The sequence below is a fragment of the uncultured Pontibacter sp. genome, assembly GCF_947499215.1.
Lineage (GTDB): Bacteria > Bacteroidota > Bacteroidia > Cytophagales > Hymenobacteraceae > Pontibacter.
Map to the genome: position 1 here is coordinate 918,623 of NZ_CANMNI010000002.1, position 115,343 is coordinate 1,033,965.

The 115,343-nt window shown below is 49.3% G+C and carries 104 protein-coding genes and 1 tRNA gene (2 of these 105 running past the window's edge); 31 read left to right on the forward strand and 74 right to left on the reverse strand.

Features of this window, described 5'->3' with window-relative positions; all coding sequences use genetic code 11:
• Together nusB and Q1A04_RS12155 are read right to left on the reverse strand one after the other, a co-directional pair.
• Nucleotides 1–507: the 5' end (the start) of a transcription antitermination factor NusB gene (gene nusB / locus Q1A04_RS12150; RefSeq protein ID WP_299706030.1), read on the reverse strand. The gene continues 633 nt to the left of window position 1, outside the view; only the first 507 of its 1,140 coding nucleotides appear in the window; its start codon is at nt 505–507; its stop codon lies beyond the left edge, outside the window.
• Between the two features lie 231 nt (nt 508–738).
• Entirely contained in the window at nt 739–1,839 is a 1,101-nt protein-coding gene (locus Q1A04_RS12155; RefSeq protein ID WP_299706033.1) for a Glu/Leu/Phe/Val dehydrogenase, read from the reverse strand.
• A gap of 149 nt (nt 1,840–1,988) precedes the next feature.
• Between Q1A04_RS12155 and Q1A04_RS12160 the strand changes: the two genes are divergently transcribed.
• Both Q1A04_RS12160 and Q1A04_RS12165 read left to right on the forward strand, forming a co-directional pair.
• Nucleotides 1,989–3,773 carry an ABC transporter ATP-binding protein gene (locus Q1A04_RS12160; protein WP_299706036.1) on the forward strand — a complete coding sequence of 595 codons (1,785 nt, stop codon included), beginning with the start codon at nt 1,989–1,991 and terminating at the stop codon, nt 3,771–3,773.
• A gap of 136 nt (nt 3,774–3,909) precedes the next feature.
• A complete protein-coding gene (locus tag Q1A04_RS12165; protein WP_299706039.1) occupies nt 3,910–4,329 on the forward strand; it encodes a hypothetical protein in 420 nt (139 codons plus the stop codon).
• A 132-nt stretch (nt 4,330–4,461) separates the two neighbouring features.
• Here the strand turns inward: Q1A04_RS12165 and Q1A04_RS12170 are convergent, their stop codons facing one another.
• The 7 genes from Q1A04_RS12170 to Q1A04_RS12200 all read right to left on the reverse strand — a co-directional run bounded on the left by Q1A04_RS12170 (nt 4,462) and on the right by Q1A04_RS12200 (nt 12,057).
• Nucleotides 4,462–5,073, reverse strand: a complete 612-nt coding sequence (locus Q1A04_RS12170) for a TetR/AcrR family transcriptional regulator (RefSeq protein ID WP_299706042.1) — start codon at nt 5,071–5,073, stop codon at nt 4,462–4,464.
• 74 nt (nt 5,074–5,147) lie between these two features.
• A complete protein-coding gene (locus Q1A04_RS12175; RefSeq protein WP_299706045.1) occupies nt 5,148–5,669 on the reverse strand; it encodes a GyrI-like domain-containing protein in 522 nt (173 codons plus the stop codon).
• Complete coding sequence (locus tag Q1A04_RS12180) at nt 5,666–7,435, reverse strand: ABC transporter ATP-binding protein (RefSeq protein WP_299706048.1); 1,770 nt, start codon at nt 7,433–7,435, stop codon at nt 5,666–5,668. The genes Q1A04_RS12175 and Q1A04_RS12180 overlap by 4 nt, the downstream gene beginning before the upstream one ends.
• 713 nt (nt 7,436–8,148) lie before the next feature.
• On the reverse strand, nt 8,149–9,456 hold the full coding sequence (locus Q1A04_RS12185) for a cystathionine gamma-synthase family protein (protein WP_299706051.1): 1,308 nt from the start codon (nt 9,454–9,456) through the stop codon (nt 8,149–8,151).
• A gap of 1 nt (nt 9,457) precedes the next feature.
• Entirely contained in the window at nt 9,458–10,225 is a 768-nt protein-coding gene (truA, locus tag Q1A04_RS12190) for a tRNA pseudouridine(38-40) synthase TruA (RefSeq protein WP_299706054.1), read from the reverse strand.
• Between the two features lie 86 nt (nt 10,226–10,311).
• On the reverse strand, nt 10,312–10,707 hold the full coding sequence (locus tag Q1A04_RS12195) for a hypothetical protein (protein WP_299706057.1): 396 nt from the start codon (nt 10,705–10,707) through the stop codon (nt 10,312–10,314).
• A gap of 150 nt (nt 10,708–10,857) precedes the next feature.
• Nucleotides 10,858–12,057: an acetyl-CoA C-acyltransferase gene (locus Q1A04_RS12200; RefSeq protein ID WP_299706060.1), complete on the reverse strand. Its 1,200-nt coding sequence runs from the start codon at nt 12,055–12,057 to the stop codon at nt 10,858–10,860.
• A gap of 64 nt (nt 12,058–12,121) precedes the next feature.
• On the opposite strand from Q1A04_RS12200, the gene Q1A04_RS12205 reads away from it, so the two are divergent.
• Nucleotides 12,122–12,619, forward strand: coding sequence for a DUF4293 domain-containing protein (locus Q1A04_RS12205; RefSeq protein WP_299706063.1), 498 nt, complete (start codon nt 12,122–12,124; stop codon nt 12,617–12,619).
• 199 nt (nt 12,620–12,818) lie between these two features.
• Here Q1A04_RS12205 and Q1A04_RS12210 read toward each other — a convergent pair whose 3' ends face one another.
• The 6 genes from Q1A04_RS12210 to Q1A04_RS12235 all read right to left on the reverse strand — a co-directional run bounded on the left by Q1A04_RS12210 (nt 12,819) and on the right by Q1A04_RS12235 (nt 20,055).
• A complete protein-coding gene (locus Q1A04_RS12210) occupies nt 12,819–13,559 on the reverse strand; it encodes a DUF4476 domain-containing protein (RefSeq protein WP_299706066.1) in 741 nt (246 codons plus the stop codon).
• A gap of 165 nt (nt 13,560–13,724) precedes the next feature.
• On the reverse strand, nt 13,725–14,894 hold the full coding sequence (locus tag Q1A04_RS12215) for an AIR synthase related protein (protein WP_299706069.1): 1,170 nt from the start codon (nt 14,892–14,894) through the stop codon (nt 13,725–13,727).
• 227 nt (nt 14,895–15,121) lie between these two features.
• A complete protein-coding gene (locus Q1A04_RS12220; protein WP_299706072.1) occupies nt 15,122–17,068 on the reverse strand; it encodes an OmpA family protein in 1,947 nt (648 codons plus the stop codon).
• A gap of 25 nt (nt 17,069–17,093) precedes the next feature.
• Nucleotides 17,094–17,576 (reverse strand): hypothetical protein, encoded by a 483-nt coding sequence (locus tag Q1A04_RS12225; protein WP_299706075.1) that lies wholly within the window; start codon nt 17,574–17,576, stop codon nt 17,094–17,096.
• 167 nt (nt 17,577–17,743) lie between these two features.
• Nucleotides 17,744–18,526 carry a (Fe-S)-binding protein gene (locus tag Q1A04_RS12230; RefSeq protein ID WP_299707007.1) on the reverse strand — a complete coding sequence of 261 codons (783 nt, stop codon included), beginning with the start codon at nt 18,524–18,526 and terminating at the stop codon, nt 17,744–17,746.
• A gap of 155 nt (nt 18,527–18,681) precedes the next feature.
• Nucleotides 18,682–20,055, reverse strand: coding sequence for a (Fe-S)-binding protein (locus Q1A04_RS12235; protein WP_299706078.1), 1,374 nt, complete (start codon nt 20,053–20,055; stop codon nt 18,682–18,684).
• 168 nt (nt 20,056–20,223) lie between these two features.
• Between Q1A04_RS12235 and Q1A04_RS12240 the strand changes: the two genes are divergently transcribed.
• Together Q1A04_RS12240 and Q1A04_RS12245 are read left to right on the forward strand one after the other, a co-directional pair.
• Nucleotides 20,224–20,299: transfer RNA gene (locus tag Q1A04_RS12240), tRNA-Phe, on the forward strand.
• Nucleotides 20,300–20,579: 280 nt separating this feature from the next.
• The gene (locus Q1A04_RS12245; RefSeq protein WP_299706081.1) at nt 20,580–21,086 is read left to right on the forward strand and encodes a TlpA disulfide reductase family protein; all 507 of its coding nucleotides are present in this window, start codon (nt 20,580–20,582) and stop codon (nt 21,084–21,086) included.
• On the opposite strand, the gene Q1A04_RS12250 is transcribed toward Q1A04_RS12245, so the two are convergent.
• On the reverse strand, nt 21,083–22,180 hold the full coding sequence (locus Q1A04_RS12250; protein ID WP_299706083.1) for a DnaJ domain-containing protein: 1,098 nt from the start codon (nt 22,178–22,180) through the stop codon (nt 21,083–21,085). The two genes, Q1A04_RS12245 and Q1A04_RS12250, sit on opposite strands and share 4 nt — an antisense overlap.
• A 150-nt stretch (nt 22,181–22,330) precedes the next feature.
• On the opposite strand from Q1A04_RS12250, the gene Q1A04_RS12255 reads away from it, so the two are divergent.
• The 3 genes from Q1A04_RS12255 to Q1A04_RS12265 are packed head-to-tail and all read left to right on the forward strand — an operon-like array spanning nt 22,331 to nt 24,088.
• Entirely contained in the window at nt 22,331–22,705 is a 375-nt protein-coding gene (locus Q1A04_RS12255) for a phage holin family protein (RefSeq protein WP_299706086.1), read from the forward strand.
• Nucleotides 22,702–23,346 carry a hypothetical protein gene (locus Q1A04_RS12260; RefSeq protein WP_299706089.1) on the forward strand — a complete coding sequence of 215 codons (645 nt, stop codon included), beginning with the start codon at nt 22,702–22,704 and terminating at the stop codon, nt 23,344–23,346. Before Q1A04_RS12255 ends, Q1A04_RS12260 begins: the two co-directional genes overlap by 4 nt.
• Entirely contained in the window at nt 23,324–24,088 is a 765-nt protein-coding gene (locus Q1A04_RS12265) for a geranylgeranylglyceryl/heptaprenylglyceryl phosphate synthase (protein ID WP_299706092.1), read from the forward strand. Before Q1A04_RS12260 ends, Q1A04_RS12265 begins: the two co-directional genes overlap by 23 nt.
• Here Q1A04_RS12265 and Q1A04_RS12270 read toward each other — a convergent pair.
• From Q1A04_RS12270 to panC, 7 genes are all read right to left on the reverse strand, one after another.
• The gene (locus tag Q1A04_RS12270) at nt 24,071–24,994 is read right to left on the reverse strand and encodes a helix-turn-helix domain-containing protein (RefSeq protein WP_299706095.1); all 924 of its coding nucleotides are present in this window, start codon (nt 24,992–24,994) and stop codon (nt 24,071–24,073) included. The two genes, Q1A04_RS12265 and Q1A04_RS12270, sit on opposite strands and share 18 nt — an antisense overlap.
• Nucleotides 24,995–25,152: 158 nt before the next feature.
• Nucleotides 25,153–26,292, reverse strand: a complete 1,140-nt coding sequence (locus tag Q1A04_RS12275) for an acyl-CoA dehydrogenase (protein WP_299706098.1) — start codon at nt 26,290–26,292, stop codon at nt 25,153–25,155.
• A gap of 199 nt (nt 26,293–26,491) precedes the next feature.
• Nucleotides 26,492–27,169, reverse strand: a complete 678-nt coding sequence (locus Q1A04_RS12280; protein WP_299706101.1) for a zinc metallopeptidase — start codon at nt 27,167–27,169, stop codon at nt 26,492–26,494.
• 14 nt (nt 27,170–27,183) lie between these two features.
• Nucleotides 27,184–27,672, reverse strand: a complete 489-nt coding sequence (gene rfaE2, locus Q1A04_RS12285) for a D-glycero-beta-D-manno-heptose 1-phosphate adenylyltransferase (protein WP_299706104.1) — start codon at nt 27,670–27,672, stop codon at nt 27,184–27,186.
• Entirely contained in the window at nt 27,656–28,699 is a 1,044-nt protein-coding gene (locus tag Q1A04_RS12290; protein ID WP_299706107.1) for a lysylphosphatidylglycerol synthase transmembrane domain-containing protein, read from the reverse strand. The genes rfaE2 and Q1A04_RS12290 overlap by 17 nt, the downstream gene beginning before the upstream one ends.
• 9 nt (nt 28,700–28,708) lie before the next feature.
• The gene (gene panD, locus Q1A04_RS12295) at nt 28,709–29,056 is read right to left on the reverse strand and encodes an aspartate 1-decarboxylase (RefSeq protein ID WP_007655433.1); all 348 of its coding nucleotides are present in this window, start codon (nt 29,054–29,056) and stop codon (nt 28,709–28,711) included.
• Between the two features lie 96 nt (nt 29,057–29,152).
• Nucleotides 29,153–30,007, reverse strand: a complete 855-nt coding sequence (gene panC, locus Q1A04_RS12300; protein ID WP_299706112.1) for a pantoate--beta-alanine ligase — start codon at nt 30,005–30,007, stop codon at nt 29,153–29,155.
• A gap of 136 nt (nt 30,008–30,143) precedes the next feature.
• Between panC and Q1A04_RS12305 the strand changes: the two genes are divergently transcribed.
• The 3 genes from Q1A04_RS12305 (at nt 30,144) to glmS (ending at nt 34,257) form a co-directional block, all read left to right on the forward strand.
• Entirely contained in the window at nt 30,144–30,968 is an 825-nt protein-coding gene (locus Q1A04_RS12305; protein WP_299706115.1) for a glycogen/starch synthase, read from the forward strand.
• Nucleotides 30,943–32,328, forward strand: a complete 1,386-nt coding sequence (locus tag Q1A04_RS12310) for a DUF4270 domain-containing protein (RefSeq protein WP_299706118.1) — start codon at nt 30,943–30,945, stop codon at nt 32,326–32,328. Before Q1A04_RS12305 ends, Q1A04_RS12310 begins: the two co-directional genes overlap by 26 nt.
• Nucleotides 32,329–32,421: 93 nt before the next feature.
• Nucleotides 32,422–34,257, forward strand: coding sequence for a glutamine--fructose-6-phosphate transaminase (isomerizing) (glmS, locus tag Q1A04_RS12315; RefSeq protein WP_299706121.1), 1,836 nt, complete (start codon nt 32,422–32,424; stop codon nt 34,255–34,257).
• A gap of 95 nt (nt 34,258–34,352) precedes the next feature.
• Here the strand turns inward: glmS and Q1A04_RS12320 are convergent, their stop codons facing one another.
• A complete protein-coding gene (locus Q1A04_RS12320) occupies nt 34,353–35,036 on the reverse strand; it encodes a 3-hydroxyacyl-CoA dehydrogenase family protein (RefSeq protein ID WP_299706123.1) in 684 nt (227 codons plus the stop codon).
• 49 nt (nt 35,037–35,085) lie between these two features.
• On the opposite strand from Q1A04_RS12320, the gene Q1A04_RS12325 reads away from it, so the two are divergent.
• A complete protein-coding gene (locus tag Q1A04_RS12325; protein WP_299706125.1) occupies nt 35,086–35,466 on the forward strand; it encodes a RidA family protein in 381 nt (126 codons plus the stop codon).
• A gap of 239 nt (nt 35,467–35,705) precedes the next feature.
• Complete coding sequence (locus tag Q1A04_RS12330) at nt 35,706–36,212, forward strand: hypothetical protein (RefSeq protein WP_299706127.1); 507 nt, start codon at nt 35,706–35,708, stop codon at nt 36,210–36,212.
• 84 nt (nt 36,213–36,296) lie between these two features.
• On the opposite strand, the gene Q1A04_RS12335 is transcribed toward Q1A04_RS12330, so the two are convergent.
• A complete protein-coding gene (locus Q1A04_RS12335; RefSeq protein ID WP_299706129.1) occupies nt 36,297–37,316 on the reverse strand; it encodes a YihY/virulence factor BrkB family protein in 1,020 nt (339 codons plus the stop codon).
• Nucleotides 37,317–37,480: 164 nt separating this feature from the next.
• On the opposite strand from Q1A04_RS12335, the gene gltX reads away from it, so the two are divergent.
• From gltX to Q1A04_RS12350, 3 genes are all read left to right on the forward strand, one after another.
• On the forward strand, nt 37,481–39,022 hold the full coding sequence (gene gltX, locus Q1A04_RS12340) for a glutamate--tRNA ligase (protein WP_299706132.1): 1,542 nt from the start codon (nt 37,481–37,483) through the stop codon (nt 39,020–39,022).
• Between the two features lie 133 nt (nt 39,023–39,155).
• Complete coding sequence (locus tag Q1A04_RS12345; RefSeq protein ID WP_299706135.1) at nt 39,156–39,521, forward strand: hypothetical protein; 366 nt, start codon at nt 39,156–39,158, stop codon at nt 39,519–39,521.
• A gap of 44 nt (nt 39,522–39,565) precedes the next feature.
• Entirely contained in the window at nt 39,566–40,333 is a 768-nt protein-coding gene (locus Q1A04_RS12350) for a TIGR00266 family protein (RefSeq protein WP_299706138.1), read from the forward strand.
• A gap of 204 nt (nt 40,334–40,537) precedes the next feature.
• Here the strand turns inward: Q1A04_RS12350 and Q1A04_RS12355 are convergent, their stop codons facing one another.
• The 3 genes from Q1A04_RS12355 to lptB form a co-directional block, all read right to left on the reverse strand.
• Complete coding sequence (locus Q1A04_RS12355; protein WP_299707010.1) at nt 40,538–42,022, reverse strand: GH3 auxin-responsive promoter family protein; 1,485 nt, start codon at nt 42,020–42,022, stop codon at nt 40,538–40,540.
• 88 nt (nt 42,023–42,110) lie between these two features.
• Entirely contained in the window at nt 42,111–42,470 is a 360-nt protein-coding gene (locus tag Q1A04_RS12360; protein WP_299706141.1) for a four helix bundle protein, read from the reverse strand.
• Between the two features lie 78 nt (nt 42,471–42,548).
• Nucleotides 42,549–43,280 (reverse strand): LPS export ABC transporter ATP-binding protein, encoded by a 732-nt coding sequence (gene lptB, locus Q1A04_RS12365; protein ID WP_299706144.1) that lies wholly within the window; start codon nt 43,278–43,280, stop codon nt 42,549–42,551.
• Nucleotides 43,281–43,479: 199 nt separating this feature from the next.
• Between lptB and Q1A04_RS12370 the strand changes: the two genes are divergently transcribed.
• Nucleotides 43,480–44,337: a GH25 family lysozyme gene (locus tag Q1A04_RS12370; protein WP_299706146.1), complete on the forward strand. Its 858-nt coding sequence runs from the start codon at nt 43,480–43,482 to the stop codon at nt 44,335–44,337.
• A 112-nt stretch (nt 44,338–44,449) separates the two neighbouring features.
• Here Q1A04_RS12370 and recJ read toward each other — a convergent pair whose 3' ends face one another.
• The 11 genes from recJ to Q1A04_RS12425 form a co-directional block, all read right to left on the reverse strand.
• A complete protein-coding gene (gene recJ / locus Q1A04_RS12375; protein WP_299706149.1) occupies nt 44,450–46,165 on the reverse strand; it encodes a single-stranded-DNA-specific exonuclease RecJ in 1,716 nt (571 codons plus the stop codon).
• Between the two features lie 247 nt (nt 46,166–46,412).
• Nucleotides 46,413–48,239 (reverse strand): tetratricopeptide repeat protein, encoded by a 1,827-nt coding sequence (locus Q1A04_RS12380; protein WP_299706152.1) that lies wholly within the window; start codon nt 48,237–48,239, stop codon nt 46,413–46,415.
• A 142-nt stretch (nt 48,240–48,381) separates the two neighbouring features.
• A complete protein-coding gene (locus Q1A04_RS12385) occupies nt 48,382–50,487 on the reverse strand; it encodes a peptidylprolyl isomerase (RefSeq protein ID WP_299706154.1) in 2,106 nt (701 codons plus the stop codon).
• Between the two features lie 74 nt (nt 50,488–50,561).
• Nucleotides 50,562–51,860 (reverse strand): hemolysin family protein, encoded by a 1,299-nt coding sequence (locus Q1A04_RS12390; RefSeq protein ID WP_299706156.1) that lies wholly within the window; start codon nt 51,858–51,860, stop codon nt 50,562–50,564.
• 13 nt (nt 51,861–51,873) lie between these two features.
• Nucleotides 51,874–52,047, reverse strand: a complete 174-nt coding sequence (locus Q1A04_RS12395; RefSeq protein ID WP_155800937.1) for a hypothetical protein — start codon at nt 52,045–52,047, stop codon at nt 51,874–51,876.
• Nucleotides 52,047–52,583: an LPS export ABC transporter periplasmic protein LptC gene (lptC, locus tag Q1A04_RS12400; RefSeq protein ID WP_299706162.1), complete on the reverse strand. Its 537-nt coding sequence runs from the start codon at nt 52,581–52,583 to the stop codon at nt 52,047–52,049. The genes Q1A04_RS12395 and lptC overlap by 1 nt, the downstream gene beginning before the upstream one ends.
• Nucleotides 52,584–52,676: 93 nt before the next feature.
• A complete protein-coding gene (locus Q1A04_RS12405) occupies nt 52,677–53,972 on the reverse strand; it encodes a hypothetical protein (RefSeq protein ID WP_299706165.1) in 1,296 nt (431 codons plus the stop codon).
• Complete coding sequence (locus Q1A04_RS12410; protein ID WP_299706168.1) at nt 53,965–54,687, reverse strand: type III pantothenate kinase; 723 nt, start codon at nt 54,685–54,687, stop codon at nt 53,965–53,967. The genes Q1A04_RS12405 and Q1A04_RS12410 overlap by 8 nt, the downstream gene beginning before the upstream one ends.
• Before the next feature lie 4 nt (nt 54,688–54,691).
• Nucleotides 54,692–56,470: a pseudouridine synthase gene (locus Q1A04_RS12415; protein ID WP_299706171.1), complete on the reverse strand. Its 1,779-nt coding sequence runs from the start codon at nt 56,468–56,470 to the stop codon at nt 54,692–54,694.
• 89 nt (nt 56,471–56,559) lie between these two features.
• Entirely contained in the window at nt 56,560–57,120 is a 561-nt protein-coding gene (gene scpB, locus Q1A04_RS12420) for an SMC-Scp complex subunit ScpB (RefSeq protein ID WP_299706174.1), read from the reverse strand.
• Between the two features lie 12 nt (nt 57,121–57,132).
• The gene (locus Q1A04_RS12425) at nt 57,133–57,522 is read right to left on the reverse strand and encodes a TraR/DksA C4-type zinc finger protein (RefSeq protein WP_299706177.1); all 390 of its coding nucleotides are present in this window, start codon (nt 57,520–57,522) and stop codon (nt 57,133–57,135) included.
• A gap of 350 nt (nt 57,523–57,872) precedes the next feature.
• Here Q1A04_RS12425 and Q1A04_RS12430 point away from each other — a divergent pair, with 350 nt between their 5' ends.
• On the forward strand, nt 57,873–58,475 hold the full coding sequence (locus tag Q1A04_RS12430) for a DUF3575 domain-containing protein (RefSeq protein ID WP_299706180.1): 603 nt from the start codon (nt 57,873–57,875) through the stop codon (nt 58,473–58,475).
• Between the two features lie 275 nt (nt 58,476–58,750).
• Nucleotides 58,751–59,326, forward strand: a complete 576-nt coding sequence (locus Q1A04_RS12435; protein ID WP_299706183.1) for a DUF3575 domain-containing protein — start codon at nt 58,751–58,753, stop codon at nt 59,324–59,326.
• A gap of 102 nt (nt 59,327–59,428) precedes the next feature.
• Here the strand turns inward: Q1A04_RS12435 and ribH are convergent, their stop codons facing one another.
• From ribH to pdhA, 3 genes are all read right to left on the reverse strand, one after another.
• The gene (gene ribH / locus Q1A04_RS12440; RefSeq protein ID WP_299706186.1) at nt 59,429–59,905 is read right to left on the reverse strand and encodes a 6,7-dimethyl-8-ribityllumazine synthase; all 477 of its coding nucleotides are present in this window, start codon (nt 59,903–59,905) and stop codon (nt 59,429–59,431) included.
• Between the two features lie 144 nt (nt 59,906–60,049).
• Entirely contained in the window at nt 60,050–60,766 is a 717-nt protein-coding gene (locus Q1A04_RS12445) for a tetratricopeptide repeat protein (protein WP_299706189.1), read from the reverse strand.
• 118 nt (nt 60,767–60,884) lie between these two features.
• A complete protein-coding gene (pdhA, locus tag Q1A04_RS12450) occupies nt 60,885–61,931 on the reverse strand; it encodes a pyruvate dehydrogenase (acetyl-transferring) E1 component subunit alpha (RefSeq protein ID WP_299706192.1) in 1,047 nt (348 codons plus the stop codon).
• A gap of 132 nt (nt 61,932–62,063) precedes the next feature.
• Between pdhA and Q1A04_RS12455 the strand changes: the two genes are divergently transcribed.
• From Q1A04_RS12455 to Q1A04_RS12475, 5 genes are all read left to right on the forward strand, one after another.
• Nucleotides 62,064–63,170, forward strand: coding sequence for a DNA replication/repair protein RecF (locus Q1A04_RS12455; protein ID WP_299706195.1), 1,107 nt, complete (start codon nt 62,064–62,066; stop codon nt 63,168–63,170).
• Nucleotides 63,171–63,210: 40 nt separating this feature from the next.
• Nucleotides 63,211–63,936, forward strand: a complete 726-nt coding sequence (locus Q1A04_RS12460; RefSeq protein WP_299706198.1) for a hypothetical protein — start codon at nt 63,211–63,213, stop codon at nt 63,934–63,936.
• Between the two features lie 87 nt (nt 63,937–64,023).
• Nucleotides 64,024–64,347 (forward strand): DUF721 domain-containing protein, encoded by a 324-nt coding sequence (locus Q1A04_RS12465; protein ID WP_191183615.1) that lies wholly within the window; start codon nt 64,024–64,026, stop codon nt 64,345–64,347.
• A gap of 95 nt (nt 64,348–64,442) precedes the next feature.
• Nucleotides 64,443–65,000 carry an acyl-CoA thioesterase gene (locus Q1A04_RS12470; protein WP_299706206.1) on the forward strand — a complete coding sequence of 186 codons (558 nt, stop codon included), beginning with the start codon at nt 64,443–64,445 and terminating at the stop codon, nt 64,998–65,000.
• 87 nt (nt 65,001–65,087) lie between these two features.
• Nucleotides 65,088–66,464, forward strand: coding sequence for a M28 family metallopeptidase (locus Q1A04_RS12475; protein WP_299706209.1), 1,377 nt, complete (start codon nt 65,088–65,090; stop codon nt 66,462–66,464).
• A 79-nt stretch (nt 66,465–66,543) separates the two neighbouring features.
• On the opposite strand, the gene Q1A04_RS12480 is transcribed toward Q1A04_RS12475, so the two are convergent.
• Together Q1A04_RS12480 and Q1A04_RS12485 are read right to left on the reverse strand one after the other, a co-directional pair.
• Nucleotides 66,544–67,272, reverse strand: a complete 729-nt coding sequence (locus Q1A04_RS12480) for a head GIN domain-containing protein (RefSeq protein WP_299706212.1) — start codon at nt 67,270–67,272, stop codon at nt 66,544–66,546.
• A 111-nt stretch (nt 67,273–67,383) separates the two neighbouring features.
• A complete protein-coding gene (locus Q1A04_RS12485; RefSeq protein WP_299706216.1) occupies nt 67,384–67,761 on the reverse strand; it encodes a magnesium citrate secondary transporter in 378 nt (125 codons plus the stop codon).
• Between the two features lie 51 nt (nt 67,762–67,812).
• On the opposite strand from Q1A04_RS12485, the gene Q1A04_RS12490 reads away from it, so the two are divergent.
• Nucleotides 67,813–67,974: a hypothetical protein gene (locus Q1A04_RS12490; RefSeq protein WP_299706219.1), complete on the forward strand. Its 162-nt coding sequence runs from the start codon at nt 67,813–67,815 to the stop codon at nt 67,972–67,974.
• 72 nt (nt 67,975–68,046) lie between these two features.
• Here Q1A04_RS12490 and Q1A04_RS12495 read toward each other — a convergent pair whose 3' ends face one another.
• Both Q1A04_RS12495 and Q1A04_RS12500 read right to left on the reverse strand, forming a co-directional pair.
• Complete coding sequence (locus Q1A04_RS12495) at nt 68,047–69,411, reverse strand: rhomboid family intramembrane serine protease (RefSeq protein WP_299706222.1); 1,365 nt, start codon at nt 69,409–69,411, stop codon at nt 68,047–68,049.
• A gap of 69 nt (nt 69,412–69,480) precedes the next feature.
• On the reverse strand, nt 69,481–69,663 hold the full coding sequence (locus tag Q1A04_RS12500; RefSeq protein ID WP_299706225.1) for a hypothetical protein: 183 nt from the start codon (nt 69,661–69,663) through the stop codon (nt 69,481–69,483).
• Nucleotides 69,664–69,840: 177 nt separating this feature from the next.
• Between Q1A04_RS12500 and Q1A04_RS12505 the strand changes: the two genes are divergently transcribed.
• The 3 genes from Q1A04_RS12505 to Q1A04_RS12515 are packed head-to-tail and all read left to right on the forward strand — an operon-like array spanning nt 69,841 to nt 73,584.
• Entirely contained in the window at nt 69,841–70,656 is an 816-nt protein-coding gene (locus tag Q1A04_RS12505) for an N-formylglutamate amidohydrolase (RefSeq protein WP_299706228.1), read from the forward strand.
• Nucleotides 70,635–72,509 carry a tyrosine/phenylalanine carboxypeptidase domain-containing protein gene (locus Q1A04_RS12510; protein WP_299706231.1) on the forward strand — a complete coding sequence of 625 codons (1,875 nt, stop codon included), beginning with the start codon at nt 70,635–70,637 and terminating at the stop codon, nt 72,507–72,509. The genes Q1A04_RS12505 and Q1A04_RS12510 overlap by 22 nt, the downstream gene beginning before the upstream one ends.
• Before the next feature lie 25 nt (nt 72,510–72,534).
• Nucleotides 72,535–73,584 (forward strand): glutathione synthetase, encoded by a 1,050-nt coding sequence (locus Q1A04_RS12515; protein WP_299706234.1) that lies wholly within the window; start codon nt 72,535–72,537, stop codon nt 73,582–73,584.
• Nucleotides 73,585–74,201: 617 nt separating this feature from the next.
• Here the strand turns inward: Q1A04_RS12515 and Q1A04_RS12520 are convergent.
• The 3 genes from Q1A04_RS12520 to Q1A04_RS12530 form a co-directional block, all read right to left on the reverse strand.
• Nucleotides 74,202–74,654, reverse strand: coding sequence for a hypothetical protein (locus tag Q1A04_RS12520; protein WP_299706237.1), 453 nt, complete (start codon nt 74,652–74,654; stop codon nt 74,202–74,204).
• Between the two features lie 27 nt (nt 74,655–74,681).
• Nucleotides 74,682–75,608, reverse strand: coding sequence for a hypothetical protein (locus Q1A04_RS12525; protein ID WP_299706240.1), 927 nt, complete (start codon nt 75,606–75,608; stop codon nt 74,682–74,684).
• A 141-nt stretch (nt 75,609–75,749) separates the two neighbouring features.
• The gene (locus tag Q1A04_RS12530) at nt 75,750–76,583 is read right to left on the reverse strand and encodes an energy transducer TonB (RefSeq protein WP_299706243.1); all 834 of its coding nucleotides are present in this window, start codon (nt 76,581–76,583) and stop codon (nt 75,750–75,752) included.
• A 140-nt stretch (nt 76,584–76,723) separates the two neighbouring features.
• Here Q1A04_RS12530 and Q1A04_RS12535 point away from each other — a divergent pair, with 140 nt between their 5' ends.
• A complete protein-coding gene (locus Q1A04_RS12535) occupies nt 76,724–78,574 on the forward strand; it encodes an ABC transporter ATP-binding protein (protein WP_299706246.1) in 1,851 nt (616 codons plus the stop codon).
• A 207-nt stretch (nt 78,575–78,781) separates the two neighbouring features.
• On the opposite strand, the gene Q1A04_RS12540 is transcribed toward Q1A04_RS12535, so the two are convergent.
• The 12 genes from Q1A04_RS12540 to Q1A04_RS12595 all read right to left on the reverse strand — a co-directional run bounded on the left by Q1A04_RS12540 (nt 78,782) and on the right by Q1A04_RS12595 (nt 97,492).
• Nucleotides 78,782–80,560, reverse strand: coding sequence for an SLC13 family permease (locus tag Q1A04_RS12540; RefSeq protein ID WP_299706249.1), 1,779 nt, complete (start codon nt 80,558–80,560; stop codon nt 78,782–78,784).
• Between the two features lie 190 nt (nt 80,561–80,750).
• A complete protein-coding gene (locus tag Q1A04_RS12545; protein ID WP_299706251.1) occupies nt 80,751–81,188 on the reverse strand; it encodes a hypothetical protein in 438 nt (145 codons plus the stop codon).
• 112 nt (nt 81,189–81,300) lie between these two features.
• Nucleotides 81,301–81,741, reverse strand: coding sequence for a fasciclin domain-containing protein (locus Q1A04_RS12550; RefSeq protein ID WP_299706253.1), 441 nt, complete (start codon nt 81,739–81,741; stop codon nt 81,301–81,303).
• Between the two features lie 138 nt (nt 81,742–81,879).
• Nucleotides 81,880–82,506: a rhomboid family intramembrane serine protease gene (locus Q1A04_RS12555; protein ID WP_299706256.1), complete on the reverse strand. Its 627-nt coding sequence runs from the start codon at nt 82,504–82,506 to the stop codon at nt 81,880–81,882.
• Nucleotides 82,507–82,764: 258 nt separating this feature from the next.
• Nucleotides 82,765–83,739, reverse strand: a complete 975-nt coding sequence (locus Q1A04_RS12560; protein ID WP_299706259.1) for a polyprenyl synthetase family protein — start codon at nt 83,737–83,739, stop codon at nt 82,765–82,767.
• Nucleotides 83,740–83,746: 7 nt separating this feature from the next.
• The gene (gene rnr / locus Q1A04_RS12565; protein WP_299706261.1) at nt 83,747–86,032 is read right to left on the reverse strand and encodes a ribonuclease R; all 2,286 of its coding nucleotides are present in this window, start codon (nt 86,030–86,032) and stop codon (nt 83,747–83,749) included.
• A gap of 171 nt (nt 86,033–86,203) precedes the next feature.
• The gene (locus Q1A04_RS12570; RefSeq protein ID WP_299706263.1) at nt 86,204–88,045 is read right to left on the reverse strand and encodes an ABC transporter ATP-binding protein; all 1,842 of its coding nucleotides are present in this window, start codon (nt 88,043–88,045) and stop codon (nt 86,204–86,206) included.
• Between the two features lie 54 nt (nt 88,046–88,099).
• Entirely contained in the window at nt 88,100–88,873 is a 774-nt protein-coding gene (locus Q1A04_RS12575; protein ID WP_299706266.1) for a hypothetical protein, read from the reverse strand.
• A 189-nt stretch (nt 88,874–89,062) separates the two neighbouring features.
• Nucleotides 89,063–89,683, reverse strand: coding sequence for a lipoprotein signal peptidase (locus tag Q1A04_RS12580; RefSeq protein WP_299706269.1), 621 nt, complete (start codon nt 89,681–89,683; stop codon nt 89,063–89,065).
• A 96-nt stretch (nt 89,684–89,779) separates the two neighbouring features.
• Nucleotides 89,780–93,133 (reverse strand): isoleucine--tRNA ligase, encoded by a 3,354-nt coding sequence (gene ileS / locus Q1A04_RS12585; protein ID WP_299706272.1) that lies wholly within the window; start codon nt 93,131–93,133, stop codon nt 89,780–89,782.
• Nucleotide 93,134: 1 nt separating this feature from the next.
• A complete protein-coding gene (locus Q1A04_RS12590) occupies nt 93,135–95,582 on the reverse strand; it encodes an MMPL family transporter (RefSeq protein WP_366943873.1) in 2,448 nt (815 codons plus the stop codon).
• Nucleotides 95,583–95,989: 407 nt separating this feature from the next.
• Complete coding sequence (locus Q1A04_RS12595) at nt 95,990–97,492, reverse strand: glycine--tRNA ligase (protein ID WP_299707012.1); 1,503 nt, start codon at nt 97,490–97,492, stop codon at nt 95,990–95,992.
• Between the two features lie 228 nt (nt 97,493–97,720).
• Between Q1A04_RS12595 and Q1A04_RS12600 the strand changes: the two genes are divergently transcribed.
• Nucleotides 97,721–98,857 carry a hypothetical protein gene (locus Q1A04_RS12600; protein WP_299706279.1) on the forward strand — a complete coding sequence of 379 codons (1,137 nt, stop codon included), beginning with the start codon at nt 97,721–97,723 and terminating at the stop codon, nt 98,855–98,857.
• A 317-nt stretch (nt 98,858–99,174) separates the two neighbouring features.
• Here Q1A04_RS12600 and Q1A04_RS12605 read toward each other — a convergent pair whose 3' ends face one another.
• From Q1A04_RS12605 to Q1A04_RS12660, 12 genes are all read right to left on the reverse strand, one after another.
• Nucleotides 99,175–99,633 carry a hypothetical protein gene (locus Q1A04_RS12605; protein WP_299706282.1) on the reverse strand — a complete coding sequence of 153 codons (459 nt, stop codon included), beginning with the start codon at nt 99,631–99,633 and terminating at the stop codon, nt 99,175–99,177.
• 92 nt (nt 99,634–99,725) lie between these two features.
• Nucleotides 99,726–100,232 carry a DUF4385 domain-containing protein gene (locus Q1A04_RS12610; RefSeq protein ID WP_299706285.1) on the reverse strand — a complete coding sequence of 169 codons (507 nt, stop codon included), beginning with the start codon at nt 100,230–100,232 and terminating at the stop codon, nt 99,726–99,728.
• Nucleotides 100,204–102,282, reverse strand: a complete 2,079-nt coding sequence (locus Q1A04_RS12615) for a cation:proton antiporter (RefSeq protein ID WP_299706287.1) — start codon at nt 102,280–102,282, stop codon at nt 100,204–100,206. Before Q1A04_RS12615 ends, Q1A04_RS12610 begins: the two co-directional genes overlap by 29 nt.
• A 1,150-nt stretch (nt 102,283–103,432) precedes the next feature.
• On the reverse strand, nt 103,433–105,040 hold the full coding sequence (locus Q1A04_RS12620; RefSeq protein ID WP_299706289.1) for an Ig-like domain-containing protein: 1,608 nt from the start codon (nt 105,038–105,040) through the stop codon (nt 103,433–103,435).
• A gap of 78 nt (nt 105,041–105,118) precedes the next feature.
• Nucleotides 105,119–106,006, reverse strand: a complete 888-nt coding sequence (locus tag Q1A04_RS12625) for a class I SAM-dependent methyltransferase (RefSeq protein WP_299706291.1) — start codon at nt 106,004–106,006, stop codon at nt 105,119–105,121.
• A complete protein-coding gene (gene mnmG / locus Q1A04_RS12630; RefSeq protein ID WP_299706294.1) occupies nt 106,007–107,869 on the reverse strand; it encodes a tRNA uridine-5-carboxymethylaminomethyl(34) synthesis enzyme MnmG in 1,863 nt (620 codons plus the stop codon).
• Nucleotides 107,870–107,935: 66 nt separating this feature from the next.
• On the reverse strand, nt 107,936–108,364 hold the full coding sequence (gene ybeY, locus Q1A04_RS12635; protein ID WP_299706297.1) for an rRNA maturation RNase YbeY: 429 nt from the start codon (nt 108,362–108,364) through the stop codon (nt 107,936–107,938).
• Entirely contained in the window at nt 108,348–108,773 is a 426-nt protein-coding gene (locus Q1A04_RS12640) for an ATP-binding protein (protein ID WP_299706300.1), read from the reverse strand. The genes ybeY and Q1A04_RS12640 overlap by 17 nt, the downstream gene beginning before the upstream one ends.
• Before the next feature lie 31 nt (nt 108,774–108,804).
• Nucleotides 108,805–112,116 (reverse strand): DUF4175 family protein, encoded by a 3,312-nt coding sequence (locus tag Q1A04_RS12645; protein WP_299706303.1) that lies wholly within the window; start codon nt 112,114–112,116, stop codon nt 108,805–108,807.
• Nucleotides 112,117–112,272: 156 nt separating this feature from the next.
• A complete protein-coding gene (locus Q1A04_RS12650; protein WP_299706306.1) occupies nt 112,273–113,034 on the reverse strand; it encodes an exodeoxyribonuclease III in 762 nt (253 codons plus the stop codon).
• Nucleotides 113,034–113,384, reverse strand: coding sequence for a hypothetical protein (locus Q1A04_RS12655; RefSeq protein ID WP_299706309.1), 351 nt, complete (start codon nt 113,382–113,384; stop codon nt 113,034–113,036). The genes Q1A04_RS12650 and Q1A04_RS12655 overlap by 1 nt, the downstream gene beginning before the upstream one ends.
• Nucleotides 113,385–113,489: 105 nt before the next feature.
• A complete protein-coding gene (locus Q1A04_RS12660; protein WP_299706312.1) occupies nt 113,490–113,843 on the reverse strand; it encodes a carboxymuconolactone decarboxylase family protein in 354 nt (117 codons plus the stop codon).
• A 94-nt stretch (nt 113,844–113,937) separates the two neighbouring features.
• Here Q1A04_RS12660 and Q1A04_RS12665 point away from each other — a divergent pair, with 94 nt between their 5' ends.
• On the forward strand, nt 113,938–114,624 hold the full coding sequence (locus tag Q1A04_RS12665; protein ID WP_299706315.1) for a ComF family protein: 687 nt from the start codon (nt 113,938–113,940) through the stop codon (nt 114,622–114,624).
• Between the two features lie 74 nt (nt 114,625–114,698).
• Here the strand turns inward: Q1A04_RS12665 and gldJ are convergent, their stop codons facing one another.
• Nucleotides 114,699–115,343 carry the 3' portion of a gliding motility lipoprotein GldJ gene (gene gldJ / locus Q1A04_RS12670; protein ID WP_299706318.1) on the reverse strand. The gene runs 591 nt beyond the window's last position, so only the last 645 of its 1,236 coding nucleotides appear in the window; its start codon lies off the right edge, out of view; it ends in the stop codon at nt 114,699–114,701.

Genomic DNA, 115,343 nt, shown 5'->3' on the forward strand with positions numbered 1-115,343 from the left:
CCAGCTAATGTTGCGGCGGATGATGTTTTCCTGATAAGACTTGTTGCTGAGGATGCGCTGTGCCACGCGGTTGTTTAGGAAACGCTTCACATCTGGGCCTTTGGCCTCCGTGAAACGCTTTTCTTTCTTTTCTTCTTCGTCTTCCACCAACTCATTGAGCAACTGCAGTATCTGCAACGTGCCGAGGTAGTGATCATAAATCCGCTCCACAGCACCCATCATCTGGTTGCTATAGTGCTTGTAATCCTTTTTGACGGTGTTCTGGTAGTAGACGATGGCTCTGTTTACCGCATCGATTATCTCCTTGTCAGTCTCCTCTGTCTCGAACTGCCCGGTTTCGTGCCATTCTTTGAAGAGCAGCTGAGCGATTTGCTTTCTGCCTTCGAGCAGTTTCTTGTCCTGCACCTCCATGGAGTTCAGGTCTGGAGCGAAGTCATCGGCTATCTGGTCGAGGGCCAGCTGGTAATCTGAACCTTCGGCCTGTTTGTAGGCATAGATGGCTTGCATAGCCTTGATTCGAAGTGTTCTGCGGTTGAGCATAATAGTAATTTAAAGAACGTATTGGTTGATTGTATTATTACTGCAATAGACGCCGAGGCATCGGGCACAGCAAAAGTCACTGTGATAAACTTATACGCAAAGGCAGGCCTGTGCGCTAAAAAATAGGGTAAGTGTAAAACAAAAGTGCCACAGGTTAATGCAGCACTTTTGTTTTATTCTTTTATCAAAAGGAAGACCTTAGAAAGTAGATCTTACTTTGCTGATGCTGTTAATACGCTTCTCAGCCATTTTGGTGGCAGCCAGCTGCGTATACATGCCTTCTTTCTCAGCCATCTCGAAGATGTCCAAGGTATAGCCGTAGATACGCTCCGTCTGGGCATAGGCGCTCTCACGGTTGTAGCCGTGCAGCTCAGAGTATACGTTGATCAAACCACCTGCATTGATCAGGAAGTCCGGTGCGTATACGATGCCTTTGTCTACCAGCGCAGGTCCATGCACTGTCTCGTCGCGCAGCTGGTTGTTTGCGCAACCCGCAATTACCTGGCACTTCAGACGACCAAGCGTGTTGTCGTTAATGGTACCACCCAAGGCGCAAGGCGAGTAGATATCCACGTCTAAGTCGTAGATTTCATCCATACCCACGATTTTGGCGTTGTATTTGGCAGACACTTCACGCAGACGGTCTTCGTAGATGTCGGTAATGAAGATTTGAGCATTCTCTTTGGCAAGCAGCTCCACTAGGTAGCCACCAACGTGACCAACACCCTGCACAGAGATTTTTTTGCCGGAAAGTGAATCAGAACCGAAGGCCTTCTTGGCAGCGGCTTTCATGCCCATGTAGGTACCGTAAGCCGTTACCGGAGACGGGTCACCGCCACCGCCCATAGACTCAGGAAGGCCAGATACGTGCTCAGTCTCCATGCGGATGTACTCCATGTCTTTGGTTGTCATCCCCACGTCCTCAGCTGTGATGTAGGCACCGTTCAGGTTTTTCACGAAACGGCCGAAACGACGAAGCAGGGCTTCGTTTTTATCTTTTTTGGCGTCGCCGATGATCACTGCTTTACCACCACCTAGGTTCAGACCAGAGATAGCGGCTTTGTAAGTCATACCTCTTGAAAGACGCAACACATCGTCAAGCGCCTCAGCCTCAGAAGCATAAGACCACATACGAGTACCACCCAACGCTGGGCCAAGTACAGTGTTGTGGATACCGATGATAGCTTTCAGGCCAGTTTCTTTGTCGTGGCAGAAAACTACTTTCTCATGGTTATACTCTGATATCTGACCGAAGACCGACTTGTCCTTCTTCAGTTCAACTTCTTTTAGTTCGACCATTTATGAATTTGATTAAGGGTTATTCTATCTTTGTAGTAGTCAGGAAGAGACGCCTCCCGTTTCGTGCTGCAAAATTAATTCTTTTTTTGATTTATTCAATTTGTAGGTCATAACTCTACGTAAAAGCCTCTGAGTTCCATATTCTTGCTGTGAAATCACTTCGTTACCTCAATAAATACCTCCTCAAGTATAAATACCGCCTCCTGTGGGGGCTGGTGTTTATTATCATTTCCAACTTTTTCCAGATTCTGCCCGCGCAGGTGGTCCGCCATGCTTTCAATCTGATTAAAGAAGGGATTAACCTGCACAACCTCTTTGAGGGTATGGCGCAACAAGATACGGTGTATGACACCTTCGCCAGTAGTATTTTGGTGTATGGGGTAATCATTCTGGTGATGGCGCTTTTGCGTGGCTTGTTCCTGTTCTTCGTACGACAGACGATCATCGTGATGAGCCGCCTGATTGAGAATGACCTCAAGAATGAGATTTACGAGCACTACCAGAGTCTGCCGCTCAGTTTTTACCGCAAAAACAACACAGGCGACTTGATGTCTCGCATTTCCGAGGACGTGAGCCGCGTGCGCATGTACCTCGGGCCAGCCATTATGTATGGTATTAACCTTGTGATCCTTTTCCTGATGGTTATACCTTACATGCTGTCGGTGAACGTGAAGCTCACGCTCTATACCCTGATTCCGCTTCCGATTCTGGCCATCAGCATTTACTACGTCAACAACATCATCGAGCGCAAGTCCGACGAGATACAGCGCAGCCTCTCCGGTATAACCACCTTTGTGCAGGAGGCTTTTTCAGGTATAAGGGTGCTCAAATCCTTTGTGCGGGAAGACGACTCACACAATAACTTTACCAAGGCCAGCAACAACTATAAAGACAAGTCGCTGGAGCTGAACTTTGTGAACTCGCTCTTTTTCCCGCTGGTGCTATTTCTGGTAGGTCTGAGCACAATTATTACGGTATACATTGGCGGTCAGGAAGTGATGAACGGTAGCATTACCACAGGTAATATTGCCGAGTTTATCATCTACGTAAACATGCTCACGTGGCCGGTTACCTCGCTCGGCTGGACGGCCAGTCTGGTGCAGCGAGCAGCCGCTTCGCAAGCCCGCATCAATGAGTTCCTGAACACCAAAAACGACATTGTATCACGCGAGAACCTTAGCAAGCCTATTGAGGGCGATATAATTTTCGAAAATGTAGATTTTGTATACCCTGACACCAACATCCATGCGCTGAAGAACATCTCGTTCCGCATCAACCACGGTGAGACGCTCGCCATAATCGGTAACACGGGTTCGGGCAAAAGCACCATTGCTACCCTCTTGCCGCGCATGTACGACGCGACTAGCGGCCGCATTCTGATAGACGGTGTAGATGTGCGCGACTATAATTTGGAGAGCCTGCGCAGTCAGATTGGCTACGTCCCGCAGGATGTGTTCTTGTTCTCCGACTCCATCCGCAACAACATTGGTTTCGGGTTGCCAAGCATTACGGAAGAGCAAATGGTGCAGTCCGCCAAAGACGCCGATGTGTACGAGAACATCATGCGCTTCCCCGAGCAGTTCGATACAAAACTAGGCGAACGTGGCATTACCCTTTCCGGCGGCCAAAAGCAGCGTGTCTCCATTGCCAGAGCGCTGGTGCGCGAGCCAAGTATCCTCATCCTCGACGACTCACTCTCGGCTGTGGATACCAAAACGGAGAATGCCATCCTCAACAGTTTGCGCCGCATCATGGCGAACCGTACCTCGATCATCATTTCGCACAGAGTGTCTTCCGTAAAACTGGCGGACAAGATTCTGGTGCTCGACGACGGGGAGATTGTGCAACACGGTACGCATGAGGAGTTGATACAGCAACAGGGCTTGTATAAGGTGCTTTATGAGCGCCAGTTGCAGGCGGAGGATTCGCAGTAGCCATAATCGCCTGATCTACTTTTACTTTGAAAACCAAGCATTTACAAAGTCTGTGTTTAGAGCTCGGGAATTTTTTGATACAGAAACTGTTATAAGTACGTATAGCAATTTTATATGACCTTCTAACACTCTATCTATGGCTATTGACTTACAGCAAATCGGCAAAAGGTTCCGTTTCTATACGAACATCAAAGAATTGGAAATGCCGCAGCTCTTGGAGATGACGGGCAGCGACGAGACCACGCTCTCCAATATCATCTCTGGTAAAAACTACCTCTTGGATGAGTTGGTGGCTATCGTGAAACACTTCCATGACCTGAATTCGCAGTGGCTCATTTATGGCGAGGGCAGTATGTTTAAGCCGATGGACGAGAACGGTGCCTGCAAAGACAATCACAAAGGCTGCCTTAAAAAGGACAAAGCCGCCTACCTGAAGCAAATGCAGAACATGCTCATCGAACTCGACGCTGCCGAAGTAGCCAAAGGCCACCACGCCGATGTGGACGCGCTAAAGGCGAAACTAGACGAATACAAAGCCAGTCACCCGCAGGACTAGCCTCCTGCATTTCCGGGCATCCAACCGCCCACACCCAGCACCCCATTTTATGAGAAGTTTCTAGCCTGAACAGGCCTGATATGATTATGCCCCAATGTAAGCGGTTTGCTTAGGTTGGGGCATTTTTGTTATTTATATCTTTACCCGTATACCTTCCAAAATCAAATTCACGGTAAACAGCACCTCCCGCTCTATCTTCTCAAAATCGATGGAAGGGAGGTTGTGGAATTGGGCGCGTTGGAATTCTTCGAACTGAATAAGGTCTTTGACGACCATAATGGAGTAGCCCACCCGCTCTGCTTCGCACTCGATAAAGGTGCCATTGGCTATACCTTCTTTGATAACGGAGGCGTAGAAGTTTGACTCTTTGGCGCGCGACTCTTTGAACAGCTCCTGAAACATAATGCGCGTCTCGATGAGCACTTTGATGGAGATGGTGTGCTGCGTTACGATTTCCTGATAGTAGCGCAACGAGGAGCGAATGTATAGCAACAGGCGCTCTCGGGGGTCTTTTTCCTGTTCAGCTGTTTTCTTTAGGCGGGAAAGGCTCTCTTTCCACTCCTGCGAAAAGGCCTCAATAAAGAGTACCTCCTTGCTCTTGTAATAGTAGTAGAGTGTTGGTTTCTTGAGGCCGATGGCATGGGCGATATCGTCCAGCGTGGCTTTGCTGTAGCCCAGCTTGCCGAACACCGACTTAGCCGCTTCCAGTATCAGCTCCTTTTTTGCCTCTGCCTTTTTGCCCAATTTGCTTTGTTGCTATCGTTCCACGGGGAAACTCCCCTATCACCAAAGATATAGAGATAATCTATACTTGCAAGCTACTCCTTAATCGGCACCTCTACTATACCTTGGTGGTCCTCCGGGAACCACTCCACATAAAAGGTTTCCAGCTCTAGATTCTTCTCCTTGGCGTAGTCAAAAATGGCTTCGTAGAGTTTGTTCGGGGCCAGCATGTAGTGGGCGTTCACTTCGCCACGCAGGGCACGGCGACCACCCGGCACTACCCGCAGTTCGTAGTCGGCCGGCAACTGCACCGAGCTGTCCGGTATAATCACTCCGATAAAAGCGTTTACACTGTCGGCACGCCCCTCCGGGTTATTGTAATAGATATTGCCCAGCATACCTTCCAGCTCTTTTTTGTCTAGCACCTCGGCGGCTCTGCGGAACGAGTCGTTGATGAGATTATCCGTAACCGAACCTTTAAAAGCGCGGCCCGCCACAAAGAGTTGCTCGGAGCTAACTTCTGATACCTTGGCTGAACTGAAACCTCCCAAATAGGCATAGAAAGCCCCTACGATAACGGCGAGCACCGCCATCACTAACAAGAATTTCTTGTTCATAAGTCAATCATGTTTTTGTACTGCATGTTGTAGAGTTGGGCATAGTAACCGTCATGGCGCAGCAATTCCTCGTGGTTACCCATTTCTTTTATCTCGCCCCGGTCCATCACAATAATCTTGTCGGCCTTCTGGATGGTAGACAAACGATGAGCAATGACGATGGACGTACGACCATGCATGAGCTGGTCGATGGCGTACTGTATCAGTTCTTCAGTTTCGGAGTCGACGCTGGAAGTGGCCTCGTCGAGGATGATGATCTCGGGGTTATACACCATGGCCCGCACAAAGGAAATAAGCTGGCGCTGGCCTACCGAGAGCGTTGCCCCGCGTTCCATTACTTGGTAGTGCAGACCACCCGGCAGTCGCTCGATGAATTTGCGGGCACCTACCAAGTCGGCGGCATGCCACATTTGCTCTTCGGTGATGGCTTTGTTACCCAGACTGATGTTGTCAGCGATGGTGCCTGAGAACAGGAACACATCCTGTAACACTACCCCAATGTGGTGGCGCAATACATCCAGGTTGTATTCTTTAATGTCGTGCCCGTCAATTAAAATCTGGCCGCTGTTGATCTCGTAGAAACGGTTGAGCAAGTTGATAACAGAGGTCTTGCCTGCACCTGTCGCACCCACAAAAGCCACTGACTCCCCGGCCTTTACATCCAAAGAAATATTGCGCAACACCCAGTCCTCGTCTTTGTAGGCGAACCACACATCCTTGAAATTCACGTTACCCTTGATTTTTTCTGGTGCATAACTGCCGTTGTCTGGAATCATCTCTTTGCTGTCGAGTAAGCGCATGAGGCGTTCCGTACTCACTACGCCCAGCTGGAGCGTATTAAAGCGGTCGGCGATCATGCGGATGGGGCGGAAGAACATCTGGATGTAGAGGATAAATGCCATCAGCGTACCCAGCGATACATCGTTATCGATCACGCCGTGGGCGCCATACCACACAAGCAAGCCAAGCCCTGCCGCACCGATAATCTCGGCCACTGGGAAATATACCGAGTAGTAAAGCACAGAGCGCACGTTGGCGCGGGTATGTTCCTTGTTGATTTCCTTAAACTTCTCGAGCTCGCGCTTCTCGTTGTTGAAAATCTGCACAATGCTCATCCCCGTGATATGCTCCTGCACAAACGAGTTAAGCCGCGCCACCGCTGTCCGCACATCCTGGAAAGTATCCTTTATTTTCTCTTTGAAGATATAGGTACTAATCAGCATGATCGGGAAAGTAGACAGACTAACCAGCGCCAGCTCCCAATCGATGTAAAACATGAAACCGAGGATGAACACCAACTGCAGGATGTCACCGATCATAGCGGCCAAGCCTTCACTGAATACATCGGAAAGCGTCTCCACGTCCGACACATTGCGGGTCACGAGTGTACCGATTGGCGTGCGGTCAAAAAACTTAAGGCGCAGGTTGAGAATGTGGCGGTAAAGCTGCACCCGGATGTCGCGAACCACGTGCTGCCCAAGCCAACCCGCAAAATAGGTATGGAGGTACTGCACGATGGCATGCCCCACTAAGAGCACCGCGAGTATCACGAACATCTTGTTCAGGCCCTCCCAGTCGTTCTGCAGAATTTCGTTGTCGACGGTATACTGAATCAAGAAAGGACGCACGGCAGCCAATATGGCCGAGGCAAACGTCAGGAACACGATGAAGTAGAACGTCTTCAGGTAGGGCTTCACAAACGTGAAAAGCCGCCGGATGACGTCTGCATCGAATACCTTGCCTGTATTTTGTGGTTTATCTTCCAAGTTTGTTGTTCTGTTTTTGTTTTCGGGGGTTAGTCTGTCCCTTTTCTTTTTGCCTGATTCAGGATTGAAGGTTTATAAGATTCTGGTGCACGATTAACATCCCCCTGCCCCCTTCAAAGGGGGACTTTTTTCCTACTGCCAGTTCTAAAGTACAAGCCTTGTAGTTTCTGTTACTCCACACACCACTGGCACGCATTGCAAAGTAAATTGCACTTGGGCTACAGAGCGATGACATCAGCCAAGTGCACCTTTTCGACGCTCCACTGTTTGAGCGTTCAGCGAGTTTGGAGCGTCTTGATTTTTTTGCTTACTTTTTTCATCAAGGAAAAAAGTAAGGCCCGGCTGGCCAAGCCAAGCTATGAAATAAGGCTAATTGCTATACCTACAACTGTAGCTATACCACAGGGCCAGAGGCCCCACAATGGTAGACACGAGCGTGGACGCTCGCGCCATCACCGGAACCGCCGCTACACCAGTTACAAACTGGCCCCATGCCAACCACAAGTTACGCTCGCGCTAAACTTGCGGCATACACGAAACTCCCAGTATAAACAGCAACTCCTACTATACGACAGTCTATACCTAACCGCCTGCAAAGTTAATGGTTTTTGCATCAGGATTTTCGGGATTTATCAGGTATAGCCATTACTCCTAAAGGCATAAAAAAACCCTCCCCTGTTTTTAAGGGAGGGCTTTAGAAATAAAGTTTATACCTATACCTCCGCTTCTACAGGCACAGCAACTTTCTCGAGCGCCTGCGCAATATCAGAGATAATATCCTCTGGGTGCTCCACGCCTACCGAGATCCGAATCATGCCCTCACCTATACCCATCACAGCACGGTCGGCCAGACAGATATCAGAGTGGGTCATAGAAGCAGGGTGCTCGGCCAGCGACTCGGTGCCGCCGAGGCTTACCGCCAGCTTAATCAGTTTCAGGTTGTTCAGGAACTTAAAGGCTTCTTTCTCGCCGCCTTTGATGTCGAACGAGATCATAGAGCCTGCTGCCTTGCACTGTTTGTCGTAAATGGCCTGTTGCTGAGGATTGTCCTGCAGGTAGCCTAGGAAGTAAATCTTGTCCACTTTCGGGTGTTCTTTCAGGTAGGCGGCCACTACTTCAGCGCCACGAGCCTGACACTCCATGCGTATTTTCAATGTCTCTAAGCTGCGCATCAGCATCCAGCCTGTCCACGGACTCGCCATAGAGCCCATGAACGTACGCATGCCTTTCACTTGCTTCATCAGGTCAGCCGGGCCGGCGCAGGCGCCAGCAATCAAGTCGGAGTGACCACCGATGTACTTGGTGGCAGAGTAGAGCACCAAGTCAGCGCCGTGTTTGAGTGGGTGCGAGAACACCGGGCCTAGGAACGTGTTGTCCACGGCTACCACTACTTTCTTGTCGGCAGTCGAGTGCTTCTTGGCCATGGCGGAGCATGCCTCGATGTCAACCAAGTGGTTGGTCGGGTTGGCTGGGGTTTCGATGTAGACCATCGCCAGTTTATCGGCCATACCTGATTCCTCGAGCATTTGCTCTACTTCCTCAATTGGCGTATTGGCACGGAAGCCCATGCTCTTCACGCCGAACTTTGGCAGAATGTTTTTGATGTAGTAGTCAGAGCCACCGTAGATAGGTTCGCTGTGCAAAATCAGATCGCCCGGCTTGAGCAGGGCTAGGAGCGTAGTGCTGATGGCGGCCATACCGCTGGCGAATACGGCTGCCTCTTCGGCTCCGTCCCAAAAGCGGAGGCGGTTCTCCAGTATCTCGAGGTCTGGGTTGTTGAGGCGACTGTAGATCAGGCCAAGTTGTTCTTCGGCGTGCTTCTCGCGCAGTCCGTAGGCTAGTTCAAAAAATGCCTTGCCTTCTTCCGCGTTCTTGAAAACGAAAGTTGAAGTCTGGTAAATCGGCGCTTTCACGGCCATTTCTGACCACTCCGGATTGTACCCGTAGCTCATCATCAAGCTTTCGGGGCGAAGGTGTTTGCCATTAAGATGGGGACCGTTCTGGTCTTCAGGTAATTGCATGCTATAAAGGGTTTGTTTTGGGTGATATCTTGAAAATATGCTCCGGATACGACACCTTGGCAAGGTATAACCCCTCGGAAGGAGCCGCCCCGCTGGCCTTGCTGCGGTCTTGACTGGCGATAATCCGCTCAAAATCGGCTACAGAAAGCTTGCCGCGACCTACGTCCAGCAAAGTACCGACCACCAGTCGTACCATACCCCGCAAAAAGCGATTAGCCCGGATGGTAAAGACCAGCTCGTCGCCTTGCTGGCGCCATACAGCTTCGTATATGTTGCAGCGGTAGTGCTTGGTGTCGCCTTTCACTTTGCTAAAGGTCGTAAAATCCTCGTAACGAAGCAAAACAGCGGCCGCTTCATTCATCTTCTCCACATCCACGGAACGCGGCAAGTAGGTGGCGTAGTATCTTTTGAAAGGGTCTTTGGCAAGCGTAATGTAGTAGTGGTAGGTACGCTCAAAAGCGTCGAAGCGGGCATGGGCCTCGTCGGTGACAAGGTATAGGTTCTTCGCCACAATGTCGTCGGGCAAAAGGCGGTTGAAACGGTAGACCATGTGCTCGGGGTCTAGGTGCTGTTCCACATCAAAGTGCACGAATTGCTGGCTCGCGTGTACGCCCGTATCGGTACGGCCGCTACCTGTCGTGCTAATGGGCCGCCGCAGCACTTTGCTTAGGCAATCTTCGAGCACTTCCTGCACAGAAAGGGCATTAGGCTGTACCTGCCAACCATGAAAACGAGTGCCGTCATAGGCTATTTCTAGAAAGTAGCGCATGGGCAAAGATAACAAAAAAGGCTGCCTGTATGCAGGCAGCCTTCAAACTATGGTAGTCGTCTTCTTCTTATTGCAAACAAAGCTATTTATCTTTTGTTTTGGCTTCTGTGCCGTTCTTCCAGTATAACCTTCGCAATGGCACGGTCTCGCGCCTCGCGATTGGTTGGTGCATGCCGACGGTCTTCTACTCTACCTCGGTGGTCACGGCTACGGTTATGGTCTCGGTCCCATCTTCTATCGTCTCGGCTATACCTGTCATTGTGGGGTGAGCAGCAGCTTTTGCCGGTGTAGCGCTTATCACGATGACTTTTGTAGTGCTTGCAGTCGTCGTGGTCGCGGTATTTCTTATCTACATATACCACTTTTCCTTTCGAGTGATGTTTGTCTTTGCACTTCCGGTGATCATGGTCCTTTGCCATAGCGGCCTCTCCTCCAACTACCATCAGCATGGCCATCAGCACAATCGTCAATATCCTTTTCATAAGCTTGAAATATTAGTCTGATAACATTCAAATCAAAGTATATGCCAGAATCCTATATAGCCCTACCTAATATTTCCTACTTAGCGGCATTAAAAGTAAAAAGGCCACTCTGCTTGCACAGAATGGCCTTTTGAAGAGAAAATGTGTAGACTATAGCTTTTCGTAAATAATGGCCGCCCCCTGCCCTACGCCCACGCACATGGTTGCCAGACCGTAGCGCACGTTTTCGCGGCGCTTCATTTCGTGCAGCAAAGTGGCTGAGATACGGGTACCACTGGCTCCGAGCGGGTGACCGATGGCAATAGAGCCGCCATTCACGTTCACGATCTCCGGGTTAATGCCAAGCTCCTGCACGCAAGGGATAGCTTGTGCCGCAAAAGCCTCGTTGATTTCTGCCAGCCCGATGTCGTTGATGGTGAGTCCGGCTCGTTTCAGGGCTTTTAAGGTTGCTGGCACAGGACCCATACCCATGTAGGCTGGCTCCACCCCTGCCACGGCCGCTGACACAATACGGGCCATTGGCTTCAGATTGAAACGCTTTACGATCTCCTCACTCACCACCAGAGAAGCGGCCGCGCCATCGTTTATACCTGATGCGTTGCCTGCCGTCACGGTGCCGCCTTTTTTGAAGGCCGCGCCCAGTGTACCCAGTTTCTCTACAGAAGAAAGGCGCGGGTGCTCATCGGTGTCGAAGATGATTGGATCGCCTTTGCGCTGCGGAACAGGTATAGGTATAATCTCATCTTTGAACTTACCTGCTTCTGCAGCGGCCTTGTACTTGATCTGCGAGCTGTGGGCAAACTCGTCCTGCGCTTCACGTGAAACACCGTAGCGCTCCGCCACATTCTCGGCGGTCTCGCCCATGGTATGCGGGTAGTGCATCGAGGAAAGCGTGTTGTTCACGAAGCGCCAGCCGATAGTAGTATCATAGATCTCGGGGGTGCGGGCGAAAGCGGTTTCGGCTTTGGCCATCACGAAAGGGGCACGCGTCATGCTCTCCACGCCGCCAGCTAAGTATACGGCCCCATCACCGCAAGTAATAGCGCGCCCCGCGTCGATGATGGACTGCAGCCCGGAAGCGCAGAGACGGTTCACGGTCACACCACCGATTTCGTGCGGAAGTCCTGCCAACAGAAGCGCCATGCGAGCTACGTTGCGGTTGTCCTCCCCGGCTTGGTTAGCCGCGCCCAGCACCACGTCTTCAATCAGGCTCGGGTCTATCTGCGGATTACGGGCCATTAACTCTTTGAGAATAAAGGCCGCCATGTCGTCGGGACGGACAGTACTGAGGGCTCCGGTAAACTTGCCAACGGGTGTTCTAACAATATCAATTATATAAGCTGTGCTCATCAATTTTTGTTTTACAGGTCTTTGTCTAATTTTGCATCTCTTTGCAAGTTAAATTAACCCCTTTATGATACAAAGAATTCAAACCGTATTTCTGGCACTCATCGTGATTGCGATGGTGTCTTTGCTGTTTTTGCCACTCTGGTCTAAGATAGATGCCGTGTCTGGTGAAGAAGTCGTGCTTACCGCTTGGGACCTGTCTTTTCAGGCGCTGAATGCTCAAGGTGAAGTAGCGCAGGCTGGCGCACAAACAGGAACGAGCACTATGGCCATTGGTATACTCGCTATTGTAGCCGCAGGTGTAGCCCTGTATGAGATCTTCCAGTACAAGAGCCGCATCACCCAAATGAAGTTCGGCCTGATCAACACGCTGGTACTGGTGGCGCTCTTTGGCACGTCATTTTACTATGCTAACTACGTGGGCAACGTGATGGTATCTGGTAACGAAGGTAACTACGAGGCCGGCTTTTACATGCCTGTGCTGGCGCTACTGCTTAATGCACTGGCAAACCGTTTTATCAAGAAAGACGAGGACTTGGTAAGGTCGGTAGACAGATTGAGATAAGGTATAAGGCCTTGCATTAAACAAAAACGGCTTCTGTGATGAACAGAAGCCGTTTTTGTTTATCAGGTGCACCAAATCATTTTTATACCATTCTGTAAGAATATTGGTTACCAACTGCTATAACCTATACAACTTGTACACAAGATCCCCCGAAGCAAGTTCGGGATTTTCAACTTTCAGGATGACAAACTAATTATAGCTACCTTCTCCTACTGGTATAGCTCTCCAGTTCCCGCACGTGGTGGTCGAACTCAAAGATGTCGTAGATGTAGTAGAAGCGCTCTTTGTCACAGACGCTGTCATAGGCGAATTTGGCAAACTCGAGACGTGTACTCTCAAACTCAAACTGCAGAAGCACCCGGCGCAGGTCTTCTGACAGGATACTGCCGTTGCGCACCGCTTCCCGGGCAATGGTAAGGCGGGTGCTTTCGAAGTCGCGGCCCTTCATGGCGTCGATGAGGCGGTCAATGTCATACTTGTCCAAAAGATTTCGGCAGGCATCGGCAGGCTCTTCGTAACGGGGTGGCACCGGCTCATAGCGTGGGGGTACGGGCTCATACCTGTCGGGGTAGCGCGGAGGTGGTGGCGGCACTACGACAACGGGCGGCGGACCCAGCGGCACTTCGCTGATCACCCGCAGGCTCACTCTTCGGCCAGATACCCGCACGGCGTAGTTTGTTTCAAAGCCAGCGCGGGCCAGTACGTTTATACCTGTTCTATATATGCCATGACGGCCTCTGATTCTGAACTCCACGTAATGGTTACCGGGCCGCAGGTGCGTGATGCGCACAAAGTTGGAGGCCGTGCGGTTGATCACACGTCCGTCCAGCGCCATCTGGAAGGGTTCGCCCCGGTGGGTGGTAAAGGTCACAACGGTGGGTTGAGCGAAAGCCGGCAGCGCCAGCAGCACAAACAGAAGCGGAAGTAGAAGCTTTTTCATGGCTTATAGGTTTTAGCGTATACTTTCGCCAAGCCAATTATTGTGCCAGTTTATGGAACTAAAGTGAGAAGGAGTTTGTCTGCGGGGACTTCGTTGGTTGTAGGTATAAAACAAAAAACCACAGGCGCTATACCTGTGGTTTCTCTTTATAACTTATGCGAACGTCTATCCTTCGTAATAGAACTCTCCCTTGTCGCTCTTAATCGTGAGTTCATTGCGCTCGCTGGCCTCTACACGGCCTACAATCTGGGCATCCACCCCAAAAGACTTTGAAATGTCAATCAGGCTTTGGGCGTGCTGCTCCGGTAAGTAAATCTCGAGGCGGTGGCCCATGTTGAAGACCTTGTACATCTCTTTCCAGTCGGTGTGGCTCTGCTCCTGTATGATACGGAACAGCGGTGGTACCGGAAAGAGGTTGTCTTTGATGATGTGTACTTTTTCGGTGAAGTGCAGCACTTTGGTCTGAGCGCCGCCACTGCAGTGCACCATGCCGTGTATATGCGGACGGTGTTGCTCCAGTATAGCCTTCACGATCGGCGCATAGGTCCGCGTTGGTGAAAGCACCAGTTTTCCCACTTCCATACCTGTTTCTTCTTCCACATCTGTTAGCCGGTAGTTGCCAGTATACACGAGGTCTTTTGGCAGTTCCGGGTCGTAGCTTTCTGGGTAAGAAGCTGAGAGATATGAATGGAACACATCATGGCGGGCAGAGGTCAGGCCGTTGCTGCCCATACCGCCGTTGTACTCGTCTTCGTAAGTGGCCTGCCCGTAAGAGGCAAAGCCCACAATCACATCGCCAGGTTGTATGTTGTCATTTGAAATCACTTCGTCGCGGCGCATACGAGCCGTCACGGTGCTGTCTACAATAATGGTGCGCACCAAGTCGCCTACGTCGGCTGTTTCGCCTCCGGTGCTGTAGATGCCGATGCCGTTATCACGTAGCATTTGCAACACCTCTTCGGTGCCGTTGATGATGGCGGCAATCACTTCGCCGGGTATCAGGTGCTTGTTGCGGCCGATGGTAGAAGAAAGCAAAATGTTATCCGTCGCACCCACACACAGCAGGTCGTCGGTGTTCATCACCACAGCATCCTGTGCTATACCTTTCCATACGCTTAGGTCGCCGGTTTCTTTCCAGTACATGTAGGCCAAGGCCGACTTCGTGCCCGCGCCGTCAGCGTGCATGATGGCGCAGTACTCGGGGTCACCGGTGAGGATGTCGGGGATGATCTTGCAGAATGCTTTCGGGAAAAGCCCTTTGTCGATGTTCTTGATGGCGTTGTGTACGTCTTCCTTTGAGGCGGATACGCCACGCCGGAGGTATCTATTTTCCATAGTGCTGGTCTTACTTGCTCTACAAATTTAAGAAAGGCCTTGGTATATACGGCAAAAGAAGCGCTTTAAAAAAGCACTAACAGCAAATTATAAGGCATCTTGACCGGTTCAAGCGCGCACCTGCATAGCAAAGCGCACTCCTTATATAAAAACCCGGCGGCCATAGTATAATGCTACAGCCGCCGGGTTTTTATTTTAATAAGGTATAGCGTTATACCTTATAGCTGTTACTCCTGAATACGCACCACCTTAAACTCTGTGCGGCGGTTGCGCTGGTGCTCTTCCTCTGTCTTGGCGTTGCGCACCACCGGGCGGCTCTCGCCATAGCCACGTGCCGTAATGCGCGAACGGTCTATACCTTTGGAGATGATGTAGTCCACAGCAGACTGTGCGCGACGCTGCGACAGGTCTTGGTTATATACGTCAACGCCACGGGAGTCAGTGTGCGAGCTCAGTTCGATGGAGATGCGCGGATTGTCTACCAGTATCTGCACTAGTTTGTCAAGTTCCTCAGCCGCGTCAGGTCGGATGTCGGCTTTATCGAAGTCGTAGAAGATATTCTCCAGCACAATAGCCTTTTCTTTCACAATCTCGGTTAGCAACAGGTCAGCAGTCAGGCGTACCTCGTTCACTTCGTTTGGCAGCTGGTTTTGCGACGGCATTTTGCCTACGGTGGTCACACGCTGGCGCGCGGCGAAGAATCCCGATTTCTCAGCAAGCAGAGAGTATGTTGATGCGCTGTCAAGTTCAAAGGTGAACTTACCCTCGGCATCGGCTTTTGTCTCGGCCAGTTTCTGTCCGCGTGCATCCTGCAACACTACCGGGATGTTCGGCACAACGGTTTGTTGCTTGTCTTTATCGCGGCGCTGGTATACAGTGCCATCCACAAAGAAATTCACCAGCTTACGCGCCGATCTGGAGATGGCATAAATGTCGTCCCCCCCTAGGCCACCTTCACGGTTAGATGACAAGTATCCGGTAAAGGCATCCTGAAAGAAAATACCGAAGTCATCACCACTGGAGTTAACCGGTATGCCCATATTCACAGGCTTCCCATCTTCTATTTTGAATATATCGAGCCCACCCAGTCCCGGCAGACCGTCGGAGGCAATGTATAGCGTGCCATCCGGCGCAACATGTACATAACTCTCATTGCCCGGCGTGTTAACATCCGGCCCTAAGTTTACAGTCGCTGAGAAGCGACCGTTTTCATCGATTGTAGTCTTGTAGATGTCGTTGCCTCCCAAGCCGCCTCGACGGTCAGATGAGAAGTAGAGCGTTCTGCCATCAGGCGAGAAAGCCGGAGAAGAATCCCAAGCACGCGGGTCGTTGATGTTGAGAATCTTTGGTTCGGTCCAAGCGTTGGAGCGGTAGAAGGAGATGTACAGGTCCACGTTGCGGCGGCCTTTCTTGGTCCCTTCGTTTCCTCTGGCAAATACCATAGTATTGCCATCGTCGGCAAAGGTGGTCATGGCCTCATGCAGGTCATCAGTATTCACGCCTTCAAGTTTGCGCACCGCGCCTCCCATGGTAGCAGAGTCGCCAAGTGTAGTAGCGTAGATATTTAGAAAGCCCTCACCATTACCCAAGTAGGTTTTTCCCGGTCCGCGGGAAGACGAGAAAATCAGTTCGTTATTGCGCACATATGGTGCAAAATCAGAGCCCTCGGTGTTCAGCGCTTCCAAGTTCTGTATTTCAAAACCGGTGTTTTTCTTCAGGATACTGCTTAATTGGCTCAGATTCTCCACTTCGCGCAATGCCAGTGTTTTGAGCTCCTGCTTACTACCGATGCGGGCATAGTCCTGCATCTGGCCCAAGGCTGCCTCATACTTGCCGTTGGCTTTTAGGGCCATGCCATAGTAAAAGAAACCTTCTTCCTTGCGGTAGTTGTTATCCAGAGCGGCTTTATAGAAAGGCTCTGCCTCCCCTAGGCGGTTAGACAGGCGGTAGGACTCCGCTATGCGGTAGTTGATCTCCCCCGTGTTGTTGGCTCCTTTCAGCGCCTGCTTGTAAAACTCAATAGCCCGCTCATACTGCTCTTCCTGAAAGCGCTTGTCGGCTTTGCTCAGGTATCGGCCGGAGCCGCAAGAGCTTAGCATCACCGCAAGAAGCACCAAGGCTCCCGCAAGCTTAATATAGTAGGCCACTGACTGTCGTGAAAGCGTCTGCTGCATGGACATAGGGTTTGTGTTGCCGAATCTAAAAATACTTGGAGAGCCAAGTGTTCTGCACCGGCCTTGGCCATGCTTCCTGCAGCTCTCCATAATTGTTTACTAATGTATCAAAATATAAGGTATTCGCCTCAATATCACCAGAAGCTACTTTATTTTTCAGCTCACTCATAGCCACTACTTTCACTTCGCCGCTCTGCAAAAAGGCCAATTGGGTGCGGTCAAAAAAAGACACGCCCAAGCGCTGCTCCAACTCCCGCACAAAACTCACCGACTTATCGATAGAGCAACCACTGGCGGCGGTTACGGTCTCATTGTTGGCCAGCACCAGAAAGCGGTCGTGCAGCAAACTAGCCGAAGCCTGCAAGCCCGCTCCGTGGCTACTCCAGTCAGTAGCAAAACGCTCCAGCAATGGTTTTATTTCGGACTGCTCCGCCTCCGTTAAGGCCCTGTCTGCTTGGTATATCCAGAGCCGGGCATGCGGCGGCAGTTGATCAAAAGGGATGTACATTTTTTAATTATTGATTGTTGGTTGTTGATTGTTTTTAAAGAGAAACTCACTGATGTTAAGCCCGCGCTAAAGGCTATACCTTTCTTCGCATGTTGCCTAGGCAAATAGGTATAACTACAACCCGGATACAAAACATCAATCAGCAATAAACAATCAACAATCAGGTATTACTTACTCAGCCCCTCCGCTTGCGCGATCAGCTCGGCGATGTCAAAAACTTTTACGTTTCCTTCCTGTTCCTTGTTCTTCACGCCATCGCTCATCATCACCATGCAGAATGGGCAGGCTGTCGCGATCACACCGTTGCCAGTGCCAAGAGTAGCCAGCGCCTCTTCCGTTCGCTCTATGTTGATTTCTTTATTGCCCGGCTCCGCCTCCTTGAACATCTGGGCGCCACCGGCACCACAGCAAAGGCCATTGGCACGGCTGCGCTTCATTTCCACTAAATCGGCATCGAGCGCGGCCAGTACGTCGCGCGGGGCTTCGTAAATGTCGTTGGCGCGACCAAGGTAGCAGGAGTCGTGGAAGGTGATGCGCTGCCCTTTGAAAGCCTCTCCGCCCTGTACCTTCACTTTGCCCTCGTTTATGAGTTGTTGCAGAAAGGTGGAGTGGTGAATCACCTCATAGTTACCGCCCAGATCCGGGTACTCATTTTTGATTGTGTTGAAGCAGTGCGGACAGGCCGTCACGATCTTCTTTATATTATAGGCGTTGAGCACTTCGATGTTGGTGATCGCCTGCATCTGGAACAGGAACTCGTTGCCGGCACGTTTGGCTGGTTCGCCGGTGCAACTCTCTTCCGTGCCCAGCACGGCATATTTCACGCCCACGTGTTCCAAAATCTGCACAAAGGAACGTGTTACGCGCTTGTAGCGGTCGTCGAACGAACCGGCACAGCCAACCCAGAACAGCACTTCCGGCTCTTCGCCGTTTGCAGCCATCTCCGCCATAGTTGGCACTTTCACTAGTCTTTTATTTTCTTCCATCTGGTAGGGTATGAATTGTTGATTGTTAGTTGATGATTGTTGTTTCTACACTCCCTCAGGGTTGATACAATCACTCTTAACAGTCAACTTATAAGCAATTAACAATAAGCAATCAGTAATTAATTTTTAGAAGGCACGTATAAGTCTTCGGCCCAGTTAAAGCGGTCTGAAGGCGAGAAGGCCCATGGCGCTCCGTTGTTCTCGATGTTTGTGAACATGGCGTTTACAGAAGCTGGCGCAGCCGATTCCTCAAGCACCAAGTAGCGGCGCAGGTCCATGATCGTGGACAGTTGGTCGATGTTCACCGGGCAGGACTCCACGCAGGCGTTGCAGGTGGTGCAGGCCCAGAGCTCCTCCGGTGTAATGTAGCCACGCAGCAATGTTTTCTCGTCGGTGGTCTGCACACGCTCCTCTCCTAGTTCTTTGTAGTGGTTCGGGGCGAAGATGGCTGGATGTTCGCCTTTCTCCTCCATACGGTCGCGGGTATCCATCACGATCTTGCGCGGCGACAGGAGTTTGCCAGTCAGGTTGGCCGGGCACACAGAGGTACAGCGACCGCACTCGGTACAGGTATAAGAATCCATCAACTGTTTCCAAGTCAGGTCTTCCACGTCTTTGGCCCCGAAGCGCTGCACGATCGGGTTGCCTTCGGCGTCCATCTCGGGAGCAGGCGGCTGGTAACTAGGATCCAGCATGGCTTTGATTTCGTGCGTAATAGCCGGGTTGGTCGTGAACTTGCCCTTCGGCCAAAGCTTGGAGTAGTACACGTTCGGGAAGGCCATGATGATGTGAAAGTGCTTCGAGCTTGGCAGATAGTTCATGAAAGCCAAGATGCCGATGATGTGGAACCACCAGCCGACACGCTCAATAATATGCAGGGCGTTTGGGTTATCGCCGAAAATGTTTACAAACATCTGGCTGATCGGGTAGCTTCCCGCTACTTCACCACCTTCTAGCTGCACCAGCTTGAGACCGGCAATATTGAAAGTGAAAAGCGCGAACATCAGCACGATCTCAGTCACCAGAATAAAGTTGGCATCCAGCTTCGGCCAAGCGCGCATTTCTACGCCACTGGCCAGACGAGGCACCTTGGTCACGTTACGTCTCCAGAGGAAGATCACACAGGCAACAATTACAAGAGCGGCCAGCACTTCATTGACAAACATCAGGGCACTATAAAGCGGCCCGAGGAAAGCAAGCACGCGGTGAGTGGCAAAAACCCCGTCGATCAAAATCTCGATCACCTCGATGTTGATCACTAGGAAACCCACATAAACAAAAAGGTGCAGTACGGCAGGCAGCATGCGTTTAAACATCTTCTGCTGACCAAAGGCCACCAGCAAGGTCTTGTTGATTCGCTCCGAAGGATTGTCAGTCAGATCGACGTCGCGACCCATCAGAATGTTCTTGCGGATTTTGCGAATCTGCCACACAAACAGGCCTATACCTAGGCCCGCTACAATTAGGAAGATAATGTTCTCGAGTTGAATCACGGCAAATTATTCGTTATACATACCAATTCGTAGATAAAGATAGCAGAATAGTGAGAATAAACGTGCACAGGGCCTCTTTTTTAAAATATTTTTGCCAGAAAGTTTGCGTCTTCAATTTTGGTTACTACTTTTGCATACCCTTTCGGAAGACGGGGTAACAACAGAGCTGGTGATGTAGCTCAGTTGGTAGAGCAAAGGACTGAAAATCCTTGTGTCGTTGGTTCGATTCCAATCATCACCACCAGCTTAAACCCTTACCTACACAGGTAAGGGTTTTCTGTTTTTATACCCTTCTCATTTCCACTGCCCCTACTATACTTCATAATAAGCCACTGGTTGCCTAAAATGTTTTAGCCCGGGAATTTTGCCTGTGTTTTCATATCTTAGCTGTTACAACATTTACTGCCGCCATGAAGAAAACCTACTGGAGCGCTATTTTCGCAGGTATGGCTGCTGGCATTGGCACCGTGCTCTTACTTGCGCTCATTTATATGTATTTCATCCAGAACATCCAAGTATAAGCCATGACCCGCCGCCAAACATTCTGGGCTTCCTATGCCGTGGGCTTCGCTGTTGCTGCTCTTATTGCGGCGTTCGCCTTTTATATGCTCCATCAGACGGTGCCGCAGCGCGTAAGCTGGCAGGCGCTGCAACTTACCAGCCTGCAAGGCGAGCCAACATCCATAGACCAGTACAAAGGAAAAGTGGTGGTGCTGAATATCTGGGCGACTTGGTGTAAGCCCTGTCTCGAGGAGATGCCATCCATGGATCGGCTACAACAGCTCTATCCTGATAAAATCGCTGTGGTCACCATATCGGATGAGGACATTGGCAAACTGCTCAAGTTCAAAAGCCGACAGCCTTATACCTTCACCTACCTCAAGGCGAATACCCCGCTTTCCCAACAGCGGATTACAGTATACCCCACCACCTATATCCTCAACTCAAGCGGCGAGATAAAGGAGATATACCTTGGCAACCAAGCATGGGACAGCGATCGAATGAAGAAGAAACTCCTGAGATACTTCTAGCGACAGATAGCCCGCAGTTCCAGCAGAGCCGCGGAGTAGCCCAACCGGTAGGCCTCGTTAAAGTGAGCGCAGGCGGAGTCGGGCTGGGCCTGCTCCAACTCGGTGCGGCCAAGCAGGTAAAATACCCGGCCATTGGCGTTATCAGCCTGTAGCACCTGCCGGTAGTCCGCCTCCGAGGCGGCATAGTCACCTGTTTTGTAGTACCCAAAGCCTCGGAAAGTCAACGCATTTGCCCACGACTCGCCTTTGGAGGTATGGCGCAGAAAGCTGGTAAAGTCGGCTATGGCTGGTTCAAATTTCTGAAGGTAAAACAAGCGCACCTCCCCCCTATCCAATTGCGCTGTGTGCAGCGTGCTATCCAGCGTCAGGGCGATGCCAAAATCTCTTTCAGCCTCTTTGTACTTCTCAAGTTTGGCCAAGCATTTTCCTCGCATCATAAATACATTCGCCGAGGGTCTGTCTTCCAAAGCAATGACTTGATTCAGGTCCTCCACGGCAGAACGGTAGTTCTCATACACGTTCATGGAGATGCTCGCCCGTGTCAGGTAGGCATCAGCATGCTTTGGTCGGAAATAGATGGCATCGGTCAGCAGACTATGCGCGCTGCTATACTTGCCGTGCTCTATGTAGCTGAGCGCTGTTTTATACCTGTCCTCGCCTGTTATATAGTCCATAGTGGACTTGAGCAGTACACTGAAAACGAACATGAAAGCAAAAAAGCCCAGAGTAATGTACAGGTCTTTGCGTACGAAGCGGCGTTCCTCGCGCCGTGGAATATTCTGATAATAGCGTTCCGAAACAGGTGCAGGCGGACGCGTTTGGCGATACCGTGCGTGGTGGTGGGGCTGGTGCTGGCGTATGGCCTGCCGCTGCTCGCGCAGGTACTGCAGCCGCAAGTCGTAACGGGCGCGCTTCGATGGATCGGAAAGTGTTTGATAGGCGGAATTGACCACCTTGAAAAGCTCCTCGGCGCGTGCGTCGCCCGGGTTGCGGTCAGGGTGGTACTTCAAAGCCAGCCGCTTATAGGCCAGTTTGATCTCCTGCGCCGATGCGGTAGGGCTAACGCCTAAAATGCTATATAAATTATGCTCCAAGGGGGCTCCTGTAACAAAAAAACTCTACTTAAGTTAAGTAAACACGGACAAGATACAGCAAATTCCGTACTACAACTCTAACTGAATATAACTGCGTAAATTTTTTAATATACTACCGTATACAGATAAAGCACTAAAAAGCTGGGCAATATGAACGACAACGGCACGAAAGAAAAAAGCACCAATCTTATCGAGAACCTGATGGGTTACATCGATACCCGCATAGACATTATACGCCTCGAGATACAAGAAAAGCTAAAAGCTTCCTTTGTAAGTTTACTGCATGTGGTGCTTCTCGGTTTTTTTGGCCTTATGAGCTTACTTTTCGTCAGCATTTTCCTCGGCCTTTTGCTCAATCACCTGCTCGACAGCTCTTTCTGGGGTTTCGGCATAATCGCACTGTTCTACGTGGCAGTGCTAGTTGTACTGTTAGTAGGACTTGACAAAAAGGTATTCGAAGGTGTAGCCGACAAAGCATTTGACAATACGATATATAAAACAGACAAACGAGAAAACCAAGTATGAGCGAGACAAAGAATCCCTTGTTTGACAACGAGCGGGAGTTACTAGAGCGCCAAAAAGAAGAATATAAAAACGCGCTGATGGGTGACGTAGACCAGATCAAGACCCAAGGACAGCAAATCGGTAAAAAAGTAGCCATTGCAGGTGGCGTACTGGTAGCCGGACTGTTGCTGAGAAACTTGTTCGGCGGCGGCAAAAAAAAAAGTAAAAAGCTGAAGAGGAAAGAGGCTTTAAAGCAACGGAGTTCCCACGGAAAACAACCAGACGCACTCGGGTTCAATGCCTATGCGTATGAGCAGGAAGACAGCTATACTGCAAGAAATGCAGACGTGGCGGGATATGACTCTTTTGTACACGAGCAAGAGGATGACTATACCTTGTCTTCAGAGCGCATGCCACATGCACAGCATGAATCGCAGCAACAAAGCGGCGTAGCCAAAAGCTTTAGGAACTCTGAGCTGACGCAAGTGGTCAGCCAGCAGTTAATGGCCTTATTACTTGTCTACCTCACTAAAAAGGTGGAAGAATACTTAAGCAGTGTTTCTAAAAATAACGATATTGCAGCAGCACCCATTGAGGTGACTGAAGTAGAAACCATTGCTTATACCATTCCACAAGAGGATGCCATTCAACAATCTTCGTAACAGACAGCAACATGAGTCAGGCAGGAAGCACTTCGCCGTTCTGATCGATCCCGACAATCTGGATGAGGCTTCCTGCCTGAACCTGCTCTCTCTGAGCGAAACCCATCAAGTGGATTTCTTCTTTGTCGGCGGCAGCCTAATCACCACCGACAACCAAGCCGACATTATTCGGCTCATCAAAGAAAACAGCAGCATACCAGTTATCCTTTTCCCGAGCAACAGCCTGCACATCGACAAACAGGCCGATGGTATTCTGCTGCTCTCCCTTATCTCGGGCCGCAACCCGGACTTTCTCATTGGCCAGCATGTACTCTCGGCCCCGATACTCAAAGCCAGCCAGTTGCAGGTATACCCTACCGGCTACATGCTCGTGGACACTGGCCGCCAGACTACGGCCTCGTACATGAGTGGCACCACGCCTATACCTTACGATAAACCGGCTATTGCCGCCTGCACTGCCATGGCCGGCGAAATGCTCGGGCTGCGCTATATCTATCTTGACGGCGGAAGCGGTGCCATGCAGCCCATCAGCAGCGACATGATAGCGGCAGTGCGCCAAGCCGTGGATGTGCCAATTATCGTGGGGGGAGGAATTAATACAGCAGCCAAGGCTAAACAAGCGCTTGAGGCTGGTGCCGACGTAATTGTGGTGGGTAACTACATAGAAAAAAACCCCGGCTTTTTGGCCGAGGTTTCTCACACTGTTTATTCTTATAATCTTGCCTTAGATGTTCATCGCTGATTCGCGACGACGCATCTTGCCGGCAGGGATACCAAACATCATCTTGAAACGACGGCAGAAGTAAGCGGTGTCTTTGTAACCCACATCTTTGCCGATTTCGCGAATGCTCTTCTTCGTAGTACGAAGCAGGAACACAGCGCGCTCCATACGCTGGTATTCAATATAATCCTGAGGGTTGATGCCTGTCAGCATTTTAAAGTACTGGCCTACATAGTCCTCCGATACGTTGGCAACATTAGAAAGCACTTTGTTAGACAGGTCGCCGCCCAAGTTCTCCTTAATGTAGTTGAACAGGTCGATGAGGCGTGGATCTTTGAAGTAAGTGCTGTTTGTAGCCAACTGCTCCACGAACATCTTGTTGCGCAGGATGTGACGAACGATCTCTACCACAATGTTCTCAGTGTAGATGTTGATCAAACGCTCCTTGCCCGGCAGGTCCTGCATGCTCTCTTCTACCACCTTGATCACAAGGTTAGCCAGTTTGTTGTTACCTGAGATCAGGAACGCTGGCAGGTCAAGCGATGCAAAGAAGTTAACCGAGTCAAACACTTTCGCTTCGAAGCTCACATAGCTGTGGCTCTCTTCGGCATCACCGATAAGGTCGAGGTCATTGTTGTTCTTAAAGAACTTCTCTCTGTTGGTGATCAGATCGTCATTGGAGATAGTTCTGCCTTCACTGGATCCGTAAGTCACCTTCGTGCTTCGTCCACCAGGTATAAAGAGCAGTTCACCCTCCTCTACCATCTGTTCCTCCTCACCAAAGAAAATTGTACCTTTATGAAGCAGAATCAGGTTGTTGCCTACATCGTAGTAGTTGCGTACCGAGAACGGCTGCTGCAACACCAGATTTTTCGCTTTAATGAACCGCACCCCAAGCGACTCAATAATCTTATTGTAATCTTCCATGTGTGTTACCAACTAACTTTTATACTATAAACCCTTTTATTTTGTCCTAAAGCTAGGCTAATCTTTATAAAATTCAAAATATTTTAAATATTTAATTTTAATTCAATAAACCCTATCCTTAGCCTAAATAACACAATAACAAAGGTTTAAGTGCCAAATTACTTTAACAATTCTCTTGAAATTACTATTTTCTGGATCTCAGAAGTGCCTTCATAGATTTGTGTGATTTTGGCATCGCGCATTAAACGCTCTACATGGTACTCTTTCACGAAACCGTAACCGCCGTGAACTTGCACCGCTTCTACTGTTGTGTCCATGGCTACTTTGGATGCGAAAAGCTTCGCCATTGCACCGGACATGCCGTAATCTTGGTGCGTATCTTTGTGGTAAGCGGCCTTCAGGCAAAGCATGCGAGCCGCCTCAATGTTGGTAGCCATATCAGCCAGTTTGAACTGTATAGCCTGATGCTTAGCAATCTCCACACCGAACGCCTTGCGCTCTTTTGAGTACTTCACAGCCAATTCGTAAGCACCAGAAGCGATACCCAGCGCCTGCGAAGCGATACCGATACGGCCGCCGGCCAATGTAGACATCGCGAACTTAAAGCCGAAGCCATCTTCGCCGATGCGGTTTTCCTTAGGCACTTTCACATCCGTGAACATCAAAGAGTGCGTATCAGAACCGCGGATACCCAGCTTGTTCTCCTTCAGGCCAATTTGGAAGCCTTCCATGCCCTTCTCTACGATAAACGCATTAATGCCACGGTGCTTCTTCTCCGGATCGGTCTGTGCAATTACAAGGTATACAGAAGCTGTGCTACCATTTGTGATCCAGTTCTTGGTACCGTTCAGCAGATAGTAATCGCCTTTGTCTTCGGCAGTGGTGCGCTGTGAGGTAGCGTCAGAACCAGCCTCCGGCTCAGAAAGACAGAATGCACCGATGATCTCGCCTGTGGCCAGACGCGTTAGGTACTTCTGCTTTTGCTCTTCGGTACCGTATTTCTCAAGACCCCAGCATACCAGCGAGTTGTTCACCGACATAACTACAGAAGCGGAAGCGTCTACTTTAGAGATCTCCTCCATGGCCAGTACATAAGAGATGGTATCCATACCGCCACCGCCGTACTTCGGATCCACCATCATACCCATAAAACCCAGCTCTCCCATCTTCTTGATCTGCTCAGCCGGAAACTTCTGATGCTCGTCGCGCTCAATTACGCCCGGCAATAGTTCGGTTTGTGCAAATTCACGGGCGGCAGCCTGTACTGCCAAATGTTCCTCTGTTAATTGATAATTCATGCTTCTATATAATAAAAGGACGTGATTAATAAATTATAGTGCAAAAATATAAAATTCGATAGCATTCAGATAACTCGCCTAACTAATATTTGTTAGGCAAATTTTTAGTCCTATACCTGTTACCTGAAAATAATAGCGCCATCCGCTCTTAACGAACGGATGGCGCTATACTTAATAACTGTGTAATACGTCAGCTAGATTAGTCACGACGGCCCATTAGCAGTGACACATAGTAAAGCAAAGTAGCCAGTGAACCAAGCGCTGCGACCACGTAGGTCATGGCTGCCCACTTCAGTGCGTCTTTCGACATGGCCAGTTCCTGCTGTGTTACAATGTTGTTAGAGCTGATCCAAGCAAGCGCTCGCTTACTGGCGTCAAACTCCACAGGCAATGTTACGAAGCTGAAAATGGTCGTAAGGCCAAACAGCGCTACTCCTATCGTAAGTGGAATTGGGGTAGTCTGCAGCATGAAGATACCGATCAGAATGATCCACTGCATGTAGCGCGAAGCAATGCTCAGCGCTGGCACCATGGCCGAGCGGAACTTCAGGAAGCTATACGCTTTGGCATGCTGCACTGCGTGACCGCATTCGTGTGCTGCAACGGCTGCTGCAGCGGCGCTGCGTGCTTCGTATACATACTCACTCAAGTTCACGGTCTTGTCAGCTGGGTTGTAATGGTCTGTCAGTCGGCCAGCCACGGATATCACTTTCACATCGTGTATACCATTATCGGCCAACATCATTTCAGCAATCTCGCGGCCTGTATGGCCCGATTGCAACGGAATTTCAGAGTACTTTTTAAACTTGCTCTTCAGTCTCCAGCTTACCCACATGCTGAGACCCATGAAGAGGATAACGATAATATATATTCCCATTTTTCTTTTAGCTTTTAAGAATTTGGTCGGTTTTCTATTTTTTTAACAACATTCGTGGTGGAGTAGCCCTTCACGAGCGGCACGGTTTTCACCTCGCCTCCTCTTGCTGTAACGACATCCTGCCCCACTATATTTTCGATGGCATAATCGTCGCCCTTTACCAGTATATCCGGCTGCACAGCCTTTATCAGTTCGAGCGGCGTATCCTCATCGAACAATACTACAGCATCCACAAACAAAAGGGATGCCATGACGCGCGCGCGTGACATTTCGTCCTGCAACGGGCGACTTGGACCTTTTATACGGCTTATTGACGCGTCTGTGTTAAGACCGAGCACCAATTTATCGCCAAGTTGTCGTGCTTTTTCTAGATAATCGACGTGACCAAGGTGCAGAATATCAAAGCAGCCGTTCGTAAAAACGATCTTCTGCCCCTGATTGTGCCATGCCTGTACAAGCGCTTGCAGGTCGGGCAGGGATAGGATTTTATCTTTCGAATTCATGTATAGGTGGGTTTGCCGGCATGTGCTCTTCTGCCAAAGCAGGCTTTTGCAACATTCCTGCTATAAAGCTAAGCACTCCCATGGCAACTACCAAAAGCGTTTGCGAAGTATGCGCTACCAAAGCGTAGGCCATACCTGCCTCTTTGGGTATTCCGTACAGCAGTAGCACAGTCTGTACCAGCAGATGGTACACCCCTACCCCGCCCTGCACAGGTGCTGCCATACCTAGCGTACCTATTACTAGCACCGAGAGCCCGGCTACCGGCGTTAGCCCCGATGTGGCAGGTATAGCATAGAACACCACGAGGCTCATGCCGTAGTACATGGCCCACACAAACAAGGTATGACCCCAGAAAGCGGCTTGGTTTTGAATCTTGGTGATGCTGAAAACACCCTGCAGCATACCGCGCACAAAGGTGACGGCCTTTCTGAAGAAAGCGTTTTGCCGTAGCCTGTTCAGGTAAATAATTCCCAGTACCAAAAACACAGCCCCAACGGCCATTACCAAGATCACCAACAGGTATAGCGATCCGAAGCTTTGCTCCAGACTGGCATACTTGTCTGTGAAAAGACCGAAAAGAAAATCGCGGAGGCGGTTGACCTCGAGCAGAAAGGTAAGCCCCAAAAAGAGAAGCAGCATAACCATATCAATGATGCGCTCGGCGATGACCGTGCCGAAGGCTTTATTGACAGGTATGCCATCGCTACGTCGGAGCATGCTGCAACGCACCACCTCTCCCATACGGGGTAGCACGAGGTTGGCCACATAGCCCACCATCATGGCATTGTAGGTATTCTTGAAAGAAGGGGTATAGCCCGTAGGCCGTATTTGCATGTACCAGCGGTACGCCCGACTCAAATAGGCCGCCAAACCCATCATCAGGGAAAGCGCGAGCCAGCTGTAGTCGATGTTTTGGAGCTCTGTCCACAATTTTTCGAAGTCAAGCTCTTTGAGGGCATACCACATCAGAAATGCGGAAAGCCCCAGAAGCAGGCTGTACTTCAGAAAAGAGAGCAGTTTTCTCATGCAATGGCGTTACACCAATCGGTTGTGCTGATCAGGGAATACGAGCGTCGGCTGGTGGTTCTTGGCGTCTTCGAACTTAATGGAGCAGTAAGAGATCACGATCACGATATCGCCCACCTGCACTTTGCGGGCGGCCGGTCCGTTCAGACATACCGTGCCGGTACCTCGCTCCCCCTTAATCACATAAGTCTCGAAGCGCTCCCCGTTGTTGATGTTGACGATCTGTACTTTCTCATTCTCCACCACGTTGGCGGCATCCATCAGGTCTTCATCAATAGTGATGCTTCCCACATAGTGCAACTCAGCCTGTGTAACCCGGCAACGGTGAATCTTGGATTTTAAAACCTCAATATACATGGTTTATTTTTGTAATAAGCCGCAAAGTTATGCAATAAGCTGCAGATAAACTACCATGCTTTTGCATCTTCCTAAGCCTTTACAACACCAAACAAATCAGTCCTCTTTTAGATTCACGACCATGTTGTCGATCAGGCGCACTTCGCCTACAAAGGCAGCTATGCAAAGGGCCACTTCTTCCTGTCCGCTTACATCGTGCAGTGGCTGTAAGGTAAGAGGGTCCACTATCTCGAAGTACTCCAACTCCAGTTCGTCTACTTGTGTTAAATAGTGGGCCACTTCGCTTTTAATGGCTGTTACGGACTTTTGCTGTAGGTCGCGCTTGGCCATTTTCAATGCCTTGTATAGCTGCGGAGCCAACTGTCGCTGAGTGGCATTGAGGCGCTTGTTGCGCGACGACATGGCCAGCCCGTCGGCTTCGCGTACGGTTGGGTGGCACACCAGCTCCAAATCGAAGCTCAGCGTCTGCACTAATTGCCGCACAATGGCCACTTGCTGCAGGTCCTTTTGTCCGAAGTAAGCCTTGTGGGGCTGCACGATATGGAACAGCTTGCTCACAATAGTCGCAACACCATTGAAGTGCCCCGGGCGATGAGCTCCTTCCATCACGGCTTCAAGCGCACCGAAACTAAACTGTAACACAGACTGTTGTGGGTATACCTCCTCCGCATTAGGAGCAAAAAGGTAGTCGCAACTAACGGTTTGCAGCAGGCTGATGTCCTGCTCGAGTGTGCGGGGATATAGGTTATAATCAGACGCGTTATTGAATTGAGTCGGATTCACGAACACACTACAGATTGTCACGTCATTCTCGCGGGCCGAGGCGCGCAACAGCTGCAGGTGCCCTTCGTGCAGGGCGCCCATGGTAGGCACAAAACCAATGCGCTTACCGCCGCAGCGCAGCGCCGTCACAATGGCCCTGAGGGTTGACACCTGCTCTATAACTTCCATATTAATAGGTATAAATGATGCAATTGCTGAAAGCCGACAAAAGTAGGTTATAGAACATTAAATTGAAAATTAGAATAAAAAATGCTAATTTTGCACGTCCCATTACTGTTGCTTAATAATTTTTAATTACATACTCATGTCAAAATTGCGAATCCTTTACGCCGCCACCGAGATCCTTCCTTTCTTACAAACCACTAAAGTAGCAGAATTTCTGAACACACTACCACAGGGCATGCAGGAGCGAGGTATGGAGATCCGTATCTTTGTCCCGAAGTTCGGCATAATAAACGAGCGCAAAAACCGTTTGCATGAGGTAGTTCGCCTATCGGGCATTAACATCGCCGTGGGCGACGACGAGAAGCCGCTTGTTATCAAGGTGGCCTCTATTCCGAATGCCAAATTACAGGTATATTTTATCGATAACGAAGACTATTTCCAGCGCAAGTCCGTTTTTGTTGACAAGAACAACAATTTCCACCAAGACAACGACGAGCGTGCCATCTTCTTCTGCAAGGGTGTGCTCGAGACGGTGAAGAAGCTTGGCTGGCAGCCGGATATCGTGCATTGCAACGACTGGATGACCGGTCTGATACCGATGTACCTGAAAACAACTTACAAGAAAGACCCGATCTTTAAGGATTCGAAGTCTATCTTTACGGTTTACAACCACGAGTACAAGCACAAGTTTAACGGCGATCTGCTCGAAAAAGTAAAAATGCTTGATATTGATGACAGCATGCTAGCCTCTTTGCAGGAAGCAGACTTGGACAGCTTTATCAAGGTAGGCATGGAGTATGCTGACTCTGTGATCAAGACAAACGAGAACTTCGGCGAGAATATCAACGCGCTGTTCAACGAGTTTGTGGAGACAAACAAATGCATCAATACCATCAGTGCCGACGACAACCTGTGTGACTCATACTACAACCTATATAATGAACTCAGCGAACTCAGCCGCTAGAAGATTATTTCTTTTCTTCTTTTCATTTGCCGCCCTTACAGCCTGCGAAGACCCAAAAGACATCGGAATTGACCTGCAGGACGAAAACCTGATAGGCACAGAGTTTACCGACGACCTTACGATCCAGACCGGAACCGTATTGCAGGGCGACTCTATTCTATCTTATCGCACCTCTACTGCCCTTGTGGGGCAGTATGCGGATCCTGTTTTGGGTATTACACGCTCTGTAGCTTTCGCTGAGGTGGGCCTGAATGGCACAAATGTTTCGCTCGGAGAGAACATTACAGCAGACTCGCTTGTACTCACGCTGGACTATAGCTTTAAGTATGCCGACACACTTCAGGCCATGCAGTTAAACGTCCACCGTGCTACTAGTGCCTTCGACGAGAGAACGTCGTATTTTACGAACACCCCTTTCACCTACGACCCGACCCCAATCGGTACAGCGGCTTTCCAGCCGCGCGTCGAAATGGTAACCAAAGAAGGCACTTCAACCAAGACAACCAGACTGGCAAAAATAAAGCTAAACAGTGAGTTGGCTAATGATTTTGCGGCCCAGTCCGGCCAGCCTGCGTTTGCCAATCAGGCCAACTTCCTGAATTACTTCAGAGGGATTGCTTTGGCGGTTCCTGAAGATGAGAACGGCAGTTTGGTAGGCTTTGCGCTTAACTCAGCCTCCTCTAGCCTTGTGCTTTATTATAAAAAGGGCGATGGCACACAGGGCACCCATTCATTTTTACTGGGAACAGGCGGTTACTTCAGTCAGATCACAACGAACCGTGCCGGCACAGGTATAGAGGAACTGCAAAACAAAGGCGACTTTAAAGCTGCCACTGAAACCGGCGGTGACTCTTATGTACAGGGGGGTACTCAGCTACTTACAAAAATCACCTTCCCGGATCTGTTGCAGCTAAAAGAGGAGCAGGGCAATATTATTATCAACCGCGCTGAACTGATCATACCTGTAAAAGCGGCATCGACAGGCAACAACTTGTCAGTTCCGCCTCAGCTGGCCCTGTATGAAACGAATGATGCGAACAATATTCTTCGTGATCAAGGCGGAAGGTTCAGAACAGTACAGCAAGATGGGGCAAATCCTTTTGTATATACCCCAGCTCTCCTAGGCTTCAATCGCAAAAAGGGCAAGGAATATTATAACCTTAACGTTACAAGCTACATACAGGGGATTGTGATGGGGCTCAAGCCTAACAATGGCCTGTTACTCGGGGCTGTTATCGCAACAACTGATGGGAACGGAAATCGTAGCTTACGTCCCGAAATGCACCCTTACCGCGCTATCGTTACCAACAATGAGGCGAATCCGGTAAAATTGCTAATCTATTATTCGAAGTTACAATAGTATCACTCAAATATCTACAGATATTTTATACATTCTAAAGAAAAGGGTACCTTTGCAGGTACCCTTTATTTTTTTAATGTAACATAAATACATATGTGCGGAATTGTAGCATACGTAGGGCATAGAGACGCTTGCCCGATCGTCTTAAAAGGCTTGAAACGACTTGAATACAGAGGCTATGACAGCGCAGGCATAGCTCTGATGAACGGAGGCCTGAACGTCTTCAAAAGAAAAGGCAAGGTAAGCGACCTAGAAGAGTTTATTGCAGATAAAGATGTGCATGGTCACATCGGCATGGGGCATACCCGATGGGCTACCCACGGTGAGCCAAACGATGTAAATGCACACCCGCATTACTCTAGCTCCAAAAACATTGCGATCATCCACAACGGCATCATCGAAAACTACGCTGCTCTAAAGCAGCTTCTAATCGAGAAGGGCCATACCTTCCAGTCTGAAACGGACTCGGAAGTGTTTATTAACCTGATCGAAGATATCAAGCAGAACAGCGGCTGCTCACTTGCTGAAGCAGTGCGACTGGCCCTGCACGAAGTGGTGGGTGCTTACGCCATCGTGGTGCTTTCTAAAGAAGACCAAAACCAGTTGATCGCCGCCCGTAAAGGCAGCCCGCTGGTGGTAGGTATAGGCGAAGGCGAGTACTTCCTTGCTTCTGACGCCACGCCTATCATTGAGTATACCAACGACGTAGTTTATGTGAACGACTACGAGCTGGTGGTGATCAAAAACGGTGAGTTAGAGATCCGTACGAAAGAGGACGTGGTGCAGACACCTTACGTGCAGCGCCTCGAAATGGCGCTGGAGTCGATCGAGAAAGGCGGTTATCCGCACTTCATGCTGAAGGAGATTTTCGAGCAGCCACGCTCTATCCTCGACAGCATGCGCGGCCGTATGATTGCAGAAAGTAACCACCTGATGATGGGCGGCATCCGTGAGTTTGAAAACAAATTCGTGAATGCGGACCGTATCCTTATCGTGGCTTGCGGAACCTCTTGGCATGCTGGCCTTGTAGCTGAATACCTGATCGAAGACCTCGCCCGCATACCTGTGGAAGTGGAGTACGCGTCAGAGTTCCGTTATCGTAACCCGATCATTAGCGAGCGTGACATCGTAGTGGCCATTTCGCAGTCCGGCGAGACAGCCGATACATTGGCAGCATTGGAGCTTGCTAAGTCGAAAGGTGCCACGATCTTCGGCATCTGCAACGTGGTAGGTTCTTCTATCGCCCGTGCTACCGATGCTGGTGCTTATACGCACGCTGGTCCTGAGATTGGTGTGGCTTCAACAAAAGCCTTTACCGCACAGGTAACAGTACTTTCGCTAATCGCCATGATTCTGGGCAGCAAGCGCGGCACACTGGAAACTACTAAGCTGCACCAACTCATGGTGGAGTTGGAGAGCATTCCGGCCAAAGTAGAGAGAGCATTGGAGCTGAACGACCAGATCATTAAAATTGCTGAGCAGTACAAAGATGCTACGAACTTCCTATATCTAGGCCGTGGCTACAACTTCCCGGTTGCACTGGAAGGCGCCCTTAAGCTTAAAGAGATTTCTTATATCCACGCCGAAGGTTACCCTGCCGCTGAAATGAAGCACGGCCCGATCGCCTTGATCGACGAGCAAATGCCAGTGGTTGTAATCGCGACGAAAGACAGCTCTTATGAGAAGATCGTATCGAACATACAGGAGGTGAAAGCCCGCAAAGGCAAGATCATCGCGGTTGTGACGGAAGGTGACACGACGATCCCGTCTATGGCGGATCACGTGATCGAGATTCCGGAGACGAGCGAGCACTTAGTGCCATTGCTGTCAGTTATTCCGTTGCAGTTGCTGTCTTACCACATTGCGGTAATGCGCGGCTGTAACGTAGATCAGCCTCGTAATTTGGCGAAGTCTGTAACAGTTGAGTAATCAACTTAGACATAAAATAGAAAGGGGGGAAGCCAAATAGCTTCCCCCCTTTTTTTGTTTTAGAGAGTTTACTATAATTCTAGATCCAAGAAAACCTAGACCTCAAACTTCTCCCCTCTCAGATACTTGGTCTTGAGCAGCGGACAAATTTTGTAGCGTTCTTCTTTAGTGTCTTCATGCATGGCTTCAAGCACTTGGTATACATTGGCTATACCGATGGCATTGGCCCACTCGAACGGTCCGTGCGGGTAGTTGGTGCCGAGTTTCATGCCTAAGTCAATGTCTTTAATTGAGGCGGTGCCCTCCTGTAAGGTATAGCAGGCTTCATTGATGATCATGCACAGAATGCGCGGTGTGGCCATACCTGCGCGGTCTTCTACCAATTGGTACTCTGTGCCGAGTTGCTCACAAATGCTGTGCAGCTTCTGGGTGTCGCTTTGTTTATACAGACTCACCTCCAGTACGGGGCGGTTGAAAAGCGTCGGCAGGCCGTTGAAGCCGAACAAGGTACAGCATGTGTCCAAACCTGACTCACGCACCAGCGCTGCCAGTTGCTTTGTCACGGCTTGGCAGAACACCACCTGACCCGGTGCGTAATCACTCAGGCGCTCCGGCTCTTCGTGCAGCAGGAAGTCGAAAACCACATCATCGGGACCCAACTGTGCGTCGGTGAGGTGGCGGCTATGCAGAAAGGTATAGGTGTTGTCGTTTGCTCCTTCCGGAAATTTCTGTTGAAACTCAGCGGCCATTTCATCGCCAGACAAAACAAGTATGTGCATATTTCTGTACTTTTGATCAGTAAAGATACACATTAAAACTAATCGGACTATGAACCATACCATTATCAAGTCGGCCAACGCGCCAGCTGCTATCGGACCTTACAGCCAAGCAACGCTTCACAACGGCATCATGTATGTTTCGGGACAAATCCCGCTGGATCCACAAAACGGCGAACTGGTGAGCGGCACCATTGAAGAGGAAACGCACCAAGTCATGAAGAACCTATCCGCCATCCTGCAGGAAGCTGGCATGGGCTTCGACAATGTACTCAAGTGCACCATCTTCGTGAAGGACCTTAGCAACTTCGGCGCCATCAACGAGGTATACGGCAGCTATTTCAAATCCAATCCGCCTGCCCGCGAAACTGTGGAAGTGAGCCGCCTGCCAAAGGATGTAAACGTAGAGATTTCCTGTATTGCGGCTTTATAAGAATTATTGATCTATAAATTTATATCTACAGCCTCGTCTTTTGATAGCGGGGCTGTAGATATAGTTTGAGGGATATATAGTATATTCGGTAATCCGGTTCCGGTTATCTGTTAAAAATGACGAAAAACCGGATGTTTATTCCGTATAGCTACAAGTTAAGCAAAACTTTAAAAGCACATGCAACCTACTAGGTAGTGATGGGGTCATAACAGTAATTGTCAAAGAATAAAGACTCAAAGATGAAAAAGTTTAGCCACATCCTGTATGGATTACTATTATTTGCTCTTCTTTCCTGTAAAAAGGAAGAAATTATAGCTGCGGAAGCTAATTCCGCAAGCGCCAGCAGGGCCTTGATTGGTACATGGTATCAAGAAGCCGGTCCTTATGGTGCTTTGAGACTTAAGAGAGAATACAGTTTCAAGACGGATAACAGTTTTGACCGTTATGAGAAGGTAATCAACTCATCTGGGGATGTTGTTGGATTTAGGCAAAGAGCTACAGGCAAATATGAGCTTAAAGGAGATAAGTTAACCATGGTTTACCTACAGTTCTACAATTCTGATAAAAGTAAAGACATTGATTCATACGAGGAGGAAATTGATGATTTAATACCATCAGGATCAATAGATTATCAAGAAACAGTCACATTGGAATATCATCAAATGAAAAATATAATGATGTTCAAATACCCTCCATGCCCTTTTGATCATTCCTGTATTGGTAATGTGATTCTTTTCAAAGCTTAATAAACAGCTTTGCCTAACCCAGTACATAAGCTAAGCTTCGGCTGCGCCTCGCTCTCCTTATGTACAAGTCCGTTATACGTCCCCTCAAATCCCCTCCCCCAGCGACTTATCCTCCTCCGACTCCTTCGCCTCTTTCGCTTCCTCTTCTCCATAAATATCCTTCGTAAACTTACCCGGCTCGGCGTTCACGGCCGTGTGGCCCACTTCTATTTCCTGCCGAATAAAGCGCACGGCATACTCTGCCGGATAAATGTTGAAACCATACTTACGGGAATACACGAATGTGAACACTGCCCCGAAAAAGATGATCTGGGAGGTATAGAAGACCCACAGCAAGATGACAATGACCGAGCCCGCCGCACCGTAGATGGAGGTGATATTGCTCGTACCGAGGTATAAGCCGATGATTTCCCGACCGAGGGCAAACAGCACAGAAGTCACTACGGCCCCGACCCACACGTCGCGCCACTTGATTTTGGCGTCGGGCAGGAAACGGTAGATGCTGGCAAACATAAAAGTCATCAGCACGAAGCCTGACACCAAGTTAACACCCCGCAGCACATACACAAACCAACTAGCCAGCCGGGCCGCTAAGAAATCGCCGATGGCTACCAAGATCGTGTTGGCCAGTAACGATACAATGAGCAGAATGGCGATAACCAGAATCATACCGAAGGATAGGAAACGGTCGAGAATCAGCTTCAGGTAACCACGTTTAGGGGCAGGCCTTACATACCACACCTCGTTGAGTGAATCCTGCAGCGACACAAACACTCCCGTAGCCGCGATAAACAAGGTGAATACAATGATGATGGTGGCTAGATTAAAGTCCGTGATTTCATTGATATTCTCCACCATGCGCTGCACTGCGAAGGCCCCCTCCGAACCGATCAGCTCTCTTATCTGGTAATAGATCTCGCCCGAGACGGCCTGTTCTCCATAAAAGTACCCTGTGGCATTGATGATGATAAGCAGGATGGGCGGCAACGCGAAAATGGTGTAGTATGCCAGTGCAGCCCCCTTCTGGAAGGAGTTATTTTCTATAAATTCAAGGCCGGCCTCCTTGAGCAGGCACCATATCTTTATGAGTGTAGTACGGGGCATGGAGCAGTGTGTGACACTATTTAAACTGATACGCAATTTTCAGGTTATGTTTATGTAGTTCCTTGGTACAGGCAAGTATCACAGAAAGCAAGTCCTTACTGAAACGAGAATTTATTTTGTACCTTTGTGCCTTAATTAGCAATGCCTTTTTGAAATAACCATACATGGAAAGAGAAGTTAGAGTACGCTTTGCCCCAAGCCCGACAGGGCCTCTCCATATCGGCGGTGTTCGCACGGCCCTTTACAACTTTTTGCTGGCCAAGAAAACCGGCGGCAAAATGATCCTGCGCATCGAGGACACGGACCAGAACCGTTTTGTGCCCGGCGCTGAAGATTACATCCGCGAGTCGCTGGAGTGGTGCGGCATTGAGCTGGACGAAAGCCCATGGAACGGTGGCCCTTATGCCCCCTACCGCCAGTCGGAGCGCAAGCCGATGTACATGCAGTACGCCATGCAGCTGATCGAGAGCGGCCATGCCTACTACGCATTTGATACGGCCGAGGAACTGGACGAAATGCGCGAGCGCCTGAAGGCTGCCAAAGTAGCCACACCACAGTATAACTCCATCACCCGCATGACGATGAAAAACTCGCTCACGCTGCCGGAGGATGAAGTAAAACGCCGTCTGGAGTCAGGCGACCCGTACGTGATCCGCTTGAAAGTGCCGCGCAAAGAGGAAGTGCGTTTGAAGGACCTGATCCGCGGCTGGGTAATGGTACACTCTTCTGCCATCGACGATAAAGTACTCATGAAGTCGGACGGTATGCCAACCTACCACCTAGCCAACATCGTGGACGACCACCTGATGCAGATCACGCACGTGATTCGTGGCGAGGAGTGGTTGCCATCTGCGCCGCTGCACGTGTTGCTATACCGCTACTTGGGTTGGGAAGACACCATGCCAGAGTTCGCGCATCTGCCGCTTTTGCTCAAGCCAGACGGCAACGGCAAACTGAGCAAGCGCGACGGCGACAAGCTGGGCTTCCCGGTGTTCCCACTGCGTTGGCAAGACCCATTCTCAGGCGAAATATCTTCGGGTTATCGAGAGGCGGGCTACATTCCGGAGGCATTCATTAACTTTCTCGCCTTCTTGGGCTGGAACCCGGGCACGCAGCAGGAGATTTTCTCCATGGAAGAGCTGGCTAATGAATTCACGATTGAGCGTATCGGCAAGTCCGGTACACGTTTCGACATACAGAAAGCCCGCTGGTTCAACGAGCAATATCTGCGCGCTAAGCCAGACGCGGAGCTAGCAGGTTACCTATTGAAGGCGCTGGAAGAGCACAACATCACTTGTTCTCCTGAGAAAGCCGAGAAGATTGCCGGCCTGATGAAAGAGCGTGTGAGCTTCCCGCAGGAGTTCTGGCGCGAGGCTGCTTACTTCTTCGTGGCTCCTACCGAGTATAGCGAGAAAGTGGCTTCCAAGAAGTGGAACAGCCAGTCTGTGGCCGTTTTCACCGACTTCCGCAATGAGCTCTCTACTCTGAGCGACTTCAACGCCGACACGGTGAAGGACCTTCTGGTAAGCATTCTGGAGCGCCACGGCATGAAAATCGGTATGGTGATGCAGGCGCTTCGTCTGGCTGTGACCGGTGCCGAGGCTGGCCCTGACCTGATGCAGATCATTGAGGTGATCGGCCGCGAGGAAACTCAGAACCGCATAGACGCAGCCATCAGTGCCTTGAGCCAGTATGTAACGGCCTAGGCTACATCGTATACCTAGCAAGAGCGGCTATTCCGAAAGGAGTAGCCGCTTTTTTTATACCTGTCCGCTATACCTGCCTGTAACTATTTAGCCGTTTCGCCTTATACTTCAGTGAGAACAAAAGGACCAGACCATGGCTAAGAATAAAAAAGAGAACAAAAGCTCCAAAAAGAAAACGCGGGTGCACAAAGACCTCGAGGGTTTTGAGATCAAGGTAAACCAGCAGGGCGAGATCATGTCGAACTACTCTATCGACCAGATCAATGAGTTTCTGAACAAGAATGTGGAGGACAAAAAATTGGTAAAGCGGGATGCCGCTGAGAAGGCAAAAAAAGAGGAAGAAGAGTTTCATATAGAGGAGGGCGAAGAAGTAGAAGAGACCGACGAGGACTTCGTGAAAGGCACCAGTTCCGTTTCTGATGACGAAGACGACAAGGACCTGCCCAAAGCCCGCCGCAAAAAAGGCAAAGATGAGGATGAAGACGATGAAGAGGATTAGATAAATCGCTATATTGTCTGTCTGAACATAAAGTCCTAAAAACTATGAGAAACGCACACGAAATCGACTTCCGTATATTCGGTAACGACATACAGGTACTTGAAATCGAGCTCGACCCCAATGAAACCGTGATAGCCGAAGCCGGCGCCATGGTATACATGGAAGAAGGCATCGACTTCCAGACCAAAATGGGCGACGGCTCCAATCCCAGCCAAGGCTTCTTGGGTAAGTTAGTATCAGCTGGCAGCCGCCTGATCACGGGTGAGTCACTGTTTATGACGCACTTTACGCACCGAGGCTATGGCAAGAGCCGTGTGGCTTTCTCGGCCCCCTACCCCGGCACCATCCTTCCGCTTGACCTGCAACAACTTAGCGGCAACACGCTTATTGCGCAGAAGGATGCTTTTCTGGCAGCGGCTTTGGGTACGAAACTAGCTATGCACTTTAACCAGAAGTTGGGCTCCGGCCTGTTCGGTGGAGAAGGATTCATTCTGCAGCGGCTCTCAGGAGACGGCTTGGCCTTCCTGCACGCGGGTGGCACCATTGTAGAGAAAGAGCTCAATAATGAAACCCTGCGCGTGGATACAGGCTGTGTGGTGGCCTTTGAGCAAGGTATAGACTTCAGTATTCAGCGTGCCGGCGGACTCAAGTCTATGATCTTTGGTGGCGAAGGCATCTTTCTGGCCACACTGCGCGGCACCGGCAAGGTATGGCTACAATCCATGCCAGTGAAGAAACTGATCGAAGCCTTGGTGCCTCGTGGGGAGAATGCAAAGAAGGAAGGTGGTTTTATGAGTAGTTTTTTGGAGTAAAGCAGGATTGATGAATGAGTAATTGGGAAAGCTACACCGCTATACCTTAAGTATGGCTTTACAATAAAAATGCCCGACAGGTATGAACTGTCGGGCATTTTTATTGTATTTTCTAACACTAGTGAGAAATCCGAAATATTAACTGCTAACCACTCCAGATTTCTCGCAAAGGACCGAAATGACCTACAGAGAGAAATCACACTTTTAACTCTCCACCAGATTCATAATCTCCTCCAAATACTCTCTGGTATTGCTGAGCCTCGGCACTTTATGCTGACCGCCCAGCTTTCCTTTTTTGCTGAGCCAGTTCATGAAGGTGCCTTTGGGGGCGGCATGCACGATGGGTTTTTGCAGGGCGATGTCGTTCTGGCGCTTGGCGTCGTAGTCGGAGTTGATTTCACGTAGGGTTTCGTCTAGCACTTGGGTGAAGCGAGGCAGGTTGTCAGGCGCCTTTTCGAACTCAATCAGCCATTCGTGCCCGCCACGCTTGCCGCTCTCCATGTACACAGGTGCAGCCGTAAAGTTTGAGATGATCGCGCCAGTGGCTTCGCAGGCCTTGGTAATAGCCTCTTCGGCATTCTCCACGATCACCTCCTCACCAAAGGCATTGATGAAGTGCTTCGTACGGCCGGATATTTTAATGCGGTATGGGCTGAGGTTGGTGAAGCGTACCGTATCACCGATTTTATAGCGCCATAGGCCCGCGTTGGTGGAGATGACAATGGCATAATTCTTACCCAGTTCCACCTGATCAAGCGTGAGCGTTTTGGGGTTTTCTTCTTCGAACTGGTCTATCGGGATAAACTCGTAATACACCCCATAGTCCAGCATGAGCAGCATTTCGTCTTCGGTGTCCCGCTGGTCCTGTATCCCAAAGAAGCCCTCAGAGGCATTGTATACCTCTAGGTAGTGCATCTGAGCGGAAGGGATGATTTCCTTGAACAGCTGCCGGTACGGACCGAATGCCACGGCCCCATGCGTGAAGAGCTCCAAGTTAGGCCATACCTCTAATATGTTCTTCTTGCCGGTCACTTCCAGAATACGCTTGAGTAGCACATAAGTCCATGTTGGCACACCGCTCAGACTGGTCACGTTCTCGGGTACGGTCACCTCCACCATCTTCTCGATCTTCTCCTCCCACTTGTCCATGAGGGCCACCTTGAGCGGCGGAGTTCGCATAGCCTCGGCCCAGATAGGCAGATTCTGCATGATCACTGCCGATACGTCGCCACATGAGGTCTTGGCGTTAAATTCGTTCGGATGGTGGGTACCTCCTATAGAGAGCCCCTTGCCTGTGAAAAGCTTGGTATCTGGGTAGTTGTTGACGTAGAGCGAAAGCATGTCTTTGCCACCCTTGTAGTGGCAGTCTTCCAGTGACTCCGGGCTGACAGGTATAAACTTACTGCGGGCGTTGGTAGTGCCCGAGGACTTGGCAAACCACTCAATTTTGCTAGGCCACAGAATATTCTGTTCGCCCTTCATCACCCGCTCAATGTATGGGTATAGATCTTCATAAGTGGTAACAGGCACTCGCTCCTGAAAGGCTTTCACCGACTTTATATCGCTAAAGCCATACTTCTTCCCGAACTCCGTCCCCTTGGCCGTGCTGATCAGGTTCTGAAACAGCTCGTTCTGCACTTCATGCGGGTACTTCCGAAACAGATCAATGTCATGAATCCGCTTCTTCATTACCCACGTCACAATAGAATTAATAATTTCCACTTTTGCAGTTAACAGTTAACAATAAACAGTAAATAGATTCTACCTCTACCTCCCACTATCTTTTAGAGTTGATTCTTGTAGACTTCAATATAGAGAATAAAATCTTACTAAGTTCATCGGCGTCAATTAACATACTTTCGGCAACCGGAGCTTCCAGATAATTAGTGTCTCTTAATAAGCTTAGCCAGTACTTTGTTTCCAGACTCTCTTTATAAGCTAATGATATTTTTGATGAGAAGTCTGCGACAGATATTCCACCGTTGGCTTCTGCCACATCAGCCCCAATGGATGTACCACTGCGCAAAAGCTGTTTTGAAAGTGTAAATTCTCTTTTCTCTGTACTCAAGTGTTGATGTGCCTTTACGATCCTAATAGCAAAAGCATAGCACTTTTTATAAAGGTTGTTGCTGTCCATAATCGCTCGCGATAAGCTATACCTATCGGAATAGACAGCTGAAAGTTGTACAATTGTTTACTGATAATTGCTAACTGTTCAGATCTTGCGTTTTAATTCGAAGTGCTTGCCAAGGTATACGCGGCGTACTTGTTCGTCGGCCGCGAGTTCTTCGGCGGTGCCTGACTTCAGAATTTTGCCTTCAAACAACAGGTAGGCGCGGTCGGTGATGGAAAGGGTCTCGTTTACGTTGTGGTCGGTGATCAGGATGCCGATGTTCTTGCTCTTGAGTTTGGCTACGATACTCTGAATCTCTTCCACGGCAATAGGGTCTACACCAGCGAAGGGTTCGTCGAGCAGCACGAATTTGGGATCTACGGCCAAGGCGCGGGCGATCTCGGTGCGGCGGCGTTCCCCACCAGATAGCACGATGCCTTTGTTTTTGCGCACGTGCGTGAGCGAAAACTCCTCCAGCAGTTCCTCTACTTTCTCCAACTGCTCTTTCTTGGGCCGGTCAGTCATTTCGAGCGGGGCTAGGATGTTCTCCTCTACCGTCAGCTGGCGAAACACAGAGGCTTCCTGCGCCAAGTAGCCTACACCACGCTTAGCCCGCTGGTACATCGGCAGATCCGTAATATCCTCATTGTCGAGGAATATCCTTCCTTCGTTTGGCTTCACCAGTCCCACGATCATGTAGAAGGATGTCGTTTTACCGGCACCATTTGGCCCCAGCAAACCCACAATCTCGCCTTGGTTCACTTCCACGCTCACGTCGTTTACGACCATGCGCGATTTATATTTCTTATATAGATGTTCTGCTCTTAATATCATCGGGCTAATTTAAGCATAATAGACCCATCCTGCAATGCAGTTATCTTGCCAAATCGCTGCCACTTTTGAACGGTCTTTATTGGGAGCATGTTGTATAGCATATTCAAAAATTTCTATTTATGCTGCAAAATATTTCGTCTCGAAAAATTGTAACTATCGCTTCTTCTTCTTAGTTTGGATTTCCGATTAACCAGCCTTTATGATGTTTTCTTTACTTTTTATGGTCATCCAAAAAATGGCCTATTCCAACTTATTGCTTTTGCTTATGTTTACGGGAGGTTCTTCCGGAAATTCCGATAATGCAAAAAACACGAATGCCAATGCCAGAAGCACGGGTGCGACCACTAAAACTACACTCATTACTTCTTCCAGTCTGAAGGGCATTGACGTATCAAAGTGGCAGAAAGAAGTGGATTGGGATCAGGTAAAGGGAGCGGATGTTTCGTTTGCGTTTGTAAAGGCTACGCAGGACGATTACCGGCTGGACCCATACTTCGGCCGTAACTGGGAGGAAACAAAGCGTGTGGGCATCAAGCGTGGCGCTTACCACTTCTTTATACCTGCCGCCCCGGTGCAGGGCCAAATCGATCTTTTCATCAGTACAGTAGAGCTTCAGGCCGGCGACTTGCCTCCGGTGCTGGATGTAGAAGTAATAGAGAAGCATACCTCCGGCGCCGAAATGAGGAAAAATATGCATATCTGGCTGGAGGCCATTACAAAGCATTACGGCGTGAAACCCATTATCTATACCAATCAGAATTTCTACCGCCGTTGGCTGCAGGGGCATTTTAAGGATTACCATTTCTGGATTGCCCGCTACAATACTATTGAGCCTGAAATTAACCAAGAGGACAAGTGGCTGTTCTGGCAGTATACTGACACCGGCAAAATGCCCGGTGTTAACGCGGCCATCGACCTCAACTTTTTTGCCGGAGACATGAATACCCTTAACCTGATGTGCGTGCCTGAGAGATTAACGCCATACCCTGAGAAGGTAATCATCGCTGAGTTGGAGCAACTGCCTGCCGTGAAGCTTTTAGCGAACAATATCGACTAGTTATAACACACCATAAACGGAGCGTGCCCTACATCTGTAGGGCACGCTTTTTATTTTTGCGGGTTGTCATTTGCTTAGGTTTGTGAAAAAGGGAGTCGCCCCCAAGCGCACACTATTTCATCATCCGGATGTCCTTGATGCGCAGCTGCAGCGTCACATTGCCGCGGAATTCGTTTTCCTCTACGGTATAGCAGACATCAAAAGGTATACCTTTGGAGATGTACTTGAAATAGTCGCCAAAGCCGAAGCCAATAGCGTCGATATCATAAAAGCCATCCTGTGTTAAACGTAACTTCAGGTGACTGTCACCGACCACACGCACGGCACCGGTATCATAGACACACTCCGACACGAACACTGGCTTCATGTTGCCCGGTCCGAACGGCTCCATTTGCTTCACGATGTTATAGAAGTTGCGGGAAATCTGGTTTAGGTTTATCCGAGCGTCCACCTCTATCTGCGGAATCTTCTGGTCTTCGGTAATGGTACTGGCCACCACCTCCTCAAATCGTTGTCTGAAGGCCGGTACGTTCTCAATAGGCAGTGTTAAGCCTGCAGCATACATGTGGCCCCCGAACTGATCGAGCAGGTCGGAGCAGCTCTCGATGGCATCGTGCACATTGAAACCATGCACCGAGCGGGCCGATCCTGAGGCCTTGCCATTAGAGTGCGTCAGGATGATGGTTGGGCGGTAGTAATGCTCAATGCAGCGTGAAGCCACAATTCCAATCACGCCTTTGTGCCAGCTCTCCTTATACAGCACAGTGGAGTTGGCATTGCGCAGGAATTCATCGTCGGCGATCATCTGCAGCGCCTCTTTCGTGATATTGGAGTCTTTATCGCGGCGCTCTTTGTTGGACTCGTTGATGATGTCGGCCATCTGGAAGGCTTCTTCCTTGGTCTGGGCCAGCAGCATCTTCACGGAGCGCTTGGCATCACCCATGCGCCCTGCCGCGTTAATGCGAGGTGCAAAGCCGAACACAATGCTCGTGATATCCATCTCAGCGGTTATACCCGCCAGTTCCTGCAAAGCCGCCAAACCGGGACGCGTGGGCGCCGGACCATTGATGAGCTGCAAACCATAATAGGCCAGCACACGGTTCTCACCCGTGATCGGCACGATATCGGCGGCTATACTCACCACCAGCAGATCGAGCAGTTTGAAGGCCTCTTCCTGCAGTATACCCTGCTGCATACAGAAGGCCTGCGCCAGCTTAAAACCAACGCCGCAACCTGAAAGCTCTTTGTAGGGGTATAGGCAATCCACCTGCTTGGGGTCGAGCACAGCTACCGCCTGCGGAATGTCTTCGTCGGGCAAGTGGTGATCGCAAATGATGAAGTCTATACCTAATGAGGACGCATAAGCTACCTTGTCGGCAGACTTGATGCCGCAGTCGAGGCTAATGATAAGCGTAAAGCCCTCTGCCTTGGCATAGTCTATACCTTGTGTGGAAACGCCATAGCCTTCCTTATACCTGTCGGGAATGTAATACTCTGTCTGGCCGGGCTGGGTAAACTGTTGCAGGAAGCTGTACATGAGCGCCACAGAAGTCGTACCGTCCACATCGTAGTCGCCGTATACCAGTATTCTTTCGGAGTGGTGCAGGGCCTCTGCCAAGCGTTCAACGGCCCGCTGCATGTCCTTCATCAGGAAAGGATCGTGCAGATCTAGCAGGCTGGGGCGGAAAAAGGCTTTGGCCTCCTCGTAAGTGCAGATGGAGCGCTGGCACAGCACATCAGCCAGCGTAGCGCTGATTCTCAGCGATTCGGCCAAGTGGTTGATCACTTCCGGCTGCGCACTTTTGTTGTATACCCACCTTTTCTCCATATGCTGCTTCACAAATAAAACCGATTGCAAAGGTAGTCAATTATGCAGGATTTTGGGGCAGGTATGGCTCATGACAAGCTACCTTTGCCTGATTTTCTGTACTTTTGCAACAGTACAACATTTCAGCCCATGAAACGATTCAGAGAAATTTATGAGAAGTATAAGAACTACTCGCTGGATTTGATAATGTATGGCTTCTTTATCATTTTCCTGCTGATCCTCTTTGTCTTCTTCTCTTGAGCACGCTTTAGTTTAAGACCGGGCCATCGCCACGCAGCTTGCGGAAACGCTTACGGGCCTCCGCCACGAAGATGCTGCCTTTGTGCTTCACCAGAAACTCGTTGTACAGCTCTTGCGCCTTCGCGGTGTCTTTCAGGTTCTCCTCATAGATATAGGCCATCTTAAACAGTGCATCATCACTCAGAATATCAGTCGGAACATTCACGACCTTCTCCAAACTGGCAATGGCTTTGTCAAACTCGCCTGTACGCTCATAGATGGTGGCTTTTCGGAAATAGATCTCATCGGTCAGACTGTGGCCGGGAAACTTCTGCAACATACCGTCCAATCTTGTTTGGGCCTCATTCAGCTTGTTCTGGAAAATGAGCAGCTCAATAGCGGCGTATTCCTCCATGGCGGTGGTGGAGGTATCCAATCCGGTATTATCGGTGATGAGCAGACTCAGGTCCATGGCGTCGTTGGCTATCTCGCGGCTGGTGGCCAGTTTTAGGATGTCGAGGTGGGCCTGTGCCAGTTCGAAGTCGCCTTTATAATAGTTAAGACGGGCGTTGCGCAACTTCGCCTCGTGCCCGATGGGTGTTTCTTTGTGTGATTTCTCGACCTGCGAGTATAGCAGCGTCGATTCCCAAGGCTCTCCCTTCAGCAGGTATATATCTCCTAAGGTAAGCTTGCTTTCGGCTACGAAGTCAGGCTTGGCACGCGGCATACCGATGGCCTCGTGCAGCAACGCAATGGCCTTGTCTTTATCATCTAAGTGAAAAGCGTACAGGTTAGCCATGTGCTGCAGCACCTCCACTGTCTGCGCATTGCGCCCCACTTCCGAAAGCAGCGCCTCATAGTCCGATATCAGCACCCGTATCTGGTCCAGATCGACTGGAAAAGTATTCTCCACCTGTTCTTCCCGGGCATGGATGAGCCGCTGCCGCGCAATCAGGTAGTATGGTCCATCCGGATACTCTTTGATGATGTACTCATAGGCCTCGATGGCGCCCTGATAGTCTTGGTTGCGAGCGCTGATAGCTCCCAGTTCCATCACTCGGGTACCACCGCTGCGGGTGCGCTTGTCCACGGAGCGAGCCTGCAGCAGCGCACTGTAGAAGTCTCGGCGCTGTATGTATAGCCAAATTAGCAGTTCGTTGTAAGCCAGCAGATCCGGGTTCTGTTGCACGCGTGTGATCAGCTCTTTCTCCAGTGCGTCAAAAGCCTTTTCATCCTGCAGACTGTTCTGTAGCATGTTCTGCACGTAAATGAGCTCACTCTCATTTTCCTGCAGTAGGTTCAGTGCCTCCCCGATCAGGTTTTCGTGCTTCTGTCGGTAGGTATAGAGCGCAATCAAAAAACGATTGTGCTCATAGGGATTCTTGCTCAGTTCACGCCCACGCAGATAGGCCTTTTCGGCATAATCAAACTGCTCGTGCTGTATAAAGGCGCTGGCCGCCGCAATCACTTCCTCAGCCTTCAGCTGCGCTATGAGCTTATCGAAGTGCTTTTCTGCTCCGCTCTTGTCCCCTGCCGCGTGGTACACCATGCCCAAGTCAATGTTGTAATTCACCTGTCCCGGATAGCGTTTGACGGTTTTCTTCACCAGTCTTTCGGCTTCCTTGTAGTTGTTCTGTGCCAGCAGGGTTTTGAGATAGTCGGGGTAAACAGCTTGGAACAGGCGCTGGTCGTCAATCAGCTTGCTGTAAATGGCTTCCGCTTTCTGGTATTCCCCTTTGCTGAAGTACTCCCTAGCCAGAGCCAGTTCTTGGTTCTGCGCCATAGCCGCTGGGGCCAACAGCAGGAGCGTCAGCATCAAGAGCAAGCGGGAAAGTATGTGGGCAGGTATAGGCATCTTTTATTACAACGTTGATACTATCATTTTGATGTTGGGTTGCCACCGGAAAATGAAGATAGCCAATAATTTTCAATAGGCCATAAACAGAAAAGGGCCGCCCCTGTTGGAGCAGCCCTTTTCGTTATACCTCAAGCAGGTCTTAGAAGAACCTCACGCGGTTGTCTTTGATATCCGCTTTTTCTTTGATCGCTTCAAAAGCGTTCGTCTCTACGCGAGAAGAGCGCGTGTTGGCCAGCTGTGCTTTCACACCAGACAGGTCCTGTACTTCCGGAGCCTGCGTCAGTTGCAGCAGTTCTACCACAACCACACCGCCCTGTCCTTCGATTGGCGCTGTGCGGCTGCCCGGCTTCAAACCGAAGGCCTTGCCGATAGCCACTGGCTCCAGTCCAAGACCCGGTAAGGCACCAGAAGCAAGCGATACTTCCTCAGCTTCTCTGATGATGGCATCAGGACCGTAGTTTGCGGCGATCTGATCCAACGAACCGCTAGCGCCTTTCAGCTTCGCGATGATCTGCTGTGCCTTCACTTCATTACGAACGGCGGCTGTTACCTCTTCTTTTACATCCTCTAGTTTCGCATAGCCTTTCTCGCGCTCACCAGTAAGGGCTGCCACTACGTAGTTGTCATTGATCTCAAACACTGGCGATACATCCCCAACTGATCTGTCGTTGGCATAGGCCCAGCGCACCAGTTCACGGGCGTTGCTCAGGTTACCTACCAACACGTTGTTCTTGCCTACATTATCAGCTTGCTCAGGTGTTAGAGCTTCATTCTTTTTCACGTTTGCTCTGAACTCTTCAAGGCTACCACTAGTGCCTGCCAGTTCGTCGGCTATGGCATAAGCTTGGTCACGGCTTGTTTCGCTGGCTTCCAAAGAGCGGTGCACAGCGGCCAGTTTGTAAGTTCTCTTCGACTTAGGAGCCGTAATTTTAATGATGTGGTAGCCATACTCTGTTTCCACAGGGGCAGGCAGTAGGCCTTCGGCAGTGGCACCAAACACGGCTTTCTCGAAAGCCGGCACCATACGGCCTTCTGTGAAGTAACCGAGGTCACCGCCTACAGCGGCTGTTCCGTCCGTACCGTGCTGCGCAGCCAAAGCCGCGAAGTCAGCACCACCTTTAATCTGAGCCAGCAAATCTTTTGCCTTGGCAAGCGCAGCAGCTTTCGCTTCTGGCGAGTCGTTCTCAGGCTTGATCAGGATGTGGCTCGCACGCGCAGTATTTACACTGCCGTCCTTGATGTCCATTACCTTGAACATAGCGTGTGTGTCGCCTTCGCTGTAAGGGCCGTATACCTTGCCTTCTTCCAAAGGAAGCTGCCCGTGCAGTTTCTCAGGCAGCTCGGCCGTGTGCAGGTAAGTGCCGTCGTAAGGAAGGTCTGAATTTGTGTTCACAAAAGCCGAATCGTTTGTAGCGGCAGCGAACTGCTCTGTCAACTGCTTCAGCTCATCTTGGAAATAGTTGATGTCTTCTGTTGAAGCTGCAACCGGAATGGTCACGAACTCCATTGAGCGCCCGTCTTCTACTTTGTAAAGCTCTTTGTTGCGTTCAAAGTAGTCCTTTAGTTGCGCGTCTGTCACCTTTACGGCAGAGTCAGCAACAGAGACGTAAGGCACATACAACACTTTCATATTGGCCAGTGTGTTCTGTGCTTCGAAATGCTTTTTGGCTTCAGCCGCTGTTACGTACACAGACTTGCTAAGCAGGTTGCTGTATTTTGTCTGGATACGGTCGCTATGAATACCCTGCTCGAAGTTAACCCACATAGGGCGGGCGCCCATCTGGTCGAGGTTCTGCAGGTATTGCGTTACTTGGTTGCGGTCAAACTCGCCTGTCTGTGGGTTAGAGAATGCCTGACGAACGGATGGGTGGATGTTGTTACCCTGCACCATGTCAGCCAGTTCCTCATCTGTCACCTCAATGCCAAGACGGTCATATTCTTTCTGCAAGGCAATCTGGAAGATTAGCTGGTTCCAAGCCTGCTCGCGCATCATCGCCATTTCGCTCTCGGTAGCAGCGCGCTGTACCTGTCCTTCATACTGGGCTTTGATCTGCTGGAACACCATATCGAAGCGCTGGTAATCAATTTTCTCACCGGCTATTTCGCCTACGGTAGTAGTATCGTTACCTAAAAGTCTTGAGTTTGGCCCTAATAGGTCGCCGCCTACTACAAATACGCCAAGTCCGATGGCGATAGCGCCAACAGCCCAACCCGACTTTTCTCTAATCTTGTTAATTAATGCCATGTGTTATACAAATGATAAAGGAACTGCAAAATAAGGGTAATCGTGTAAAAATTCAAAATTTTGTGCGCTTCTGTTTAAAATACGCCATCTGCCTGTAAATCTGGGTTTTTAAAGAGCTTCACGGCGTTGATGCGGTTGTCATCCATTGACAGGATGGTAATGGCAAACGGCGGCATCTCCACCACATCGCCGGCCTTGGGTATCTCTCCCAACACCGAGAAGATAAGTCCGCCCAACGTCTCGTAGTCGCCCTCGGGCAGGTTCAAGTCGTATTTGTCGTTGAGGTAGTCTATCTCGTGGCGGGCGCTGAGCAGGTATAGGTTCTTGGCCGGGAACACTTGCTCGAGCAAAGCCTCGTAGTCATACTCATCCTGTATCTCGCCCACAATCTCCTCAATCACGTCTTCTACCGTCACAATGCCGGATGTGCCGCCGAACTCATCCACGACCACGGCTACGGTACGGTGCTCGGTGCCGAAGCGCAAAAACAGCTCACTGGCCAGCATACTCTCCGGCACCAGACTTACCGGCGACAGGATCTCGCGAATCTGGCGTGGCTGCTGGAACATGGCCAACTGGTGGCAGTAACCGATTATGTTGTCAATACTGTCTTCGTATACCAGTATCTTAGAATGCCCTGTGTTGATAAAGGTATCACGCAGTACCTCTACCGGCTCATTCACTTCCACGGCCTCCACCTCGGTGCGGGGTACCATGCACTCCTTTACACGCACTTTTTTAAACTCGAGCGCATTATGGAATATCTCTTGGTCGACTTCCGGTGCCCCCTCCTCTACCGGATGGTATAGCCTGTTTTTGATGTAGGCGTTCAAGTCTGTGATGCCGAACACGGGATGCTCATCTGAAAACTCGATTTTGAGTATCCGCTCGGCAATCCACTTGCTCAAGCCCACTAACAAAAACACCACCGGGTATAGCAGGTAATGGAACAGCAGGATGGGCACTGCCAGCACGTCCAGCATGCGGTTGGGGTTAATGGCAAACAGGCTGCGGGGAAGAAACTCAGCGGTGAGCAACACGATAACCGATGCCACCAGCACCTGCAGCACCAGTATAAACGGAGCCAATTGCAAAGACTCCGGCAGATAAGTCTGCAGCAGGGTATGCAGTATACCTGCTATCACAAAACCATAAAGCACAAGAGAGATCACATAGCCGATCAGGGCTGTGCCCATGAGGCGGGAAGGGTGCTGCAACAGGTGCGTTAAAATGCGACCGGACAGCACATTGTTTTTCTCGTCGAGCTCGATCTGCAGCTTATTGGCGGCCATGAAAGCGATCTCTATACCTGAGAAAAAAGCACAGGCCAAAAGCGCGAAAAACAGCAACAGTATCTGGTCGGGGTCTATCATAGGGTGTTACAGACTACTCAGTCTGTTTCTTCTTGCGATAATGGTACACGATGTACAGCATAAAACCGATCATGTAGATCCAGTAATTGCCTGCAATATCGGACTCCTGTATGCTCCTGTGCACACCAATGACCATGGCTACAAAAGCCAACGACAGTAAAATAGTATTAACCAGTTTTTGGTTCATTATTCCTTCAGGCTGAAAACGCCTGTCACTTTTTTGATCTTGTAAATAGAAAAATCTTGGTTCGCCTGCAGGCCGTGGCCCATCAGAATCTCTTCGGGCGTGGTGATCTTCACGAATTTATCGGTATAAATTTCCGCCTTTGCTTTGTTCCAGTAAAGTTCTTCGGTTTCGAGCTTTTCTTTTTTCTGCAGGTTCTCCACTATTACGTTGCCACGCACGAGGTAAAGGTCCTTGTTGCGCTCCTGCTTACCATAGTTGGCTCGCAGCGTAGAGGTCACTGCTCCCCCCTCCTCATAGAACTCCACATCAATGCCGTCCGAGAAAATGACGTCGCCATTCTCGTAATCCTCTTGCATGGGAGCCTGCAGCCTGATGAGCACTTTGGCCGAGTCGCTATAAAGCGTAAGCACATTGGCTGTCTCCCTGAAAGGTCCTATGTGTTTCTTTTCCTGATCCGGGTCTTTCAGGTCCTTCCCGCAGCCTAGGGTTAGCAAGGCGAGCGTGGCTATCAGCACTGAAATAAAAGATTTCGGCATGTCACTGAGTACTTTTCGAATTGAAGTTAATAAATTAAAAAAGACCGCAACTAGTACGGCCTGTTTTAATAATGCTTTTATAGCCAGATTAGTTTATTCTATTCTGCGTTTTACGAACCAGCGGGTGTTTATTGTCACACCTGCGCCGAATTGCAGGTAGTTTTCAGCGATAAGCCCACTGTCCGTTGTGCCTCTTTTACCGTAACCGAACATCAGGTTCAGTTGGTAAGGCGGCTCAAAGTAACTGCCTCGGCCAATCGGGAATGTCATACCACCCGTCACAGCCATATCATTTATGTGCTGACCGTTGATCACGTATGGGCTTTGGGCGTAGCGGACGCCTGCACGATAAGTAATGCGCTTAAAATAGCTGTTGATGGCATTGGCGTTTGGCGTATACTCGGCTCCCAGACCTACTTTGTAGCTCTGCCCAAGCTCCTGCTCTCCATCTACGTTGCGGTAATCAGACCAATCTTGGGTCATGAACTCTGCTCCGATCGTTAGGTTTGAGCCATTGTCGTACCCCAGCGCAAACTGAAGGCTTGGCGGCAGATTCACAGAGCTCTCGACGCTATCAGGAAGCATCGGCGCATCCGTTAACCTGTCATCAAGGGTGCGGCGCTCATAAGAGGTTTTGCGCTTCGTAGTTAAGTCTGTACCCAACGTATAGACAGCGCCGGCACTTAAGAATGCCTTGTCCGCTATCTTTCTGCGGTAGTTTGCGCCTGTTCTGAACAGGAAATCGGTGTAGCGGGTGCGCTCTACAAATGCCACACGCTCCAAAGATGTGTTACTGATCGAGGTATCTGCCACGATGGAGGATGACTCTTGCGAAATAGTACCGAAAAGATAAGAAGCGCTCGCACCGATCGTCAGGCCATCTGCCAACCTAAAACCGTGTCCAAAATAGATCTCAGATATACCGCCTTCTCCGCTGTACTCGTTGATCACAATAGCCTCCGGTCGGTTGGGCAAAGACCCTGAATTTCTGATAGTGTAGTCTACGGCGCTGTAAGGGCGCAGACTTATAACGGAACTCCAACGCTTAGAAATCGGTACGCCCAGCGTCAGGTAGCTGAGGTTGGCATCGCCATCGCGCTGCGACTGCTCCGCGTTTTTGAGTGTCTTGTATTTGCCCGCTACTCCTACATCAAAAATGGTGATGCTGTTATAGTATAGCAAAGCTGGGTTAGCTGTATTCGAATGCAGACTGCTACCCGCGCTCACGCCTACATCGCCCATACCTGCCGTTCTTATGTTGCCTAAGTTTGTGTTGAGTTCCCCCAGACCATAGCGGGAGTACGGCGAGTTACCAATGCTTTGCGCCTGCACGCCCTGTGCTAGGCACAGAATGGATGCGCAAAAAAGTAAACGGAGCGTTTTATACATTATGTTTTAATATTCTTTGAAGCCCAATCAGGACCAGTTCAGGAATTACAAAGATGGGGTGTTTTATGTTACTTTCAAAAAATCCTGCGTCTCCCCCGCAAAGTATAACCACCAGATGATCTGTTTTTTGCCTGTAAGCTTGGATTATACCCTCCACTTCTGCCACTGTTCCGGCCAGAACGCCGCTTTCCAGCGACTCTTGCGTAGTTTGCCCGACTAGGGGGAAGTTTTCTTTAATTCCTTGTACTAACGGAAGGCGCCCAGTAAAATTATGCAGTGCTTTGAATTTCATCTGGATGCCGGGTGCTATACCTCCACCTTGGTAATGCCCTTGTGCATTAATAAAGTCGTAAGTGATGGCTGTGCCTGCATCGATGGTTAGGCAATTGCGGTCCGGGAAGAAATAATTTGCCGCCACAGCCGCCGCGATACGATCCGCGCCCAGCGTCTCAGGCGTTTTGTAATCGTTAGAAACAGGCAGGGCTGTCTGTGCTGAAAGCTCAATGATGCTTCCGGACACTGACAGCCCTGCTTTAATATGTTCTACTGCGCCACCGCTCACTGAGGCAATAATGGCATGATCAAAGGATTGGGCCGCCACTTGTTGCGGCAGCCCCTCCTGTTCTTTGAAATTACCTTGCGAGACAAGCGCATCCTTTTCGAAGATACCGTATTTGCCCCCCGTATTGCCTATGTCAAGGACGATGCTGCGCATGTGCTTACATGAAGTATTTCAGACGAATCACTTCTTTTTCGGAGAGGTAACGCCACTCGCTGCGCGGCAGGTCTTTTTTAGTAAGGCCGGCATACTGTACACGATCTAGTGTTACTACTTCATAACCTAAGTGCTCAAATATGCGGCGCACGATGCGGTTACGACCGATGTGGATCTCCAGTCCGAGGAACTTCTTGGAGTCACCCAGCATGGCCACGTCGTCTACCATCGCTTTGCCGTCTTCCAACTCCACGCCTTCCACTACTTTCTGGAAATCGTCTTTGGTGATTGGCTTGTCCAACTCTACCTGATAGATTTTCTTTATCTCATTGGAAGGGTGCGTCAGCTTCTGGGCCAACTCACCGTCGTTGGTGAACAGCAACAGACCTGTGGTGTTACGGTCAAGGCGGCCAACCGGGAAGATACGCTCTTTCGAGGCCTTCTCTACCAAGCTCATCACCGTTTTGCGACCTTCTGGATCTTCTGTCGTCGTGATAAAGTCTTTCGGTTTGTTAAGGAGCACGTATACCATCTTCTCGCGGCTCAGCACTTTCTTACCGTAGGTCACGGTATCAGAAGGCTGAACTTTGAAGCCCATTTCGGTTACTGCTTCACCATTTACCTTGATCTCGCCTGACAGGATCAGTTCATCCGCCTCACGACGGGAACACACACCTGCATTGGCGATGTAACGGTTCAGACGGATAGATCCGTCCTCATCTTCGCCTTTGCGGTTGGTTTTCTTGATGCGCGGATTGTCTTTGTAGCGGCGCAGGTCGTAGTTGGGCGTCTCCGGGTTATGTTCTGAATCGGAGCTGCGGTCGAAGCTACGGCCCCGGCGCTCTTCACCACCTTTGCTGAATTTGTCTTTGCGGTCGAAAGATTTACGCTCGCCACCTTCACGACGATCGCCGTAAGGTCTGCGCTCTCCGCCTTCTTCTCTTCTATCACCCCCAAATGAGCGTCTTTCGCCGCCCTCTCTGCGATCTCCATATGACTTTCTTTCTCCGCCTTCGCGACGGTCGCCGTATGGTTTACGTTCTCTGTCACCTCCTTCACGGCGATCACCATAAGGTTTACGCTCTCTGTCACCACCGAATGAACGACGTTCTCCGCCTTCACGACGGTCGTTGCCATAGGAACGACGCTCACCTCTTTCTTCGCGGTTTTCACCGAACGAACGGCGCTCACCACCTTCTCTTCTGTCGCTACCGAAAGATTTTCTTTCGCCACGCTCAGAGTCGAAGCGACGCTCACCGCCTTCTTTGCGTTCGCCGCCTTCGCGACGATCACCATATGATCTGCGTTCGCCACCTTCGTTGCGGTCGCCATAAGACTTACGCTCACGGTCCCCTCCAAAAGAGCGGCGTTCGCCACCCTCTCTTCTATCACCGTAAGGCTTGCGATCGCGGTCGCCGCCGAAAGAGCGCCTTTCACCGCCTTCTCTGCGATCTCCCCCGAAAGAACGGCCTTCGCCGCCCTCTCTGCGATCTCCGTAAGGCTTTCTCTCACCGCCTTCGCGGCGCTCCCTGTCGCCTCCGAAGCTGCGACGCTCGCCCCCTTCACGGCGGTCGCCGTATGGTTTGCGGTCTCCGCGGTCTTCTCTTCTATCGTTTCCGTAAGAGCGGCGCTCTCCGCCATCTCTTCCTTCGCCTTTATCTCTTCTGTTAAAAATCTTCTTTTCGCCGCGGTCGTTATACGGCCTGCCTGACTCGTTTCTGTCAGATGATCTTCTGCCTTCGCCGTCGTTGTCGCGGGATGGTCTTTCGTTTTCTGTTGCCATTTTCTAAATATTAATGATGCAGTATCGCTACTGTACCTGTGTGTGCAGTATATATGAATTGTATACTCTAATAAGTGATGGGGTGTTCGCTAATCAGCCACCTCGCCGATCATGTTCTCTTCTGAGGCGAAGTCCTTAAGCTGCGGAAGGTCCTTGATGTGGTTAATACCGAAGTAGTCCATGAATTTCTGAGACGTGCCGTACAGGACGGGTCTCCCAATGGTCTCGGCTTTACCCTTGATCTCGATAAGTTCTTTCTCTAACAATTTGTGAATGGCGTAGTCACAGCCCACGCCACGAATCTGCTCTAGGGCCGAGCGGGTAATCGGCTGCTTGTAGGCAATAATTGCCAGCGTCTCCAGAGAAGACGCTGACAATTTCTTTTTTGACTTGTGTTTCAGGTAGGTGCTCACCGTCTCCTGATATTCAGGCTTGGTCAGGAATTGATACCCGCCCCCGATAGCATATATCTGAAAGGCAAAACCAGCTCCGGTCAGCTGCTCGTTGATGCTCTCAACGGCTTCCAGCACGTCGCTTACCAGCACCTCCATTTGCAGCGACTCCGTGAGGCAGCGCTGAATCTCTTCGATGCTTATGGGCGATTGGGCACAAAAAACCAGTGCCTGAATATGGTTCTGCAGTATATTCAAAGTATAAATTTACTAGTCTTTACGCTGAAGCTTGGCTTCGATGGTATGCTGTGTATGCGGCACGGCACGCAGTCTCTCTTTCGGGATCAGCTTACCCGTTACGATGCAGACACCGTAAGTGCCGTTTTTGATGCGGATAAGCGCATTCTCCAACTGCTGGATGAACTTCATCTGACGCGATGCCAGCTGGTTCAGGCTTTCCTTCTCGGCTGTGTCTGCTCCGTCTTCCAACACTTTGGTTGGAGAAGCTGTGTTATCAGTGCCCGAGTCGTTTTTGCGGCTCAGGGTTTCTTTGATAAACGATACTTCCTTACGCGCATTGTTCAGCTTCTCTTGAATGATTGCTTCAAATTCTGCCAATTCCTCACGGGAATACCGTTGTTTCTCTTCGTTTGTATTCATGATACTATCTTAGAACTAGGTTATAGTTTTTTGTCTCGCAAGCTAAAAAAACCGTCCCCGTATGGAGCTTTGCGCTCGTGCCTATCAACAGCGACGGGGTAGATTTAGTTTAAAGCTGAAATTTTAAACCCAAAAACCGAACCACTCTGATGTTCAGGTTATTATTTAAGCTAAATTTCGTGCAAAAATAGAAGTTATATCTATAATTTACTACCCGCCTTCTTTATTTTAATTTTAATTTTGTCATTCTCAACTTCTTTCAAACCTTCTGCAAGCTTGGAATGGAAGTTGCTACTAGGCAACCATGGCCTATTGGCTAGACCGACTACTAAGAAAATTCGCTTACACTTATGAAAAACAAAATACTTCTCACCGTTGCCGCTGCGGCATTTTTGATGGGGCCTTTACAAGAAACTCAGGCTCAGGCGCAACAGCCTAAGCGAGCTGTTATTAAAGTGAATCCACTCAGCGCCTTTGCCCTCACGGGGTCGGGCTTTCTGGAGTATGCTGTAACTGACAATATAAGCGCTCAGCTAGGGGCCTTTACGACTGGAGTTTCCATTTCGAATGTCAAATTCAAGGGTTATGGTTTTACGCCAGAGGTACGTTATTACTTTTCTGAAAACAAAGTGGCGCCCATGGGGCCTTATGTGGCTGGCTATGGCCGCATTCAAAACTTTAAGCTGACAGTGGAGAAGCAAGACGAGGAAGGCAACACTCGTGAATACAGCGCGACGTATGCACCTATTGGTGCCGGTGTGGCTATTGGTAACCAATGGATCTTTAACAGCGGCTTTACGCTCGACGCTTTTTTGGGTGCTGGTTACAATGGTGGCAACCTGAAAGTGAATGTCGGCACAGAAGAAGACTTTGACGCAGGTATAATTGGCGACATGATTTTGGGCGGGGGCTTCGGTCTTAGACCGGGTATAACACTGGGCTACAACTTCTAGGCATCATTTCCTCCAGCCTCAGCATAGGTTAAATTTTTATTATTTTGTGCAATTGCAGGAAAGTTAAAGCCTGCCCCTAGCGGGCAGGCTTTAACTTTTTAACAGGTATGGCATAGCTCTCTATACCTTTCCTGCTTAGAACCCGATTCATCAAGCTTGGAAAGTCCATTTAAAAACTTTTCAAAGAATATATAGAGGTGCATATATATTGATTTTAATATATATATTTGAGTACAATTATTTATCAAATCCAACCTTTATTAATTTTTCCAAGCATGAAAAAAGTATTAGTAATGGCCGCAGCATTTTTTGCTATGACCATGGGTGCTGCACAGGCACAGAGCAACATTGTAAAAGTAAATGTTTTAAGCCCGGTTGTTAGCACAGGCTCCTTCTTTTACGAGCGCACTATTGCTGATGACAAGAGCTTACAGTTGGGCCTTTTCTATACAGGCTTTAGCATTGGCGAAACAAAATTCAGCGGCTTTGGTGTTACGCCCGAGTTCCGCAAGTATTTGTCAAGCTCTAAGCAGGCTCCAGAAGGATTCTATTTAGCCCCATTCCTGCGCTACCAGTCTTTCAATCTTAAGTCAGAGTATAGCGACTGGTCAAGCGAAAACGAAGGCGAAACAACCACAGCAGAAGCCTCTTACAACACGATTGGTGGTGGACTTCTCATAGGCAAGCAGTGGGTATTTGCGGATCGTATCGTGCTAGACACTTTCTTCGGCCCTAACTACAACCACGGCAACATAAAAGCAAAAGACGGCTCTACAGAGGAGCAATTCGAAACCGGTGCATTCGGTGGTTTCGGTATCCGTACAGGTATAGCTCTTGGTCTTAAATTCTAGTATAGCATAATCTATACTAATAAAAAAAGAGTCGGCTCCAAAAGGGGCCGACTCTTTTTTATACCATACAACAACGGATAGTACCCCAAGGCTGACTTTTACCTAGAAGCTAAGCATATGTATTGCCGCCGCAGCCGCTTCCACACCTTTGTTGCCATGCTTACCTCCTGCTCTATCCAACGCCTGCTCTAGGTTGTTAGTGGTTACTAGGCCAAACGAAACCGGCTTATTGAACTTCAGTGACACATTGGTTAGACCATTGGCTACCGCGTGGTTGATGTAGTCGTCATGCTTCGTGTCCCCTTTGATGACCACCCCGATACAGATAACAGCGTCTATCTCCTCCTGCAGCGCCAGAAACTGCGCTCCTAAGGTTAGCTCGAAACTTCCCGGCACGGTGTTGCGGAAAATGTTCTCTTTCTTAGCGCCATGCTCCAACAGTGTGTCGATAGCCCCGGCGCACAGCACATCGGTAATGTCACTGTGCCAGTCGGCCACTACAATGCCAAATTTCTTTTCTGAGATATCGCCGAAGCCTTCTTTCTTGTAGTCGTTCAGGTTTTTTAAGGAAGTCGCCATGTTAAATTGTTGATTGTTACATTGTTGATTGTTTGGCTCACAGAGCTAAATCTATTTTCGTGACCTCAAACATATTAAAAAAAGAAGCGCTTTTGCCGAGTAGACAAAAGCGCTTTTAATGACTAGGCATTCGCCTAAAAATTCTTAGTTAGCTGTACCTGCAAGAGCCTCTGCACGAGCCTTATACTTCTTGGCTTCCGTTACTTCAGCTGCTGTTACAAAGTCTTTGATGATCTTATCGTACGTGTTGGCAGCTGCTTGGAAGTCGTTAGCGGCTTCGTAAGCTACACCGGCCTTCATCAGGTATTGTGGCGAGAAGTATTGGTTGCTATTGTGGGTAGCGGCTTTGTTATACATATCGGCCGCTTCTTTATACTTACCCTGCTCAGAAAGTGCATCTCCTGTTAGGCTGTAAGCACGCGCCTGCATCAGGAAGTCCTCAGACTCGAATTCCTCCAAGTGAGACTGCGCCTCCGCAAAGCTACCCTGCTTTAGCAAAGCGACGCCAGCATAGAAGTTTGCCAAGTTACCGGCATCCGTTCCGCTATACTCGTCAGCAATTTTCAACAGACCGTCATACTGTCCGTCACCGTTCAAGGCTTTGTTCAGCGAGTCAGCCTCAAAGTAATACACCGCTTGGAACATTGCCTCTTGTGCCTCTTGGCTCTGGGTAGTGCGGTGGTTGTAGTATAGGAAACCTGCAACGATGATAGCGGCAATGGCGGCAAACACACCGAGTAGCTTGGTTTTGTTTTTCTTCACGAAATCCTCAGAACCTGTTGTCAGGCGCTCTGCCAACGCATCCGGATTCTCTACCAGCTCCTCAAACTCGCTGTGCTTCTTTACTGTCTCTTTTGCCATTAGTTTAATTGAAATAAGAACTCAAAAATAGAAATTAAAAGCGATTCGTTCCAAATCTCATTAAGATCAGAACATCAAATTTATGTTTTTTAATTCCTAATCCTTAATTATTTAAAATTTAGTCCATTATGTATGGATAGTCCGGCTCCACGTAAATGTCAGTGTACAGCTCAGACGGATCCGGATATGGAGACTCCTCGGCAAATTTCACGGCCTCGGCCACGATCTGCTTCTGTTTCTCGTCGATCTCGTCCAGTTCTTCTTCCGTCGCCCAACCGTTTTTCAAGATAGTCGCTTTTACAGATTCTATCGAGTCGCGGCCTTTATAGTCTTCCAGTTCTTCTTTTGTTCTATACTTGGCAGGGTCAGACATAGAGTGGCCTTTGTAGCGGTAAGTCTTGAACTCGAGCAAAGTAGGTCCCTCGCCGGCACGGGCACGCTCAGCGGCTTTCGCTACGGCGTTGTGCACGTTCTCTACGCTCATCGCCTCTACTGGCTCCGATGGCATTTCGTAAGCATGGCCCAGCTTGTAAAGGTCGTTCACGTTAGAGGTACGCGTTACAGAGGTACCCATCGCGTAACCGTTGTTCTCGATAACGAAGATCACAGGCAGTTTCCAAGTCATGGCCATGTTCAGGGCCTCGTGGAATGCACCCTGACGCACCGCACCGTCACCCATGTAGCAGATGCACAGTTTGCCTGTCTTGTTATACTTCTCAGCGAAGGCCAAACCAGCACCCAGTGGAATCTGTCCGCCTACGATACCGTGTCCGCCTACGAAGTTTACTTCTTTGTCGAACATGTGCATCGAGCCGCCTTTGCCTTTAGAGCAACCGGTAGACTTGGCGAACATTTCGGCCATTACTGCGCCCGGCGATGTGCCAAGGGCCAATGGATGCGCGTGGTCGCGGTAAGCGGTGATCCACTTATCGCCTTTCTCGAGGGCTGTTACAGCACCTGCCACACAGGCTTCTTGGCCGATGTAAAGGTGGCAAAAGCCTTTAATTTTCTGCTGGCCATAGAGCTGGCCCGTTTTTTCTTCGAAGCGGCGGATGAGTTTCATCGACTCGTACCACCACATGTAAGTCTCTTTTGAAAATGTTGGTTCAGCCTGTACCTTTGCTTTCTGCGACTTCGCTTTTGCCTTTTCTTTCGTATCAGCCATGGGTATTTGTGTATCGTTATTGTTGTCCGTACAGCTTTTTTAGCGAGATTCGGCCCGCAATGGACGGCAAATCAGCTTACTGACGGATTTTAGCATGCGAAATTAAGGAAAAAGTAATCAAAGAAGAAACTAATGCTCCTCGAAAATCTAAGTCTGCTGTTTTTCAAGAACTACGACGAAGCTAACATTAGTTTCTCGCCGCACATCAATTGCTTTATCGGCGACAATGGCAGCGGCAAAACCAACCTCCTCGACGCCATCCACTATCTCTCCATGACGCGCAGCGCCTTCAACAGCTCCGACGCCCTCAACATCAAACAGGGCGAAGAGTATTTTATGGTGAAAGGGCGCTTTAAGATTGATAGTGAGAAGCACACCGTGACCTGCAGCCTGAAACAGGGCCAAAAGAAGACGGTGGTCCACAACAAAGTGGCGTATGAGAAAATGAGCGACCACATCGGCCGTTTCCCGGTCGTGCTGATCTCGCCTTACGACACAGATTTGATCCGGGAAGGCAGCGAGGAGCGCCGCAAGTACTTCGACAGCCTGATTTCGCAGCTCAACCATACCTATCTGGAGCAGCTGATCCAGTACAATTACATACTCAAGCAGCGCAACTCGCTGCTCAAGCAGTTTGCCGAGCGCCGCTACTTCGACCGCGACTACCTGCACATCCTCAACGAGCAGCTCGTGCCGCTGGGTGAGCAGCTGGCGCAAGAGCGTATGGCTTTTTTGGAGAGTTTTGAGCCGGTGTTCCAAAAACATTACCGCCACATATCGGACAGCAGCGAAACCGTGACACTCACCTACAAAAGCCAGCTGCCCGGCGCCAACTTTGCCCATCTGCTGGAACAGGCCGAGCAGAAGGACCGCGCCCTGCAGCGCACCACCGTCGGCACGCACAAAGATGACTTCGTGTTTCTGATGGACGGCAACCCCGTGAAGAACTTCGGCTCACAAGGCCAGCAGAAGAGCTACGTGATCGCCCTGAAGCTAGCGCACTTCGAGGTCATGGACGAGCGCCAGCACCACAAGCCCCTCCTCCTCCTCGACGACATCTTCGACCGCCTCGACGAGAAGCGCATCACTAAGCTCATGCAAATGGTCGCCGCCCATACCTTCGGCCAGATCTTCTTGACGGATACCCACTTGGAGCGGACGGATAAGATTCTGGAGAACCTATCGGAGCAGATTCGTAGATTTGAAGTGAAGGAAGGGGCGGTTGGTCTAATTGCTTAATTTTTAAATTGTTACTCTATTTATAGAGATAAATTGGTCTATGAAAAGCAAACATGAAATAGAGGAACACTTTTTCAACAAGCTAAAAGAACTATATCCTGAAATTCCTGAAGGTAAAGTAAGCAGACCTGAGCCTCCTGATTTCATTATTGAAACTGATGCAGAATCCATTGCTGTAGAAATCACTCAGATTCATAATGAAAAAGGGCTTAATGACAAGTTCCCTCCAGCTCAAAAGCACGCCACTGAAGATTTGATTTTAGAAAATGCTCGGAATTTGTTCTCAACGCGAGTTGGCCTATCGTTACACATAAGCATTGCTTTTACTAATAATTTGATTCTTGATGAGAAACAAAGACATGGGCTTTCTGACCATATTTGCGAAATAGTAGAGCGTGAAGTTTACGGAAGAAATCTTGACGAATATTTTTCATTTCATTTACGACAAAACCTACCTAAAGAGCTCATACGTGTAAGTGGCTATTACTCTCCAAATGTTGTCGCCGATTGTTGGTTCTCAGCAAAGGGAAAACTTGTACCTAATCTTACAAAAAGAGAAATTCTTAATGTCATCAGGACAAAGGAGCGAAAAATGAAAAGGTATCTCAATAAAGTAGATAAGGCTATACTTGTGATTGCAGAGGGAATTATCCCTAATTCGTGGTATGATGGTATTGAATCATTTGAGCAAAATGAATTTGTGAGTCAATTCCATAAGGTATTCATTATTCGTTATCTATCTGACCAGCTGATTGAGCTTAAATAAAATATAGCTTTTGCCTAAGTCATTATGGAGTACCTACTTCAAATTCACTAATTTGCACTCCATTTCACTCATACAAAACCACCCCCCGTGCGCTACTACAAAAAGAAAGAGGAGATTGCGAAGCGAAAGGCTGACGTGCAGACCATCGGTGACAGCATCAAAGGGTTGCTGAAGGCTTATCGGCTGCAGGGCAAGCTTAATGAGGTGGATCTGGTGCAGCGCTGGGAGCAGATCATGGGCAAACCCATTGCCATGAAAACCAAGGAGCTATACTTCCGGGATCAGAAGCTGTTTGTGCGCCTCACCTCTGCCCCGCTCAAGCACGAGCTCAATATGTCGAAGAGTAAGGTGGTGGAGCTACTCAACAAAGCCATGGGCGATGAGGTAGTGAAGGAAGTGGTGTTTTTGTAACCGCTATACCTGTCTTGTTTCAGGCGCTATATATCCGATGTAAGGTATAGCCCCGTATACCTGCCTGAACACTTCCTGAACACTTAAAACTCAACATGGCTATACCCGCATTCCGACCCGTTTCCTACTCCCGCACCACCCTCACCGAGCTCATGATCCCGAGCTATGCCAACTTCGGAGGCAAGATACACGGGGGCATCCTGCTCTCGCTCATGGACAAAGTGGCCTATGCCTGCTCCGCCAAACATGCCGGAAACTACTGCGTGACGGTGACGGTGGATGGCGTGCATTTCCTGCAACCGGTGGAGGTGGGCGAACTGATATCCCTCATGGCATCGGTGAACTACGTGGGCAATACTTCGCTGATGGTAGGCATAAAAGTGATCGCTGAGAATGTGAAAACAGGTATCGTGAAGCATACCAATACCTCCTACTTTACCATGGTGGCCAAAGGCGACGATGACAAACCTACTCAGGTACCCGGTCTTATTTTAGAAGATCGCGCTGATGCCCGCCGCTTTCTGGAGGCTCTAAAGCGCCGCGAACTGGCACAGCGCTACCAATCAGAATTCAATGAGGCCAAGAATGTGCTTACTGTGGAACAAGAGCTGCACAGGCTGGAAGGCGAGCGCTGTAAACTGGCCTTCCTGTAGACCGGTTTTTCATTCCTGCCGATTGCTGCTTATATTTAGAATCTCATTCTAACCTATTAAGCACCTAATTTACCTCACCTAACACAAATGACTTACAAGACAAAACTCACCCGACTGCTAGCGCTTTGCATGCTGGCAGGGCTATACCTTACCCAAACAGTTGCCGCACAAGCACCCACTACCCATGACGAAGAGATTCAGAAAATGGTCAGCGAAGTATCTGCGGAGAACCTGCGGGCACTAGTCGACAAGATGGTTTCCTTTGAGACCCGCCATTCTTTAAGTTCTACTACCGACAAGAAAAGAGGTATAGGTGCTGCCCGTGAGTGGGTGAAAGCCGAGTTCGAGAAATATGCCAAAGCATCCAACGGCCGCATGACTGTGGAGATGGACCGCTATACTGTAAAAGGCGATGCCCGCCGCATTCCGCAGGACGTGGAGATGGCCAATGTGGTCGCCACACTCAAAGGCACCGACCCGACCGACGACCGTGTCATCATCGTGAGCGGCCACCTAGACTCTCGTGCCACTGATGTAATGGACGCTAAAAGCAAGGCTCCCGGCGCCAACGATGACGCCTCGGGCGTAGCGATCGTGATGGAAATGGCGCGTGTGATGGCTTCACGTCAGTTTCCGGCTACACTTGTGTTCGTTGCTTTCCAAGGTGAAGAACAAGGACTGTACGGCTCCCGCCACATGGCTGAGCGCGTGAAAAAAGAAGGCTGGAACCTCGTGGCGGTGCTCAACAACGACATCGTGGGCAACTCCTACTCTGCCGAAATGGGCATTCATGACAATACCCGCGTGCGCGTGTTCAGCGAGGCAACGCCATCTAACGAAACTGAAGAACAGGCCCGCCTGCGCCGTACATTAGGCTCTGAAAACGACGGCCCGAGCCGCAACCTAGCCCGCTACATGAAAATGACCGGCGAGCAATACGTAGACCAGCTTGAAGTCGTGTTGAGCTATCGTCCCGATCGTTTCCTGCGTGGGGGCGACCAAACACCGTTCAACCAGCAGGGCTTCGCGGCGGTGCGCATGAGCGAGATGAACGAGGACTTTGACCACCAGCACCAAGACGTGCGAAAAGAAAACGGCAAGCAGTACGGTGACTTGGTTGAATTTATGGACTTCGAGTACCTGCGCAAGAACACCGCCGTGAACTTGGCTACGATGGCAAACCTAGGTATGGCACCGCATGCTCCCGAAAAAGTGGGCGTCATCACCTCTGGCCTAACTAACAAAACCGACCTGAAGTGGGAAGCCCCAACCAAGGGCAAGAAACCGGCTGGTTACTACATCCTCATGCGCGAAACCAGCAGCCAGACTTGGGATAAGAAGTTCTTCGTGAAAGAGACCAACGTAACACTGCCTTATTCCAAAGACAACTACTTCTTTGCCGTACAGGCTACCGATGCGCAAGGCCATACCAGCCTGCCGGTGCTGCCAGTGCCGGTGCGTTAGCAGAGGTTCCATGTGAAAAACAACAGAAAAGGGCAGCCCATAAAGCTGCCCTTTTCTGATTTATATGCGATGTATTCTCTTACATTTTGGATATCTTGGCCGCTGCTGATACATTTGACGATATAGATGGGTCGCCTTTGTAAGCTACTTTGGTAGCACCTGAAGCATTCACGGTCAGTTCATTTCTCGCGAATACCTTCACATTGCTGGCACCACTCGCCTCCACATGCACACGCTTGGACTCCAATTCCGAGGCATCTACTTTAGAGGCCCCTGACATATCCATGCGCACTTCGTCAGCAACACCAGAGAGCTCCACCTTACTGGCGCCGCTCATGTCGGCTTTCAGCTTTTTCGTGTCGATAGCAAGCTGCACCTTCGAGCCTCCGCTCATATCCAAGTCAAAGCTGTTTGCCTTAAAGGTGGAGTTACCCACCACTTTCACGCCGCCGCTGATGCTCACGCTGTTCAACTCTCTGATGGTGATATAGGCTTTCATGCCTTTGGTAGAGGAAATATTGTCAGAGGTATAGATGTGGAGCACGCCGTTCTTCACTTCCGTTTGGATGCTGTTGAGCAGGTTCTCTTGCGCCTCGATGCGCACGCCTTCATTGTTGCCTTGCGTGAGTTCCACCGCAAAACCTCCACTTACGTTGATACCTTTAAAGCCAGACGCATTTCTGTTCTGAGATACAAGTTCTCCTTCGCCTTTAATGTGTTGGCGCTGCGCAAGCGCTGGTAGGTTTGCCAGCATCAGGGCCAGTACTAAAACAGAAAGAATGCCTTTGTAGAATTTGATGGTGCTCATAGTTTTATCTTGATGATGTGGATAGATATGGCTTTCCGGAGAGCCTTTGACCTAATAGATGCCAAAATTCCAGAATGGTTGCTTGGGACCTGAAAAAAATCTCAGGTATTATTAAGATCTGGCAGGTGTGTTTGAAACACAGAGAGGCCTATTGACAGTAAAGTGAAAAAGAACGGCCCCTACAGCATAAGCCACCACATCGAGCCAGTCGGCGGTGTGTTTTTGGGAAAACGGAGGGAGTATCAGCTCAAAGAAAACACTGAAGGCCGCTACAGCGCCTGAAATCCAAGCAAGGGGAAGTACGAAGTCATCTTTCCGGAAGTAGATGCGCTCGGCTGCCAATATGATGGTGAGCACGATAGGCATGGCCAATAGATCGTCGAGGTAGCTGAAGAGCAGCGGGAAAAAAACGCCGGTCTGCTCCAATGCCTGATTCACGAGGAACAGAACTACACTGACCAAAAAGACCGGATGCCGCAGGGTACGCATAGGTTTTGCTATACCGCCACCAGCCCCACCATGAGCATAATAAAGCCCAATATGGCCAGAAAGATTTCCGTTGGGGTTAACTTCGGTATCTTCCATTTTTTCTTTTCACGCTTCGGCAAATACTGTCCGCAATTGGGACAGCGGTTCTTATGGGGCACTTCCTTCCCGCAGTGCGGGCAGGTGATCATCGGCATTCCGGTAGCGTCTTGGTAAGGCACGTAGGTAAGTTTTGATTAAGTGATTATATAACTACCTCAAATTGGTTGATCGGGTTATGATAGCGGTTTATTCTGGTATTTCGTTTACAGTAGCACTCTCCTCGAGCTCCTTGCCTTCCCGCAGCGCCTGCAGTTCTTGCACATACGTGCCAATGGCCCACAGCACCTGTTGCTGCTTTGGATGCATCCAAGGCTGGTTGCTCTTTATGTCGTCGCGCATCATCCGGTAGGAGGTTTTGCGCAATTGGGTGTAGTTTAGCAGTATCTCTACCTCTTTGGCCTCCTTTTCACCTAGGTCCGGCAGTTCTTGCAATGCGATCAGCTCTTTAATGCTTTCATCCCAAAGGCCTATACCTTGTTCCAGCCCACTCATATACTGATTTCCGTTGGCAAGGCTAGCTGTTTTCTCCATGTCCTGCATCACACCCATGGCCACTTCCTCACGCTCGCCAAAACGTTCCACGGCAGTCAGGTATTTGGCTTTGGCGGTCGGGATCTGTAGGTATAGCCCTACAAAAGCCCCCAGCATCAAAGCGACCGTCACGACGCTGCCGCGCAGACCGTAGCCGGGTATGAAATACCTGCCAGAGCGCAGCATCAGCACGCCACCGTACACAACGCCCAGCACCAAACCGCCGGTATGGGCCGCATTGTCGATGCCACTCTGCAAGCCGAACAGCAAATTGAAGGCGATAACGCCCAATAGGTTCAGTACGATGCCTTTCTTCTCCTGCCAGCTCATTTGCCGCTCCAAAAGCATCAGCGTCATAAACATGCCGAACATGCCAAAAATAGCACCCGAGGCTCCGGCGCTGATCCGGAACTGGTCCCACCACAGGCTGCCCAAGCTGCCGGCCAGACCTGCCAGCACATAAGCTATGATGAACTGCTTGCGGCCTACTAAAGGCTCCAATGCACCGCCTATGCTGGCCAGCGCATACATGTTCACCAGCAAGTGGATGATGCCGATGTGTAAGAACATGGACGTAAACAGTCGCCACCACTCCCCGGTCAAGGTATAAGGCCCGAAGTTGGCGCCCACAGCCACCAGATCCTGTCCTTCGGGAGACAGCATGTGCATGCCTGCCAGCACTAGTACCACAAAAATGAGGATGTTGATAATAATGAGAATAGGCGTGACAAAGTAGTGCCGCTGTGGCACAAAAAGTGTCCAGAAAGTTTTAAGCTTATCGGTAAGGGAAGTAGGAGCAGGCAAGTTTGTCTCCGGGTTCATGTGCTTTTCCTGCAGTTCAAAGGCTTGCAGGGTCTCTTGCTTTATTTGTTCCAGATTCGGAACGGGGATATTTCTTCTCTCAATTTCGGCAATGACGGCCAATATGGCCGCGGGCTCGTATTCTGTGTGTTCTTCAAGTATCTGTAGCAGTTCTTCGTCGTTTTTGCCCGAAGCCACCACTGCGTAATCATTTTTCATCTACGTACCTTAATCTTTGTAAAGATAAGGTACAGTCTTCATATTACAAGATACAGAAGGCTCTTCTAATCAGCGGGTATAGGCCACTGCCGCCCCGCCTACCAGTGCCGCTACTACCAATCCAATTGCATACCAAAAGCCTAGGGACAGCACTTCAGGCAGGTATAAACCGCCTTCCCGAAGGTATTGCATAAGCACAGCTAGCAGGAAGATGGCAATCACCATAATCGAATTTCTGTAAAACTGACGCATAGGCATCTGAGATTGATATTAGAACAATAAATATATAGCTATACTTTGTAATATACTGTTTTGTTATAGTGTTTTAAATGTATGTAATTCAGACCAATCTTCAAACTATCTTGTGTTAAGCTTTTTACAAAATAACCTTAGGTATACATATCGGGTAAAAATCCCTAAAAAGTATTTATGCCTGACACAAAACAGCTCCAACCCTATTATACCATCATTTCCGGCCAAAGCCCCCTAATCGCCACCGCCATACACGACGGCCACACCGTGCGTGACAACATCAGCAGCCTTTTTTCGCTCACTTCAGAGGAGCGGATGCGCGAAGAAGACCCTTTCACGGCGGGCTGGGTAAGTATAACCGATAACCAGATCATTGGTTTAAACTCCCGCTTTGAAATGGACCTGAATCGCCCGCGGGAGAAAGCCATCTACCGCAAACCCGAGGACGCATGGGGCCTCACCGTCTGGAAAGACGAACTGCCCGAGGAGCTGGCACAGGAATCATTGGCCTGCTACGACCAGTTTTATGCCGCCGTGAAAAAGATGCTGCAAGGTATAGTCGACCGCCATGGCTGCATTGTGGTGTATGACCTGCATACCTACAACCACCGACGCGACGGCGCCGACGGACCAGAGGCCGACCCGCAGGAAAACCCCGAGGTAAACCTCGGCACCGGAAACATGAACCGTGCCCTCTGGGCGCCGGTGGTTGATGCCTTTACCCAAAACCTGCAGCAATACGACTACCAAGGCCGCCACCTCGATGTGCGCGAGAACGTGAAATTCCAAGGCGGCCATTTCATGCGCTGGATTCACGATACTTTTCCCGACCGCGCCTGTGTCATCTCAATCGAGTTTAAGAAGTTCTTTATGGACGAGTGGACAGGCAAACCTGACGAAGCCCAGCTGCGGGAAATCAAAAAAGCGCTGCAAAGCACGATAGAGCCTGTATTGGCAGCGCGCGAACAGGTATGCAAAACCCTCTCGCCATGACCGACACCATTTCTGACATTTTCATAAAAGGCATCGTCCGGAGTCTGAAGCGTGGCCGGCAGGTACGCCGACGGCTGCCCGATGGGGGCTTGCTGCACATTGACAGGCCGCTGCCCTTTCTGGTGCTCTACCGCCACCCGGCTGGCCAGCCCGACCATGCCACCGCCGACTTCGTGAAAGCCGAGGCGGCTTACATCATCGCCCGCGAAGAGCAGACACCCGAACTGCGCCGACTGATAAGCGAGATAGTCAAAGCCATGGCCGACGAGTTTGGCGCTTTTATGGTGCTCGAGCTATTTGCGGCTCCTGATATAAGCGCAGCTAACAGCCCGACTTTTCGGGTATTGGGGCCGGAACAGGCGCTGCCCGCCACCATTCGCACGCTCAAAGATGAGCTGGCTAAGATAAAGATCAGCAACCTGCCCGTTTCGGTGGCTACGGCCTCTAACCAAGCCTTACTGGAAGGACCCAACAGTCTGATGAGCGAAGAAGAACTTAAACAGCACAGTGCGCTCATGCTCGGGCTTGAGTTGAAGCCCATCTACCGCCAAGCCAGTTCCGGACAGGTATACCCTTTGCTGCAACGCACGCTCCGCACCCATGTGTCGAGCGCCATCAAAAAGGCCGTGTTCGACTTTGTGCGCGTGCAGACCTCGCATCAGCCGCAGCACTTTCAGGCGCTGGGCAGGCAGGCCGTGGTGCCCGCCGTCTGGCGCATCGACAAGCAACTTACCGCCATTAGCGATCAGTTCAGGTTTCTGTTGCTTATCACGCCTATCAACGCAGATGATGCTTGGGAGGAGTTTCGTAAAAAGAAGTTCAAGCACGCGCCCAACTTTCACTACCGCCTGATGCCCGTGGACGCAGACATGCTCAAGCGAAAACTCTACAACATACCCATCGAGAAGGTGGAGGACCCGACGCTGGCTTTCCTGTTCCGGGACAAGCGCCACGAGCTCGACAAAACCCTGAGCATGCTCGCCGACCGCAACACGCCCCATTTTCTGTACAGCAGCCTGCAGCTGTTTGGCGGTGTGGATGAGCATTTGCTGAAAGTGGCCGAAGGTATACTGGCCGCTATACCCGAGCCTACGCGCGACGAAAACGTGCCGCTTATACCTGTAGATGAATTTGCCGCATTGGCCGAGCAGGAAATCGCTTTTCTGAAAAGCCAGTACCCGAAACTCGACTCGGGCGTGGACATCCGCAAAGACATTGTGGGACTGATCGTTTCCAAGGGCAGACTCAACATCGGAACCGACGCCAAAATACCGCGTCACCGTGCTGAAGCGCTGATACAGCACGAAGTGGGCACGCACATCCTCACCTACTTCAACGGCAAAGCCCAGCCGCTGCAGCAGCTTTATGTGGGTGTGCCGGGCTACGAGGAGCTGCAGGAAGGACTCGCTGTGCTGAGTGAGTACCTCGTGGGGGGACTAGACCAAGACCGGCTCCGCATATTGGCCGCCCGCGTGGTGGCGGTGCATCACCTTACCAAAGGCTGCAGTTTTACCGACAACTTCTGCCGCCTTAAGGAAGAGTATAGTTTCAATGACGACACGGCCTTTAACGTGGCCATGCGCGTGCACCGGGGCGGCGGACTCACCAAAGACGCCGTATACCTGCGTGGGCTCGTGCACCTGTTGCATTACCTCAAGGAAGGACATGAACTGGAACCGCTCCTCATTGGCAAAATACGGCAGGAATACATTCCGATAGTACAAGAGCTCATCTACCGCCAAGTACTGCGGCCAGTACCCATCCGGCCGCGCTACCTTACCGACCCGGCCGTGCAACCCAAATTGGAAAAACTAAAAGCAGGGATATCAGTATTTAACTTACTGGAAAATTAATCCCAACAAATACTTATATATAGACATGACAATAGGATTCGTAGTAAACGATGTAAATACAGAACAACCCGGCCACACCACTATTTTTATAGCACAGCGAATGCACAATGCAGGGCATACGGTGGTGTTGATGGGCGTAGGTGACCTTGCCTACTATCCCGACGGCTACATGGGCGCCAATGCCGCCATCGCCGATATGAAGCATAAGTATAAATCGCCGGCCACATACCTAGAAGCCATACAAGGCTCGAAGGCAAAGCGCACCCGCATCACGGCACCCGAACTGGATGTGCTCATGCTCCGCAATGACCCTTCTTCAGAAGGTGAAGGCCGCGGCTGGGCCCAGAACGCGGGCATTATTTTCGGTCAATTGGCTTTGCGCCACGGCGTGATCGTGCTCAACGACCCGACTTCACTCTCCGATGCGGTGAACAAGATGTATTTCCAGCACTTTCCGGAGGCGGTGCGCCCCCGTACGCTCATAACCCGCGATAAGGATGAGATTAAGGATTTCTTCAACGAGCAGAAAAACAACATTATCCTGAAGCCACTGCAGGGCTCAGGCGGCTCGGGTGTGTTCATGGTGAAGAAGAACGACGCGACCAACCTCAACCAGATCGTGGAGGCCATCAGTCGCGACGGCTACGTGATTGCACAGGAGTACCTGCCACAGGCCACTGAAGGCGACATACGCCTCTTCGTTGTGAATGGCGAGGCGTTGCAGTACAAAGGGAAATACTGCGCGCTACACCGCGTAAACAGCAAAGACGATATCCGCAGCAACATACACGCCGGTGGCTCCGCCGTGGCCGCCAAAATCACCCAAACCGCATTAGATTTGGTAGAACTGGTACGTCCGAAACTGATACAAGACGGCATGTTTATGGTAGGCCTCGACATTGTAGGCGACAAGTTGATGGAGATCAACGTGTTTAGCCCGGGCGGCATGCCGACTGCCAGCAACTTGGAGGGTGTGGACTTCTCCATACCTCTCATTGAAGCGCTCGAGCGCAAGGTGCATTACAAAAACACCTACGGCACCCAGATTGATAACAAAACGGTGGCGATGATCTAGTCTCTAGAGAAGAAACAAATTTAGAAGCGCAGGGCAAGCGGGGAAGCTGTGAAAAAGCAGCGGACCGCTTGCCTTCGTTGCTTTAAAGAGAAAGCAGCAAATTAAGGAGGTTAAGCATCCACTTCCGTGCGACTCGAAACAAGGTATAGAGAAAGGAAGAAAGCCGGCTATTTTTAGGTTACTAAACGAGCCTACCCATACTTATTTTGTCAGGAAATAAAAATTATTCGCCTGACAGTCAGGTATATACAAAAAATGCAAAAAAATTTGTTCGCTTTCCTTTCTTTTAGGAAAACAAAATCATAGTTTTGCACCCGATTTGAGAGAGACACATAAACGGAAAGCTAATATGTAAAGGCATTTTCATTTATGCAAATCTCACCCAGATTTTCTTGAAAGTTATTGGCTGCGTCCAGCACCGTAATAAAAAAATGATATACGATCTGCCTCGGCAGGTATAAAGATAAGGTTAGTTAAAGTTTAGATTAGTTTGTTTTAAGGTGAGAGAAGGCCCCAGTCATTTTGACGGGGCTTTTCTCATTTTAAGACTTTCCTAGGTCGCACATTCTGTGATACTATCCAATAAAATTTTAGTCTCCGTTTTTTCAGAAAACTGATCAAGCATAGAGCACATAAGCCACGGCCACGGTCATAGGTATAGCCGCCAACAATAGCTTAAGAATTAATCCCGGAGAAGGAGTCCCTTTCCCCCATGGCAGTTCTGATTTGAAAACAAAGCGCAGACTCGTCATTAAGGTGACCATGGCCAGCAGACCCGCCACCAAATGGACAATGGCTATAGCGTTGTCGAATGCCGTGTCCTGTGCCATGCTGTGCTCGGCCGTGCGCAGGTTCCAGTAAATCAGCACCAGTAGAGAAGGTAGAGATATCAGCGCGCCAATCCGCATAGTGAAAAGCGTAAGCCACGACGAGAAGGCAAATAGTGGCACGGCTGCCGCCAATCCCATGTTTCTGTAAAACAGGGCATCGTCGCCTGTCAGGTCTGTGTAGAGCAGGATTAGGAGTGCGTGGGCAAAGCCCGTCAGGAAAAGCAGCAGATAGCGCGTCATACGCTACTATACTGCAGAAGCCGGGTTTCAGATTTCCTCGAGCGTGTAATAGGTATAGCTACTGCGCAGGAGCGGCAGCTTTTCGGGCAAATTGGTATTGTAGATCAGCACTTGACTGGCTTGGCCGCTTGCGTTGTAGATATACTCTTCCTGTATGTAAGGATTGCTGCTCCGAAGAATTGTGCGTTTGGATAGTTGTCCGGTTTCGTTGTAGGTAAAGTTTATCTTATGGGTTGCTCCATACACCTCTCTGATGCGAATCTCTTTTAAACGCCTAGCTACATCGTAGTCAAACGCCATGTGCTTCTGCAGCAATCCATCTCTGTGCAGTTCCCGCTCCACCACAAAGCCTTCCTGTTGACGGTGTGTCCAGCCAGCCCCTTTTTCTTTAAGCGTGCGCAAGGTATACGGGTGAATGTAATTGTTATAAATCACCGCTGCACTTTCATGCATCTCTTCTTTCGCTGTTATCTCTCCCCCCGGACTGAACCGGAGCGACAGCAGTGGATGGAAGGTACCGCTTACGGCGTCGTACATCTCTATGTCTTGGGACTTAGGAAGCAAACCTGTATCTAGGTTCTTCTTGTACTTGATGCCTATACCTGATAAGCTGCTTAGGGTTGTAGTGGTTACCCTGTCCGTGATAATTTTAGTATGCACATCCGAGATTTCCTTCTTCTCCTGAACCAAAATGGCATCAGCACCATAGGCTCTGGCTTTTGCCTGCAGGCTTTTAATCAATGTAATGTATGCACCTCCACGGGTTTCAAGGGCGGCAACTTTTACATACTCCTCTTTGGGCAACTCGCCTGCGAAGAATAACTCAACTTCGTTAGCATGTGGTTGAATAGGAATAGAAGTCAGGCGCTCATCTACTTCGGGGTATAAGTCTGAGGCACAGCCACCCAGCATGCCTGTAATCAACGCCAGCGCAAAAAGTAATGGGTTTTTCATAGGATTCGCTTTACCAGTTCATAGTGAAACCCCATTCAAACACCGTGCTGTATTTTAGCCAGAGTAGACTTGCACTTAAAAAATATAACGAAAATCTATATTGTGCTGGCTTGGCTACCGTATGGCTGACACTCTAAACTCTTAATGAATTGCGAACCGGATCGGCAAGGTATAGCGCACTGGCACAGGTTCACCCTCTAATAGGCCGGGCTTCCAAGTGGGCATTCCTTTTACGACACGCAACGCCTCGGCATCTGCATCAGCATGAAACCCTTTTATCACTTCCGGATTGCCGATATTGCCCTCTTTGTCTACCACAAAAACGACGAACACCACGCCTTGCGCTTTTGCCTTGCGGGTTGTTTTCGGATAGCGCACATAGGTCGCCAGCCATTGCAGCATGCGCTTCTCACCGCCCGGAAACTCCGGCATCACCTGCATCGGGAAAAAGGTAAGCTCTTTGCCGGCTTCGTCGTATACCTTGCCACTTAGCATCTTGCCATCGGCATATACCTCTTGCCTGCGCAAAACCCCAGTTTCGTGGTAAGCCTTGAGCGTGTCTATGGGCATACCGTTACGATACTTTCGTGTTTGCTGCAACTTACCGCTCTCGTACCAAACGGTATATTTGCCCGACAGTTCGTTGTTAAGATAGTTAGCCTCTGTCACTAGCTGTCCGTTTTCGTACCACTCCAGACTGGGGCCGTGCTGTACACCATACCCGTACTTGCCTCCATCGATGCTACTATAAGTGGTCAGGCTTAGCTTCTTATTGGTTCCTATCTGGAACTTGGTGCGGGTACCTCCCCCGAGCGAGTCTTTTTTCGACACGATAAAGTAAGCTGCTTGGTCCGGGCTCACTTCTTTGCCATTTTCGCTTATGTATTTTGTGCTGATTTCCGGATACTGGGCCTGTGCATTATGTCCTGTAAGCAGCAAGGCAACAACCCATAGGAAAGAGTAAATGTGTTTCATCGCCTAAAAATAAAGATAAGTTTGAAAATAGCACCTGTGTGCAGACTTAAATCCTACAGCTTTTGTTATGGTATTGCACCGAGACGAAAACATAAGCCCATTATTTCGGTATAGGTATAGGTTTCAGGTATAGATTAACGATGAACAGACCAATCAAAGGAGCCCGGGGGGCGAATCAGGCAGACGACAAAAAGAGCTTCCGCGAGCAGGTGGGCGCCCTGAAAAACCTGCCCAAGTTCTTCCGCCTTATCTGGGAAACGAGCAAGCGCATGACCATCGGCAACCTCCTGCTGCGCCTCATCAAGTCCGCTATACCTTTAGCCATGCTCTATGTGGGCAAACTGATCATTGATGAGGTGATCGGGCTGATAGCCGAAACCGGCGAGCGCGACCTGAGCTTTCTGTGGATACTGGTGGCTATGGAGTTAGGGCTGGCCATCGTATCGGACCTGATCAACCGGGGTATCACGCTACTGGACAGTTTACTGGGCGACCTGTTCTCAAACAGAACCTCCGTGCAACTCATAGAGCACGCCGCGAAACTGGACTTGGCGCAGTTCGAGGACGCCACTTTCTACGACAAATTGGAGCGGGCCCGGCGGCAGACCATCACGCGGGTAGTGCTCATGTCGCAGGTGCTCTCGCAGCTGCAGGATATGGTGACGATTGCTTTTCTGGCGGTTGGTCTGATCGCCTTCAACCCGTGGCTCATCCTCATCTTGCTGGTGGCAGTCATCCCTTCTTTTCTAGGCGAGACGCACTTCAACGAGCGCACTTACTCCCTCTCCCGCTCTTGGACGCCCGAGCGCCGCGAACTTGACTACCTGCGCTACATCGGGGCCTCCGACGAAACAGCCAAAGAAATCAAGACCTTTAATCTTTCGGGCTTCTTGGCCAGCCGCTTCAAGCAGCTCTCGGACCGCTACTATGCCCTCAACAAAAACCTGATCGTGCGGCGGGCGGTATGGGGCAGCGCCCTGTCTTCGCTGGGGACACTGGCTTATTATGGGGCTTACATTTTCATCCTGTTTCAGACCGTAGCAGGAGCTATTACGGTGGGTACGCTAACTTTCTTGGCGGGCTCGTTCAGCAATATGCGGGGTTTGTTGCAAGGCATCATGACCCGCTTTTCGCAAATTGCCGAGAGTGCGCTATACCTGCAGGACCTGTTCGATTTTCTAGAGTTGAAGCCGCAGATTACCCCTCCTACCAATCCGCTTCAAATACCGCGTCCAATACAAGAGGGCTTTACGTTTGAGGATGTCGGCTTCAAGTACCATAACAGCGAGAACTGGGCGGTGCGGCACCTCTCCTTCCACTTGCGGGCCGGCGAGAAGCTGGCGCTGGTTGGTAAGAACGGTGCCGGCAAAACAACCTTGGTTAAGTTACTGGCCCGACTCTACGAACCCACCGAAGGCCGCATTTTGCTCGACGGCGTAGACCTGCGTGAGTACGACCTCAATGACCTGCGCCATCAAGTCGGCATTATCTTTCAGGATTACGTGCGTTTCCAGATGTCGGCCTCCGACAACATTGCTATTGGACAGATTAGTAACATCACCGACCGAGACCGCATACAGGGCTCGGCGCAGAAAAGTTTGGCCGACCCCGTGATTCAAAGGCTGCCAGACGGGTATGAGCAAGTGCTGGGCAAGCGCTTTAACAAAGGTGTTGAGCTATCGGGTGGGGAATGGCAGAAGGTGGCGCTGGCCCGCGCCTACATGCGCGACGCGCAGTTGCTTATCCTCGACGAGCCTACCTCCGCATTGGACGCCCGCGCCGAGCATGAGGTGTTTCTGCGTTTCTCAGAGCTCATTGCCGGCAAAACCGCTGTGCTCATCTCCCACCGCTTCTCGACGGTGCGCATGGCCGACCGCATTCTGTTTCTGGAACAGGGTCAGCTCAAAGAGCTTGGCTCCCATGAAGAACTCTTGGCCCAAAATGGCAAGTATGCTGAGCTATTCACCCTACAAGCGAAGGGGTATTTGTAAAATTACAGGCTGTGTTTCACGTTCTTGAGCAGAAGTTTCTTATTTCATGGAATCCTCATCCTCTGCCATAAAATGCCAGATCAGCACCACGCTTACCAGACTCAGTATCGCCAGAAAGATCAGAAACAGGTCTTCTCCCATAGGTTTGATGCGGTATGAACTACATGTATACGTTATACCTCTCCTTTCTGTCCCACGTGGAACAGTTTAGAAGGGAAAGAAAAAAGGTATAATGAGCGAGGCCACTAGCCAAAACAGTATGTTGAGTGGCGTGCCCACACGCAGGTAGTCCACAAATTTGTAGTTACCCGGGCCATAGATCATGGTATTAGTCTGGTAGCCCATAGGCGTCATAAAGCTGAGCGAAGCCGCAAAGGTCACTGCCACCAGAAAGGGTCGCACGCTTACGCCCATTTCTTTGGCCGCCACAATGGCGATGGGCGCCAACAGGGCCGCTGTCGCATTGTTCGACATAAAATTGGTGGACATGAACGTGATAAAGAAGAAAGCCGACAAGAGCGCATGCGGCCCGTAACTGCCTATTGACTCTACCAGATAGCTGGACAGCAGACCGGCCGCACCGGTCTTTTCGAGAGCCGTACCCATCGACAGCACGCCTGCCAGCATAAAGATCACTTTCCATTCAATGGCCTTGTAGAGCTCGTCCAGCCGGATGGATTTAGTTAGCACCAACAGCACCACCCCTACCAAGGCGCTCAACACGATGTGCGCTATACCTAGGGCAGCCGTCATCACAACACCTGTACCGATCGCCAATACCGGAATAATCTTGCTGAAGTCGTACTGGCTGCGTTCGGTTTCGGAAATCAGGAGGATGTCTTCGTTATTGCGCAGGTTAAGCGCCTGATCTTTATCAGCGGATATAAGGAGCACGTCGCCAGCCGAAAGTCGGGTATGGGTTAGCTTCTCGTGCAGAATCTCGTCGCGGTGCCGGATGGCCACCACCGTAGCACCGTGGTTGTGCGCCCGAAAGTCGAGTTCTTTCAGAGACTTGTCTACCATGTAGGAACTCGGAGTAACAATAGCCTCATAAAGCTTGGTGTTTGTACTGTTTAGGTCTTCCTCATTGAGTTTCCGCTCCGATTTTAGTTTAATGCCCTTCTCCTCCTTCATCTTTTTGAGCTTCTCCACATCGCAGCGCACCTTTAGCACGTCGTTAGCCCGCAGCATGGTATAAGGCGTTGCATTGAGTCTGTACTTGTCGCGGGTCACCTGCAGTACGTCTATATCGAGGTTCTGCACCAGACTGGAGCTACTCAGCGGCATACCTACCGAGGGTGAGTCGGGTAGCAGTATAATCTCGGTCAGGTAGTCACCCATGTTGAAGTCATCGGTCAGGTCGTCGGCCACCTTGCGACTCGGCAACAGAAACCTACCCACGAAAAGCATATATAACACCCCGACAATTAGAAACCAGATTCCGGCTGAAGTAAGCTCGAACATACCGATAGGCGGCTCTCCCTGCGCTTCAGCGATACCGCTGACGAGAATGTTGGTAGAAGTACCGATGAGCGTACAGACGCCGCCTAAGAGCGCTCCGAAAGAGAGTGGCATAAGCAGCTTGGCGGGGCTGATGCGCGTATCGCGGGCTACCTGAATAACCACAGGCATGAGTAGTGCTACCACCGCTGTGTCGTTGATGAAAGCGGATAGCAGGCCTGCCACCAGCATCACAGCCAGCAGACAGAGCAGGTAGTTTTTTCGCCCCACACGTGTCAGTAAATAGCCAACGCTACTCAGTGCCCCCGATTTAAAAATGGCTGTGCTGATTACGAACATGCAGGCAACCGTGATTGTGGCGGGATTGCTGAAGCCGGCAAGCCCCTCTGCCGGGGTGAGTATGCCGAGCATCATGAAAAGAGACATGACCAGAATAGCCGTCGTGTCGATAGAGAGCTTCTCGCTTACGAAAAGCACTATAGCTACCGCTATCACAGACAGAACAACGCCAATCTCGAAGGTCATGCAACAAAAGTTAAGAACAGAACCGGCCTCGTATGCTGCCGGGCAGAGGGTATAGCGCAATTTCACCCTGCAAGGGTGGGCTAATTGGTAGCTATAACTACATTTATACCTAAACGGTTACAAAAGATAAGGAGAAGAAGACAGGAAAAAAATAGAAGCCTCAAAAAGACGTGTGTCCCGGTATACGGTGCTAGGCGCTAGGCTGATCAAGCCACTTGTCGGCAGCCTCAAAAGTATCAAACGTTTGTATCTGCATATTGCTGCGCAAAACTATTTCGCCTACCTGCAAACTGGCTATTTTATCATCGGGCATGACATTAACCACACGGCTTACATGCGCATCTTGGGCCATTTGCATAAACTCTTCATGTAATCCGTTGAGTTCTTGCGGGTGTGTAATCATCGTTCGCATGTCAACAAGCACCGTAAAGCCCGGACTTACCAAACTCAGGGCCTTTTCCCAGTCATGCAGCAAGTCAGGTACGCTTTCTTTGTTCTTCCAAAAACCGAGCACGTTAAAGTATAATCTGTTTTTGGTTTTACTATAGGAGATCTCATAACACTTGTTGCGAGCAATGTGCTTTAGGTTATTAGCCTCGGAAGCGATATTTGGGATGTTTTCCTGCATTTGGGGACCTCGTATAGCATACGCAACCTGTTGCAAAACGCTTTATACCTATCTAAGTTTAAATGTGCGATTTCTATGCAATACAATTCCTAAGTCAATGCAAAGTCTTTATCTAAGGCTGTAAAAAGCCTTCTATTTCCTGTACGATACCATTGCGAAATTCCTTGTCGCCCGCTTGTAATTTCACCCCATTCAGCAGGGTACTGCCTTTTCTGCGGCATACGTACAGTGTCTCCCCCCCATAGGTTGGCACCTTGGCTCCTTCCTTAAAATCAGTGGCTTTATACTTTCCTTTGATGATATGCATGGCCAACACCGAACGAATTTTCTCGGCGGACTGCCCTTTGAGAACCTGCAAACTTGCTTCTGGTGGCGCAAGCAAGGTATAATCGGTGCTTCCGGATAGGGCAGGAGCGAGTCCGGCTGTTGTAAGAAGTTCGGCTAGCACTGGCCGCTCGTTTATCACGTGTTGCATTAGCGTGATTCGCTGAGAACCGGTTTCATCTTGGGCTCTAGCAGACTCAGCGGATAGGAAAAATGCTACTAGTAGCAATAATCCAAGGTATATATAGTACAGTTTTGATTTCATCATTATACATGCTTACTTATAGCATATATACGGATTTACACCTCTTGCGTCTTATTTCGGATGAGGTAATAAATCAAATAAAGTACAATTATACCTGATTCCCTAGAATGGTAAACGCCAGTTAGCGATCTGTTCGATGAATAACGGTCCCGCCTTTGGCACCAGCGCCAAACTGATCACCATACCATACACAGCACCATAAAAGTGGGCATCGTGGTTGATATTGTCGCCCATGCGTTTGCCTTGGAAGTAAGAGTACATCAGATATAAGATACCTAAGATAAAACCGGGAATACACAGAATAGCATAGAGGCAGATGTCCTGTGTTGGGTAGAACAGGATACTAGAAAACACCACCGAAGCCACCCCGCCAGAAGCCCCTAGAGCACGATAGGCCGGATCATTACGGTGCTTTAGGTAAGTAGGTATATCCGATACGATAATACCGCCCAAATAAATCAGCATGTAGATAAGTATACCTGTCACATCCCCGAAAATAGCCCCAAACGTCATCTCAACGGCATTTCCAAAGAAGAATAGCGTGAACATATTGAAGAACAGGTGAGTATAGTCGGCATGCAGGAAACCTGAGGTCAGGAAACGGTGCCAAGAGTTGTCACGCGCTAGTGAATACGGATGGAAAATCCAGTTTTGCATTAGCTCATGGTTCTTCCAAGCATACCATGATATGCCTACTGTAATGATAATCAGGATGACAGTAACGCTCATTTTATTTTTGAATGAGTGATTTAGTGAATTAATGGTGAATGATGAATCCGATTCATTAATTCACCCTAGAATTATGTTGAAACCAGTGTCTTAACTTATGAAGAGCGAATAGTTTCGGGACTCATCAAAGGCTTTCAGGCACAATGCTATAATGGCCAATGCTATACCTGCAAATATACTACTCCATATCTGAGAATATTTACCTGAGAATTTAATCCCTGCGAATCAACAATTTAACAATACAGCAATTTAGCAATTCTACGAATCCCTCTCCATCAGTTGCAGTGCCAGCCCATGGATGGTTGCTTTGCGCTCCACAGGTACTTGCACGGCGTCCAAGTGGTGCAAAGCCCGCTGGAAATAGAAATCGATTTGCTGTTCGGTTTGCTTGCGGATGTTGAGCTGGTCGTAAACGGCTGTGATGGCCTGTACCTTTTCTTCGGCTGTTTCGGCATCGGTGATGTTGCGCCAGTCGAGAATAGTTTGCAGTTGTTCGTTGTTGGCTTGCTCCAAAGCCGTCAACATCAGGAACGTCTTTTTATCAGACAGGATATCGCCGCCTACCTGTTTGCCGAATTTGTCTTTATCGCCATACACGTCAAGCAGATCGTCGCGGAGCTGGAAGGCGATGCCTACGTTGTCGCCAAAAGCTTTCAGGTGCTCGGCGTCGCTATCAGGGGCTCCCTGCAGGATGGCGCCTAGTTCCAGACTGAAGCCTAATAGCACTGCCGTTTTCAAGGTGATCATCTGGATATACTCCTCAATGCTCACCTGTTCGCGGCGCTCGAAATTCATGTCGAGTTGCTGGCCCTCGCATACCTCGGCAGCCGTTTTGCTGAACAGCGTGAGTACCTTGCCTAGCTTGTCGGGCGCTATACCTAACATCATTTCGTAAGCACGCACCAGCATTACGTCGCCGCTTAGAATGGCGGTGTTGGCGTTCCACTTTTCGTGCACGGTTTGCTGCCCGCGGCGCAGGGGGGCCTTGTCCATGATGTCGTCGTGCATGAGCGTGAAGTTGTGGAAAACCTCCACTGCCGCAGCGGGCAATAGCGCGTTTTCCACATCATCAGCATACATTTTTGCAGCCAGAAGCACCAGTAAGGGCCTTATCCGCTTTCCGCCCAAGGCCATGATGTAGCGAATGGGCTCGTAAAGTTCCGCCGGCTGATCGCCGTAGCGGAGGGTATTCAAGGTTTGGTTAATCTGGGTTGAAAGCTGCGTAATATCCACAGGGGTGTTAGTGTGTTTTAAGGGTTTCTACCAGTTCCATGTCGATGGTGCGCTCGGCCATGTTGGCGCCCACAATCTCGACCATCACCTCATCTCCAAAAGAGATAATGCGCTTCGACTGACGACCAATAATGCGGTAGTTGTTGGCGTCCAGTTCGTAATAGTCGTCGTTCAGACTCGACAGGCGCACCATACCTTCGCACTTGTTCTCTTCAATCTCCACAAATATACCCCATTCTGTCACACCAGACACAATTCCTTTGTATTGGTTGCCGATGGTGTCCTTCATGAATTCCACTTGCTTGTACTTAATGGAAGCACGCTCGGCATCGGCGGCACGTTTCTCCATTTCGGAAGAATGACGGCAGCGCTCTTCGTAGGCTTCTTTGTCCTCCGACTGACCACCGTCTAGGTAATGCTGCAACAGGCGGTGCGCCATCATATCGGGGTAACGGCGAATCGGTGACGTGAAGTGCGAGTAGTGGTCGAAAGCCAGACCAAAGTGGCCCTCGGGCTCGGTGCTATACTTGGCCTTTGCCATGGTGCGGATCGCCAGATTCTGCAGCACGCTCTGCTCCGGCTTGCCTTCTATTTCGTGCGTCAGGTTGTTCAGTTCTTCCGAAATGTCGCCATCCGGGTCTACTTTGTAACCGAACTTGCGAGCAAAGATCGAGAACGTACTCAGCTTGTCTGGATCCGGGGAACCATGCGTACGGTATACCATGGTGGGGCGCTTCTTGCCTTTGCCCTTGTTGTAGACAAACTCGGCTACCTTGCGGTTAGCCAACAGCATGAATTCCTCAATCAGCTTGTGGGCGTCTTTGCGCTCTTTTACATATATAGAGAGCGGTTTGCCGTTCTCGTCTAACCTAAATTTCACTTCAGTTGTCTCAAAACTGATAGCGCCGTTCTTGAAGCGCTTCTCCTGCAGCTTTTTGGCGATGTTGTTCAGGATATTGATCTCCTCGGCAAAATCACCCTCACCTGTCTCAATGCGCTCCTGTGCGTCTTCGTAGGCGAAGCGGCGGTCAGAGTAAGTCACGGTGCGGCCATACCACGTATCGTAGAGCTTACCATTGTCATCAAGCTCAAACACCACCGAGAAAGTGAATTTCTCTTCGTTCGGGCGAAGCGAACAAAGGCCGTTTGAGAGGCGCTCCGGCAACATTGGGATGGTTCTATCCACAAGGTATACCGATGTGGCTCTGTGGAAAGCTTCCTTTTCGAGCAAGCTGCGCGGGTGCACGTAATGGGTCACGTCGGCAATATGCACGCCGATTTCCCAGTTACCGTTCTCGAGTTTCTGTATCGACAGGGCGTCATCAAAGTCCTTGGCGTCGGCAGGGTCGATGGTGAAAGTAGTCACGTCACGCATGTCGCGGCGCTTGGCAATCTCACCCGCAGGTATCTTGTCCGATATCTGATTAGCTTCCTCTTCCACTTCCTCTGGGAATTCGAACGGCAGCCCGAACTCGGCCATGATGGAGTGAATTTCAGCTTCGTGCTCACCGGCCGGACCAAATACGCGGATTACTTCGCCTGTTGGGTTCTTGCCGGGCTCTTTTGGCCACTCCACAATCTTCACCAGCACCTTGTCACCAGACTCGGCTCCGTTTAGACCACGCTCTCCCACGAACACGTCGAAATAAAGTTTCTTGAAGTCAGGTACTACAAAGCCGAAGTTTTTCGACAACTGCATAATGCCCACCAGTTCGGTGCGGGAGCGCTCTAACACTTCCACCACGATGCCTTCGGAACGGCCGCCCTGCATAGTTGGCAGCACTTCCACTTTTACTTTATCGCCATCCATGGCGTACTTCAGGTGTTCGCGGAACACGCGCACGTCGTCTTCAGTCTCCTCAGACACAATGTAGGCGTACTTACTATTGGCAAGGTCCACGCGGCCCGTGATGATGTTGACGCGCAGGTTGAGCTGGTACTTATCGCCGTCTATCAGCAGCAATTTGTTTTCGCGCACGAGGTTGTTGACAATAACTTGTAGCTCATCGCGGCCTTTCTTATCCACCACACCCAATCGGCGGTTCATCTGGCGCTGCGTGAATACGGTGTCTGGGCTGCTGGAGAACATCTCTAGCACGATGCCTTTAGCGGATCTGTCTCTTCCGCCTTTGCGGCCTAAACCTGATGAATCGCGTCTGGATGAGTCTCTGCGGGACGATGAGCCCCCTCTTGGTGATGAATCTCTTTTGGAAGAGTCTCCTCTGCGGGAGCCTCCTTTTTCGCTGCGGCCTTCGTTATCCTTGCCGCCTTTGCTTGGTCTTTTACTTCTCATGTATCTTGCTATGTATCGCTGGCCTGGTACGATTTGCACCGCAGCCATTACAATCTTTAATCCAAATAGTTTAGCTACTATACGCCTACAGCGTATGCTTGGGTTAAAGAGCGCACTAATTTCAGGTGAATTTATATAGAAAGATCTATATATGAGCTATGATGAGGGGTATTAGTTCGCCACAACGGGCACACCCGCCTTCATAGCTTCCCGCTTTTGCTGGGCTAGGATGATGGCTTCGGGCTCACCACTAGGTATGGCGCTGATGAGCGAACGGGTATAGTCATGTTGCGGATTTTGGAAGATTTGGGCAGGTATACCTTGCTCCACAATGCGCCCTTCGTGCATCACCAGAATGCGGTCGGCCATGTGCTTGGCCACGGCCAGATCGTGTGTGATGAAGATGTACGTCATGTTGAACTCCCGCTTGAGTTCGTTGAGCAAATTGAGCACCTGCGCCTGCACCGACACGTCCAGCGCCGACACGGACTCATCACAAATCAACAGCTTAGGCTGCAGTGCTAAGGCCCTTGCAATGGCAATCCGTTGCCTTTGTCCACCTGAAAAGGCCTGTAGATAACGCTGTGCATGCTCCGCACTAAGACCCACTTTATCAAGGAGTTCAAACACCTTTCCACGGCGTTCTTTTTCATTTCCGTATAGCTTATGCACACGCATCGGCTCCAAAATGGCCTCGCCTACGGTATGCATGGGGTTGAGTGAGGTATAAGGGTCTTGGAAGATCATCTGGAAATGGCGGCGGTTCTGGCGTAGGGTTTCAGCGTTCATGCTAGCAATGTCGCGCCCCTCAAATAGCACGCTTCCTTTCGTCGGCTCCACAAGTCTTAGTATAGCTCTTCCCAAAGAAGTCTTACCACTCCCTGACTCCCCTACTAGCGCAATGGTTTCACCATGCTTTACGTCAAAGCTTACTCCATCCACGGCTTTTACATAGCCTGACACCCGGGAGAAAATTCCTTTCTTGATGGGAAAGTATACTTGCAAGTCCTGCACCTGCAGCAAATGTGGTTTCTGGCTGTTGTCGCGCTGTTGTTTTATACCGGACACCGTACCCACGTAGGCATTCACCACGTCCACTAAAGACGGCTCGTATACCTGTGGCTTCTTTTCACGGATATTGCCTTGCTCGTCTTCCTCCATGAAGTCTGCCACCGTGGGCAGCGTGGACTGTGCTTTCGTGGTGAGTTTGGGGCGACAAGCTAATAGTCCTTTGGTATAGGGGTGCTGCGGATTGGTAAAAATGTCTAGCACTTTGCCTTGCTCTACTATCCTGCCCTTGTACATCACCAGAATGCGGTCGGCGATTTCAGCAACTACGCCTAGGTCGTGCGTAATGAACAGCACAGCGGTGTTTTCCTTGACTCGTAGCTCATCAATGAGCGACAGCATGTGAGCCTGTACAGTCACGTCCAAAGCGGTGGTCGGCTCGTCGGCAATCAGGATGGAAGGTTCGCAGGCCATGGCCATGGCGATCATAACGCGTTGCTTTTGTCCGCCTGAAATCTGGTGTGGATAAGTATCGTAAATTTGCATGGGCCTTGGGAGCCTAGCCTGCTCAAAAAGCTGTATAGTGCGCTTTTTGGCTTCTTTTTTGGAAATCCGTTTGTGCAACAAAAGTACCTCCGCCACCTGTTGTCCACAGGTATGTACGGGATTCAGCGACGACATCGGCTCCTGAAAGATCATCGATATTTCATTACCGCGAATTTTCTGCAGTTGCTTTTCAGGAAGCTGCAGCAAGTCCACCTGCCCCAGCTGAGCCGACTGAAAATCGACCTTCCCTCCCGCTATTATTGCTGGTGGGGTATTTAAAAGCTGCATCAGCGACAGCGCCGTCACCGATTTCCCTGAGCCCGACTCCCCCACGATAGCCACCGTCTCCCCCGGATATACCGCAAACGAAACCTTATCCACGGCTCGATTTATACCTTGGCGCGTTGCGAAAGTGGTTTCAAGATCCGTGACTTGTAATATGGGAGTAGGTATAGGCAAGGGGGATGGGCTAGGTACTTTGGTAAAAATAAGCGATTATGGGTAATTAGCTAGCTATTGTGTTATATCTATTTGCTTCCCGTCAGCTGTATAGGCCTGTACTATACCTATGCCTTCTTTTATATAAATGCCTTTTATATAGTCTAGCGGGTAATGCTTGAGAAAGTATGTTTCATCGGCGGTATACTGCGGGCTGTTCAGGTACAGGTGGTACACATTCTGATGTTGTACACCATTTAAAGTTATAATGGGTACAAACTCCTGTGTTATGTCACTGTGCTTATAGATCAAGTTGGTAGGATCTTTAGCTAAAGTAAAGGTGCGGTACAGCATCAAATTATCGTAGCTGCCCATTCCGCGCGTTACAGTTGTGGGGAATTTGTTATCAAATCCAACTGTGAATAGAATTACATCAGCTACCTGTTCTTTGTTTTTAATATCATTAAAACCATGCTGGTTCGCGTCCTTAGTATACCTCATCATGATGCTTACAGGTAGTATACCTTCTACATAAGTCCAGTATGCTCTCTCTTCCCCAGAGTAATATTCTTTACAATTGTAAGTGCCTAGTTTGCCTGTTGTTTGTGTTTTACCTGTTTCTCTTACAAGTATCTTCATTGGAGAAAAACCATCTGAGGCATGGTAATACATCAACAGTTTTGTATCCCCTGAGCGAATGACATATTTATTGTCTGGACCAATCTCAGCTGGCAGATAAGGTATTAGCTCACCTGTCAGTTCCACCTTACCCAAGTGCACGTCTTCACAAGTACAGGAATAAAGGCTGATAGATACTATCAAGGCAGCTACTAGTTTTCTAAATTTCATTATCCAAAAATATGGGATTGCTACTGCAGCAAAAAGGCATGAAATATAAGTATTTGTCAAGTAATTGTAACTATAAGATTTGCACGGATTGTATGGACGATGAAGTCGTAATTCAGTACAGTTAACCTTAAACAAAAAAGCGGCTGCTCCACATGGAACAGCCGCTTTTCTTTTATATTTACTTATACCTTAAAACCCCTGTTGTTCTGCCGCTGGCTTCTTAACAGGCTCTTCGTGGTGCGCAAAAAAGCGCTTCTGATTGAAGAGGATGATCAGTACCCCAACGAAGATGGCCGAGTCCGCTACGTTGAAAATAGGCCACAGCGACATCGGCTTGCCACCCAGCAACGGTATCCAGTGGGGAACGATACCTTCCCATATATCCACATAGAACATGTCAATTACCTGCCCATGAAACCAAGGAGTTGGCGAGCCATAAGGATGGTTGTCGAACAATACACCGTAGAACGTACTGTCAATCAAGTTGCCAATGGCACCACCCAAAATCAAACCAATGCACCAGATCAGACCCTTAGGAGCTTTCGTCTGAACAAGGTGGTAAATGTAGTAAGCGATACCAAACACTGCCACCAATCGGAACAGCGACAGCATCAGCTTGCCGTAATCCGAGCCGAGTTCTACACCGAAGGCCATACCCGGATTCAGGGTATAATGTAGCTTCAGCCAGTCGCCTAAGAGCACGATTTCGCCCGGCATACCCATTTCCATGTTATAATGCACGATAAGCTTCACAACTTGGTCGATGATGATGACGATAAGGGCCACCAGGTAGTACTTCCAATATTTCATGTTTCGTCAATTAGGCTGCAGGAGTTTTATAAAGCCGCTGCAGGATAATGTATAAGGTATAGCCCCGGCTATTTGCAGCCGGGGCTTATTATTCATCTAAGCTACAATCGCTTCCGTGCGAATGTGGATGTTTACTTGGTAATCGTCCACCTCTAGGATAGTGCCATCTACCACATTATCAGTCAGTTCAAGGCTCAAAGCCTGTGTCTCGGCCTGTATGTAGTCGCGGAAGTTTTCCACAGCGGCATTGACCTCTTGCACCGACGCCTGCAGCACGATGTGTATCTTGTCCTGCACCTCCAGATTGCTGTCTTTGCGCAGGTTCTGGATACGGTTCACCAGTTCGCGGGCGATACCTTCCTGCTTCAGCTCTTCGGTGATGGTCACGTCGAGCGCAACAGTCAACCTGCCTTCGCTAGCCACCAACCAGCCCGGGATGTCCTCCGAAGAGATTTCCACGTCCTCCGGAGTCAGCACAGCAGTTTCCTCATCGCTGATTTGCAACTCGATTCCGCCTTCACGCTCCAAATGGGCGATGTCGTCTTGGTTCATTTGCTGCACGGCGGCGGCTACCAGTTTCATCTTCGGACCGAAAACCTGACCTAGCTTCTTGAAGTTCGGCTTGATTTTCTTCACCAGAATGCCTGATGTATCGTCGATGTACTCCACGTGCTTGATGTTCACCTCGCTCATAATCAGGTCTTCCACCGCCTGAATTTGCTGGCGTGTTCTGTCGTTGAGCACAGGTATAAGGATGCGCTGCAACGGCTGACGCACCTTGATGAAGTGCTTCTTGCGCAACGAGTGCACCAGCGACGAAATAGTCTGGGCCAGCGCCATGCGCTCTTCCAAATCCTTGTCGATAGCCGAATGCTCTACTTCCGGGTAGTACGCCAAGTGCACCGATTCCTCTTTGTGCTTGCCGCTCACTAAGTTCAGGTCGCGGTACAATTGCTCGGCATAGAACGGCGCGATAGGCGAAGCCAGCTTGGCGATAACTTCCAGACAGGTATAGAGCGTCTGGTAAGCGGCCATCTTGTCTTCGTTATACTCGCCTTTCCAGAAACGTTTGCGGTTCAGGCGCACGTACCAGTTGCTCAGGTCGTCCACCACGAAATCCTGTATCGCACGGGCGGCACGGGTTGGGTCGTAATCTTCCAAATAGGAATCTACGTCGGCAACCAGCGTGTTCAGCTTCGAGATAATCCAGCGGTCGCTTTCTGTTCTGCGCTCCAATGGCACTTCGTCCTCGGCAAACGTGAAGTTATCTAGGTTAGCGTATAGCGCGAAGAAAGAGTAGGTGTTCTGTAGCGTTCCGAAGAATCGGCGCTGTGTTTCCACCACACCCTCTGGGTTGAACTTCAGGTTGTCCCAAGGCGGTGCATTGGCAATCATGTACCAGCGCACAGCGTCAGGACCGTACTTGCCAATCATCTCAAACGGGTCGATGGCGTTGCCAAGGCGCTTGCTCATCTTGTTGCCGTTCTTGTCGAGCACCAGACCGTTGGCGATTACGTTCTTGTAAGCCACGCTGTCTTCCAGCATCACAGCCAGTGCGTGCAGCGTAAAGAACCAGCCGCGTGTCTGGTCAACACCCTCGGCGATGTAGTCTGCCGGGAAGTTCTGTTCAAATATTTCTTTGTTCTCGAGCGGGTAGTGCCACTGTGCATAAGGCATGGCGCCCGAGTCAAACCAAACGTCAATAAGGTCTGTCTCTCTGTGCATTGGCTTTCCGGAGTGGCTCACCAGCACGATGTTGTCCACATACGGACGGTGCAGGTCGTTTATCTCCACAGCGGCATCCATCACGCCAGCGTCCACGGCACGGTCTATCTCGTCGCTCAGTTGCTGGATAGAGCCAATACAGATTTCCTCCTCGCCATCTTCTGTTCTCCAGATTGGCAGCGGCGTGCCCCAGTAGCGCGAGCGCGACAGGTTCCAGTCCACCAGGTTCTCCAGCCAGTTACCAAAACGGCCCGTACCGGTAGATTCAGGTTTCCAGTTGATGGTCTTATTCAGCTCAATCAGACGGTCCTTCACCGCAGTGGTTTTGATGAACCAGCTGTCCAGCGGATAGTATAACACGGGCTTGTCCGTACGCCAGCAATGCGGGTAGGTGTGCTCGTATTTCTCTACTTTAAAGGCTCTGCCCTCTTCTTTGAGTTTAATGGCAATCAGTACGTCGGTCGGCTTGTAGTCAGGTGCTGACTCGTCCTCTCCGGTGTAGTTCTTCACGTACATGCCGGCAAAGTCGGTTACTTCTTTCACGAAGCGGCCTTGCTTGTCTACGAGCGGCATCGGCTTGCCATTCTCATCCTCTACCATCAGCGCCGGGATGTCGTTCTGGGCAGCTACCCTGAAGTCATCCGAACCGAAGGTTGGGGAGATGTGCACGATACCTGTACCATCTTCCGTGGTTACGAAGTCGCCTACCACCACACGGAACGCAGGCTTCTCCGGCTGCACGTAAGGCATCAGCTGGTGATACTCCACACCGGCTAAATCAGCACCCGTGAATTCTTCTACTATCTTATAAGGAATCAGCTTGTCGCCGGAGCTGTACTCGGTCAACGGTATACCGTCTGCCTTCGGATTGAAGAAGCGGCTTACCAAGTCCTTGGCGAGTATCACCGAAATCGGCTCGTAGGTATAGGGGTTGTAGGTACGCACTTTCACGTACTTGATGCCCTTGCCTACCGCCAAAGCCGTGTTGGCAGGAAGCGTCCAAGGCGTCGTCGTCCAAGCCAAGAAGAACACTTGCTCCTCCTCGTACTCGAACAGGAACATGTTGCGGGTGATTTTCTTCACCTCGAACTGCGCCACGATGGTCGTGTCCTTCACCATCTTGTAGCAACCCGGCTGGTTGAGTTCGTGCGAGCTCAAACCCGTACCCGCGCCTGGCGAGTAAGGCTGGATGGTATAGCCTTTGTATAAGAAACCTTTGTCGTACAGGCGCTTCAACAGGGCCCAAATTGACTCAATGTATTCGTTCTCAAAGGTGATGTACGGATTGTCAAGGTCCACCCAGTAACCCATCTTCTCAGTCAGGTCGTCCCACTGGCTCTTGAAGCGCATCACCGTTTCGCGGCAGCGCTGGTTGTACTCCTCTACCGTTATCGTCTTGCCGATATCCTCTTTCGTGATACCCAGCTCCTTCTCTACCTGCAGCTCTACGGGCAGACCGTGCGTGTCCCAGCCGCCTTTGCGGTTCACCTGAAAGCCTTTTAGGGTCTTGTAACGGCAGAAAATGTCTTTCACGGCGCGGGCCATCACGTGGTGAATACCCGGCGTACCGTTCGCCGACGGCGGTCCTTCATAAAACACGAAAGGCTTGTGCCCCTCTCTTGTCGATACTGACCGCTGGAAGATGTTATGTTCTTTCCAGTAAGCCAGTACGTCATCGCCTACCTTGGCGTAATTCAGGTTTTTGTATTCGTTATACTTTGCCATGTTAAGCACTTACTTCTTCAGGTAATTCGTCTTGTAATTTCAACTTCAGCTGGTTCAGGTCAAGCTCCTCGTCCTCGTGCTCCAGATAAAACTCGTCGTAGTGCTCTATCAGGGCATACGGGTCGCGCTTGTACTTGCCGCTATCAAAGCTCATCAGCAAAGTTGGCAATATAATCAGGTTTGTGAATAATGCAATCAATAAACTCACCGACATCAGCACGCCCAAGGCCTTGGTTCCGCCAAATTCGGAGAAGGCGAATATCACAAAACCGAAGAACAGGATGATGGACGTGTAAATCATACTCGTGCCCGCCTCCGTCAAACTGGTCGTGATGGCGCGACTCACGTGGAACCCGTTGCTCAGCAATTCGCTGCGGTACTTGGCCAGAAAGTGAATCGAGTCGTCGATGGCTATACCTAGCGCGATGCTGAAAATGAGCGCCGTGCTCGGCTTCAGCGGTATGTTGAAAACCCCCATCAGGCCGCCTGCAATCAAAAGCGGTATCATGTTGGGAACCACCGAGATAATCACCACCCTTGCCGATTTAAACAACAAAGCGATGACAATAGTTACCAACACAAACGCCAGCAGCAAACTCGAGCGCAGGTTGTTGATTAAGTATTCGTTTCCTTTGATGAAAAGGAGCGTCGTGCCCGTCAGGCTCACCTTGGTTTCAGCGCCTGTCTCGTCGCGGGTAAAGGTCATCGTGTTGCCCTCTTCCGTCACGGTCACGCCCTCGCCGCCGTAAATCTCGTGCAGCTCCGGTTTTATTTTGCTGATGATGAGCGTGTCGAGCTCTCTGGAACCCGCGTCAGCCACTTTCAAGGAGATACGGGCCGTCTGCCCGGTGCTGTCCACGAACGAGCGCAGGAGTCGCTGGTTGTCGCCGCTGTCCTGTTTGGCCAAGTAACTGAACACAAAGTTGCGCTCGGTATTGTCCGGCAGTCGGTAGGAATTCGGGTCGCCTTCGTAGAAAGCCTGCGTCGCCGTCTTCACCAAGCCCACTATAGAAATAGGCGCTGACAGAATTGGCTGTGTGCGCAGGAAGTCTTCGAGCTGGTTGAGCTTGTTCAGGTTCGGCAGCCGCATGACGCCTTGCTTTATACCGGTGTCCACGATAATCTCGAGCGGCATCACCCCACTGAAGTGGTGCTCAAAAAAGGCCAAATCCGCATTCACGCTACTCTCGGCTGGCAGGTCGTCCACCATGTACGAGACTGTCTTCACCTTGTAGATACCCCAGAATGAAGCTAGCAACGCCACAATGGTAAAGAAGTAGACCAAGTGTCGCTTGTGGTGCACGATGTGGTCCAGAAACTCCAGAAACTTGTTGAGCGGCTTGGCATCGAGGTGGCGCAGCTGCCGTGGCGTTGGCGGCGGCAGGTACGAGAACACCACCGGTATCAGCACGATACTGATGATGTACGTCACAAAGATGTTGATGCCGGCTACGATACCAAATTCATACAGGATAGCCACATGCGTGAAAGTGAACACGATAAAGCCAATCGCCGTGGTCGTGTTGGTCACCAGATTCACTACCCCAATTTTGCTGATGACCCGCGCCAGCGCCATGATTTTGTTGCCGTGCCTGCGGTAGTCGTAGTGGTAGCGGGTGAGTAGGTAGGTGGTGTTAGGTATACCTATCACCACCAGTATAGCAGGTATAAGCCCTGTGAGAAGCGAGATTTTATAGTCGAGTATCGCCAGCGTACCGAGCACCCACACCACCACCATGCTGATCATGAGTAACGGGAAGATAACGGCGTAGAACGAGCGGAAGAAGATGAAGAGCGTAATGCCTGTCACCAGCAAGGCCAGCACCAGAAACATCTTCATCTCGGCCGCCACCTTGGTCGTCATGACGGCACGCACAAAAGGCAAGCCCGCATAATGCAGCTTTATGCCTGTTTTCTTGGCGAAAGCCTCGGTATGCGCCATCACATCGTCCATCACCTGCACCCGCCGTGCGGAATTCAGGTAGGCTGGATCAACTGTAACAGCCAGTAGGGTCGCTCCTGTCTTCTGGTTGATAATCTGTCCGTCGTAGAAGCCCTGATTGCGCACCACCCGCAGCATGCTGTCGAGCTGCACCTGCGTCTGCGGCATGGGGTTGAAGATGGGTGCCGTGGTGAACTTACGGTCGGCAGTATCTTTTACGACCTGTATCAGGTTAGGCAGCGAGATAACGGCCTTTACTCCTTCTACCGTGTTCAGCTCGTCCGATAGATTCTTTAGCTCTTGAAAGTTCTCCAGCTTATAAGCTTTGGTACTTTGCATGCCCACCACGAGAATGTTGCCATCTTCGCCGAAGGTCTCTTTGAAACGCTGGAAATATACCATGTCAGGGTCATCCGGCGACACGACATTGGCGAAATCATACGACATCTCTGCGTCTTTGGCCTTGTAGCCCATAAACGCAGTAAGCAAAGCAAGCAGGATGAGCAATCTCAGCCTGTTTTTAATAATGAAAATGGCAATCTTATTCCACATGGTCCCCAATAATTCGGCAAAGGTAAGGATTTTTAATTTTTTGTGTCGCCTTACCGTTTACCCTATCTCCCTTTTCTACAATTTCCATGGCAAAAGTATCAACCTGTTATCGATTGTGGATTACTCGGCCTTACTATGAATGTATAATTTTGTCTATCAGATTCTTAAAAGAATATGGCTTCAAAGGTTAATATCTTAATCCACATATATTATTCACTTAATTTTACATAACAATCCAACTAACTGAGCTTTTAGGACAGAGTATTGCATGTTTTATAGTAATTAGAAAGGATTCGCCTAAAAACAGAATAGCCCAACTGATAACCAGTCGGGCTGTTCCCTATACTTCTTATACCTAGACCTTAGGCTAGCTTCTCGAATATGCTCTTGAAGTTAACGGCTTTGTCGATGTAACTGTGTAGCTCGCTGATTGGCATGCGCACTTGCTCACGAGAGTCGCGGTCGCGCACCGTTACGGTGTTGTCTTCCAGCGTCTGGTGGTCTACGGCGATACAGAACGGCGTACCTATCAGGTCTTGGCGGGTATAGCGCTTGCCGATTGAGTCACGCTCTTCGTAGATCATGTTGAAGTCGTAACGCAGCGAGTTAAAGATTTCCGTTGCTTTCTCCGGCAGACCGTCTTTCTTTGTCAACGGCAGGATAGCCGCTTTTACAGGAGCTAAGGCTGGGTGGAACTTCAGGAAGGTACGGCTCTTGGTAGAATCTCCTTCTGTGATTTCTTCTTCGGTATACGCACTGCACAGTGTCATCAGGAACAGGCGGTCGGCGCCTACTGATGTCTCCACCACGTAAGGGATGTAGTTGCCGTATGGCTTGCCGTCCTCGTTCAGGTCGTTGTCGAAGTACTGCATTTTCTTGCGGCTCAGCTCTTGGTGCTGCGTCAAGTCGAAGTCGGTGCGGGAGTGTATACCTTCAACCTCTTTGAAACCAAACGGGAACTTGAACTCGATGTCCACGGCGGCGTTGGCGTAGTGGGCAAGTTTCTCGTGGTCATGGTAGCGCAGGCTTTCGGCAGGAATACCGATGGCTTGGTGCCACTTCTTGCGGGCTTCCTTCCACTGGTTGTACCATTCCATCTCAGTGCCAGGACGTACAAAAAACTGCATTTCCATCTGCTCGAACTCACGCATGCGGAAGATAAATTGTCGTGCCACGATCTCGTTACGGAAGGCCTTACCGATCTGCGCGATACCAAACGGCACCTTCATGCGGCCGGTCTTCTGCACGTTCAGGAAGTTCACGAATATACCCTGAGCCGTTTCCGGGCGCAGGTAAATGGTGCTCGAATCTTCGGCCACAGAACCAACCTGCGTCGAGAACATCAGGTTGAACTGACGCACTTCGGTCCAGTTGGTGGTGCCGGAGATCGGGCATTTGATGTCTTCACGGATGATGAGCTCGCGTACCGCGTCTAATTCCTCGGCACCCAATAGCTTGCCCATCTCCACGAGCAACTCACTGGCTTTGTCGTAGTGGCCGTCGGCTTCGTACTGGGCGGCTTTCTCTTCAATCAAAACATCGGCACGGTAGCGCTTCTTCGAGTCCTTGTTATCAATCATCGGGTCGTTGAAGCTGTCCACGTGACCGGAGGCCTTCCAAGTATGCGGGTGCATGAAAATGGCGGCGTCTATACCTACCACATTCTGGTGCAGCTGCGTCATGGACTTCCACCACAGGTTCTTGAGGTTGTTCTTCAGCTCTACGCCCATCTGGCCGTAATCGTACACGGCTTGCAGACCATCATAAATCTCACTTGACGGGAATACGAAGCCGTACTCCTTTGCATGCGAGATGATATCTTTCAATTGTGCGTTTTCTACAGGGGTTTTCTCTTGTGTCGCCATGCTGCAAAGATAGAAGATATAGGTGTGATTCTGCCATACGTCCATTATAGTTTTTTATTCATACAGGTTGGCACTGTACCCACTCGTGCTTAGCCATTTACAACGCTATGTCTCCAAACAGGTATATGGTTGCATCTGTTAATAATTTCTTAACATTGGATAGCCTGACCTACACACCAAATTGTCATAACTTTGCGACGTTTTTAAAATCTCACCCAATTTCAAAAAATGGCTAAGACTAAAAAGGGTAAAAAAGTATCTGTTTCTACCCAGCCTTATAAGTTCAGAAAGCGCTTTAGCTTACTGGATGTACTTTTCCAGAAAGAGAAGAAGTTCCTTTACTTTATTGCCTTCTCTTTCATTGTAGCCGGTATCGTTTATCCGTACGCTTCCATTGCGATGTGGGTAGGCTTCCTGTTCGCCGCTTACTCGGCTATCGCTAACGACAGTATCCAGACCATCGGTACCTTCATCGTTTCCAACGAAAAGCGGGCTTGGTACTGGCAGTGGCTCTTCATGGGTTTGATATTCCTAGGGACCGTTTTTTACAGCTGGTATATGTTCGACGGTGACGTAACCTATCAGCGTCTCTCATCGAAAGGATTTGACCAGACACCGGATAACTTTGTGTTCCTGCAACTGGCCGCACCGATCATCCTCTTGCTTCTCACCCGCTTCCGTATACCTGTCTCGACCACGTTCATGCTCCTAAGCGTGTTTACGGTAAGCTCAGGTGCCATTGTGGGCATGATCAACAAGAGTTTGTTGGGCTATGTGGCTGCTTTTGGCACGGCACTTATCCTATACCTTATCCTTTCGAAAGTGATCAAGCGCTTTGTAAAGGGCGAGGCACACGGCTTCTGGACCGTTGCGCAGTGGCTTGTCTCAGGTTTCCTGTGGCACACATGGCTGGCGCAAGATTTGGCGAACGTAGCCGTATACCTGCCACGTTCCCTTAACATCTGGGAGTTTGTCGCTTTCGCCGGTTTCATTTTCTTAGGTATGGGCTTCCTTTTCTTTAAGAAAGGTGAGAAAATACAGGAGATCATCAATGAGAAATCAGATGTGCGTGACGTGCGCAGCGCCACTATCATTGACTTGATATACGCCATCATCCTTTACTTCTTCAAAGAGCTTAACAACATGCCAATGAGTACCACTTGGGTGTTCATCGGTTTGCTGGCAGGTCGTGAGTTAGGTATGCGTATCAGAGCGCAGGAAGGCAGCGCCAAACTTGCCAAGACTTTCGGCCTGATTGGCAAGGACATCCTGTCTGTAACCATCGGTCTTGTTATCTCGGTTATCATGGCCATCGCCATCAACCCGGTTATTCAGGAAGAGATCATTAACTTCTTCTTTAACTAAGGTTATACTTTTGTTCTAATATTGAAAATGCCCGGCGTTTGTCGGGCATTTTTGTTTTATACCCGTCATAGCTGTGTATAGTGTTTCATAAAATCAGCTTGGAGGCTCTTATAATGGCATTCCTGTTCCTTTTTTCCACAGCAGTAATTGTTTGCTGTTTCCTCCTTTCATTGGTATAGAGCCAACATGATTTCTTATTAATCCTCTCCTTCCTCAGAAAGATCAACTTGACTTTATCGCTATATGCTATCGCCTGATGAAATAAAAAATCCCGGCTCCTTTGCAGAAACCGGGACTTGTGTAGCAGTGTTATTCACTTACTTCTCTGGCCAAACAACCTCTAAGTTGTCGTTGATGAAAACACCGAAGTTTACGGCGATGAGCTGGTCTTCATCGAAGTACAGGTCGATCATTTCCTTCTCGTAGGAAATGCGGGTCTCGCCCGTCTCCATTTCTTCTTCCTCTATGTCTTCGTAGCCGTGGTCAGCGAAAAGCCGTTTCAGTTGTTCTTGGCTCATCTCAAAAATACGCTCTTCCCAGAGTTTCACTTCGCGGTTGGCCGTTTCAATGCAGCTCAGTTTGTAATCATCTTCTTTGTCGAAGTATAGGGAGTAGCCTTCTTCCCAGTAGTTCCAAGCCTGATGCTCAAATTCATCTTCTTCATCAGACTCTTCAATCTCCTCAGGCTCGCCTAGTAGTTCCTCTACTTCTTCCATTGTAAGGCCAAACTTGATCTTTCCAAGCCCTTTGCCTAACCTGATTTCTTTGTTAACCATGTTGTTCTCTAGTTTTATCTTGTTTGCAAAGATATGTGATTTACTAATTTCGTCATTAAAAGGTTAATGCAGATCCTTCCTTTTCAATTTTTTCAGGACTCATACTTGTCCCTGAATTCCTTCATCAACAGCTGATATTCCTCGTTCTCTTTTGCCTCCTCCCACTTTGCTTTGAATATCCGTGCTGACTCCGCTTTCACAGGATCCGGGTCCAATGGTAACTGATCCCGCCCATGGGCACCGCTCTGCCCTTTCTTATCGTCCGGCACAGGTCCCTTGTATTTCTGCCCGGTGCGGTGGTTGGCATAACGGCGGGAGCGCGTATAGCCCATCTGCAAAAACTTGCGTGCCATGTCAGCGCCTACAAAGTCGTTCTGCCGCACGTAGTCCAGAAACAGCCCGTAGATATGCTCCGACGACTCGCGTGCGATCTCGGGCGTTTTAAAGCGCCAGTGCGGCAGGATCTCCGACTTATACGGTTCTACCAGTAAAACGCCCTGCTCCCCTTTCCCGATACGGTATAGCTCCGGATTTTTTCTGAAATCGGTATTATTGAAGTCCAGTTCGTAATTAAAAGTTTTCCTTTTCGGCTGTTTCACTAGTATACCCTGTCGTCTTTATTTGGTTATCCTGATACAAGTTTGGGTACTGCTCCGGATAAATGATGATAAAACTGTTGTCTTTGTAGTTACGTGATAGTACGCGCGGCACTGTATCCAGCGTGCCGTTGTAGGACACCGTGGATTTGCGCGCTGACACTACCACCACCATGTCATCTTTGCTTATGCCCGTCTGGTTTTTCTCAAATTCGGCCATGGTAGGACGTGGCATGTATGTAGCGTCTATGGCAGGCTTGCTATTCTTCACAACTGCCTTAAGCCTATTCAGTGTTCTTCTGCCAGTCATGAACACAACTTTGGCCCCCAATTGTGTTGCCAATAATCGGATCGCTCTCATCCACCTTAAAAAGCCTCTCTCGAGCTCGGCGTTCGCCGGTACGATTACCACTAATCGATTTGTGGTATTCAGTGGCTGCATGATTTTGCATACCAGTATCATCTGCTCTGTGTTGTTGAGCAGGTTATCAAGTATAGTACCGAATATCCTGTCTCTGGTAGTGATTTTGGCATTCCATCCTAAAACCACCTCTGTGATCATGAGTTCCTTGATAGCGCGGAGTATACCGCTTGCCACGTTGATATCTATTTTTGATACAAGCTGTACGTCATGGTCTGTTGCTGATGCGTGTTTGATCGCTTCCTGCAGCATTTTGTTCTTCTTGTATATCTCCTCCTCTGCGTGCTCATCGTCTATCACGACCGCCAACGGATATATCGGTTCATGGTACTGTGGGTTTTTTAGCATGATGGCCAGATCCACCAAGCTCTCGAGTGTTTTCGGATTGCCGATTGGCACCATAATGCGATCTGGCTTATCGCTCAGATTCGGCTGTTTCCGGCTTTCAATAATCGCTAGTATCCGTGCCGCTTTTTCTGTAATAAAAGAACTACCCAGCGAGGTGGCCAAGATAAGAACCACAGTCAGGTTGAGAGCCGTTTCCCCTATTATCTCTAACTCATACCCAACCAGTATCACTGCAAGTGTAGCCGCGGCTCTCGCCGTACTGAGCCCAAACATCAGATTTCGCTGTGTGATGGTATAGCCATATAACTTTTGGGTAATGTAGGCCGGAACCCATTTGGTAACCAGCGCCAGTACAATGATGACGATGGCCATTAAGATGATCTCTACACCCTCGAACAATACTGTCACATCCACTAGCATTCCCACGCTAATCAGAAAAAACGGAACAAAGATATTGTTGCCTACAAACTCCAGTCGGTTCATCAAAGCTGATGTATGGGGAATGAGTTGGTTTAGCGCTAAACCCGCTAGAAAGGCTCCTAAGATAGCCTCCACACCTGCCAACTCTGCTAGAAACGCAGCTGCAAATACAAGCGTGAGCACAAAGATGAACTGTGCGCCTTTCTCACTCTCTATTTGCTTAAAGAACCATTTTGCTAGGATGGGAAACACAAATACCACTATGGCTACGAAAACGGAAAGCGATACCATCAGCTTTATCCAGTAACCTACTCCGATATTACCTTGGGCTACACCTGCCACCACCGCCAGCACCAGAAGCACGGCAGTATCCGTAATAATAGTTCCTCCTATCGTTACAGTCACTGCCTCATTTTTTGTTAGTCCGAGTTTACTCACAATCGGATAGGCCAGCAAGGTATGGGAAGCAAACATGCAGGAGAGCAGCACTGCTGAGTTTATCTGGTAATCGTACCCATAGAAGAAGAGTATTGTGCCTGATATCATCGGTATTAGAAATGTGAGGGCCCCGTAGACTATGCTTCTTACTTTTGTCTTCTTGAAGCCTATCATATCCATTTCTAACCCCGCCAGAAACATGATATATAGGATGCCTACCGTTCCAAACAGAATCATGCTGGCGTCCCGCTGTAACAGGTTAAAACCGTTCGGTCCTACAATCACTCCTGCCAGTATCATACCCACTATGCCCGGTATCTTCAGCCTGTTCAATAAAATTGGTGCCACTAATATGATCAGGAGCACCAGCGTGAATATCAGAACCGGATCCTCAAAGGGAGGAACCAGTTTTAAAAGTAGTGTCATATTTTCGTGTTTGTGTATATTCTTTTTGCTGTATAAATATAAGATTTAATTTTTTAGGCTTCTTTCCGCTCTGTCTTCTTCCTCCTTATTCTCTCCCTAATTTTTCCTTTTCCGGCCCTAGTTTTCCATCTTTCCACATCTTACCTGACCTTATTAATTTTAATTAGATAAATTCTTTAAATAAATCTTCTTTCATCATTAAGGCTGTTTAAAAGTTGATAACTGTGGAACATCTCGACTTGTCAACTCTTATATTTTGTATACTTTCTCTCTTCACTTCTTTTCCCACAATTATTTTTTACACTGTTTTATGGCTATCAGTGTTTTAAGTCTCTTTTCCACTTTTACCCATTCTATGTGTGTATCTTTTTTCACATTGCGCATGCTCCGTGGAAAAGCTTTTTTTCATGGGGTACTTGTGCACCCCTTTCCACTTTTTTGGTGTTCCATGGGGTCTTTATGCGTAGTGTGGAACATCCACATTTTGAGTTATCAGATTTAACCCACCTTTGTCCACACTTATACCCACCAAATATGTGGATTTCTAAACATGTTTTTTGAAATCATCATTCAGCTTAATTTTTCTTCTGTACTGCTCCTAATTTAAGTTAGTACGGGAGAACCTTTTTATTATTTGCGGCTTCCTACTTTTGTTTACTCGTGTTTTTCACGCACTATGGTTCAGTGTCTGTGTAGTCAACTAAAGCTACAGGCGTAAGCTAATGTTGAATGGATGCTGGCTTTGAATACGAAGCTTTCTTGTGTTCATGATTTGTGTATGCGCTAAGGAGGACTTATCTTATTATAATAAATTTGATGTGCCACCATGTTATTCCAACTGGCATACCTTCCATACTTAATTGATGTCTTTACAACTATGATTTCGTGTCTGAGAGTATCAGTTCTACTAGTTCTGTGTAACAGTTCATGGGCCACATTTTAGGTCATGCTCCCTGTATACTTAGTTAAGGTTTCTTTCGCTATACGATCTACTACGCTTATTCAGGATTTCTCTGCTGTTGACGAACTCGGGGCTTAACAGCTTTCTTTTAGCTTTGAGCTATTTTGCTTCGGTGATATCCACGCATTTTTGGTTAGACATTCTATAGTTATGGGCATAAAAAAAGGAGCTTCAGCAGCTCCTTTTTTGTTAAAACTCGATGTTCTCTTCCATTTCCCAGTTGGCCCTTATTTCTAAGGGTTTACTATGTATGTATACCTGCTCAGGTTCTTTTAGGAGTTCCGGGTCTCCTCCATCCCACTTACCATTATTGTTGGCATCTAAAATTACACGAATGTAGTAGGTACCGGGTTCTATGTTTCTAAAATCATAGGCTTTTATATTGCGTGCCTCCCGCTTTATCCTGAACTGACTGTCAACCAACTGTACGATGTAGTGTTGCTGCTGCGTCTTAACTGCGCCTCTCACATTGCCGGCTCCTTTCGCTTCGGCCACCGTCACCTGCATGGCAGGGAAGCTGAGTTTTTCGCCTTGCACAGGGGCAATTCCTACGCTATCGAGCATAATGGTAGCCTGACGGTTATTGCTTGTCCAGCGCGGCATCACGAATATCAATTCTGTGCCTGTCTGGTCGAGTATTACCTGATTAGGATAAGTTAAACGGGCCACTTCTATGGAGTCAATAAGTAGCCTAACAGGTTCTTTTGAATTTATCCTGATAGGTGTTTCCAATTCTATTACCACCCGTTGGCCTTCATTAACTGTGCCGCCGGCTGTTCCATTTGCTTTTAGTTGGGCTCCTCTTACTTGTTGGGCTCTTTTGCCTTCAAAGGCTATCTGAACAGTATCCACTGCGCGGTTAGCAGCTGAGTCAAGTGCCGTTAAGATTGCCATGCCTCCTGTAAACCTGTTGTCACCGAATAGATCGACTATCTTACCGTCTGCTGATATTTTATGAATTAGGGTATCTTTAAGTGACTCTACCGGTCTCGCTAAGAAGCTTTCTACCCCTTCATTGTAATTGGCTATAAAGCGATCGGTATACCTTTCGCGACGTTGCAGGATTGGTTTCTTCGTATCTATTCTGACAGTTTGCAGCACTACCTCCTGTGGCTTGCTTGTTACCTGTATAGGTTCTGACCTGTAGGCTATGCGCTCATCTTCGCTATCGTAAAGTGAGTTATCGTTTTTATCAGTTAATGCGAAGATCCTATACTCTCCGTCTTTTAGGTTTTCGAAGTTAAACTCTCCGCTAGCATCCGTCTGCGTCTGGTAGTATGGTCGGCTTTTCCGGATACTCAGTGTGTCATTGGTTGGGTACAGCGCTACTACTGCTTCATTTTCTGGGCTCTGGTTTAACAGCTGCACCACACTCCCGCCTATCCGGCTTGAATCTATGAAGCTGCCTGTGCTAAATGTAAGCAACAGCCCTTCTGCAGTGTTTTTTTCAGTTATATCTTGGATGCCTTTTCTGAAGTTGAAGGTATAAGTAGTGTTCTGCTCAAACGGCTGATCGAATATTAACTCTAAGGTAGTGCGACTTGACTTTACGCGGTACTCGTTATCTGTGAAGGGCGTGATGAGAAGCTCCTTGTTTAAATTGTTTGGCTGGACTTCTTCGTCAAAAGTAAGTGTGATTGTATTGGTGCTTACATTCAATTCCCGTGGTTTTGGATTACTACTCAACAGTTGCGGCGCCTCCTCGTCCTTAGGGCCTCCTTCTGGATTGTTTATACTCGCACAGGCTGTAAGTGCCGCGATGGCTGCAGTGGTCAATACGCTGTTGAAAAATTTCATCTAATCTTCGTTTAAATGAAAAACAGGCAAACTTTCGCTTGCCTTGTTCTTATTTATTAACACTCTGGGAATGCTCGCTTATTTCTTTTTCGCAACAAATATAAGACTCGAATAGTCATTGCCGTTTTTCTCTGCATAGCTATTCGACTTATACCCGTTTACCACACTACTGATCATTTTTGTCTTCCCCTCTTTCTGCTTTTCGCTCAGCATGCTTACATAGTAGGCATCAAATTTCATTGGTAACACTTCCTCTAGCATCATCTTGTGCTTTTTAAGTAAGCGCTTCATTGTGGGCTGCGTGAAATGGTAAAGGTGGCGCGGCACATCATAGGCTGCCCAATTTGCTTTGTACTGTTGTGCATCATGTGAATCAGCATTGGGCACGGCTATGATTAATGTGCCGTCGTCCTGCAAAAGGTTGATCAACTCCACCATCGTTTCATTTAGCGTATGGATGTGCTCCAGCACATGCCATAAGGTAATAACCTCAAACTTCTCCCCCGCTATTTCACTTAAATCTTTTGCTATCAACTCACCCGTCAAGGTAGAGGCTTCCTCGCGGGCGCGTGCATTAGGTTCCACACCTCTTACCTCCCAGCCGTCATTCTTGCAGGCACCTAGAAAAACACCGGTTCCACAGCCATAGTCAAGTATAGCGCCTTTGGCTGGAGCATATCTGTTTATAAGCTCTACCTTTTGCTTCGTTGTAATGGAGCGTACCACATGATAGGCTCTGTTGATAATGCCTGTCTTAATGTTGCTGTGCGATATGTATTCCTCGGATTCGTAGTACTTATCAATACTATCGACGTCCGGTCGCGGGTTCGTGAATTTGAACGAACAGTTCTCGCATTCCACAATTACAAAGCTCTCTTTTGAGACAGCGTTGTCGGTTACTACCAAGAAGTTTTTAAAGTCTTCTTTGCCGCATATCGGGCATTGCTCCAGTCTTTCGTAGCTCATCTATTTGCCAAGGTATACCATAAGTACCGAAATGTCAGCCGGCGACACACCGCTTATGCGTGATGCCTGTCCGATTGTTTCGGGCTGTACACGCAATAGTTTCTCGCGTGCTTCAGCCGATAAGGCCGGTATATTACGGTAGTCGATTTTTTCTTTAATGTTATAGTTCTCGAGTTCGCCCATCTTAGCAGCCATCGTGTGCTCTTTCACGATGTAGCTCTCATACTTTACAGCTATCTCAGCTTGCTCTACGCTATCGGCCTTGAACTTACTCAGGTATTCTTTCACGGCAGGAACAGCTTCAGCAATATGCTGAATTTCAATATTCGGTCGTTTGATCAACTGACCGGCGCGCTGCTTTTCTACAATTGGAGCCGATCCCATCTGCTCCAGCATGCTGTTGATATCTCCCGGCTCGATCGGCTTATTATTTAAGTAAGCGATGATTTCTGCTGTTTCTGATATCTTCTTATCCACAGCTTTCAGACGGTTTTCATCGGCCAATCCGAGTTCATATCCTAGCCTTGTTAATCTGATATCGGCGTTATCCTGACGCAGAAGTATACGGTGTTCTGCTCTTGATGTGAACATACGGTATGGCTCTTCTGTCCCCTTATTCACTAAGTCATCGATGAGCACGCCAATGTATGCTTCGGATCTCTTCAGTATAAACGGTGCTTTCTCGTTTATCTTGTTGTGTGCATTTATACCTGCCATCAGACCTTGGCAAGCCGCTTCCTCATACCCTGTTGTACCGTTTATCTGACCCGCAAAGTATAGGTTCTCCACCAATTTGGTTTCGAGTGTCAGATTAAGCTGGGTAGGTGGGAAAAAGTCATACTCGATGGCATAGCCCGGTCGGAACATTTTGGCGTTCTCAAAACCTACAATCTTGCGAAGCGCTTTTAATTGCACGTCCTCCGGCAGTGAGCTTGAGAAACCATTCACGTATACCTCTACTGTATTCCATCCTTCCGGTTCCACAAAAATCTGGTGACGGTCACGATCGGCGAAACGGTTGATCTTGTCTTCTATGGATGGGCAGTAGCGTGGACCTAATCCCTGTATGCGTCCTTGAAACATCGGCGATTTCTCAAAGCCTGTTTTCAAGATCTCATGTACATCTGAATTGGTATAGGTAATGTAACAGCTTCGCTGCTGAGCCAATGGTGTAGTTTCGGTATAAGAGAACTTAGATGGGTTTTCATCTCCGAACTGCTCTTCCATTCTAGAATAGTCAAGTGAGCGTCCGTCTACGCGTGGAGGTGTTCCTGTCTTCATGCGACCCGCCTCAAAGCCAAGTTCGATCAACTGTTCTGTCAGGCCTTTCGCTGATTTCTCTGCTGACCTGCCACCTCCCATCTGCTTTTCGCCGATGTGGATAATACCATTCAAAAAGGTGCCATTGGTTAAAACAACAGCCTTTCCACGTATAGTTATCCCCAAGCTGGTACGTACGCCAACAGCTCTTCCATCCTTCACTTCTATACCTGTTATCATTTCCTGCCAGAAGTCCACGTTCGCCGTTTGCTCTAGCGTCAGGCGCCAAGTTTCGGCAAAACGCATGCGGTCACTTTGTGCTCTCGGGCTCCACATGGCAGGTCCTTTCGATTTGTTGAGCATGCGGAATTGGATCATCGTCTCATCGGTGATGATACCGCTCATACCACCAAGTGCATCGACCTCTCGCACGATTTGTCCTTTTGCCACGCCACCCATTGCCGGGTTGCATGACATCTGGGCGATGGTGTTCATGTTCATGGTTGCCAACAGGACTTTGGATCCCATTTTGGCAGCTGCGGCAGCGGCTTCACAACCGGCATGACCCGCGCCTACAACTATGATATCGTATTCTGGAAACATGTAATTCAGGATTTAGAGATGTTTCACGTGAAACATTAAAGGGAGGTTGGTAATTCCCTTATGCGATTAAAATTTCCGCAAAGATAAGGAAGAATCTTCGAGTTTGCGCATAGTGACCTCCTGCTCAGGGGTCTTATCTTTAAAACCGAGTAAATGGAGTACGCCGTGGATTAGGACGCGGTGAAGTTCGTCTTCGAAAGAGGTATGGTGTGTGGCAGCATTGTCGCGCACACGATCTACGCTTATAAAAATATCACCTTCGATAGTGCCCTTTATGTCGGCATTGTCGAAGGTGATAATATCAGTGAGTGTATCGTGGTCTAGATACTCCAAATTGATCTGGTGCAAGTAGTCATCGGAACAGAAGATATAAGTCAGACTTACAAGTTCTTGTTCGTGTTGTTCAATAATAGCTGCAATCCAGTCGGAGATCTGCTCTGGGTTATCCAGCGAGAAATCAATGTCCTCGCTGAAGAACTCAATTTGATGATCCATTCTGTAATGATTCGATGTTGAATATTAGCTGCACCTTTTTGCCGTTATCCAAAAAGTTAACCTCATCACATAAGTTGCGCATCAAAAAGATACCGCGACCGCCCGGGTTTTCAAGGTTCTCGGGTGCTGTAGGATCAGGAAGCGTGTCATAATCGAAGCCGGGACCTTCGTCCTCAATTTCAAAAAGCAGCTGGTTATTCTCTACCTGAAGCGTAAGGTATACTAGTTTTTCTTTATCGAATTTATTGCCATGTCGAATGGCATTGTTTACAGACTCCGTAACGGCTACCATGATGTTGCCATATACATCGTCTTCAAACTCGAATTCTTCCTTTGAATTGTCTATGAAGCTTTCTATTACTCGGATGTTCTCGATTAAGGAAGGAATCTGAATTTTAACCTGATTCATATTACTTGTTAGTGTAGCTATAAGGTGCGTATTAGTTACTCATATTCTGGAAGTACTCGCTGACCTTCTGTTTATAATAAGGCGACAGTGCCGGTGGTACGGTCTGCAGTAATTCCGTTTGTTTTTCTTTTGTTCTTAAATATTTCTCAAATGATGGGGGGACCTGTCGGGCAACATCCTGAGCGCTCTTTGCCTCACGTTTGTTATCCAATTCCCGCTCCTTCATTGACTTCTCAGTTTCCAACAGGCGGGTCAGTATTTCGCGCTGTCGCATGATGGTCTGCTCAGTCAAACGTTTATTAACGAGATCAGTCTCGCTTTGTTCCATCATCTTGCTGATATTTCCCAACTCGCCGTTACCGCCTTTTTCGCTAGGTTTCTGGCCTTGTTTCTCCAGTTCCTTCAGGGCGTTCCGCAAAGCCTCCTGCTCCGCAGCTAATTTAGCTAATTCTTCAGACAGTGCCTTACCTGATTTGCCACCTTTTTTCAATTCTTCAATTTTTTTGTTCAAGGCGTCCTGCATCTGTCCAAAATCGCCCGGCTGTGGCTTGCTTCCCTTCTGTTTGCTGGCCATACTGCCCTGCATTTGCTGCATCGCCTGCTGCATCTGCTTAAGGGCATCGTTGAGCATAAGCGCCAGATTGTTCATGGAGGTCATGGCCAGTTGCTGCTGACCGGTGGCACGGCCCACGTTGCGATCGCGCAGTTCTTTCATGCTGTTGTCCATGCTCTGATTCATTTGGGCTACTTCGCGCGTGACAAAAGACTCTAACTGGAACACTTTTTTTGCAAGAGCAAACAAACTATCCTCAATTACTTTGGCATTATCGCGGAGGGATAGCTGTTGCTGAGACAAGGAGATAAAGCGTGGATCGCTCTGGCTGACTCCTCTGAAGGATTTCATGAGCTCTTCCTGATCAAAGGAAAGTTTGATAAGATTCTCCAGTATGTCGCGCAGGCCGTCAAGGTTTTGCTGCATACCGTCCATACTCATGCTGCTTTGCATCTGCTCCATTTGTTGAGCCATCTGCTTCATCTTCTCCCCTGCCTTCTGCTGTGACTCGCTTGCTTTTTTGTTCTGGTTCTTTTCGAGCTGCTGCTGGCCTTGCTCCATGTCCTGCTCTATTTGCTCCTGCTCTTGCTGCATTTGCTCTTCATCCATCTGGTTCGGATGCTGCATCTTATCGTTCAGGTCCTTTAAGTCTTTTAGGTCCTGCTTTAAGTTCTCGAAGTCCTGCTTAATACTTTCTTGCTCTTGCTGCAATTGTTTGTTGTCCTCTTTCTTCTGTGCGGTCTTTTCAGCTAGCTCTTCTTGGTCTTTGGCCATTTCCTCTAGCTTGTTGGTGATGTTATCGAGCTTCTGTTCGAACTGCAGTTGCTTAAAGAGCTCCAAAGCCCGTTCCAATTCCCGCTCTAGGTTTCGTTCTCGGTTATCAAGTTTGCTCAAAAGCTTTTGCAGTTCGTCATCCTTTGGCCTTTGCTCCTGCAGTAGCTTCTCTAGCTCTTCGTAAAGTTTTTTCGTCTCCTCATCCAGCAGACTTTCCATGAGTTTCTGCAGCTCCTGTGCTTTTTCGGCCAGTTGCTTATCCTGCTCGCTCAGCATGTTCTGCTTCTTATTAAGCTCGTCAAAGAGTTCTTTCATGGAGGAGATGTCCTGCTCTAGCTGTTTGCGTTTCTCGGTGAGTTCCTCCAGCTGCTTTTTGTCTTGCCAGTTCATGTCTCGCTTCGTTTTCATCTTCTCTTCAGAGCGGGCCAGCTCTTCTTTCAGCTTGGTGCTCTTTTCCAAAGATTTGCTTAGATGGCTCTCTACGGATTGCGCATTGCTGACCAACTCCTTCTCTAAGTCGCGCTTGCTTGGTACCTTTAGCTCATAAGTGCGGGAACGGGCGCTCTTAGGGCCCTGCAGTCCGTCATTGTCCCATACCTGCACAAAGTACTCCAGTTTGTCACCGGGGTTGAGTTGTAAGCCGGCTGTATTCCACTGATGATAATAGGTCTGGTTAAGCTGTTGCTTGTTCAGACCAAGAGCAACGCTTTTATATTTTGACTGCGGATTCTTGTCGTTCGTAATCTTATAGTTGAGGACTAATCGGGTAAGGCCATAGTCATCTGCTACCTCTCCCGCCAACACAACAAAGCGGTACAGGGCTGAGTCGTGGTATTGCTCCAGCGTAATCTGGGGATTACGGTCAGGTATAGCCGTAATTTGGTAGTTGATCTTATCCTTGTTTGTGCTGTGCGCATTGCGCAGGTCAACACCATAAGTCAGACTTTCTTTAATCTCTTTGCTGGCCTTAAATTCGGAACCTTCTTGTTTGGCTTCCAGCAACTGATCCTGATTTTCAAAGTTAAGCTCTATACGCTCCGTCTCAGTGGCATCAAATTTCCACGTAATCGTGCTGCCTGCGGGTACGGTAGCATTGCCTGTGTTCTGGATAAGGTCGGGCTTACGTTTTAGGTAAGCAGGATAGGCCACTTCCATGTAGAAGTTCTTCAGGTTAGGACGTGACAACAAACGCAGAGTATAGTCATCAGACATGAAGCCAGAGCCCTCCAACTGAAATTCTACCGGTTTTTGAAGTTGCTTAAAGGTATAGGCATAGCCATTGTTGCCATCCTTTTGGAGGCGCTGTCGCCTGCCGTTATAGTGAATGTATACCTCATTGGGTATGGCATTTCCCTCCAAATGTACCTTTAGCTGAAAGTCTTCTCCCCTGTAGGTCTGTAAGGACTCATTCTCGACTACAAAACGGAAAGGAGCCAGCGGGGTATAGTGTTTCTTGTAATTAATGATGCGCTCCGTACCCTGTACAAAGATGGTGGGGTAAATCACCGCGATAAGAAGCAAGATGATAGCCGGAAGGGCAATGTATTTCAGAAGGGGTTTGTTCTCTCGGTAAGTGACAGCCTCCTCAAAAGGATAATTTACCAATTGGCTGGAGCGCTGCGCTATACTGGCGGCAATCAATTCGTTGGTGCGGTCAAAATATTTTAACTGAATGGCATTCAGCAACTTGTCTTTTATTTCAGGGTAATGCTGCCCTACCCTTAATGCAGCTTGTTCGTCAGAGAGAAGCTTGCGCAGGTTGGCAAGAGCAGACAAAGGCATGATGATCCAACGGACTAAGGCATAGATCACTAAAGCAACAAAAGAGAAAAGAAAGAAGGCGCGTACAAATGCCGGGAAATAGAAAATGTACTCCAGAAGGCTGTAGACAATATAGATGGACATGAGCAAGCCGACCGCGAAAATGCTCCCTCTCAACAAAAGGTTGAGATAGAACTTCTTCTTGAAGGCCTGCAGCTGTTTCAATAGCTGATCCAACGCATCATGCTGACTCATATGCCTACTGGTTTACTGTTACTGGTTCATGCCTGCAGTGAAGGATTAACCCTTGTGGGGTAAGTTGTTAAAATATAGAAATTTAAGGCAAGCTCCTAGCGCTATACCTATTTAACTGTCTGCACGGCCCGTTTAGTATACGGAAAGTACAGTCTACTATATAATATCCAATAAAACCGGGCAGTGATCGGAATGTTTGGCTTCTGGCAGGATGGCGGCACGCTGCATGCGCTCCTGCAGATTGCCGGACACCATGTTGTAATCGATGCGCCAGCCCAGATTCTTTCCTCTTGCCCCGGCTCGGTAGCTCCACCAGCTGTAGTTGTGCGGCTCCTTGTTAAAGTGACGGAAGCTGTCCACAAAACCACTTTCAATGAACTTGGTCATCCAATTGCGTTCCTCAGGCAAAAACCCTGAGCTGTTGGCATTGGATTTTGGGTTATGGATATCGATGGCCTGATGGCAAATGTTGTAATCGCCACTGATCACGATACCGGGCAACGTTTCTTTTATATCGCCGACATAGCCGTAAAAATCGTCGAGCCACTGCATCTTAAAGCCCTGTCGCTCCTCCCCGCTCGAACCGGAAGGCATGTATACGCTCATTACAGAAAAATCGTCGTAGTCTGCCCGGATGACACGGCCCTCGTTGTCGTAGCACTCCATGCCACAGCCAATCTCTACGTGTTTTGGTTTTTCCTTAGACAGTATGGCCACACCACTGTATCCTTTTTTGACAGCCGGATGCAGGTATACGTTATAACCCAAGTCCTCAAAAATGGCGCGGTCAAATTTATCTTCGCAGGCCTTAATTTCCTGCAGGCAAAGAACATCGGGGTTGGCGGCCTTCACCCAATCCTGAAAGCCTTTAGAAATAGCGGCGCGGATGCCGTTTACGTTATAACTGATAATCTTCATTAAAACTCTTCGCTTCGATCAAAATACTCTATAATGTGCCACTTTAGCATGCGGTCCTGTTCTTTCAGGTTGGCAAAAGGTATAGGTTTTACAGAACGGTAATGCGGCCAGCCCTCTTCGTCAACCCGCTCCAGCTCATAGAAACCTGATAAACTGAATACCTTGCAGGTGGCAATGTGCATCAGATCCTGTTTCTCTTCCTTTGTGAAATTGGTAACGCCTTTACCAAGCTCCTGTATACCTATCAAAAACAGAATGGCATTCAGGTCAGGCTTCTTTCCGAAAGTCTTCATCATAGAAGCCCGCAGGTTAGTCCATCTGTGCTCAATATTTGATGATTCTTCAGACATATATTTAATTGTTAAATGGCTGAGTTGTTCAATGGCTTATCCGCAGAAAGTCTGCCTAGTAGAGGAAAGCAACAGTTGAACAACCCAGCATTTGAATCACTTTTTTTAGGAAGCGCTTTCCTGCGCTTTAAGTTCCTCCCAGTACTCCACCGCTCTTCTAAAATGTGGGATAACGATAGAGCCACCTACCAGATTGGCAATAGAGAACACCTCGAACACCTGCTCATCACTCACACCCTCTTCGAAACATTTACCTAAGTGATATTTAATGCAATCGTCGCAGCGAAGCACCATGGAGGCCACCAAGCCGAGCATTTCTTTTGTCTTTACATCGAGGGAACCCTCCATGTAAGTATTGGTATCAAGGTTAAAAAAGCGCTTGATCACTTTGTTGTCGTATGACATGATGCGCTCGTTCATGCGGGTACGATATTCGTTGAATTCTTCTATCTGACTCATTGTTGTGTGTGCTATTACTGTTTTATGCTTTTAAAAGTATAAGAGATAAAGTTAAGTCAAAATATCTAGAATACCTTAATTAGACCTCTGTGCCATGCTGCAGGATTTTCTGTCGTTGCTTTTTCCTGAGATATGCCATGCTTGCGACCAACCGCTGGCTCGTGGTGAGCGGTTCATCTGCACAGAATGTAATGTGAAGCTCCCCTATACTGACTTACACGTGCATGGCGCAACCGAGCAGAACATGCTGCAACAGCGCTTTTGGGGCAAGGTACCCGTTCGCTTTGCGTTTGCTTATCTGCATTTTCGCCCGAAGGGAAGAGTGCAAAGACTGTTGCACAAGCTCAAGTACAAAGGAGCTCAGGAATTGGGTGAGCACTTAGGCAAACGGTATGGTGCGTTGCTTTCCGACCATCAGTATGCTGAGCACTTTGACCTCATTCTGCCCGTTCCCCTGCATCGCCTGAAGCTTCGGCGGCGTGGCTACAACCAGTCCGATGGATTTGCGAAGGGATTAGCCGGAGCTATGGAGCTAGAGTGGAGCAATCGGTTACTAGTGCGGAACATAGACACTGACTCACAGACTAAGAAGAGCCGACTTGATCGCTGGCAGAACGTGGAGAGTGTATTTGAGGTGAAAAGCCCTGAGAAAGTGAAAGGGAAACGAGTGCTGTTAGTTGATGATGTGCTAACCACGGGGGCCACATTGGAGGCCTGCGCACAAGCCTTGCTTAACAGTGGTTGTGAGGAAGTAAGTGTGGTTACGATTGCAGCGGCCTAAATATCAACTTGACCTAAAAAGAAAAAGCCCGGGTAAACCCGGGCCTTTAGCATATTAGTATTAACTGTTAGTTCTTATTTGTTAGAACCGGCGTTGATCATCGCGCAACGGAAACCGATTGTTGCAGTAGATGAATCCTGTGCCATGAATCTTCTAGTACCTGGAGACAGCCAGTAAGCTACGTCTTTCCAAGAACCGCCTTTGAAAACACGAACCTCGTTGTTGATCAAAGAGTGGTAGCCTTCGCTAGAGTCATACTGATCAGCCTCGTCCAAGTAACCGTCTCTACGGAATGGATTCAAGTCTTCCACGTCTTGGAAAGAAAGCGGACGGTAGATGTCCTGTACCCACTCGTTTACGTTACCAGCCATGTTGTACAGACCGAAGTCGTTTGGAGGGTAGCTGTAGATATAGTCCGTAATCATGGCGCCATCGTTCAGTGAGCCAGCCACACCGGCATAGTCACCACGGCCACGCTTAAAGTTAGCTAGGAACTGGCCCATCTGCTTGCCGTGCGGGTTACGCAGTTGGTGTCCATCCCAAGGGTAAAGTCTTCTATTATTCTGGTTTTCGTCTTCGTTGTACTGTGTACCGATCAAAGCCTGTGCAGCATACTCCCACTCAGCCTCCGTTGGGAGACGGTAGTTCGGAAGCACGTAACCTGACTCGATAGAAAGTGCGGTAGGCTCGGTAGGCTCTTGTGCGGCTCTTCTGCCGAA

Bases quoted from the DNA above. Each gene is read 5' to 3' on its own strand.
- Q1A04_RS12405 (WP_299706165.1), bottom strand. From the start codon at position 53,972: ATGTATAAAACGCTCCGTTTACTTTTTTGCGCATCCATTCTGTGCCTA.
- Q1A04_RS12525 (WP_299706240.1), bottom strand. From the start codon at position 75,608: ATGAAAAACCCATTACTTTTTGCGCTGGCGTTGATTACAGGCATGCTG.
- Q1A04_RS12220 (WP_299706072.1), bottom strand. From the start codon at position 17,068: ATGCAGCAGACGCTTTCACGACAGTCAGTGGCCTACTATATTAAGCTT.
- Q1A04_RS12505 (WP_299706228.1), top strand. From the start codon at position 69,841: ATGCCTGACACAAAACAGCTCCAACCCTATTATACCATCATTTCCGGC.
- Q1A04_RS12415 (WP_299706171.1), bottom strand. From the start codon at position 56,470: ATGGCAACAGAAAACGAAAGACCATCCCGCGACAACGACGGCGAAGGC.
- Q1A04_RS12655 (WP_299706309.1), bottom strand. From the start codon at position 113,384: ATGTCTGAAGAATCATCAAATATTGAGCACAGATGGACTAACCTGCGG.
- Q1A04_RS12460 (WP_299706198.1), top strand. From the start codon at position 63,211: ATGAAAAGCAAACATGAAATAGAGGAACACTTTTTCAACAAGCTAAAA.
- Q1A04_RS12455 (WP_299706195.1), top strand. From the start codon at position 62,064: ATGCTCCTCGAAAATCTAAGTCTGCTGTTTTTCAAGAACTACGACGAA.
- rfaE2 (WP_299706104.1), bottom strand. From the start codon at position 27,672: ATGAATTCGAAAGATAAAATCCTATCCCTGCCCGACCTGCAAGCGCTT.
- pdhA (WP_299706192.1), bottom strand. From the start codon at position 61,931: ATGGCTGATACGAAAGAAAAGGCAAAAGCGAAGTCGCAGAAAGCAAAG.
- Q1A04_RS12425 (WP_299706177.1), bottom strand. From the start codon at position 57,522: ATGAATACAAACGAAGAGAAACAACGGTATTCCCGTGAGGAATTGGCA.
- Q1A04_RS12540 (WP_299706249.1), bottom strand. From the start codon at position 80,560: ATGACCTTCGAGATTGGCGTTGTTCTGTCTGTGATAGCGGTAGCTATA.
- Q1A04_RS12265 (WP_299706092.1), top strand. From the start codon at position 23,324: ATGCCATTCAACAATCTTCGTAACAGACAGCAACATGAGTCAGGCAGG.
- Q1A04_RS12665 (WP_299706315.1), top strand. From the start codon at position 113,938: ATGCTGCAGGATTTTCTGTCGTTGCTTTTTCCTGAGATATGCCATGCT.
- lptB (WP_299706144.1), bottom strand. From the start codon at position 43,280: ATGATATTAAGAGCAGAACATCTATATAAGAAATATAAATCGCGCATG.
- recJ (WP_299706149.1), bottom strand. From the start codon at position 46,165: ATGGAGAAAAGGTGGGTATACAACAAAAGTGCGCAGCCGGAAGTGATC.
- Q1A04_RS12380 (WP_299706152.1), bottom strand. From the start codon at position 48,239: ATGCCTATACCTGCCCACATACTTTCCCGCTTGCTCTTGATGCTGACG.
- Q1A04_RS12625 (WP_299706291.1), bottom strand. From the start codon at position 106,006: ATGAGCTACGAAAGACTGGAGCAATGCCCGATATGCGGCAAAGAAGAC.
- Q1A04_RS12640 (WP_299706300.1), bottom strand. From the start codon at position 108,773: ATGAATCAGGTTAAAATTCAGATTCCTTCCTTAATCGAGAACATCCGA.
- Q1A04_RS12495 (WP_299706222.1), bottom strand. From the start codon at position 69,411: ATGAAAAATGATTACGCAGTGGTGGCTTCGGGCAAAAACGACGAAGAA.
- Q1A04_RS12195 (WP_299706057.1), bottom strand. From the start codon at position 10,707: ATGAAAAGGATATTGACGATTGTGCTGATGGCCATGCTGATGGTAGTT.
- Q1A04_RS12515 (WP_299706234.1), top strand. From the start codon at position 72,535: ATGACAATAGGATTCGTAGTAAACGATGTAAATACAGAACAACCCGGC.
- Q1A04_RS12355 (WP_299707010.1), bottom strand. From the start codon at position 42,022: ATGAAGAAGCGGATTCATGACATTGATCTGTTTCGGAAGTACCCGCAT.
- Q1A04_RS12200 (WP_299706060.1), bottom strand. From the start codon at position 12,057: ATGAGCACAGCTTATATAATTGATATTGTTAGAACACCCGTTGGCAAG.
- panC (WP_299706112.1), bottom strand. From the start codon at position 30,007: ATGGAAGTTATAGAGCAGGTGTCAACCCTCAGGGCCATTGTGACGGCG.
- Q1A04_RS12230 (WP_299707007.1), bottom strand. From the start codon at position 18,526: ATGGCGGAGATGGCTGCAAACGGCGAAGAGCCGGAAGTGCTGTTCTGG.
- glmS (WP_299706121.1), top strand. From the start codon at position 32,422: ATGTGCGGAATTGTAGCATACGTAGGGCATAGAGACGCTTGCCCGATC.
- Q1A04_RS12345 (WP_299706135.1), top strand. From the start codon at position 39,156: ATGGCTAAGAATAAAAAAGAGAACAAAAGCTCCAAAAAGAAAACGCGG.
- Q1A04_RS12335 (WP_299706129.1), bottom strand. From the start codon at position 37,316: ATGCCCCGTACTACACTCATAAAGATATGGTGCCTGCTCAAGGAGGCC.
- Q1A04_RS12605 (WP_299706282.1), bottom strand. From the start codon at position 99,633: ATGGTTAACAAAGAAATCAGGTTAGGCAAAGGGCTTGGAAAGATCAAG.
- ileS (WP_299706272.1), bottom strand. From the start codon at position 93,133: ATGGCAAAGTATAACGAATACAAAAACCTGAATTACGCCAAGGTAGGC.
- Q1A04_RS12290 (WP_299706107.1), bottom strand. From the start codon at position 28,699: ATGAGAAAACTGCTCTCTTTTCTGAAGTACAGCCTGCTTCTGGGGCTT.
- Q1A04_RS12225 (WP_299706075.1), bottom strand. From the start codon at position 17,576: ATGTACATCCCTTTTGATCAACTGCCGCCGCATGCCCGGCTCTGGATA.
- Q1A04_RS12645 (WP_299706303.1), bottom strand. From the start codon at position 112,116: ATGAGTCAGCATGATGCGTTGGATCAGCTATTGAAACAGCTGCAGGCC.
- ybeY (WP_299706297.1), bottom strand. From the start codon at position 108,364: ATGGATCATCAAATTGAGTTCTTCAGCGAGGACATTGATTTCTCGCTG.
- Q1A04_RS12280 (WP_299706101.1), bottom strand. From the start codon at position 27,169: ATGGGAATATATATTATCGTTATCCTCTTCATGGGTCTCAGCATGTGG.
- Q1A04_RS12175 (WP_299706045.1), bottom strand. From the start codon at position 5,669: ATGAACAAGAAATTCTTGTTAGTGATGGCGGTGCTCGCCGTTATCGTA.
- Q1A04_RS12430 (WP_299706180.1), top strand. From the start codon at position 57,873: ATGAAAAACAAAATACTTCTCACCGTTGCCGCTGCGGCATTTTTGATG.
- Q1A04_RS12445 (WP_299706189.1), bottom strand. From the start codon at position 60,766: ATGGCAAAAGAGACAGTAAAGAAGCACAGCGAGTTTGAGGAGCTGGTA.
- Q1A04_RS12275 (WP_299706098.1), bottom strand. From the start codon at position 26,292: ATGAATTATCAATTAACAGAGGAACATTTGGCAGTACAGGCTGCCGCC.
- truA (WP_299706054.1), bottom strand. From the start codon at position 10,225: ATGCGCTACTTTCTAGAAATAGCCTATGACGGCACTCGTTTTCATGGT.
- Q1A04_RS12490 (WP_299706219.1), top strand. From the start codon at position 67,813: ATGGCCAGAAAGATTTCCGTTGGGGTTAACTTCGGTATCTTCCATTTT.
- Q1A04_RS12575 (WP_299706266.1), bottom strand. From the start codon at position 88,873: ATGAAATTTAGAAAACTAGTAGCTGCCTTGATAGTATCTATCAGCCTT.
- Q1A04_RS12520 (WP_299706237.1), bottom strand. From the start codon at position 74,654: ATGACGCGCTATCTGCTGCTTTTCCTGACGGGCTTTGCCCACGCACTC.
- Q1A04_RS12305 (WP_299706115.1), top strand. From the start codon at position 30,144: ATGTCAAAATTGCGAATCCTTTACGCCGCCACCGAGATCCTTCCTTTC.
- Q1A04_RS12480 (WP_299706212.1), bottom strand. From the start codon at position 67,272: ATGAGCACCATCAAATTCTACAAAGGCATTCTTTCTGTTTTAGTACTG.
- Q1A04_RS12475 (WP_299706209.1), top strand. From the start codon at position 65,088: ATGACTTACAAGACAAAACTCACCCGACTGCTAGCGCTTTGCATGCTG.
- Q1A04_RS12325 (WP_299706125.1), top strand. From the start codon at position 35,086: ATGAACCATACCATTATCAAGTCGGCCAACGCGCCAGCTGCTATCGGA.
- mnmG (WP_299706294.1), bottom strand. From the start codon at position 107,869: ATGTTTCCAGAATACGATATCATAGTTGTAGGCGCGGGTCATGCCGGT.
- Q1A04_RS12390 (WP_299706156.1), bottom strand. From the start codon at position 51,860: ATGATAGACCCCGACCAGATACTGTTGCTGTTTTTCGCGCTTTTGGCC.
- Q1A04_RS12530 (WP_299706243.1), bottom strand. From the start codon at position 76,583: ATGAAACACATTTACTCTTTCCTATGGGTTGTTGCCTTGCTGCTTACA.
- Q1A04_RS12580 (WP_299706269.1), bottom strand. From the start codon at position 89,683: ATGAAATATTGGAAGTACTACCTGGTGGCCCTTATCGTCATCATCATC.
- Q1A04_RS12165 (WP_299706039.1), top strand. From the start codon at position 3,910: ATGGCTATTGACTTACAGCAAATCGGCAAAAGGTTCCGTTTCTATACG.
- Q1A04_RS12435 (WP_299706183.1), top strand. From the start codon at position 58,751: ATGAAAAAAGTATTAGTAATGGCCGCAGCATTTTTTGCTATGACCATG.
- panD (WP_007655433.1), bottom strand. From the start codon at position 29,056: ATGTATATTGAGGTTTTAAAATCCAAGATTCACCGTTGCCGGGTTACA.
- Q1A04_RS12510 (WP_299706231.1), top strand. From the start codon at position 70,635: ATGCAAAACCCTCTCGCCATGACCGACACCATTTCTGACATTTTCATA.
- Q1A04_RS12395 (WP_155800937.1), bottom strand. From the start codon at position 52,047: ATGAACCAAAAACTGGTTAATACTATTTTACTGTCGTTGGCTTTTGTA.
- Q1A04_RS12545 (WP_299706251.1), bottom strand. From the start codon at position 81,188: ATGCAGGAAAACATCCCAAATATCGCTTCCGAGGCTAATAACCTAAAG.
- Q1A04_RS12245 (WP_299706081.1), top strand. From the start codon at position 20,580: ATGACCCGCCGCCAAACATTCTGGGCTTCCTATGCCGTGGGCTTCGCT.
- Q1A04_RS12155 (WP_299706033.1), bottom strand. From the start codon at position 1,839: ATGGTCGAACTAAAAGAAGTTGAACTGAAGAAGGACAAGTCGGTCTTC.
- Q1A04_RS12320 (WP_299706123.1), bottom strand. From the start codon at position 35,036: ATGCACATACTTGTTTTGTCTGGCGATGAAATGGCCGCTGAGTTTCAA.
- Q1A04_RS12535 (WP_299706246.1), top strand. From the start codon at position 76,724: ATGAACAGACCAATCAAAGGAGCCCGGGGGGCGAATCAGGCAGACGAC.
- Q1A04_RS12600 (WP_299706279.1), top strand. From the start codon at position 97,721: ATGGCTAAGACTAAAAAGGGTAAAAAAGTATCTGTTTCTACCCAGCCT.
- lptC (WP_299706162.1), bottom strand. From the start codon at position 52,583: ATGCCGAAATCTTTTATTTCAGTGCTGATAGCCACGCTCGCCTTGCTA.
- Q1A04_RS12595 (WP_299707012.1), bottom strand. From the start codon at position 97,492: ATGGCGACACAAGAGAAAACCCCTGTAGAAAACGCACAATTGAAAGAT.
- Q1A04_RS12620 (WP_299706289.1), bottom strand. From the start codon at position 105,040: ATGAAATTTTTCAACAGCGTATTGACCACTGCAGCCATCGCGGCACTT.
- Q1A04_RS12360 (WP_299706141.1), bottom strand. From the start codon at position 42,470: ATGGACAGCAACAACCTTTATAAAAAGTGCTATGCTTTTGCTATTAGG.
- Q1A04_RS12615 (WP_299706287.1), bottom strand. From the start codon at position 102,282: ATGACACTACTTTTAAAACTGGTTCCTCCCTTTGAGGATCCGGTTCTG.
- Q1A04_RS12310 (WP_299706118.1), top strand. From the start codon at position 30,943: ATGAACTCAGCGAACTCAGCCGCTAGAAGATTATTTCTTTTCTTCTTT.
- Q1A04_RS12260 (WP_299706089.1), top strand. From the start codon at position 22,702: ATGAGCGAGACAAAGAATCCCTTGTTTGACAACGAGCGGGAGTTACTA.
- Q1A04_RS12555 (WP_299706256.1), bottom strand. From the start codon at position 82,506: ATGAGCGTTACTGTCATCCTGATTATCATTACAGTAGGCATATCATGG.
- rnr (WP_299706261.1), bottom strand. From the start codon at position 86,032: ATGAGAAGTAAAAGACCAAGCAAAGGCGGCAAGGATAACGAAGGCCGC.
- ribH (WP_299706186.1), bottom strand. From the start codon at position 59,905: ATGGCGACTTCCTTAAAAAACCTGAACGACTACAAGAAAGAAGGCTTC.
- Q1A04_RS12470 (WP_299706206.1), top strand. From the start codon at position 64,443: ATGGCTATACCCGCATTCCGACCCGTTTCCTACTCCCGCACCACCCTC.
- Q1A04_RS12410 (WP_299706168.1), bottom strand. From the start codon at position 54,687: ATGCGCAGCATCGTCCTTGACATAGGCAATACGGGGGGCAAATACGGT.
- Q1A04_RS12185 (WP_299706051.1), bottom strand. From the start codon at position 9,456: ATGCAATTACCTGAAGACCAGAACGGTCCCCATCTTAATGGCAAACAC.
- Q1A04_RS12205 (WP_299706063.1), top strand. From the start codon at position 12,122: ATGATACAAAGAATTCAAACCGTATTTCTGGCACTCATCGTGATTGCG.
- Q1A04_RS12270 (WP_299706095.1), bottom strand. From the start codon at position 24,994: ATGGAAGATTACAATAAGATTATTGAGTCGCTTGGGGTGCGGTTCATT.
- Q1A04_RS12660 (WP_299706312.1), bottom strand. From the start codon at position 113,843: ATGAGTCAGATAGAAGAATTCAACGAATATCGTACCCGCATGAACGAG.
- Q1A04_RS12210 (WP_299706066.1), bottom strand. From the start codon at position 13,559: ATGAAAAAGCTTCTACTTCCGCTTCTGTTTGTGCTGCTGGCGCTGCCG.
- gltX (WP_299706132.1), top strand. From the start codon at position 37,481: ATGGAAAGAGAAGTTAGAGTACGCTTTGCCCCAAGCCCGACAGGGCCT.
- Q1A04_RS12500 (WP_299706225.1), bottom strand. From the start codon at position 69,663: ATGCGTCAGTTTTACAGAAATTCGATTATGGTGATTGCCATCTTCCTG.
- Q1A04_RS12215 (WP_299706069.1), bottom strand. From the start codon at position 14,894: ATGGAAAATAGATACCTCCGGCGTGGCGTATCCGCCTCAAAGGAAGAC.
- Q1A04_RS12350 (WP_299706138.1), top strand. From the start codon at position 39,566: ATGAGAAACGCACACGAAATCGACTTCCGTATATTCGGTAACGACATA.
- Q1A04_RS12650 (WP_299706306.1), bottom strand. From the start codon at position 113,034: ATGAAGATTATCAGTTATAACGTAAACGGCATCCGCGCCGCTATTTCT.
- Q1A04_RS12370 (WP_299706146.1), top strand. From the start codon at position 43,480: ATGATGTTTTCTTTACTTTTTATGGTCATCCAAAAAATGGCCTATTCC.
- Q1A04_RS12255 (WP_299706086.1), top strand. From the start codon at position 22,331: ATGAACGACAACGGCACGAAAGAAAAAAGCACCAATCTTATCGAGAAC.
- Q1A04_RS12485 (WP_299706216.1), bottom strand. From the start codon at position 67,761: ATGCGTACCCTGCGGCATCCGGTCTTTTTGGTCAGTGTAGTTCTGTTC.
- Q1A04_RS12330 (WP_299706127.1), top strand. From the start codon at position 35,706: ATGAAAAAGTTTAGCCACATCCTGTATGGATTACTATTATTTGCTCTT.
- Q1A04_RS12385 (WP_299706154.1), bottom strand. From the start codon at position 50,487: ATGGCATTAATTAACAAGATTAGAGAAAAGTCGGGTTGGGCTGTTGGC.